General features: G+C 74.6%; 88 protein-coding genes, 1 pseudogene and 1 riboswitch (1 of these 90 cut by a window edge). Of the genes and pseudogenes, 63 read left to right on the forward strand and 26 right to left on the reverse strand.

Going from position 1 to position 99,499, the window contains the following annotated elements; genetic code table 11:
- On the forward strand, positions 1–1,068 hold the 3' portion of the coding sequence (locus ACIBR0_RS11995; RefSeq protein ID WP_396714734.1) for an ABC transporter permease. The gene continues 558 nt to the left of window position 1, outside the view; 1,068 of the gene's 1,626 nt are visible here — the last part of the coding sequence; its start codon lies beyond the left edge, outside the window; the stop codon is at positions 1,066–1,068.
- A gap of 242 nt (positions 1,069–1,310) precedes the next feature.
- On the forward strand, positions 1,311–2,216 hold the full coding sequence (locus ACIBR0_RS12000) for an endonuclease domain-containing protein (RefSeq protein ID WP_396714736.1): 906 nt from the start codon (positions 1,311–1,313) through the stop codon (positions 2,214–2,216).
- Positions 2,217–2,238: 22 nt separating this feature from the next.
- Here the strand turns inward: ACIBR0_RS12000 and ACIBR0_RS12005 are convergent, their stop codons facing one another.
- Entirely contained in the window at positions 2,239–3,123 is an 885-nt protein-coding gene (locus tag ACIBR0_RS12005; protein ID WP_396714738.1) for a hypothetical protein, read from the reverse strand.
- Between the two features lie 132 nt (positions 3,124–3,255).
- Between ACIBR0_RS12005 and ACIBR0_RS12010 the strand changes: the two genes are divergently transcribed.
- The gene (locus tag ACIBR0_RS12010; RefSeq protein ID WP_396714740.1) at positions 3,256–3,624 is read left to right on the forward strand and encodes a hypothetical protein; all 369 of its coding nucleotides are present in this window, start codon (positions 3,256–3,258) and stop codon (positions 3,622–3,624) included.
- Between the two features lie 2 nt (positions 3,625–3,626).
- On the opposite strand, the gene ACIBR0_RS12015 is transcribed toward ACIBR0_RS12010, so the two are convergent.
- The gene (locus ACIBR0_RS12015) at positions 3,627–3,962 is read right to left on the reverse strand and encodes a hypothetical protein (protein WP_396714742.1); all 336 of its coding nucleotides are present in this window, start codon (positions 3,960–3,962) and stop codon (positions 3,627–3,629) included.
- A 2-nt stretch (positions 3,963–3,964) separates the two neighbouring features.
- Positions 3,965–4,258 (reverse strand): DivIVA domain-containing protein, encoded by a 294-nt coding sequence (locus ACIBR0_RS12020; protein ID WP_396714744.1) that lies wholly within the window; start codon positions 4,256–4,258, stop codon positions 3,965–3,967.
- Between the two features lie 316 nt (positions 4,259–4,574).
- Here ACIBR0_RS12020 and ACIBR0_RS12025 point away from each other — a divergent pair, with 316 nt between their 5' ends.
- A complete protein-coding gene (locus ACIBR0_RS12025; protein WP_354972484.1) occupies positions 4,575–4,814 on the forward strand; it encodes a winged helix-turn-helix domain-containing protein in 240 nt (79 codons plus the stop codon).
- A gap of 63 nt (positions 4,815–4,877) precedes the next feature.
- On the forward strand, positions 4,878–5,810 hold the full coding sequence (locus tag ACIBR0_RS12030) for an HNH endonuclease (protein WP_396714746.1): 933 nt from the start codon (positions 4,878–4,880) through the stop codon (positions 5,808–5,810).
- 6 nt (positions 5,811–5,816) lie between these two features.
- Here ACIBR0_RS12030 and ACIBR0_RS12035 read toward each other — a convergent pair whose 3' ends face one another.
- Together ACIBR0_RS12035 and ACIBR0_RS12040 are read right to left on the reverse strand one after the other, a co-directional pair.
- The gene (locus ACIBR0_RS12035) at positions 5,817–6,545 is read right to left on the reverse strand and encodes an HD domain-containing protein (protein ID WP_396714748.1); all 729 of its coding nucleotides are present in this window, start codon (positions 6,543–6,545) and stop codon (positions 5,817–5,819) included.
- An 82-nt stretch (positions 6,546–6,627) separates the two neighbouring features.
- A complete protein-coding gene (locus ACIBR0_RS12040; protein ID WP_396714750.1) occupies positions 6,628–9,195 on the reverse strand; it encodes a SpoIIE family protein phosphatase in 2,568 nt (855 codons plus the stop codon).
- Between the two features lie 196 nt (positions 9,196–9,391).
- Between ACIBR0_RS12040 and ACIBR0_RS12045 the strand changes: the two genes are divergently transcribed.
- Positions 9,392–9,823 carry an NUDIX domain-containing protein gene (locus tag ACIBR0_RS12045; RefSeq protein WP_396714752.1) on the forward strand — a complete coding sequence of 144 codons (432 nt, stop codon included), beginning with the start codon at positions 9,392–9,394 and terminating at the stop codon, positions 9,821–9,823.
- A 24-nt stretch (positions 9,824–9,847) separates the two neighbouring features.
- Here ACIBR0_RS12045 and ACIBR0_RS12050 read toward each other — a convergent pair whose 3' ends face one another.
- The gene (locus ACIBR0_RS12050) at positions 9,848–11,011 is read right to left on the reverse strand and encodes an FAD-dependent oxidoreductase (RefSeq protein ID WP_396714754.1); all 1,164 of its coding nucleotides are present in this window, start codon (positions 11,009–11,011) and stop codon (positions 9,848–9,850) included.
- Positions 11,012–11,076: 65 nt separating this feature from the next.
- Here ACIBR0_RS12050 and ACIBR0_RS12055 point away from each other — a divergent pair, with 65 nt between their 5' ends.
- Positions 11,077–11,706, forward strand: coding sequence for a TetR/AcrR family transcriptional regulator (locus tag ACIBR0_RS12055; protein ID WP_396714756.1), 630 nt, complete (start codon positions 11,077–11,079; stop codon positions 11,704–11,706).
- A gap of 124 nt (positions 11,707–11,830) precedes the next feature.
- Here the strand turns inward: ACIBR0_RS12055 and ACIBR0_RS12060 are convergent, their stop codons facing one another.
- Both ACIBR0_RS12060 and ACIBR0_RS12065 read right to left on the reverse strand, forming a co-directional pair.
- On the reverse strand, positions 11,831–12,529 hold the full coding sequence (locus ACIBR0_RS12060; RefSeq protein ID WP_396714758.1) for an alpha/beta hydrolase: 699 nt from the start codon (positions 12,527–12,529) through the stop codon (positions 11,831–11,833).
- Between the two features lie 128 nt (positions 12,530–12,657).
- Positions 12,658–13,644, reverse strand: a complete 987-nt coding sequence (locus ACIBR0_RS12065; protein ID WP_396714917.1) for a LacI family DNA-binding transcriptional regulator — start codon at positions 13,642–13,644, stop codon at positions 12,658–12,660.
- Positions 13,645–13,789: 145 nt separating this feature from the next.
- On the opposite strand from ACIBR0_RS12065, the gene ACIBR0_RS12070 reads away from it, so the two are divergent.
- The 21 genes and pseudogenes from ACIBR0_RS12070 to cobA all read left to right on the forward strand — a co-directional run bounded on the left by ACIBR0_RS12070 (position 13,790) and on the right by cobA (position 41,990).
- Positions 13,790–15,025: an MFS transporter gene (locus ACIBR0_RS12070; RefSeq protein WP_396714760.1), complete on the forward strand. Its 1,236-nt coding sequence runs from the start codon at positions 13,790–13,792 to the stop codon at positions 15,023–15,025.
- Between the two features lie 435 nt (positions 15,026–15,460).
- On the forward strand, positions 15,461–15,907 hold the full coding sequence (locus ACIBR0_RS12075; protein WP_396714762.1) for a peptidoglycan-binding protein: 447 nt from the start codon (positions 15,461–15,463) through the stop codon (positions 15,905–15,907).
- 154 nt (positions 15,908–16,061) lie between these two features.
- Positions 16,062–20,240 (forward strand): hypothetical protein, encoded by a 4,179-nt coding sequence (locus ACIBR0_RS12080; RefSeq protein ID WP_396714764.1) that lies wholly within the window; start codon positions 16,062–16,064, stop codon positions 20,238–20,240.
- A 4-nt stretch (positions 20,241–20,244) separates the two neighbouring features.
- Positions 20,245–21,507, forward strand: coding sequence for an ATP-binding protein (locus tag ACIBR0_RS12085; RefSeq protein ID WP_396714766.1), 1,263 nt, complete (start codon positions 20,245–20,247; stop codon positions 21,505–21,507).
- Positions 21,508–21,521: 14 nt separating this feature from the next.
- Entirely contained in the window at positions 21,522–22,256 is a 735-nt protein-coding gene (locus ACIBR0_RS12090) for a DNA-binding response regulator (protein WP_396714768.1), read from the forward strand.
- 209 nt (positions 22,257–22,465) lie between these two features.
- Entirely contained in the window at positions 22,466–23,362 is an 897-nt protein-coding gene (locus ACIBR0_RS12095; protein ID WP_396714770.1) for an aldo/keto reductase, read from the forward strand.
- An 85-nt stretch (positions 23,363–23,447) separates the two neighbouring features.
- The gene (locus tag ACIBR0_RS12100; RefSeq protein WP_396714772.1) at positions 23,448–23,789 is read left to right on the forward strand and encodes a hypothetical protein; all 342 of its coding nucleotides are present in this window, start codon (positions 23,448–23,450) and stop codon (positions 23,787–23,789) included.
- 499 nt (positions 23,790–24,288) lie between these two features.
- A riboswitch (cobalamin riboswitch) is annotated at positions 24,289–24,418 on the forward strand.
- A gap of 44 nt (positions 24,419–24,462) precedes the next feature.
- A complete protein-coding gene (locus ACIBR0_RS12105) occupies positions 24,463–24,660 on the forward strand; it encodes a hypothetical protein (RefSeq protein ID WP_396714774.1) in 198 nt (65 codons plus the stop codon).
- 149 nt (positions 24,661–24,809) lie between these two features.
- Positions 24,810–28,478, forward strand: a complete 3,669-nt coding sequence (cobN, locus tag ACIBR0_RS12110; RefSeq protein ID WP_396714919.1) for a cobaltochelatase subunit CobN — start codon at positions 24,810–24,812, stop codon at positions 28,476–28,478.
- Positions 28,475–30,628: pseudogene (locus ACIBR0_RS12115) on the forward strand (VWA domain-containing protein); the annotation flags it as partial. The gene cobN and the pseudogene ACIBR0_RS12115, both read left to right, overlap by 4 nt.
- A gap of 125 nt (positions 30,629–30,753) precedes the next feature.
- The gene (cobO, locus tag ACIBR0_RS12120; RefSeq protein ID WP_396714776.1) at positions 30,754–31,365 is read left to right on the forward strand and encodes a cob(I)yrinic acid a,c-diamide adenosyltransferase; all 612 of its coding nucleotides are present in this window, start codon (positions 30,754–30,756) and stop codon (positions 31,363–31,365) included.
- Positions 31,362–32,723: a cobyrinate a,c-diamide synthase gene (locus ACIBR0_RS12125; protein WP_396714778.1), complete on the forward strand. Its 1,362-nt coding sequence runs from the start codon at positions 31,362–31,364 to the stop codon at positions 32,721–32,723. The genes cobO and ACIBR0_RS12125 overlap by 4 nt, the downstream gene beginning before the upstream one ends.
- Positions 32,720–33,484, forward strand: coding sequence for a precorrin-2 C(20)-methyltransferase (cobI, locus tag ACIBR0_RS12130; RefSeq protein WP_396714780.1), 765 nt, complete (start codon positions 32,720–32,722; stop codon positions 33,482–33,484). The genes ACIBR0_RS12125 and cobI overlap by 4 nt, the downstream gene beginning before the upstream one ends.
- Positions 33,481–34,302, forward strand: coding sequence for a precorrin-4 C(11)-methyltransferase (gene cobM / locus ACIBR0_RS12135; RefSeq protein WP_396714782.1), 822 nt, complete (start codon positions 33,481–33,483; stop codon positions 34,300–34,302). The genes cobI and cobM overlap by 4 nt, the downstream gene beginning before the upstream one ends.
- Positions 34,299–35,444: a cobalt-precorrin-5B (C(1))-methyltransferase gene (locus tag ACIBR0_RS12140; protein WP_396714784.1), complete on the forward strand. Its 1,146-nt coding sequence runs from the start codon at positions 34,299–34,301 to the stop codon at positions 35,442–35,444. Before cobM ends, ACIBR0_RS12140 begins: the two co-directional genes overlap by 4 nt.
- Positions 35,432–36,664: a precorrin-6y C5,15-methyltransferase (decarboxylating) subunit CbiE gene (cbiE, locus tag ACIBR0_RS12145; protein ID WP_396714786.1), complete on the forward strand. Its 1,233-nt coding sequence runs from the start codon at positions 35,432–35,434 to the stop codon at positions 36,662–36,664. The genes ACIBR0_RS12140 and cbiE overlap by 13 nt, the downstream gene beginning before the upstream one ends.
- An 83-nt stretch (positions 36,665–36,747) precedes the next feature.
- The gene (gene cobJ, locus ACIBR0_RS12150) at positions 36,748–38,424 is read left to right on the forward strand and encodes a precorrin-3B C(17)-methyltransferase (protein WP_396714921.1); all 1,677 of its coding nucleotides are present in this window, start codon (positions 36,748–36,750) and stop codon (positions 38,422–38,424) included.
- Positions 38,412–38,624: a DUF362 domain-containing protein gene (locus ACIBR0_RS12155; protein WP_396714788.1), complete on the forward strand. Its 213-nt coding sequence runs from the start codon at positions 38,412–38,414 to the stop codon at positions 38,622–38,624. The genes cobJ and ACIBR0_RS12155 overlap by 13 nt, the downstream gene beginning before the upstream one ends.
- Positions 38,621–39,721 (forward strand): HoxN/HupN/NixA family nickel/cobalt transporter, encoded by a 1,101-nt coding sequence (locus ACIBR0_RS12160; protein ID WP_396714790.1) that lies wholly within the window; start codon positions 38,621–38,623, stop codon positions 39,719–39,721. The genes ACIBR0_RS12155 and ACIBR0_RS12160 overlap by 4 nt, the downstream gene beginning before the upstream one ends.
- Positions 39,718–40,308, forward strand: a complete 591-nt coding sequence (locus ACIBR0_RS12165; protein ID WP_396714792.1) for a precorrin-8X methylmutase — start codon at positions 39,718–39,720, stop codon at positions 40,306–40,308. The genes ACIBR0_RS12160 and ACIBR0_RS12165 overlap by 4 nt, the downstream gene beginning before the upstream one ends.
- Positions 40,305–41,990 carry a uroporphyrinogen-III C-methyltransferase gene (gene cobA, locus ACIBR0_RS12170; protein ID WP_396714794.1) on the forward strand — a complete coding sequence of 562 codons (1,686 nt, stop codon included), beginning with the start codon at positions 40,305–40,307 and terminating at the stop codon, positions 41,988–41,990. Before ACIBR0_RS12165 ends, cobA begins: the two co-directional genes overlap by 4 nt.
- Positions 41,991–42,595: 605 nt before the next feature.
- Here cobA and crcB read toward each other — a convergent pair.
- The 3 genes from crcB to ACIBR0_RS12185 form a co-directional block, all read right to left on the reverse strand.
- Complete coding sequence (gene crcB, locus ACIBR0_RS12175; protein ID WP_396714796.1) at positions 42,596–42,958, reverse strand: fluoride efflux transporter CrcB; 363 nt, start codon at positions 42,956–42,958, stop codon at positions 42,596–42,598.
- The gene (locus tag ACIBR0_RS12180) at positions 42,955–43,470 is read right to left on the reverse strand and encodes a fluoride efflux transporter FluC (protein ID WP_396714923.1); all 516 of its coding nucleotides are present in this window, start codon (positions 43,468–43,470) and stop codon (positions 42,955–42,957) included. The genes crcB and ACIBR0_RS12180 overlap by 4 nt, the downstream gene beginning before the upstream one ends.
- Positions 43,471–43,596: 126 nt before the next feature.
- The gene (locus ACIBR0_RS12185) at positions 43,597–44,355 is read right to left on the reverse strand and encodes a class I SAM-dependent methyltransferase (RefSeq protein ID WP_396714798.1); all 759 of its coding nucleotides are present in this window, start codon (positions 44,353–44,355) and stop codon (positions 43,597–43,599) included.
- A gap of 209 nt (positions 44,356–44,564) precedes the next feature.
- Here ACIBR0_RS12185 and ACIBR0_RS12190 point away from each other — a divergent pair, with 209 nt between their 5' ends.
- From ACIBR0_RS12190 to ACIBR0_RS12205, 4 genes are all read left to right on the forward strand, one after another.
- Positions 44,565–44,999: a DUF6766 family protein gene (locus tag ACIBR0_RS12190; RefSeq protein WP_396714800.1), complete on the forward strand. Its 435-nt coding sequence runs from the start codon at positions 44,565–44,567 to the stop codon at positions 44,997–44,999.
- Positions 45,000–45,185: 186 nt separating this feature from the next.
- The gene (gene paaK, locus ACIBR0_RS12195; RefSeq protein ID WP_396714802.1) at positions 45,186–46,493 is read left to right on the forward strand and encodes a phenylacetate--CoA ligase PaaK; all 1,308 of its coding nucleotides are present in this window, start codon (positions 45,186–45,188) and stop codon (positions 46,491–46,493) included.
- A gap of 29 nt (positions 46,494–46,522) precedes the next feature.
- Complete coding sequence (gene paaI / locus ACIBR0_RS12200; protein WP_396714925.1) at positions 46,523–46,897, forward strand: hydroxyphenylacetyl-CoA thioesterase PaaI; 375 nt, start codon at positions 46,523–46,525, stop codon at positions 46,895–46,897.
- An 81-nt stretch (positions 46,898–46,978) separates the two neighbouring features.
- Positions 46,979–47,545 (forward strand): dienelactone hydrolase family protein, encoded by a 567-nt coding sequence (locus ACIBR0_RS12205; protein ID WP_396714804.1) that lies wholly within the window; start codon positions 46,979–46,981, stop codon positions 47,543–47,545.
- Positions 47,546–47,710: 165 nt separating this feature from the next.
- On the opposite strand, the gene ACIBR0_RS12210 is transcribed toward ACIBR0_RS12205, so the two are convergent.
- Positions 47,711–50,233 (reverse strand): adenylate/guanylate cyclase domain-containing protein, encoded by a 2,523-nt coding sequence (locus ACIBR0_RS12210; protein WP_396714806.1) that lies wholly within the window; start codon positions 50,231–50,233, stop codon positions 47,711–47,713.
- Between the two features lie 295 nt (positions 50,234–50,528).
- Between ACIBR0_RS12210 and ACIBR0_RS12215 the strand changes: the two genes are divergently transcribed.
- The 5 genes from ACIBR0_RS12215 to ACIBR0_RS12235 all read left to right on the forward strand — a co-directional run bounded on the left by ACIBR0_RS12215 (position 50,529) and on the right by ACIBR0_RS12235 (position 59,021).
- Positions 50,529–53,432 (forward strand): helix-turn-helix transcriptional regulator, encoded by a 2,904-nt coding sequence (locus ACIBR0_RS12215; protein WP_396714808.1) that lies wholly within the window; start codon positions 50,529–50,531, stop codon positions 53,430–53,432.
- A gap of 132 nt (positions 53,433–53,564) precedes the next feature.
- Positions 53,565–54,335, forward strand: coding sequence for a DUF5995 family protein (locus tag ACIBR0_RS12220; RefSeq protein ID WP_396714810.1), 771 nt, complete (start codon positions 53,565–53,567; stop codon positions 54,333–54,335).
- Between the two features lie 463 nt (positions 54,336–54,798).
- On the forward strand, positions 54,799–55,200 hold the full coding sequence (locus ACIBR0_RS12225) for a hypothetical protein (RefSeq protein ID WP_396714812.1): 402 nt from the start codon (positions 54,799–54,801) through the stop codon (positions 55,198–55,200).
- 87 nt (positions 55,201–55,287) lie between these two features.
- Positions 55,288–57,381, forward strand: coding sequence for an amino acid transporter (locus tag ACIBR0_RS12230; RefSeq protein WP_396714814.1), 2,094 nt, complete (start codon positions 55,288–55,290; stop codon positions 57,379–57,381).
- Between the two features lie 167 nt (positions 57,382–57,548).
- Positions 57,549–59,021 (forward strand): right-handed parallel beta-helix repeat-containing protein, encoded by a 1,473-nt coding sequence (locus ACIBR0_RS12235; RefSeq protein ID WP_396714927.1) that lies wholly within the window; start codon positions 57,549–57,551, stop codon positions 59,019–59,021.
- Between the two features lie 101 nt (positions 59,022–59,122).
- Here ACIBR0_RS12235 and ACIBR0_RS12240 read toward each other — a convergent pair whose 3' ends face one another.
- Positions 59,123–60,082 carry a TIGR03557 family F420-dependent LLM class oxidoreductase gene (locus ACIBR0_RS12240; RefSeq protein ID WP_396714816.1) on the reverse strand — a complete coding sequence of 320 codons (960 nt, stop codon included), beginning with the start codon at positions 60,080–60,082 and terminating at the stop codon, positions 59,123–59,125.
- A 255-nt stretch (positions 60,083–60,337) separates the two neighbouring features.
- Entirely contained in the window at positions 60,338–60,544 is a 207-nt protein-coding gene (locus ACIBR0_RS12245) for a hypothetical protein (protein ID WP_357034767.1), read from the reverse strand.
- 186 nt (positions 60,545–60,730) lie between these two features.
- On the opposite strand from ACIBR0_RS12245, the gene ACIBR0_RS12250 reads away from it, so the two are divergent.
- Complete coding sequence (locus ACIBR0_RS12250) at positions 60,731–61,558, forward strand: hypothetical protein (RefSeq protein ID WP_396714818.1); 828 nt, start codon at positions 60,731–60,733, stop codon at positions 61,556–61,558.
- A 44-nt stretch (positions 61,559–61,602) separates the two neighbouring features.
- On the opposite strand, the gene ACIBR0_RS12255 is transcribed toward ACIBR0_RS12250, so the two are convergent.
- From ACIBR0_RS12255 to ACIBR0_RS12275, 5 genes are all read right to left on the reverse strand, one after another.
- Positions 61,603–62,733 carry a low temperature requirement protein A gene (locus ACIBR0_RS12255; protein ID WP_396714820.1) on the reverse strand — a complete coding sequence of 377 codons (1,131 nt, stop codon included), beginning with the start codon at positions 62,731–62,733 and terminating at the stop codon, positions 61,603–61,605.
- A 309-nt stretch (positions 62,734–63,042) separates the two neighbouring features.
- Positions 63,043–63,948: a hypothetical protein gene (locus tag ACIBR0_RS12260; RefSeq protein ID WP_396714822.1), complete on the reverse strand. Its 906-nt coding sequence runs from the start codon at positions 63,946–63,948 to the stop codon at positions 63,043–63,045.
- 252 nt (positions 63,949–64,200) lie between these two features.
- A complete protein-coding gene (locus ACIBR0_RS12265) occupies positions 64,201–65,550 on the reverse strand; it encodes an FAD-dependent oxidoreductase (protein ID WP_396714824.1) in 1,350 nt (449 codons plus the stop codon).
- Between the two features lie 15 nt (positions 65,551–65,565).
- The gene (locus ACIBR0_RS12270) at positions 65,566–65,913 is read right to left on the reverse strand and encodes a TcmI family type II polyketide cyclase (protein WP_396714826.1); all 348 of its coding nucleotides are present in this window, start codon (positions 65,911–65,913) and stop codon (positions 65,566–65,568) included.
- Positions 65,914–66,037: 124 nt separating this feature from the next.
- Positions 66,038–66,844, reverse strand: coding sequence for a BTAD domain-containing putative transcriptional regulator (locus tag ACIBR0_RS12275; RefSeq protein WP_396714828.1), 807 nt, complete (start codon positions 66,842–66,844; stop codon positions 66,038–66,040).
- Between the two features lie 412 nt (positions 66,845–67,256).
- On the opposite strand from ACIBR0_RS12275, the gene ACIBR0_RS12280 reads away from it, so the two are divergent.
- The 10 genes from ACIBR0_RS12280 to ACIBR0_RS12325 all read left to right on the forward strand — a co-directional run bounded on the left by ACIBR0_RS12280 (position 67,257) and on the right by ACIBR0_RS12325 (position 77,353).
- A complete protein-coding gene (locus ACIBR0_RS12280) occupies positions 67,257–67,595 on the forward strand; it encodes a TcmI family type II polyketide cyclase (RefSeq protein WP_357038432.1) in 339 nt (112 codons plus the stop codon).
- Positions 67,592–69,334, forward strand: coding sequence for an acetyl-CoA carboxylase carboxyltransferase subunit alpha (locus tag ACIBR0_RS12285; protein ID WP_396714830.1), 1,743 nt, complete (start codon positions 67,592–67,594; stop codon positions 69,332–69,334). Before ACIBR0_RS12280 ends, ACIBR0_RS12285 begins: the two co-directional genes overlap by 4 nt.
- Entirely contained in the window at positions 69,331–69,891 is a 561-nt protein-coding gene (accB, locus tag ACIBR0_RS12290; RefSeq protein WP_396714832.1) for an acetyl-CoA carboxylase biotin carboxyl carrier protein, read from the forward strand. Before ACIBR0_RS12285 ends, accB begins: the two co-directional genes overlap by 4 nt.
- A 12-nt stretch (positions 69,892–69,903) precedes the next feature.
- Positions 69,904–71,283: an acetyl/propionyl/methylcrotonyl-CoA carboxylase subunit alpha gene (locus ACIBR0_RS12295; protein WP_396714834.1), complete on the forward strand. Its 1,380-nt coding sequence runs from the start codon at positions 69,904–69,906 to the stop codon at positions 71,281–71,283.
- Positions 71,280–71,996 carry an SRPBCC family protein gene (locus ACIBR0_RS12300; RefSeq protein ID WP_396714836.1) on the forward strand — a complete coding sequence of 239 codons (717 nt, stop codon included), beginning with the start codon at positions 71,280–71,282 and terminating at the stop codon, positions 71,994–71,996. The genes ACIBR0_RS12295 and ACIBR0_RS12300 overlap by 4 nt, the downstream gene beginning before the upstream one ends.
- Positions 71,989–72,396 carry a cupin domain-containing protein gene (locus ACIBR0_RS12305; protein ID WP_396714838.1) on the forward strand — a complete coding sequence of 136 codons (408 nt, stop codon included), beginning with the start codon at positions 71,989–71,991 and terminating at the stop codon, positions 72,394–72,396. Before ACIBR0_RS12300 ends, ACIBR0_RS12305 begins: the two co-directional genes overlap by 8 nt.
- The gene (locus ACIBR0_RS12310; RefSeq protein ID WP_396714840.1) at positions 72,393–73,667 is read left to right on the forward strand and encodes a beta-ketoacyl-[acyl-carrier-protein] synthase family protein; all 1,275 of its coding nucleotides are present in this window, start codon (positions 72,393–72,395) and stop codon (positions 73,665–73,667) included. The genes ACIBR0_RS12305 and ACIBR0_RS12310 overlap by 4 nt, the downstream gene beginning before the upstream one ends.
- A complete protein-coding gene (locus ACIBR0_RS12315; RefSeq protein WP_396714842.1) occupies positions 73,664–74,911 on the forward strand; it encodes a beta-ketoacyl synthase N-terminal-like domain-containing protein in 1,248 nt (415 codons plus the stop codon). Before ACIBR0_RS12310 ends, ACIBR0_RS12315 begins: the two co-directional genes overlap by 4 nt.
- A complete protein-coding gene (locus tag ACIBR0_RS12320; protein ID WP_396714844.1) occupies positions 74,908–75,231 on the forward strand; it encodes an antibiotic biosynthesis monooxygenase family protein in 324 nt (107 codons plus the stop codon). Before ACIBR0_RS12315 ends, ACIBR0_RS12320 begins: the two co-directional genes overlap by 4 nt.
- Positions 75,232–75,952: 721 nt before the next feature.
- The gene (locus tag ACIBR0_RS12325) at positions 75,953–77,353 is read left to right on the forward strand and encodes a class I adenylate-forming enzyme family protein (protein ID WP_396714845.1); all 1,401 of its coding nucleotides are present in this window, start codon (positions 75,953–75,955) and stop codon (positions 77,351–77,353) included.
- On the opposite strand, the gene ACIBR0_RS12330 is transcribed toward ACIBR0_RS12325, so the two are convergent.
- On the reverse strand, positions 77,281–78,003 hold the full coding sequence (locus ACIBR0_RS12330) for a 4'-phosphopantetheinyl transferase family protein (RefSeq protein ID WP_396714847.1): 723 nt from the start codon (positions 78,001–78,003) through the stop codon (positions 77,281–77,283). The two genes, ACIBR0_RS12325 and ACIBR0_RS12330, sit on opposite strands and share 73 nt — an antisense overlap.
- A gap of 15 nt (positions 78,004–78,018) precedes the next feature.
- On the opposite strand from ACIBR0_RS12330, the gene ACIBR0_RS12335 reads away from it, so the two are divergent.
- From ACIBR0_RS12335 to ACIBR0_RS12390, 12 genes are read left to right on the forward strand one after another with little or no spacing between them, the layout of a single operon-like run.
- Positions 78,019–78,285 carry an acyl carrier protein gene (locus ACIBR0_RS12335; RefSeq protein WP_357042770.1) on the forward strand — a complete coding sequence of 89 codons (267 nt, stop codon included), beginning with the start codon at positions 78,019–78,021 and terminating at the stop codon, positions 78,283–78,285.
- A complete protein-coding gene (locus ACIBR0_RS12340; RefSeq protein WP_396714849.1) occupies positions 78,285–78,530 on the forward strand; it encodes an acyl carrier protein in 246 nt (81 codons plus the stop codon). The genes ACIBR0_RS12335 and ACIBR0_RS12340 overlap by 1 nt, the downstream gene beginning before the upstream one ends.
- A complete protein-coding gene (locus ACIBR0_RS12345; RefSeq protein WP_396714851.1) occupies positions 78,523–79,599 on the forward strand; it encodes a beta-ketoacyl synthase N-terminal-like domain-containing protein in 1,077 nt (358 codons plus the stop codon). The genes ACIBR0_RS12340 and ACIBR0_RS12345 overlap by 8 nt, the downstream gene beginning before the upstream one ends.
- Entirely contained in the window at positions 79,596–80,123 is a 528-nt protein-coding gene (locus ACIBR0_RS12350; protein WP_396714853.1) for a hypothetical protein, read from the forward strand. Before ACIBR0_RS12345 ends, ACIBR0_RS12350 begins: the two co-directional genes overlap by 4 nt.
- Positions 80,120–81,736: a class I adenylate-forming enzyme family protein gene (locus ACIBR0_RS12355; RefSeq protein ID WP_396714854.1), complete on the forward strand. Its 1,617-nt coding sequence runs from the start codon at positions 80,120–80,122 to the stop codon at positions 81,734–81,736. The genes ACIBR0_RS12350 and ACIBR0_RS12355 overlap by 4 nt, the downstream gene beginning before the upstream one ends.
- Complete coding sequence (locus ACIBR0_RS12360; RefSeq protein WP_396714856.1) at positions 81,733–82,971, forward strand: beta-ketoacyl-[acyl-carrier-protein] synthase family protein; 1,239 nt, start codon at positions 81,733–81,735, stop codon at positions 82,969–82,971. Before ACIBR0_RS12355 ends, ACIBR0_RS12360 begins: the two co-directional genes overlap by 4 nt.
- Positions 82,972–83,023: 52 nt before the next feature.
- Complete coding sequence (hppD, locus tag ACIBR0_RS12365) at positions 83,024–84,112, forward strand: 4-hydroxyphenylpyruvate dioxygenase (RefSeq protein WP_396714858.1); 1,089 nt, start codon at positions 83,024–83,026, stop codon at positions 84,110–84,112.
- The gene (locus ACIBR0_RS12370) at positions 84,109–85,038 is read left to right on the forward strand and encodes a phytanoyl-CoA dioxygenase family protein (protein WP_396714860.1); all 930 of its coding nucleotides are present in this window, start codon (positions 84,109–84,111) and stop codon (positions 85,036–85,038) included. Before hppD ends, ACIBR0_RS12370 begins: the two co-directional genes overlap by 4 nt.
- Position 85,039: 1 nt before the next feature.
- On the forward strand, positions 85,040–85,831 hold the full coding sequence (locus ACIBR0_RS12375) for a DUF3050 domain-containing protein (protein ID WP_396714862.1): 792 nt from the start codon (positions 85,040–85,042) through the stop codon (positions 85,829–85,831).
- The gene (locus tag ACIBR0_RS12380) at positions 85,828–86,796 is read left to right on the forward strand and encodes a thiamine pyrophosphate-dependent dehydrogenase E1 component subunit alpha (protein WP_396714864.1); all 969 of its coding nucleotides are present in this window, start codon (positions 85,828–85,830) and stop codon (positions 86,794–86,796) included. The genes ACIBR0_RS12375 and ACIBR0_RS12380 overlap by 4 nt, the downstream gene beginning before the upstream one ends.
- Positions 86,797–87,768, forward strand: a complete 972-nt coding sequence (locus tag ACIBR0_RS12385) for an alpha-ketoacid dehydrogenase subunit beta (RefSeq protein ID WP_396714866.1) — start codon at positions 86,797–86,799, stop codon at positions 87,766–87,768.
- Between the two features lie 3 nt (positions 87,769–87,771).
- On the forward strand, positions 87,772–89,130 hold the full coding sequence (locus ACIBR0_RS12390) for a hypothetical protein (RefSeq protein ID WP_396714868.1): 1,359 nt from the start codon (positions 87,772–87,774) through the stop codon (positions 89,128–89,130).
- Positions 89,131–89,223: 93 nt separating this feature from the next.
- On the opposite strand, the gene ACIBR0_RS12395 is transcribed toward ACIBR0_RS12390, so the two are convergent.
- A complete protein-coding gene (locus ACIBR0_RS12395; RefSeq protein WP_396714869.1) occupies positions 89,224–91,461 on the reverse strand; it encodes an ATP-binding protein in 2,238 nt (745 codons plus the stop codon).
- 12 nt (positions 91,462–91,473) lie between these two features.
- Positions 91,474–92,208, reverse strand: a complete 735-nt coding sequence (locus tag ACIBR0_RS12400) for an SGNH/GDSL hydrolase family protein (RefSeq protein ID WP_396714871.1) — start codon at positions 92,206–92,208, stop codon at positions 91,474–91,476.
- Positions 92,209–92,453: 245 nt separating this feature from the next.
- Here ACIBR0_RS12400 and ACIBR0_RS12405 point away from each other — a divergent pair, with 245 nt between their 5' ends.
- Both ACIBR0_RS12405 and ACIBR0_RS12410 read left to right on the forward strand, forming a co-directional pair.
- Complete coding sequence (locus tag ACIBR0_RS12405; protein ID WP_396714873.1) at positions 92,454–92,924, forward strand: dethiobiotin synthetase; 471 nt, start codon at positions 92,454–92,456, stop codon at positions 92,922–92,924.
- Positions 92,925–93,042: 118 nt separating this feature from the next.
- Positions 93,043–93,657 carry a hypothetical protein gene (locus tag ACIBR0_RS12410; RefSeq protein ID WP_396714875.1) on the forward strand — a complete coding sequence of 205 codons (615 nt, stop codon included), beginning with the start codon at positions 93,043–93,045 and terminating at the stop codon, positions 93,655–93,657.
- A gap of 8 nt (positions 93,658–93,665) precedes the next feature.
- Here the strand turns inward: ACIBR0_RS12410 and ACIBR0_RS12415 are convergent, their stop codons facing one another.
- From ACIBR0_RS12415 to ACIBR0_RS12430, 4 genes are all read right to left on the reverse strand, one after another.
- Positions 93,666–94,307 carry an HAD family hydrolase gene (locus ACIBR0_RS12415; protein WP_396714877.1) on the reverse strand — a complete coding sequence of 214 codons (642 nt, stop codon included), beginning with the start codon at positions 94,305–94,307 and terminating at the stop codon, positions 93,666–93,668.
- Positions 94,308–94,317: 10 nt separating this feature from the next.
- Positions 94,318–94,716: an MmcQ/YjbR family DNA-binding protein gene (locus ACIBR0_RS12420; RefSeq protein WP_396714879.1), complete on the reverse strand. Its 399-nt coding sequence runs from the start codon at positions 94,714–94,716 to the stop codon at positions 94,318–94,320.
- A 202-nt stretch (positions 94,717–94,918) separates the two neighbouring features.
- Positions 94,919–96,172: an MFS transporter gene (locus tag ACIBR0_RS12425; RefSeq protein WP_396714881.1), complete on the reverse strand. Its 1,254-nt coding sequence runs from the start codon at positions 96,170–96,172 to the stop codon at positions 94,919–94,921.
- Entirely contained in the window at positions 96,169–97,776 is a 1,608-nt protein-coding gene (locus tag ACIBR0_RS12430) for a class I adenylate-forming enzyme family protein (protein ID WP_396714883.1), read from the reverse strand. Before ACIBR0_RS12430 ends, ACIBR0_RS12425 begins: the two co-directional genes overlap by 4 nt.
- A 281-nt stretch (positions 97,777–98,057) precedes the next feature.
- Here ACIBR0_RS12430 and ACIBR0_RS12435 point away from each other — a divergent pair, with 281 nt between their 5' ends.
- Positions 98,058–99,362: an SGNH/GDSL hydrolase family protein gene (locus ACIBR0_RS12435; RefSeq protein WP_396714885.1), complete on the forward strand. Its 1,305-nt coding sequence runs from the start codon at positions 98,058–98,060 to the stop codon at positions 99,360–99,362.
- The last annotated feature ends 137 nt before the right edge of the window (positions 99,363–99,499 follow it).

The following is a 99,499-nucleotide window of genomic DNA, read 5'->3' on the forward strand; positions in this document are numbered from 1 at the left end:
CGGGGCGCCAACGCCCTGGCCGCCGCAGGAGTCGGCGTCGCCTTCGTGCTGCGCGCCGCCGGGGACGTGCTCGGGCGGCAGACCGACGGCGGACTGCGGGTGGAGAGCGCCTGGCCTTCCTGGCTCTCCCCGATCGGCTGGGGCAACCAGGTGCGGGCCTTCGGCGGGGAACGCTGGTGGGTCCTCGCGTTGCCGGTGGCGCTGCTGGCCGCCGGAGTCGCGCTCGCCGTCCTCCTCGCCGGGCGGCGCGACCTCGGCGCCGGCCTGTTCGCGGCCCGCCGTGGCCCGGCGCGGGCGGCACCCGGGCTGCTCGGCCCGGCCGGCCTGGTGTGGCGGCTGCACCGGGGGGCGCTGCTCGGCTGGGCGGTCGCGGTGGCGGTGCTCGGCTTCTCGATGGGCGTCGCCGCCGACGAGGTCAACGACATGGTCGGCGAGAACCCGGCGGCCGCCGAGGCGATCGCTCAACTCGGCGGCGGAGCGAACCTGGTCGACGCCTTCGTCGCCGCGATGCTCGGGCTGTTCGCGCTGACCATCGGCGCGTACGTCGTGCAGGCGCTGCTCCGGACGCGCGGTGACGAGACCGACGGGCTGCTGGAGGCGATCCTCGCCACCGCGGTCGACCGGGTGGGGTGGCTGATCACGCAGGTCCTCGGCGCGATCCTCGGCGCGGCCGCCCTGCTGCTGCTCGCCGGTGCCGCCACCGGCCTCGGCTACGGGGTGGTGGCCGGCGACCCGCTGGGCCGGACCGTCTCGCTGGGCGGTGCCGCCCTGCTGCGGCTGCCCGCGCTGCTGGTGGTCGCCGGGGTGGTGACCCTGCTGGTCGGGCTGGCGCCGCGCTGGTCGGTGGCGCTGTCCTGGTCGGCGCTGATCGGGTTCCTGCTCCTCGGGCAGCTCGGCGCGGTACTGGACCTGCCGCAGGTCGCGCTGGACCTCTCGCCGTACACGCACGTGCCGTCGGTGCCCGCGGTCGACGTGGCGGTGCTGCCCCTGGTCGCGCTGACCGGGGTGGCGGCGCTCCTGCTGGCCGCCGGCCTCGCCGGCTTCCGCCACCGCGACGTCCCCAGCTGACGCTGGGCATGGTGCTCCTTGATTGGTGACGCTGTGGCGACTCGACACGCCGAGAGTTTTACTGCTGAGCCGTCACCGATGGGTGTGCCCTAGCAGACCGACGCCGGTTATGGGAGGTGTCCACAGGGGCGCTTCCTGTCCACAGGCGTCGACGTGGTGGTGGCGGGACGACGGGAGCGGCCGGGACCCTGCGAGGCGTGAACCCGGTGCTGCGTGACCTCGTCGATCGGCAGGGGGGACTGGTGACGCGGAGGACGGCCTGCCAGGTCCTACCGGAGTGGACACTCGAACAGGCCTGCTCGAGCGGCAGTCTGCTCCGGGTGCTGCCCGAGGTGTTCGTGGATCCGCGTCTGCTGGAGGCCCCACCACCCAGCACCGATCGCGTACCACTGATCGGCCGTCTGGCTCCGGACGCGGCGCACCGCGCGGCGCTCGCCTGGGCGGACGGGCGTGCCGTCCTCAGCCATGTGAGCGCGCTCCAGGTGTGGGGGCTGCTCGGCCGCTCCGCCGGTGCTCCGCTGCACCTGAGCGCCCCCGCGGCGGCCGGCATCCGCAGCCAACCGGGCGTCCTGGTACACCGGTACCACAATCTCCTGCTCGAACCGCCGTGCGTGGTGGAGCGACGTGGTCTGCCCGTGACGCGGCTGGAGCGGACGCTTGTCGACTCGTGGCCGCAGCTGGCGTCCGCCGACCGACGCGCACCGGTGATCCGGGCCGTCAACGATCGGCTGACCACCCCCGAGCGCCTGGCCGGCGCACTGGCCGTCGCGCCGAGGCTGACCGGTCGCGCCGAGCTGCGGACGCTGCTGACGCGGCTCGCCGAGGGGTGCCGCAGCCCGTTGGAGATCTGGGGCCACGAGCGTGTCTTCACCGGCCCGGGGATGCCGGCGTTCCGCCGTCAGGCGCGGGTCCGGGTCGGTCGACGCACCATGTACCTGGACCTGTTCGCCGAGCGGGAACGGGTCGACATCGAACTCGACGGCGCGACGACCCACGGCGACCCGCGTCAGCGCGAGATCGACCTGCGCCGCGACGCCCTGCTCGCCACCGCCGGGATCCTCACGGTCCGCTTCGCCCACCGCCGCCTGGTGCACGAGCCGGACGAGGTACGTCGGGAGACCCGGGCCATCCTCGCCAGCCGACGGTGATCCGGGTAGGCGCCGCGTCGGCTCAGTCGGGCTGCGAGTCCTGCTCGGTCGGCGTCGCCGAGGTGTCCGACGGGCGGGGCGACGGCTGCCGCGGCAGCACGTCGGCGTCGGTGAGCGGCTCGAACAGGTCCTGGTGACTGCGACGTTGACGCAGAAGTTCAGCGGTCCACCCAGCAGCGGACCGCTCCTCGGCCCGCAGGTGCTCCCGTACGCGCTGGTGCTCCTCGTCGACGGTCGCCGACCCCGCGCCGCCGGGCGACTCGGCGACCTCGTCCAGGATCGACGCCCACCGTCGCGTGAGCTGCTCGGCGTACCGGGCCCGGCGCAGGTACTCCTCGTACTGGCACTCCAGCCGGACCCGCCGTTCCCAGTACGGCTGGAGAGTTCGGCGGACCCGCTCGTCGAGCCGTACCCAGGCGTCGGGCCGGCACGTCACGAGCACGTCGCCCCGCTCGTACCGCCACGGATCCTGGGTGCGCAGGAGGCGCTGCACCTCCACCTCCAACTCGCCGGCCCGGTGCGGCGGGGTTGCGCGGGACCGCTGCGCCACGAAGTGGGTCAGACGCTCCACCGCCTGGGGCGTGAAGTACCGGGCGTACCAGGCCAGGAGGTCCGGGCGCAGGCCCCGGGCGGACCAGGTGAAGGCGGCGTGCACGGTGAAGGTGAACACGTGGCCCTGCGCGGGCACGATGATCGGCTCGCTCACCTCGCGCCGTTCGGTCAACTCCTCGGGCGGGGGAGGGGACGGATGGGCGGCCTGCACCTTCCGGGCCGTGGCCTCCAGATGGCGCCGGAGGAACCGCAGCGCCGTCGCCGCGCCGGCGCGTGCCGTCCGCGCGGCTGCCCGATTACGGTCGATCCAGAGTTGGTGACGCTTCGGCGGTGGAGGCTTCGCGGCGTCGGTCATGTCCCCCTCCTCGTCGCGGACCACCACCGCCTCGCGGCGGGAAGGCGGGCGGCTTCGACTCGGCCCGGTCGTCAGGCGGTCGGCTCGTGAGGGGGAACGGCCGACTGTGCACGGCGGTGGTACGTCGTCGACGTGCCACCGGTGGTGCGCGCTCACGCTAACAAGGCGGGGGCGCCGACACCGGCAGCCGCGCGGGGCGCGTACCGCGACCGGTTATCGCCCAGCTCCGATGTGCGAGACCGTCAGCGGGGAACAGGGGGCGTCCGGGCCGCCAAGAGCCGCAGCCGTGTCGCGCCGGGGATCAGCGCCGCGTACCACGGCCTCCTGTACGGCACCACCGGCTCGGTCGGCGACCCCGCGGATGCGGTCATCCTCGACGCCCGCACCGGCCAGGACGCCGTGACGGAGCTGGCCATCGATGCAGACGCGGTGACCGCCGGCTTTGCGATCGGTGGTAATGGCTCCGGCAGCGGAGCGCAGATCCATCCGGCCACCGGTTGAACTCAGCCCCTCGCCACCGTCCGGCGGACGTGACTCCTGCCGGGCAGAAGAGCCGCATCACCGAGGACCGGTCGGCTGCCAACGCTTGATCCCAAGCCCTGATGAGTGGTCGCGCCGACCGCGGACGCGAAACCGAGTCCGGCTAACTGGACGTAGACCTCGCGCTTGGCGGTGGCCCGGCCGGCCCGGTTGATGACGTAGCCGGTCAGCCAGACCCAGCCGGCGTACGTCGGCCGGTCGCACACCGACACCACCCGGAACGTCAGCGCCCGGTCCCCGGCGAACTGCACCGAGGCCCGACCGTCGATGGTCAGCAGGTCGCCGGGGGAGGGGCGCACGGCTACCAGTGGCCCTCGTTGGTGTGGTACTCCTGCGACGGCCGGCACTCGCGGGCGTGCAGGGTCTGCCAGTCGCGCAGCGCCCGCTTGATCCGGTCGTTCTCCTGGCTGAGCGTCCGTACCTGCTGGTGGAGGTCGGTCAGCTCGTCGGCCACCCGGGCCTGGAACTCGCGTACCTGATCGGGGTCGACGCCGCGCCGACGCGGGTCGAACGCGCGGGTCCGCACCTCGTGCGGGGTCAGCCGGGCCGGGCGACCGGTCCCGTAGAGCTGGCCACCTCGATACACCTGGGCCACGTCGGTCCTTTCTGAGGGCAGGCGGGAGCGCGGGAGGTCCGTGCGGTGGGTCTGGAAGGGCGGGCCGTCCGCATGCCGGCCGCGGGCGACCCGCCCGCTCCGCCGCCGCAGCTCAGATCAGCGGTACGACAGCGGAGCAGTCCGATGGGTCGGGACGGGCACGCGCACCCGCCCCGACCAGGGGGATGAGCCGAACTCGTTGCCACGCGAGGAGCGGCTCGCGATCAAACATATATGCCTAAGTTGCGCGCCGCAACGCTTGGTTGTCCCGCCAGTGCGTGTCGTGATCAAATTGGCGTGCCACGCGAGGAGTGCCATGCCACAGACACCGGACTACATCCGGATCTCGGACGAGATCATCGGGGACCTGCGCAGCGGGAAGGTCAAGCCGGGGGACAAGTTGCCCTCGATCGCTGACATGTCTGACCGCTTCGAGGTCAGCTCATCGACCATTCAGATGGTCTACGTCCGACTGGAAGCGCTGCGCGTGATCCGACGGCATCAGGGCAAGGGCATCTTCGTCACCGACCCGAAGACCTGGATGCGGGAGCCCTGACCTGTCCCGCTAATGCCCGACCGGCCGGTGTCGGTGGGTCGACCCAAGGGCAAGATCGTTGGGATGAAGGCGTTCGTCGGCGTGACGGATCAGACGTGGTACCGCTTCCTGGCCGCACGCCCGGAGTTGAACGAGGTCAACTTCTGGAGACCCTCCGGTGGGGGATTTCGTGCACTCACGGTCGGCGAGCCGTTCTTCTTCAAGGCCCACCACCCCCTGAACCGTATCGTCGGCGGCGGCTTCTTCAGCGGCTTCACGCAGCTCCGGATCTCCGAGGCGTGGGAGCTGTTCGGAGAGGCCAACGGAGCCGCCAGCATCGAGGAGATGCGTCGTAGCGTCAGCCGTTACCGGAGGCAGCCGATCGGGCCCGAGGAGGATCCGGTCATCGGATGCATCTTCGTGCGGGACACCTGCTTCTTCCCGGCTGAGTCCACCGTCGGCCCGCCGCCTGCCTTCGCGCCCAACGTGGTGCAGGGCAAGACGTACGATCTCGCCGATCAGCAGACGCGTGAGTACTTTCAGCTGTTGATCCACCGTCTGATCGGCACGACGGCCGAGCTGGATCTGAGTGAGCCCTGGCACCGCCCGGGCCCTGTCTACGGAGATTCCCGGCTGGTACCGCAGCGTCTGGGGCAGCAGTCGTTCAAGGCCGTGGTGCTCGGAGCGTACGCCCGACGCTGCGCCATCACGGGGAACAAGGTGCAGCCGGTACTCCAGGCGGCGCACATTCGGCCGCTGCCGAAGGGCGGCGAGCACCGTCTGGACAACGGCCTCCTCCTGAAGTCGGATGTGCACATTCTCTTCGATCGAGGCTATCTGGGCGTCGATCCGAAGTACCGCCTGCTCGTCAGCCCTCGGCTTCGCAGCGAGTTCGGCAACGGCGACCAGTTCTACGCGAAGGCGGGTACGCAGATCGCGCTACCGGAGCGGCGGACGGATCGCCCGAACGCCGAGTTTCTCGAATGGCATCTCGACAGCGTGTTCAAGGCTGCCTGAGTCGACTCAGTTCGGGTGGGGCGGCTGGTCGAGGATGGCGCTGAAGCGCTCCTCGGCGAGGTCGAGCTGGTCGAGGATGTGCCGCTTCACCGGCGCCGACAGCGGTGTGTCCGGCCGGGTGACGAGGTCACGGAAGACCGGCACGAGGGGGCGATACTTGCGGGCCGACGACACCACCTTCGGCCCAACGGTGTGGATGACGCCCACCCCGTTGTCGGTGAAGTCGGAGACCTTGATGACCCGCGCCCAGGGCTCCCGGTCGAGGCTGGCCGCCACGTGCTCCCGGTACTGGGTGTGCTTGTCCCGACCCGGGTCGTACGCCGGGTTGGTGACCGCGCCGACCAGCCGGGCGACCCGCGGGCCGAACCGGTCGGCGAGGGCGGCCAGCGCGGCGGCCGTACGGTCCGCGCCGGGCCGGTCGGCGGCCAGCTCGTCGGGGTGGTCCTCGACGGCGTCGTGCAGCAGGCCGGCGACGATCACGTCGACCTCGCGTACCCGGTAGTGGTGCATCATCCGGATCGACACCCGCAGCAGGTGGTTGAGGTACGGCTCACGGACCCGCCGGTCGTCGCGGTGCAGGTCGGCGGCGAGGTCGAGGGCCTCGGTGAGGCGGGCCCGCGCCGGCTCGTCGAAGGCGCGGACCTCCAGCCGGAACCGGGCCAGGAGGCCCGGCTCACCGTGGATCTCGGTGATCGCGTGCATCGGCATGGTGGCGAGGTGCGCGGGGAACTCCATGGCCCACTTATAGCCGATCTTCACCATCCCACGGCCGCTGCGGTCCGCCTTCCGACGCACGCCGGGGGTCGCGAGGAGCGGCTCAGCCGGTGCCGGTGACGCGCTTGACCAGGCGTACGGTGGTGCCGTCGGCGGTGCCGTCCACGGTGGTCTCGTCCATCAGCCGCGCCATGATCAACCGGCCGCGTCCCCGGACGGTGTCGGCCGGGTCGACCGTCTCGCGCCAGCCGCCGGTGTCGCTCACCAGCACCTCCAGCCGGTCGGCCCGCAGGCGGCCCCGAACGGTGACGGTGGCGCCCGACGCGAACCGGCAGCCGTGCTCGATCGCGTTCGCGCACGCCTCACCGGCCGCGATCAGCACCGCGTCGATGTCGGAGTCGGCGATGCCGAGGCCGGCCAGCCACCGGCGCAGCGCCTCCCGCGTGGGCGCGAGCTGCGCCGGGTCGGCGGTCAGCGCGGCGGCGAAGACCGCCGGCTCGCGGTGCCGGTAGATCAGCACCGCCACGTCGTCGTCGCGGCCGTCGGGGAGCAGGTCCCGGACCATCCGGTCGGCCAGTACGCCTTCCGGCAGCTCGCGGCCCTCGGTGAGCACGCCGACCGCCCGGGCGATGCCGGCGTCGATCAGCTCCCGCCGCCGCTCCACCAGACCGTCGGTGTAGAGGAGCAGCGTCGAGCCCGGGTGCAGGTGGGCGCCGGCCTCGGGTCGCCCGCGTACCGCCACGCTGGCCAGCGGCACCGACCCGGCACCGTGGAGGAGGTCCGTCGAGCCGTCCGGATGGGCGAGGATGGCCGGCGGGTGCCCGGCCGACGAGTACCGCACCACGCCCAGCGCCCGGTCGATGATCGCGCAGAACACGGTGGTGCAGGAACCGCCGGGGACCAGCCGGGCGAAGTCGTCGAGCGCGGACAGCACCTCCGCCGGGCTCTTCGCCTGCAGCAGCAACGCTCGGCACGCGCTGCGCAGCTGACCCATGACGGTCGCCGCGGGCAGGCCCCGCCCGACCACGTCGCCCACCACCAGGCCGACCAGGTCGCCCGAGAGCGGCACCACGTCGTACCAGTCGCCGCCCACCTCCAGCGGGCGGACCGCCGGCTGGTAGCGCACGGCGAACCCGGCCGGCAGGTCCACCGGCCCCAGCATGGCCCGCTGCATGGCCAGCGCCACCGCGCGTTGGGTCTCGAAGGCGCGGGCCCGGACCAGCGCCTGCGCCAGCGCCCCGCAGAGCTGCCGCACCAGCGGGCGGTCGATGGCCGACGGCGGGCGTGGCGGCGACAGCTCCAGCCAGAAACCACCCGGGGAGTCACCCGGTTCGAGGCGCGCCCCGAGACCGGTCACGCCTCCCGCGTCGTCGTGGGTCAGCTCCGGCTCGCCGTCGGTGCCGAGCCGGTCCAGGCGTTGCCGCAGCGGCCCGGTGAGTGGCAGGCCGGCGTCGACCACCAGCGGGGTGCCGGCGGTGTCGGCGCAGACCGCCACGCCACGGGCCCCGCCGAGCAGGCGGCGCAACTCGTCGAGCCCCGCGTCCAGCACCTCGACCAGGTCGGTGGCGCCGGCCAGCCGGGCGGTGAGGGTCGCCAGCGCCGTCTGCCGACCCGCCGCGTCGGCGAGCGCCCGGGCCCGCCGGCGCTGCGCCTCGTAGGCGAGGACGTCGGTCAGCGCGGTCGACACCCGGCTGGCGACCAGGTCCAGGAAGTGCCGGTACGGATCGTCGAACGCCAGGTGGGGGCTGACCCCGGCGACGAGCACGCCGACCGGCCGGGAGTGACCGGTGGCCACCAGGGGCAGCGCGACCGCCTGCCCGACCGGGGCCGGCCCGCCCGGTGCCCCGATGTCGGGGGCCGTGCCGAGGGGACCGGCGACCCGTCCCGGCCTGCCGGTGCGCAGCACCTCGCGGACGACCGGGAGGTCCCCGGCGTACGGGGTGGCGGGAAGCGGGCCGAACGACGCGACCGGGCGCGGCTCGGTCTCGAATGCCGGCGCGCCGGAGTCGGTGTCGACCAGCCAGATCCGGCCGACCGGCAGGTCCGCGGGGCCGCCGCCCAGTACCCGGGCGACGGCGCGGGCGGCGTCCGTGGTGGTGTCGGCCTCGGCGATGGACAACTCACCCAGCTCCCGCAACAGCGCCAGCCGACGGTCGCCCACCACCCGGCCGGTGGTGTCGCTGGTGGCGACGAAGACGCCGAGCACCTGCCCGTCGGCGCCGTGGACGGGGCTGTAGGAGAAGGTCCAGAAGGTCTCCTCCTGGTAGCCCCGCCGGTCGGTGAACAGCCTGGTGTTCTCCCCGTGCGCGGCGCCCCGGCCGGCGAGCACGCCGTCGGCCAGCGGGCCCATCGCGTCCCACACGTCGGGCCAGCACTCCGCGGCGGGCTGTCCGATCCCGGCCGGGTACTTGTCGCCGAGGATCGGCGTGTACGCGTCGTTGAACAGCTGCACCAGCTCCGGCCCCCACCACAGCAGCATCGGGATGGTGGAGGGGAGCACGGTGCGCACCGCGGCGTACAGCTCGGCCGGCCAGGACTCCACCGGCCCGAGGCTGGTGGCGGCCCAGTCGCGGGCCCGGTGGGCGGCGCTGGTGGGGTCGTCGCCGCCGAACAGCTCCTCGACGGTCGGTGGGCGGCCCCTCGCCCCGTTGCCGGCCCGCCCGCCCCCCATGTCCCGTGCCCCTTGTCCCCGTCCGGCCCCGGTCCCGGGCCGTCTGTGCGGTCATTGTCTCCCGAGCGGAGGCGGTTCAATCCCGCTCGACGGGTTATCTGGGGCACGCTCCCCGGCAGGGGGGCGACGTGGCCCACGGCGGCGACCGGCCTGGCGTGGGACGGCCGAACGGGCAGTGCGCCACTATGCTCCGGCCATGGTCCCGGTCTCCTGTGTGCTGCTGGTTGACGCGGACGGGCGGCTGCTGATGCAGCTGCGGGACGGTAACGCGGCCTACCATCCGCACGTGTGGGGGCTGCCCGGCGGGCACGGCGAGCCGGGGGAGACCCCGGAGGAGACGGCCGTGCGGGAGCTGTGGGAGGAGACCGGGCTGCGGCCGGTCGGCGCGCTGGCCCCCTTCGCGGTGCAGGAGGTGCCCGAGGTGTGGCGGGTCAAGCACTACTTCTGCGGCCCGACCCGCGCCCGGCAGGAGGACGTGGTGCTCGGCGAGGGCGCCGCGATCGTCTTCCTCACGCCGGAGGAGGTCCTCGACGGCCGGCCGTACACGCCGGGCACCGCCGAGGTGCTGGCCCGCTTCCTCGACTCACCCGTGCACGCCGGGCTGGCCGTCCGGGCCGCCGCCGGCTGACGACCGGCCGTCGGCCGGCGGCGGTCAGGCCGACGCGGGGGGCTTCCAGTCGGCGTGCCGGGCCATCCCGCGCAGCGCCGCCCGGGCCGGCGTCATCCGCAGGGCCGCGTTCCGCAGGGCCACCGCCGCCGGGTGGCGCAGCTGCTGGCCGAAGCGCCCCGCCTGCCAGGACGCGCGGGCGACGGCCTGGCTGCGGGGTCGCCGCCTGAGGTCGTACGCGGCCAGGGCGGCCGGCACCTCCGCGGACCGTACGCCCGTACAGGCCGCGCCCAGCTCCACGGCGTCCTCGATGGCCTGGCAGGCTCCCTGGCCCAGGTTGGGCGTCATGGCGTGCGCGGCGTCGCCGAGCAGCGCCACCCGACCCCGCACGTACGAGGGCAGCGGCGTGGCCAGGTGGTACAGGTCGGTGCGCAGCACCGTCTCCGGCGGGGTGGCCGCGAGCAGCGCCGGGATCGGGTCGTGCCAGCCGCCGAAGCGCTCCCGCACCACGGCCAGCTCGTCCGGCGCGTGCCCGCCGGGCGGGGCGGTCACCGCCGCGAACCAGTAGAGCCGACCGTCGCCGATCGGCACCATCCCGAACTCCGTGCCCGGTCCCCAGCTCACCGCCACCGGAACGGGCCGGTCGACCGCGACCGCGGCCCGCCAGGCGGTGGTGCCCGAATACACCGGTGGGGGAACGTCCGGCCAGAGGCGGGTACGCAGAACGCTGCGCAGCCCGTCGGCCCCCACCACCAGGTCGGCGTGGACGCTGGTCGGCTCACCCCGCCAGTCGTAGCGGACCTCGCCGGTGTCCGGGTCGACGTCGGACACGGTCGCTCCGGTCCGCAGGACGTCGGGTGGCAGGGCGTCGCGGAGGAGGTGCTGCAGGGTCGCCCGGTGGATGCCGAGGGCGCTGGTGCCCAGCAGCCGGGTCATCTCCGCGCCGTCCACCCGCGACAGCCAGCGCCCGCGTGCCGTGCGCAGGCCGCCGGCGGCGTCCGCGGCGCCCCGTGCGCGTACCGCCGCGCCGAGGCCCAGCGCGTCGAGCCCGCGTACCGCATTGGCCATCAGGGTGAGCCCCGAGCCCACCTCGCGCAGCTCGGGGGCGCGCTCCAGGACCGTCACCTGCCACCCCCGCCGGTGCAGCGCCAGCGCGGCCGCCAGGCCACCGATCCCGCCACCCACGATGACCGCGTGCGGTTCGCCCATGTCGGCCCCCTTCTACACCTGTAGAATCCCATCGTACGCCTGGGAGGCGGACCGGAGGAGGGTGCGTGGCGGGTCGGGAGGAGCGGGTGGCGCTGCTGGCCGACGCGGCGGTCGACCTGCTGGCCGAGGGCGGGATGCGGGCGCTGACCCACCGCGCGGTCGACGCCCGGGCCGGCGTGCCGACCGGCACCACCTCGGCCTACCTGCGTACCCGGGCGGCGCTGATCGAGGCGGTGGTCCAGCGGCTGGCCGACCTCGACCGCGCCGACCTGGCGGTGCGGGACCTGCCCACCGGGGCGCCGCCACCGGAGCCCGGCCCGCCGCTGGACGCCGGGGACCTCGACCGCCTCGCCGCCGGCGTCGGTGACCTGCTGGACCGCTGGCTGACCACCGGGCGCACCCGCTCCCTGGCCCGGTACGCGTGCCTGCTCGAAGCGGTCCACCGCCCCGAGCTGCGGCCCGTCCTCGAACACGGCACGGGCCTGCGCGTCCAGGCGCGCGATCTGCTCGCCCGTGCGGGAGCTGCCGACCCCCGCCGGCAGGGCGACCAGTTCGTCGCCTTCGTCGACGGGCTGCTCTTCGACCGGCTCGTCGGCGCCGGCACCCTCTCCGCGCCCCCGTCGGGGACGCCGGAGAGCCGGGCCGACCTGACCGCCGCCGTCCGCGCCCTCCTGCGTGCCTTCACGGGCCGCTGACGCCCCGCCCCGGCGGGCGGGGCCGCGCTTAGCGTTACCGTCGCCGGGTAGCCCACCGGGCGGGGGCGGATCGAGGAGGCGGCGATGATCCGGTGGAGCGCGTTCCGGGCGGCCGCGGGGACGGTCAGCCGGTCAGCCAGGCCGCGGCGTGGTGCCGGACCTCGGCCGGCACCTCGTGGCCGCCCGGGAACTCCTGGTACGTCACGTCGTAGTCGAGCGCGCGCAGCCGGGGCACCAGCCGACGGCTGCACACGTCCACCGGCAGCACCGGGTCGTCCGTGCCGTGCGCGACGTACACCCGGGGCTTGCCGTGCGTGACCAGGGGCGCGGCGAAGCCGGGCGAGAAGGCCACGACCGCGTCGACCAGGTCGCCGTTGGTCAGGCCCAGCGAGAGGGCGTACGACGCGCCGTCGGAGAACCCGCCGAACACGACCCGGTCGATCCGATGGCCGGAGAACACACCGGCGAGCAGCCCGTCGATCCGGCGTACGTCCACCCCGAAGCCCTCGACGATCAGGTCCCAACTGCCCGCGGCGGCCTGCGGGGCGACCAGCAGCAGGCGGTGCGCGTCGGCCACCGGCAGCAGCAGGTCCAGACCCTGCCGGGCCGAGCCGCCGGCCCCGTGCAGCAGCAGCACGAGGCGGTACGGCGAGCCGTCGGCGGGCTCCGGCGCGTACGTCATCGCCAGTGGGCCGCCCTCGGCGGCGGTCAGCGACTGGATCCCGGTGCCGGCCCGCCCGGTCGGCGGTGCCGGCCGGGCGGTGAGCCGGCCGTGCCGGGGGTTCTCCTCCGGTGCGCGGTGGGGCGGGGCGGGTTCGGTCACGGGCGGTCCTCGGGTCGGCGCTGCGGACGGCCGGCGGTTACCCGCCCCGGGGACACCCAACCCCGTCCCGGCGGGCGGGCCTGGCGCTCACCCGACCGATCAGCCGCACCCAACCCCCGTCCCGTCGGTCAGCCGCTCACCCGGCGGACCAGTCGGGACGGGAAGACCGTCTCCGGGTCGACCTGGCCGCCGGCCAGCACGGCGGTCGCCGCGGCGGCGGCGATCTGCCCCACCGGGTGAGTGGCCGTGGTGAGCGCGGGCGTCGTCACCGCCGCGAGGGGGATGTCGTCGAAACCGGTCACCGCGACGTCCCCGGGGACCTGGACACCGTCGGTGCGCAGCCCGTCGATCACCCCGAGGGCTGTCGCGTCGCTGATGCCGACCACCGCGTCGGTGTCCGGCCACCGGGCCAGCACCTCCCGGACCGCCGCCCGGCCCCGCTGCGCCGTGAAGTCGCCGCGCACCATGCGCGCCGGCAGGCCCGCCTCCCGCACGACCCTGCGGTACGCCCGGACCGACCGGCCGGCGCAGGACAGCCAGCGGGGGCCGGTGACCATGGCGATGCGGCGACGGCCGGTCGCGTACAGGTGCCGGACCACCGCCTCGGTGCCGCCCGCGTTGTCCACGTCGAACGACGGCACGGCGGAGGAGCCGATGCCGATCGACACCACCCGGCCGCGCAGCGCCGGTGGGACCGCGTCGAGCACACGCTCGGTGGTGTTGAGCAGGATCAACCCGCCCACCCCGCGGTCCTCGGCCAGCCGGCGCAGGCCACCCGGGTCCCGGGTCGGCAGCCAGTGCAGCGCCACCCCGAGCCCGTGCGGCGCGCACACGCGGGCCGCCGCGCCGACCACCCGGTCGACGTACGGGTCGTCGAGGACGGCCGGGGTCGCGCCGGACACCACCACCACGAGGCGGACACCGCTGCCCCGGGCCAGTGCGCGGGCGGCCAGGTTGGGCACGTACCCGAGCCGGTCCGCCGCAGCGGTCACCCGGTCCCGGGCGGCGGGTGAGGCGTACCCGGTGCCGGCGAGCACCCGGGACGCGGTGGCTGCGGACACCCCGGCCGCGGCGGCGACGTCCGCCAGGGTCGGTGTCCGGTGCGGCAGGGTCATCTCGGTCCTCCCCGTGGTCGCCTTCGGACGCATCATCCCTCCTTGAGGCGCGTCCGGGTAAGGGGTGGACCCGGGTTGTGGTGGTAGCGCTTACAGGTGTGTGATCGTCCGGCAGGACTCTGTCACGACGAGAGGACCCGTACCCGTGACCGGCACCGCCGCACCGTCCACCGCACCGGCCCCCGCGGCCGGCGTACCCCGGGCTGTGCTGGCCGCCCGCAACGGCGTCGCGGCCGTCTTCGCCCTCAACGGGCTCGCCGTCGCCACCTGGTTCGCCCGGGTGCCGGCGGTCCGGGAGGCGCTGGACCTGAGCGCCGGCCGCCTCGGGCTGCTGCTGCTGGCCATGTCCGCCGGGGCGATCGTCGCGATGCCCACCTCGGGCCTGGTCGCCCAGCGGCTCGGCACCGCCCGCGCCGTGGTCGTCGCCACGGTGCTCGTGGCGCTCGGCCTGGCCGTGGTGGGAATCTCCGGCGGTGTCGTCGGCTCGCTGGCCGGCGTGGCGGTCGGCCTGTTCGCCCTCGGCTTCGGCTCCGGCATGTGTGACGTGGCCATGAACATCGAGGGGGCGGCGGTCGAGCGGCGGCTCGGCCGGACGATCATGCCCCGGTTCCACGCGGCGTGGAGCCTCGGCTCGGTGGCCGGCGCGGGCCTGGGGGCCGGGGCCGCCCGGCTCGGCGTCCCGGTCGCCGTGCACCTCACCGTCCTGGCGGCGATCGTGCTGGCCGGCACGGTGGCCGGCGCGCGGGCCTTCCTGCCGGCGACGGAGACCACCTCCGCCGGCACGGACACCACCGCCCCCGGCCGCCGCCGGGACCTGCTCAGCGCCTGGCGCGAGCCGCGCACCCTGCTCATCGGCCTCTTCGTGCTGGTCATGGCGTTCGCCGAGGGCAGCGCCAACGACTGGCTCGCGGTCGCGTTCATCGACGGGTACGGCCTCAGCGAGGCCGCCGGTGCCGCGGTCTTCGGCGTGTTCGTCGTGGGAATGACGGTGGGACGTACCGCCGGCACCGTGGCCCTGGACCGGTGGGGCCGGGCGCCGGTGCTGCTCGGCACGATCCTGCTGGCCGTCGTCGGCGCGGGGCTGGCGGTGCTGGCCGGCTCCGGACCGGTCGCGATCGTCGGGGTGGCGCTCTGGGGACTCGGCGCGTCGCTCGGCTTCCCGGTCGGCATGAGCGCCGCGGCCGACGACGAGGACCGGGCCCCGGCCCGGGTCAGCGTCGTCGCGGTGATCGGCTACACGGCGTTCCTGGCCGGCCCTCCGTTGCTCGGGTTCCTCGGCGACCAGGTCGGTACGCTCCGCGCCCTGCTCGTCGTTCCGCTGCTGCTGCTCCCGACGCTGGCGCTGGTCCCGGCCACCCGCCGTCCGGCAGGCGATCGGTGACGACGTCCTGCACGCCGGGAAGGTGACCGGTTCGACCCAGGATCGCCCACCGCAGATGTCCGCGGGTCAGAAGCCCAGCCGGATCGCGTCGTCGCCACCGCAGGCCCGCAGAGCCCGGAGGCGCCGCCGTCCACCTACTCGCGCCGCCGGACGCCGTTGCCGCCATCGACGTGGTGCCGCGATTTTCGCGGATTCGTGGGGTGCGGTCGACCGCACGCGATGACTAGCGTCACCTCCAGATCGATCGCAGTAATTACGGCATATCAAGATCGCACAGAGCAGGCGGATCAGAGGTCGCCGACACCATAGGTGGCCGCAGGACCCGGGAAAACGCGGGCAACGTGCCGCACCCGGTTCCGGACACGGAAATCCCTCATGCGCCATGTCGTCGATCGCAGCGTCTGTATCACGCGAACGTTCTCGGAGAGGAACACCATGAAACTGAAGCGCATCCCCGCGATGGCCGTTGTCCTGGGCACGACGCTCGCTGGGCTGGCGGTCGCCCAGCCGGCCCAGGCGGGCAACTCCTACATCACCGCGTTCTGCCATGCCAACTTCTACACCATGACGTACAGCGGGAGTTCCACCGACCGCCCGATGTGGTGCCGCATCCAGAACGGACCCGCGGCGAGCAACGGCTACACCGGACCGGCCGACGGGTACCCCGGGACGAACACGTGGAAGGGCGTCCAGCGGTACCTGACGTACGAGAAGGTCTACTTCGGCCCGATCGACGGCGTCCCGGGCCCGAACACCTACAAGGGCATCCAGTCCATCGCCCGTCGATCGGGCGGCTACGACGGCCCGATCGACGGTATCCCCGGCCCCAACACGTGGCGCGGCTTCGACAGCGCCATCCGGATGATGTATTTCGGACTCTGAGCACCGCTGCGTGGGAGCCGGGCCGGTGACCGTCGGTCCGGCACCCACGTCATTCGTCTCCTCGCTCCGGCCGTCACCGGCCGGCCCTCTGCCACCGGTACCTCGTCGGCGTGAACGCGCGCCCCTGTAGCCCTCCACACCTCCGGAGACGCACATGCAGACCCGTCCCACGGTTGTCCGCGCCCGCAAGCATGTCGCCCTGCTGCTGGTGGCCGCGCTTCTCAGCATTCCCACCGCGTCCGCCCAGGCGGCGCAGCCGGACAGCGGGCAGACCGGTGCGTCGCCCGACGGCCGGCAGCCCGCGTCGGCGGGCAACGGTCTCGCGCCACAGGCGGTTCCGGAGCGGGACCGTGACCGCGTCCTGGCCCGGGGCTGGAAGACCTCGAAGGACGTCGCCTGGACCACGGCGGCCGACGGGCGGGGGTTCCACATCCTCACGGCCGACGCGGCCGAGGGCTACCGGTGGCGGGTCGCCGCGACCCTGCGGGAGAGCCTGGTCGACGTCGACCAGTGGATCGGGCAGGCGTGCCTCACGTCCTCCGGTGACAAGGTGGTCGCCGTGTACGCGCCCCGGGCGTTCGCGAACAAGCCCGACCTCTACGACCGGGGCGGCTTCACGGCGGTGGTCGACCTGCGGACCGGCCGGGTGACCAAGCTGGGTGTCAGCGCCTCCCTCGCCTACTTCAACCCCGGGTGCGGCGCCGACGACCTCGCCGTCCTGACCCAGGCCAAGGCCCGCGACGACCAGGGACGGACCCGTCTGGCGGTCGTCGACACCCGCCGCGGCCGGGTCACCGCGAAGCCGGTCGAGATGGCCGGGCAGGTGACCTCGGCGATTCCCCTGAGCCGGACCGAGATCGTCGCGGCCAAGGGCGCACACGTCGTACGGGTCGACGACCGCGGCAGGGCGGCCATGGTCGCCAGGACCACCGGTGTGCCGTTCCAGCTGACCGCCGACGCCGACGGCGGCGTGGTGTTCCTGGACCGGGTTCCGGCGGCAGCACCGGGCCGCGACGCGACGCGCGCGGCCACCCCGTCGACGGCGGGAACGGCCGCACGGGACGAACTGGTCGCACTGCGCCTGAGCCGTACGCAGCTCGCGCAGGCCCGCTCGCCCCGGTCCGCCGCCACCGACGCCACGGTGACCAGGCCGGCGGAGATCGCCCGTGGCGCCTTCGGCGACTTCAGCCTGGCCCCGGCCGCGCGCGGCCGGATAGCGATCGTCGGCGCGGCGAAGGTACGCGGCTCGGCGGGCTATCTCACGCACGTCCCGGACGTCGCGGCGGGCGCGAGCGCCAGCACCACGGCCAAGGCCTTCGTCCACGACGTCGACTGGACCAGGAAGCGCGTCCCGCAGACCGAGGGCGAGAGCGCCCCGATCGCGCTGTCCCTCACCGTCCCGGCCACCGACGAGACGGTCCGGCTGGGCATCGACCTGGCCCAACCGGCGACCGCCGGCACGTCACCCGGTCAGGCCGCTCCGCCGGTCGCCGGCCCCGCGACCGCCGGCGCGAAGCGTGGCACCGGCAGCCCGGACACCCCTGCCCGCGCGCCGGTGACATCCGGAGACACTGTTTCACCGGCGCTGGACCTCGCGTCGACGGCGACCGTGTCCAGCAGCCTCGTCGGCGACGACCTTCCCGAATCCGCCGCTGAACGTACCTGCGGGGTCGCCCGCAACGACCACCGGCGGCAGGCCATGCAGCCCAAGCCGCGGCAGGTCGAGTGGGCGGTGAACCAGGCGATCACGGGGAACCTCAACGCGCGGTGGAATCCCACCGGCGTGGACGGTTGGCGTACCCGGGTCGAGCTGACGAGCACCAGGCCGATGGACCTCTTCCCGACACCGGCGATCGCCGGCTGGCCCGGCAGCCGCGTACCGGCTCAGGTCGCCCTCGGCATCGCCATGCAGGAATCCAACCTGTGGCAGGCCGCGCGGTACGCCATGCCCGGCGTCACCGGCAACCCGCTGATCGGCAACTACTACGGCATCGACATCTACAACGACAGCGCGGCCGACGACTGGGACATCAACATGGCCGACGCGGACTGCGGCTACGGGATCATGCAGGTGACCGACGGGATGCGCAAGGGCGAGCGCACGTACGAGCAGCAGCACGCGATCGCGCTGGACTACGCCTCCAACATCGCCGCCGGACTCCAGATCCTCGTGCAGAAGTGGAACCAGACGTACAGCGCCGGCCTGAGGATCAACAACGGGGATCCTCGGCACATCGAGAACTGGTTCTACGCCGCCTGGGCGTACAACTCGGGTTTCTACCCGCAGTCCGACGCCGCGAAGCACAACGGCGCCTGGGGAGTCGGCTGGCACAACAACCCCGCCAACCCCAAGTACGACCCCGCGCGCGCACCGTTCCTCCACAACAACCACTTCATCGACGCCGTGCACCCGAACTGGTGGCCCTACCCGGAAAGGGTCATGGGCTGGGCGGCTTGGCCCATGGGCATGTACGAGGCACCCGGTGTCGAGGTGCCCGCGTTCCGCGGCGCCTGGTGGAACACCGAGGCCTACCGGTACGCGGTGAAGCCCCCGATGGACCTCTTCTGCGACACGACCAACCGGTGCGCCAAGGAACTGGTCGGCACCTACCCGTGGAGCCCGGACGCACCGGAGATCCCCGGCCCCTGCCTGAGCACCGAACAGCTCACTCCCGACTACCGATGCTGGTTCAACCGACCCGCGACGTGGAAGCAGTGCAGCCTCGAGTGCGGGTACGAGTTCCTCCGGTTCCCCGCCACCTGGGCGGAGGAGGCGAACGGCACCGCGTACCCGCCGAACTGCAGCCGCAGCGCGACGGCGTCGGGGAACGCCGCGCCGCCGGGTTCGTACATCGTCGACAACGACGCGAACGGCGTGCCGTCGGTCCGCCCCTGCGCGGACATCGCGAGCAATGGCACCTTCACGATGAGCTTCGCCACTGACGCCAACGGCACGACGCCGTCCAAGGTCGATGTCCATCAGCTCGGGGCCGGCTTCGGGGGCCGCTTCATCTTCGGCCACACGAGGTCGGGCAGCCCCGGAGGAATCCAGGACCGACTCGAAGCCGTCGGCACCTGGACGCTGGACCGCTCCGTGAACGGCTGGATGCGGGTGGCGGTGCACCTGCCCGACCACGGTGCGCGGACCCAGCAGGCGAAGTACACGATCCACCTGGGCGACGGACGGTCGACCGTGCGCTACCTCAACCAGAAGCGCAAGGCCAACAACTGGGTCTCGTTGGGCGCGTTCACATTCAACGGGGTGCCGCGGGTGAGTCTCACCAACGTCTCCCTCGACGGCGACGGGACCGAGAACGTCGCGTGGGACGCCGTCGCGTTCCAGCCGTTGAGCCGCGAGCCGGTCAAGGTGGCCGTCCTCGGTGACTCGTACGCCTCGGGCGAGGGGACCGGCGACCCGGTGGCCTCGGGGGCGGCGGGCTACTACGCGGAGACCAACACCGACGGCGGTGATGAGAAGTGGCAGAACTCGTGCCGGCGCAGTCCCGAGGCGTGGGCGAGGAAGCTGGTCGTGCCGGGCATGAGCCAGTCGGTGGGCGCGCTGGAGGACCAGTGGAGTTCCGCTGTCGAACTCGGCTTCGTCGCGTGCTCCGGGGCGGTGACCGAGCAGCTGACGGTGCCCTGGTACTCCCGCGTCTCCGAGGGCGGATACGACGGAAAGGGGCAGTGGTTCGAGTATCCGCAGGTCTACTCGGGCGTCCTGAACGCGGACACGGACTACGTCGTCCTGACCATCGGCGGAAATGACGGCGACCTCTTCTCGAACGTGCTCAGCACCTGCGTGGGCTTCCCGCTGTGTCAGGAGCACGCGCTCTGGGACACCGTGTACGACCAGCTGGACGACCGGACGATCCCCGACACGGAGAAGCTCCTGCGCAAGATCAGCCTGCAGGCGCCGAACGCCAAGATCGTCCTCGCGACGTACCCGACGGTGTTCAAGATCGACGAAGCCGAGGCCTGCTGGGTCGAGCCGTGGGAGCTGAACGCGATCCTCCCGCTCCAGGCGTACTTCACGCGCAAGCAGGGGGACGCGGTCCTCAAGTTGTGGGCCGGCGAAGGGTTGAACGTGTCGTTCGCCCCCGTCGACGACTGGTTCCGCCGGCACGACGCCTGCGAGGTCCTGGGCGCCAACTGGATCAACGGACTGACGCTGGTGAAACAGGGTGACGGTGACGCCCTCTCGGGGGCGAGCATGGCCTCGTTCCACCCGAACGACCAGGGCACGACCGCGTACGCGGCGGCGATCAGCGCGGCCCTGGGCGCCCCGGTGCCCAACGTGCCGTGGAACCCGATCCCGCCGGGCCCCGGCCAGTAGAGCCATGAGGCTGTACGTCGCCCGGAACCGGTTCGGAACGCTGCCCACGACGACGGCCGGCGTGGAGCGGGCGTTCACCATCTTCATCGCCGGCGTCCGCCTGGGCACCGTCGCCCAGATGGTCCCGACCCTCTACCCGGGGATGCAGTCGTCCCCACGGCCAGGCCTGTACCTCACGACCTGGCTGGCCGCAGCGGTCGCCGCCGTGGCGGTGGGCGTGGCGTCACTGGTGAAGGGCCGGGCACCGGGTTCCGGTCCCGTTCTCGCGGACTTCGCTCTCGCGAGCGTCGTGATGCTCGTGGGGCCGCTGGTCGTCGGTTCCGAGGACCGCGTCGGCACCTGGGTGGGATTCCAACCGGGGTACGCGCTGTCCGTGATCATCACCGCCATCGGGCCGAGATCACCGGTCGTGCCGGCGGTCGGCCTGCTCTGCGTCATGGGCAGCTACGTGGTCCACGTCTCCGGCGCCACCGTTCAGGGACCGGGGTTCACCACGGTCGTCGGCAACGAACTGACGTTCGTGGTGTACGCGTTGGTGTGCCGCATGTTGAGCACGTACATGCGGCGCATCGCGCGGGACGCCGACGCGTCCCGCGCCGTCGCGGCCGAGTTGGCCCGCCGGGAGGAGGAACGCCGCGCCCAGGTCCTCATGCACAACGGCGTGGCCGTGATGCGGCTCCTCACCGAGCCCAACCTCCCGGACGCGACCCGGGTACGCCTGCTCGAGCATGCGGAAGTGGAGCTACAGCGAATGCGTGCCTACCTGAGCCGCCAGTCGTCACCGGACCCGACGGCGCGATCCGGCGATCGTCCCGACCCCCGGCGATCGCAGGCGGACGCGGCGTCGCTCGCGGACGCGGTCCGGCGCACCTGCAACCAGTTCAGAGACCTGCCGATCGAGCTCGCACTCGATCTCGGTACGGGGATCACGATGACGCCGAGGGAGATCGAGGTCGTGACGCGCGCATTGGACAGCCTGCTGCTGAACGTCCGCGAGCACGCGAAGGCGGAGATGGTCGTCGTCCACCTGGACGCCGAACCGGAGGGATCGTGGATCCTGACGGTCAACGACAACGGGTCCGGCTTCGACGTCCCGTCGACCAGCCAGGGGATCGGCCTTCGCGAGGTGGTGGTCGGCGAACTGGAGCGCGAGGGGTACGCCGTGGCGGTGACCTCCCAGGTGGGAGAAGGGACGGCGGTGACGATCACGTACGCGGCGCCGGCTGTCCCGCGGCCGGCCGCCCCCCGCGCGCGGGCGGCGTCGTGAGGCCGACCGTCGCCGTGGTCGACGACGCCTCGGTCATCCGGGAGTCGATCGCGATTCTGATGTCCGACATCCAGGTCGTCGCGGCCGTTCCCACGGTGGAGGAGCTCATGCGCAGACGTCCTCCGGTCGATCTGGTGATCCTCGATCTGCACCTCGCCAACGCCGCACAGCCGGACGTGCGGCAGGGCATCGCCGCGATCCGCGCGTTGACCGACGGCGGGTACCGGGTCTGCGTCTACAGCCAGGAGGAGCGTCGGTTCGTCCTGGCGGCCTGCATCGCGGCGGGCGCACACGGGATCGTGTCGAAGTCGCTGTCGGCCACCGCGGCACAGCAGCACTTCGTCGAGGTCGCCGGTGGAGGAACGGTGATTCCGCAGTCGGTCATCGGACTCCTCGAGGTGCTGGTGCGGCGCAAGGCGATCACGGTGCTCACCGATCGGCAGCGTCAGGTGCTGCACGGTCGCGCGCGGGGATTCAGCTACGGCCAACTCGCGAGACGCCTCTTCATCGGCGAGAGCACGCTGCGCGGCTACTGGAGGGACATCACCGAGTCGTTGTCGGACTACCTGGCCTCGGCGACGCCCGCCGAGATCGAGCATGCGCTCGGGCTCGCGCCGGGTGACCTGCTGGAGTTCTGGCCGGACGGGGACACACCGACCACCTGGTGGAGTACGGCGTCAGGGTGGCCACGACCCAGCGGCGCGCCGGAAGCACCATCCGGGGCGTCCGATGTGGATCGGCTTGCCTGAGGCCGTCATCATGCAACCGACGCCGGTGGGCACCGGCGGTGCGGATTGCGAGGAGGCATCGTCCGTGTGACGGTCGGAGCGCTCGGCGGGGGATCCGCCCGCCTACTCGTACACCTCCCGATGCCATCGAAACTAGCAGCGGGGTGAAGCACCCGGTATCGGGCACGCGGCCGACTGCGCCGTCCCCGGCGGTGGCCTACGGTCGGCGAATGCCTGTCGAGGACATCACCGCGGCCGCCGCGGGCAGCTGGACCCTGGGCGACCACCGGGTGCACCGCATGGGCTTCGGCTCCATGCGGACGACCCCGGACCCCGACACCCGTCGTGCCGTACGGGTCCTGCGCCGGGCGGTCGACCTGGGTGTGGACCACGTCGACACCGCCGCCTTCTACGTCTCGCCCGGCGGAACCCTGAACGTCGGGTCCGGACCGGCCCGGTACGCCACCGAGCTGATCCGTGCCGCGCTCGCCCCGTACCCGGAGCACCTCGTGATCGCGACCAAGGTCGGCTTCGCGTACACCCCGGCGACCGGCCTGCGCGAGGACGCCTCGCCCGCCGGGCTGCGGGCGCAGGTGGAGGAGAACCTGCGGCGGCTCGGCCGCGACCATCTCGACCTGGTCAACCTCCGCATCGTGCGGCGACCGGGACGGGACGCGATCGCGGAGTCCTTCGGCGCGCTCGCCGAGCTGCGGGACGCGGGCCTGATCCGCCACCTCGGCCTCTCCAACGTCCGCCGGGAGCACCTGGACGAGGCGCAGGCCATCGCCCCGGTGGTGGCGGTGCAGAACGCGTACGCCATCGACAACCGCGGTGACGAGGACGCCCTGCTGCGGGAGTGCGGGCGGCGAGGCATCGCGTACGTGCCGTTCTTCGCCATCGCCGGCAGCCGCCGGGAGTCCGGTGCCGCCGTCGTCCACGCGGCGGCCAGCGAGGCTGTGGCCCGCGCGCACGGGGTGACGCCGCACCAGGTACGCCTCGCGTGGACCCTGCACCAGGGGCCGCACGTGCTCGCCATCCCCGGCACCGGCGACACGGCGCACCTGGTGGAGAACATCGCCGCCGGTGCGGTGCGGCTGTCCGCCGCCGACCTGGCCGCGCTGGGCTGATCCGCTCAGGTGGTTGTCACCCTTCTCGCAGCCTCCTGCCAGGTCACGGTGGTGAACTGGGATACGGCGAGGAGAGGAGGCGGGCATGGGTTGGTTCAGCCGACGGTCGCGTACCGCCGCGGCCGAGGGAACCCCGACGAAGCTGGACCGGGAGGCCACCCGGGAGGACCTGGCCGCGCTGGAGGCGTTCGTGGCCAGCCGTACCGGGGTCGAGTTCTACCTGGAGCCCGAGACCACGGCGACCGACACGACGGTGGTGGCGATCGCCCACGACGGCGAGTGGATCCGCCGCCGCACCGGGTCTCCGCGGGTCGCGGGCGCGCTGGCGCGCAAGCACGCCCTGCCGTTGTACGAGGCCGCGAAGACCGGCTATCCGGAGCGCATGCGGGTGTGGAACCGGGCCCATCCGGAGCGCCGCGCCCGCTGACCCGTCGCGACGTCGTCGCACCGGGTGTCGGGAAAGCCGAGTCGATCATCACACCGCGCCCACCCTGTCCCAGGACGGGAATCTCTTCCACCGCCGGACCGCCGGGCCGCGCGCCGATTGAGGGGAACCGTTTCGGCGTGCCGGCGGATACATATTCCCCTGCCGTTCCTGCCTGATCGATGACGGACGCTGCGCCAGAAGCGGTGCGTCGTGACGGGACTGCCCCGCCCGGGTGTCCCGGCCAGGCGCGATCCGTCCACCCGGCACCCCCGCCGCCCTGGTTCTACGGCACCGGCACGACGACGTTGCCCCCGATCCGGTGCACCCATGGCAGCAGGGCAAGGGGACGCACTGCATGGACCGACGACAATGCCCGAAGCCCCGGTCATCGGCGTTGTGATCGCCATTCGTCGATGCCGCGCCGGGGGCGTGGTGGGGCCCGGGGCGGCGTTGACCGTCGGCCGCGACGTGTGGCAGCATTCGCGGCCTGACGGCAGTGAAGGAAGCCGGTGTGATTCCGGCGCGGTCCCGCCACTGTCACCGGGGAGCGATCCCCCCTCGTGAGTCACGGCCGTGCGTGCGCGGCTGGAAGGCCGGGGGTGAGCGTCGATCCGGGAGCCAGGATACTTCGGCCGTCGGTGCACCCCAGGGCGTGGACACCCGAGGAGGACCGATGACGCTCAGCGTCTCCACGATCGACGATCACCGTCGTAGGACTACCGGGCGCGGCAGCGTGCCCCGATCTGGCCCGGCCGCACCGGCCGCCCGCACCGGCCCCGCCGCGCCGACCGGCACGCTCGTCCCACGCGTCGCACTGACCGGCGCGGTCACCCCCTGCGCCGCCCTGGCCGGCGCTTCCGCGCGCCACTGACGCCTCCGCGCCCCGCCACCGGTCCCCGCCGGCTTCCCGCCGGGGCGATCCGGTCGGCGACCCGCCGCACCCGCTGACGCAGCGCCATCCCTCGCCCCCCGCCCGACCGGCCCCCACACCGGCACGGGCGTCACTCTCCGGAGCCGACCCTGCGCACCCTGCTGCTCTCCACCGCCGACACCGACCTGCTCGCCGCCCGGGCCAGCGGCGCGGACTACCGCCTCGCCAACCCGGCCCGGGTCACCCTCGACGCCGTACCGGCGCTGCTCGACGGCGTCGACCTCGCCGTCGTACGCCTGCTCGGTGGCCGGGCGGCGTGGCCCGACGGCCTCGCCGCGGTGCTCGCCTCCGGCGTGCCCACGGTCGTGCTCGGCGGCGAGAGCGTGCCGGACGCGGAGCTGACCGCGGCCTCCACCGTCCCCGCCGGGGTGGTCACCGAGGCGCTGCGCTACCTGGTCGAGGGCGGCCCGGACAACCTCGCCCAGCTGGCCCGGTTCCTCTCCGACACGGTCCTGCTCACCGGGGAGGGGTTCGACCCGCCCCGCCCGACCCCTGCGTACGGGATCCACGGCGACCACCCGCGCGAGGAGGACCGGCCCACCGTCGGGATCGTCTTCTACCGGGCGCACGCCCTCGCCGGGAACACCGGTTTCGTCGACACCCTCGCCGAGGCGGTACGCGCCGCCGGCGGCAACCCGCTGCCCGTCTTCTGCGGCTCGCTGCGCGGCCTCACCGCCGGATCCGGCCCGCTCGGGCTCTTCGCCGGCTGCGACGCGCTGCTGGTCACCGTGCTCGCCGCCGGCGGGACGGTGGCCGCTGACGCCTCCGGCGGCGGTGCCGAGGACTCCTGGGACGTCGGCGCGCTGGCCGCCCTCGACGTGCCGGTCATCCAGGCGCTCTGCCTGACCAGCACCCGCGAGCAGTGGGTGGGCAGCGACGCCGGACTGTCCCCGTTGGACGCGGCGATGCAGGTGGCCATCCCCGAGTTCGACGGGCGGATCGTCAGCGTGCCGTTCTCGTTCAAGCGGATCGAGGCCGACGGGCTGTCGGTCTACGCCGCCGACCCCGAACGGGCCGCCCGGGTCGCCGGGATCGCCGTCCGGCAGGCCCGGCTCCGGCACCTCCCGAACGCGGACAAGCGCGTCGCCGTCGTGCTCAGCTCGTACCCGACGAAGCACTCCCGGGTCGGCAACGCCGTCGGCCTGGACACCCCGGCCTCCGCGGTGCGGCTCCTCGCGGCGCTCGCCGAGGCCGGGTACGACCTCGGCGACGCGCCCGTGCCCGACGACGGGGACGCGCTGATCCACGCGCTGATCGCCGCCGGCGGGCACGACGTGGAGTGGCTGACCCCGGAGCAGCTCGCCGCGGCCGAGGCGCGGGTCCCCGGCGACCTGTACGCCCGCTGGTTCGCGGCGGCACCGGGCGACCTGCGCGAGCGGATGCGGGAGCACTGGGGCGAGCCGCCCGGCGAGCTGTACACCGACGGCGGGGACATCGTGCTGGCCGGGCTGCGTTTCGGCAACGTGACGCTGCTGATCCAGCCGCCCCGCGGCTTCGGCGAGAACCCGATCGCCATCTACCACGACCCGGACCTGCCGCCGAGCCACCACTACCTGGCCGCGTACCGGTGGCTGGCCGCGCCGGTCGCCGGCGGCGGCTTCGGCGCGGACGCCGTGGTGCACCTCGGCAAGCACGGCACGCTGGAGTGGCTGCCCGGCAAGGGCCTCGGGCTGGCCGCCGACTGCGCCCCCGACGCCGTCCTGGGCGACCTGCCGCTGGTGTACCCGTTCATCGTCAACGACCCCGGCGAGGGCACCCAGGCCAAGCGCCGCGCCCACGCCGTCGTCGTCGACCACCTGGTGCCGCCGATGGCACGCGCCGAGACGTACGGCGAGCTGGCGAAACTGGAACAGCTCCTCGACGAGTACGCGACCGTGCAGGCCCTCGACCCGGCCAAGGTGCCGGTGGTGCGGGCCCAGATCTGGGAGCTGGTCCGGGCCGCCGAGCTGCACCACGACCTGCACACCGCCGACATGCCGGCCGCCGAGGACTTCGACGACTTCGTGCTGCACCTCGACGGATACCTGTGCGAGGTCAAGGACGTGCAGATCCGCGACGGCCTGCACATCCTCGCCGAGGTGCCCACCGGCGAGGCCCGGGTCAACCTCGTCCTCGCCGTGCTGCGCGCGCCCCAGGTGTGGGGCGGCACCCGGGTGCTGCCCGGCCTGCGGCAGGCCCTCGCCGCCGCGTACGGGCTGGACGAGCAGCAACTGCTCGCCACGCCGGGGGAGCGGCTGGCGCTGCCCGGCGCGCTGACCGAGACGGTCGACGGGCCGGCCGCCACGGCCGCCGACGCCGTCGACCTGATCGAGGCCCTCGCGCGCCGGCTGGTCGTCGGCATGGAAACGCTCGGCTGGGACGGGGCGAAGGCCGGCGCGGTGGTGGCCGAGGTCGCCGGGCGCGAGATCCCCGACGTCGTGGCCGTGCTCCGCTTCGCCGCCCGGGAGGTGGTGCCCCGGCTGGACCGCACCACCGACGAGATCGACCGGCTGCTCGGCGCGCTCGACGGGCGGTTCGTGCCGCCCGGCCCGTCCGGCTCGCCTACCCGGGGCCTGGTCAACGTGCTCCCCACCGGCCGGAACTTCTACTCCGTCGACCCGAAGGCGATCCCGTCGCGCAACGCCTGGGACGTCGGGGTGGCCCTGGCCGACTCGCTGCTCGCCCGGCACCTCGCCGACACCGGCGCGTACCCGCGGTCGGTCGGGCTGACCGTCTGGGGCACCAGCGCCATGCGTACCCAGGGCGACGACGTCGCCGAGGTCCTCGCCCTGCTCGGGTGCCGCCCCACCTGGGACGACCGGTCCCGCCGGGTCACCGGCGTCGAGGTGGTGCCGTTGGCCGAGCTGGGCCGCCCCCGGATCGACGTCACCGTCCGCATCTCCGGGTTCTTCCGCGACGCCTTCCCGCACGTCGTGGCGCTGATCGACGACGCCGTCCGGCTGGTCGCCGCCCACGACGAGCCTCCTGAGCGGAACTTCGTCCGCGCCCACGTGGACGCCGACGTGGCGGAGCACGGCGACGAACGGCGGGCCACCGCCCGGATCTTCGGCTCCAAACCCGGGGCGTACGGGGCGGGCCTGCTGCCGCTGATCGACGCCCGCACCTGGCGCACCGACGCCGACCTCGCCGAGGTGTACGCCGTCTGGGGCGGCTACGCGTACGGCCGGGGCCTCGATGGGCGGGAGGCGCGCGCCGACATGGAACGCTCCTTCGCCCGCATCGCGGTGGCCGTGAAGAACCAGGACACCCGCGAGCACGACATCGTCGACTCCGACGACTACTTCCAGTACCACGGCGGGATGGTGGCGATGGTCCGCCACCTCACCGGCGCCGCGCCGGACGCGTACGTCGGGGACTCGGCGATGCCGCACGACGTGCGGACCCGCACCCTCGGCGAGGAGACCCGGCGGGTGTTCCGGGCCCGGGTGGTCAACCCCCGCTGGATCGCCGGGATGCGCCGGCACGGCTACAAGGGCGCGTTCGAGCTGGCGGCCACCGTGGACTACCTGTTCGGCTACGACGCCACGGCCGGCGTGGTCGACGACTGGATGTACGAGCAGCTCGCGAAGGCGTACGTCCTCGACGACATCACCCGCGACTTCCTGTCCCGGTCGAACCCGTGGGCGCTGCGCGGCATCACCGAGCGGCTGCTGGAGGCCGCCGACCGGGGCCTGTGGGCGGAACCGGAACCCGCCACCCTGGACCGGCTCCGGGAGGCGTACCTGGCCGGCGAGGGTGACCTGGAGGACCGGTCATGACGGCGTACCCGTTCAGCGCGGTGCTCGGCATGGACGACATGCGCCTCGCGCTGCTGCTCAACGCCGTCAGCCCGGCCATCGGCGGGGTGCTCGTACGCGGCGAGAAGGGCACCGCCAAGTCCACCGCCGTCCGGGCTCTCGCCGCCCTGCTGCCGCCGGTGGACCGGGTGGCCGGCTGCCGGTTCACCTGCGACCCGGCCGCCCCCGACCCGGGTTGCCCGGACGGGCCGCACCCCGGGGCGTTGGCCGAGCGGCGCCCGGCCCGCCTGGTCGAGCTGCCGGTCGGCGCCGCCGAGGACCGGGTGGTCGGCTCGCTGGACCTGGAGCAGGCACTCGGCGCGGGCGTCCGTGCCTACGAGCCCGGCCTGCTCGCCGCCGCCCACCGGGGGGTGCTCTACGTCGACGAGGTGAACCTGCTCCACGACCACCTGGTCGACCTGCTGCTGGACGCCGCCGCCATGGGCCGCTGCCACGTCGAGCGGGAGGGCGTGTCGGTCAGCCACGCGGCCCGGTTCCTGCTGGTCGGCACGATGAACCCGGAGGAGGGGGAGCTGCGTCCGCAGTTGCTCGACCGGTTCGGGCTCACCGTCGAGGTGGCCGCCAGCCGGGACCCCGCCGTACGGGTCGAGGTGGTCCGCCGCCGCCTCACCGCCGACGCCGACCCGGCCGGCTTCGCCGCCGCCTGGGCCGACGCGGACGCGGCCGTCGCCGCCCGGGTGGCCGCCGCCCGTGTACGGCTGGACCGGGTGCTGCTGCCGGACGCCGCGTTGCGGCAGATCGCCGAGGTGTGCGCGGCGTTCGACGTGGACGGGATGCGCGCCGACATCGTCACCGCCCGCGCCGCCGTGGCCCACGCCGCCTGGCAGGGGCGGGACCGGGTGACCGCCGAGGACGTCCGGGTGGCCGCCCGGCTGGCGCTGCCGCACCGCCGTCGCCGTGACCCGTTCGACAGCCCCGGCCTGGACGAGAAGCGACTCGACGAGGCGCTGCGGCGGGCCCGGGAGGACCACCCCGACGACCCGGACGACGACGGCCCCGGCGGTCCAGGCGGCTCCGATCCGGACGGTGGACCGGGCGGTCCCGACGGACCAGCCGGTCCCGACGAGCCCAGCGCTCCGGACGGGCCCGCTGAGCCAGGTGGTCCCGGCGGTCCTGGTGACCCCGGTAGTCCTGGTGGTCCCGCCGAGTCCGGCGATCCGGGCGATCCGGGTGATCCCGGTGCACCGGACGGCGATGTCCCCGCCGGCGACGCCGACCGAGCCGGTGGTGCCGATCGGCCCAGTGACGCCGACCGAGCCGGTGACGCCGATCGGGCCGCCGGGAGCGGGGAGGGTGCGGGCGGGGAGCGGGTGGTGGCCGTACCGGATCAGGGTCTGCGGGCCCGGCTGCTCACCGCGCCCGGGGTCGGCGAGGGCGTGCCCGGACGGCGCTCGCGGGCCCGGACCGGTCGCGGCCGGACGACCGGGGCGCGGGTTCCCGCCGGCCGCCCCGGCGCGCTGCACCTGCCGGCGACGGTCCGGGCCGCCGCCCCGCACCAGGCGGCGCGCGGGCGGAGCGGCGGCCCGCTGCGGCTGCGCCCGGCCGACGTCCGCGAGGCGGTCCGGGAGGGCCGCGAGGGCAACCTGGTGCTCTTCGTGGTCGACGCCAGCGGGTCGATGGGCGCCCACCAGCGGATGTCGGCGGTCAAGGGCGCGGTGCTGGCCCTGCTCACCGACGCCTACCAGCGCCGGGACAAGGTCGCGGTGGTCGCCTTCCGGGGTGCCGGCGCGCAGGTCCTGCTCCCGGCGACCTCGTCGGTGCTGGCCGCGTCGACCCGGCTGGCCGAGCTGCCCACCGGGGGACGGACACCGCTGGCCGAGGGACTGCTCGCCGCCGCCGACCTGCTGCGGGTGGAGCGGCTGCGCGACCCGAGACGGCGTCCCCTGGTCCTGGTCGTCACCGACGGCCGGGCCACCTCGGGAGACCGCCCGCTCGACCGGGCGGCCGGGGCGGCGGCGGTGCTGCGCGCGACCGGCGCGCCCTGCGTGGTCGTCGACTGCGAGTCCGGCCCGGTCCGCCTCCACCTGGCCGCCCGCCTGGCGGCGCATCTCAACGCCGACCACCACCGCCTCGACACGGTCACCACAGCGCCACTCACCGACCTCGCCACCACCCCGTCACGGCGATCATGCACTTTCCGCCCCGACGAAAGGGACGAAAGTGGAGTAAAAGGGGTCCGAAACTGCAAGATCGACGAGGTCGGGCACAGGCCGGACCGGAACAGGAGCGTTGCCTGATGCCGCAGGGAAAGCCTTCGCACGTGCCCGCCGACGGGTTGACCACCCGGCAGCGGCGCCGCCGGCCGCTCACCATCGTCCACACCGGAGCGATGAAGGGGAAGTCGACCGCCGCGTTCGGGCTGGCGCTGCGCGCCTGGACCGCCGGACTGCCGGTCGGGGTGTTCCAGTTCGTCAAGAGCGCCAAGTGGCGGGTGGGGGAGGAGAACGCCTTCCGCGCGCTCGGCGAGGTCCACGAGCGGACCGGCCAGGGCGCCCCGGTCGCCTGGCACAAGATGGGCGAGGGCTGGTCCTGGATCCAGCGCGGCGGTGAGGCCGACCACGCCGCCGACGCCCTGGAGGGGTGGCGCCAGATCCAGCGCGACCTGGCCGCGCAGCGGTACGGGCTGTACGTGCTCGACGAGTTCACCTACCCGATGACGTGGGGCTGGGTGGACGTCGACGAGGTGGTGGAGACCCTGCGGACCCGGCCCGGCTTCCAGCACGTCGTCGTCACCGGCCGCAACGCCGACCCCCGGCTCGTCGAGGCCGCCGACCTGGTCGCCGAACTGACCAAGGTCAAGCACCCGATGGACGCCGGCCAAAAGGGCCAGAAGGGCATCGAGTGGTGACCCCGGCCGAGGCCTGGGCGCTGCCCCGGCTCGTCGTCGCCGCGCCGGCCAGCGGGCACGGCAAGACCACCGTCGCCACCGGTCTGCTCGCCGCGCTGCGCCGCCGGGGCCTCACGGTCAGCCCGCACAAGGTCGGCCCGGACTACATCGACCCCGGCTACCACGCGCTGGCCGCCGGCCGTCCGGGCCGCAACCTCGACCCGTGGCTGGTCGGCGAGGGCCGCGTCGCGCCGCTGCTGCGGCACGGCGCGAGCACCCCCACGCCCGCCGACGTCGCCGTGGTCGAGGGGGTGATGGGGCTGCACGACGGCGCGGTCGGCCGGCGCGGGTACGCCAGCACCGCCCACGTCGCCCGGCTGATCGGGGCCCCGGTGCTGCTGGTGCTCGACACCACCGCGCAGGGCCGCTCGGCCGCCGCCCTGGTGCTCGGCCTGCGCGCCTTCGACCCGGAGGTGCGGATCGGCGGAGTCGTCCTCAACCGGGTCGGCTCGCCACGGCACGAGACGCTGCTGCGCGACGCGCTGCACGAGATCGGCGTACCGGTGCTGGGGGCGGTGACCCGGACCGCCGAGGTGGCCGCACCGTCACGCCACCTCGGGTTGGTGCCGGTCGCCGAACGGGCACCGGAGTCCCTCGCCGTGGTGGACGCCCTCGCCGACCTGGTGACGTCCACCGTGGACCTGGACGCGGTGCTCGACCTCGCGCGTACCGCCCCGCCGCTGACCGTCCCGGCCTGGGACCCGGCCACGGCGGTCGGCGGCCCGGCCGGGCAGAACCGTCCGGTCGTCGCGGTCGCCGGTGGACCGGCCTTCACCTTCTCGTACGCGGAGACGACCGAGCTGCTCACCGCCGCCGGCGCCGACGTGGTGACCGTCGACCCGCTGCGCGACCCGGCGCTGCCGTCCGGCACCCGCGCGGTGGTCCTCGGCGGCGGCTTCCCCGAGGTGCACGCCGAGGCGCTGTCGGCCAACGCGTCGCTGCGCGCCGACCTGGCCGCCTTCGACGGCCCCGTGGTGGCGGAGTGCGCCGGCCTGCTCTACCTCGGGAAGTCCCTGGAGGGCGCCCCGATGTGCGGCCGGCTCGACCACACCGCCCGGATGACCGGGCGGCTCACCCTCGGCTACCGGGACGCCGTGGCCGCCGTCGACTCCCCGGTGCACACCGCCGGCGAGCGGGTACGCGGACACGAGTTCCACCGCACCGTCACCGACCCCGGCCACGGCCAGCACCCGGCGTGGCGCTTCGACGACGCCGACTACGGCTTCGTGTCCGGCCGGGTGCACGCCTCCTACCTGCACACCCACTGGGCGGGCCACCCGTACGCGGCCCGCCGGTTGGTCGAGGCGGCGACCCGGTGAGCGCGCCGGCCGAGGGGCCCACGCTGACCGGGGTCGGCGTCGGGCCGGGGGACCCGGACCTGCTGACCCTGCGGGCGGTCCGGGTGCTGCGCGCGGCCGACGTGGTGTTCGTACCGGTGCTGGACCGGCTCGCGGCCGACGGTGCCGCGCCGCCCGGCCGGGCCGAGACCACGGTGGCCCCGCACGTCGCGCCGGACCGGCTGCGCCGGCTGCCGTTCGCCCTGGACGACCGGGGCGGCGTGACGCCACGCCGGGAGCGGGCCTGGGACGCCGCCGCCCGCACCGTGGCCGCCGCCCTCGACGGCGGCGACCGCGCGGTCGCGTTCGCCACGATCGGCGATCCGAACGTGTACTCGACCTTCTCCTACCTCGCCCAGACCGTCCGTAGCCTGCGGCCCGACGTGGTGGTCGGCACGGTTCCCGGCGTCACCGCCATGCAGGACCTCGCCGCCCGCAGCGGGTTGCCGCTCTGCGAGGGGCGGGAACCGCTGACCCTGCTGCCGGCCACCGCCGGGCTGGCGCCGGTCGCCGACGCGCTCGCCGGCCCCGGCACCGTCGTGGTCTACAAGGGCTGGCGCCGCCACGCCGACCTGGTGGGTGCGCTGCGGCGGGCGGGTCGCCTGGACGACGCCGTCCTGGGGCGCAGCCTCGGCCTGCCCGACGAGCGGATCGGCCCGTACGACGCGACCGCCGACGACCTGCCGTACCTGTCGACATTGCTCGTCCCGGCCCGCCGGGACCACCGGGGAGGACACCTGTGACCACCGGCAAGGTGTGGTTCGTCGGCGCCGGCCCCGGCGCGGCGGACCTGTTGACGCTGCGGGCGGCGCGGGTGATCGCCGCCGCCGACGTGGTGGTGTGGGCGGCCAGCCTCGTCCACGCCGACGTGCTCACCCACGCTTGCGCCGACGCCGAGGTCGTCGACTCGTCGCGGCTGCCCGTCGAGGGGCTGCTGCCGCTCTACCGGCGTGCCGCCGCCGAGGGGCTGACCGTGGCCCGGGTCCACTCCGGAGACCCGGCGCTGTGGGGCGCGGTGCAGGAACAGCTCGACCTGTGCCGCGCGCTCGGTCTCGACGTGGAGATCGTGCCCGGGGTCTCCTCGTTCACCGCCGCCGCCGCGCTCGTCGGCCGGGAGCTGACCATCCCCGAGGTCGCCCAGTCGGTGATCCTCACCCGCCTGGAGGGCGGGAAGACGCCGATGCCGCCCGGGGAGCGGGTCCGGGAGTTCGCCCGGCACGGCACCACCATGGCGCTGTTCCTCTCCGCCGCCCGGTCCGGCCAGGCCCAGGCCGAGCTGCTGGCCGGCGGCTACCCGCCGGACACCCCGGTCGTCGTCGCGTACCGGGCGACCTGGCCGGACGAGCTGGTGGTGCGCTGCACCCTCGGCGAGCTGGAGGCGACCGTCAAGGAGCACCGGCTGTGGAAGCACACCCTGTTCCTGGTCGGCCCCGCGCTCGCCGCCGCCGGCACCCGCTCGCACCTGTACCACCCGGGCCACTTCCACACCCACCGTCGGGCCGAGCCGGCGGCCCGCGCCGAGCTGCGCCGCGGCCGCGCCGGAGGCGGGCACCCGGCATGACGTACGCCGAGCCGCCGCTGCGGGAGCCGGACCTGCCGCGTACGGCGAAGGTCCGGCCCACGGCGCTGCGTACCGGCTGGACGACCGGCGCCTGCGCGACGGCGGCGGCGAAGGCGGCGGTGACCGCCCTGGTCACCGGCGAGCCGCAGACCGACGTGGAGATCGGCCTGCCCGCCGGGCGGCGGGTCGGCTTCGCCGTCGCCCGGTGCGACCTGGAGCCGGGCCGGCGGGCGGAGGCGGTGGTGGTCAAGGACGCCGGCGACGACCCGGACGTCACCCACGGCGCGCACCTCACCGCCACCGTCGGCTGGCGGGACGACCCCGGCCTCGACCTCGACGGTGGGCCGGGCGTCGGCACGGTCACCCGGCCCGGTCTCGGGCTGCCCGTCGGCGGTCCGGCGATCAACGACACGCCCCGACGCATGATCTCCGCGGCGGTCGCCGAGGTCGTCGACCTGGCCGAGGTGGGTGTCCGGGTGGTGATCAGCGTGCCGGACGGCGAGATCATGGCCCGCAAGACCACCAACCGCCGGCTCGGCATCCTCGGCGGCATCTCGATCCTCGGCACGACCGGGATCGTCCGGCCGTTCTCCACCGCGTCGTGGCGGGCCAGCGTCGTGCAGGCCGTGCACGTGATGGCCGCCCAGGGGGAGCGGACGACGGTGCTGTGCACCGGCGGTCGTACCGAGCGGGCCGCCCATGCGCTGCTGCCGGAGCTGCCCGAGGTGTGCTTCGTCGAGGTGGGCGACTTCACCGGCGCGGCGGTCACCGCCGCCGTCGCCGACGGCCAGACCGGGGTGGTCTTCGTCGGGATGGCCGGAAAGCTCGCCAAGCTCGCCGCCGGGATCCTGATGACCCACTACACCCGGTCGAGGGTGGACCTGTCGCTGCTCGGGGCGGTCACCGCCGAGGCCGGCGGCCCGCCCGAGCTGGTCGCCGAGGTGACGGAGGCGAACACCGGACGGCACGCGTACGAGCTGTGGGAGGCCGCCGGGCTGCTCGCCCCGGCCGGGGACCTGCTCTGCCGCCGCGTCCGCCAGGTGCTGCTGCGCTTCGCCGGTCACCGGCTGACGGTCGACGTGGCCATGGTGGATTTCGCCGGCTCCCGCGTCGTCGCCTCGTCGGGGCGGTGGGTCGCGTGACCGCCGTGCCGTCCGCCACGCTCACGGTGGTCGGGATCGACGCGGACGGACGGCCGCCACACCCCGTGGCGCTCGCCGCACTGGCCGGGGCCCGGCTCGTGGTCGGCGCGGCCCGGCACCTCGCCGCCGTACCCCTGCCGGCCGGCGCGACGACGCTCACGCTCGGTCCGCTCGCGCCCGCGCTGGACGCGCTCGCCGCCGCCGTCGCCGCCGGGCGGCCGGCCGCGGTGCTGGCCAGCGGCGATCCGGGGCTGTTCGGCATTGTGCGGCGGCTGCGGGAGGCCGGCCTGTCGCCCCGGGTGCTGCCCGCGGTGTCCAGCGTGGCCGCCGCCTTCGCCCGTGCCGGCCTGCCCTGGGACGGCGCCGCCGTGGTGACCGCGCACGGCCGGGACCTCCGTCCGGCGCTGAACGCCTGTCGCGCGCTGCCCGCCGTCGCGGTGCTCACCGCGCCCGGCGCCGGAGCCACCGAGCTGGGTGCCGGCCTGCTCGGCTGGGAGCGGTGCCTGGTGGTGGCCGAACATCTGGGCACCGAGGACGAGCGGATCACCACCGTCACGCCCGCCGAGGCCGCCGCCGGCTCCTGGGCCGACCCGCACGTGCTGCTCAGCCTCACCGGGTCGGGCGCTCGCGGCGGGATGCGCGCGGACAACCAGCCGGCCGCCGCGCCCGCCGGAGGGTGGGCGCTGCCCGAGACCGCGTACGCCCACCGGGACTCGATGATCACCAAGTCGGAGGTACGCGCGCTCGCGGTCGCCCGGCTGCGCCCTCGCCTCGGCCGGCTGGTGTGGGACGTCGGGGCGGGCAGCGGCTCCGTCGGTGTCGAGTGCGCGCTGCTCGGCGCGGCGGTGGTCGCCGTCGACCACGACCCAGGCGCGACCGACCTGGTCCGCGCCAACGCCGCCCGGCACGGCGTACACGTGCGGGTGGTACCCGGACGTGCGCCCGACGTGCTGGCCGACCTGCCCGATCCCGACGCGGTATTCGTCGGTGGCGGTGGCACCGACGTGCTCGCCGCCGTCGCGGCCCGCCGGCCGGGGCGGGTCGTCGCCACCCTCGCCGCACTGGACCGGGTCGCCCCGGCGGTCGGGCTGCTGCGCGGGGCCGGGTACGCCGTCGACGGCGTCCAGCTCTCCGCCGCCCGCCTCGCCGACCTGCCCGGCGGTTCGATCCGACTCGCGGCCACCAACCCGGTGGTCGTCCTCACCGGGGAGCTTCCGTGACCCACCCTCGTCCCACCACCGTCGACCCCGCCGCCCCACCGCCGGAGCCGTCGCCCGCTCCGGCCCGCGTCGGGCTCGTCGCCGTGACCGCCGCCGGACGGCGGCACGCCGCCGTCCTCGCCGCCGCCTGGCCGCACGCGCGCCTCGTCGAGGCCGGCAGTGCCGCCGAGGCGCTACGGACCGCCTGGGCCGAGTGCACGGCGGTCGTCGCCTTCCTCGCCACCGGGGCGACGGTACGCATCCTCGCGCCGCTGCTCGGCGACAAGCGCACCGACCCGGCCGTGGTGGTGGTCGACGAGGCGGCCCGGCACGCAGTCGCCCTGCTCGGCGGCCACGCGGGCGGCGCCAACGCCCTCGCCGCGGACGTCGCCGCGCTGCTCGACGCCGCGCCGGTCGTCACCACCGCCACCGACGCGGTCGGCGTGGCCGGGCTGGACAGTCTCGGCTGGCCGGTCGAGGGGGCGGTCGCGGCGGTGTCCCGGGCCGTCCTGGACGGCGAGCCAGTCCACCTGGTCGCCGACGCCACCTGGCCCCTGCCCGCCCTGCCCCCGAACGTCCACGTCCACGTCGACGCCGCCCCGGCCGCCGACGCGGGCTGGCGGCTGCTGGTCACCGACCGGATCGTGCCGCTGGACGACCGGACCGCCGTGCTGCGCCCACCGTCGCTGGTGGCCGGCGTCGGGTCGAGTCGGGGCGTACCGGCCGCCGAGGTGCGCGCACTGCTGGACCGGGCGCTCGCCGGGGCCGGCCTCAGCCCGGCGAGCCTGCGCTGCCTGGCCAGCGTCGACCTCAAGGCCGACGAGGTGGGCATCGTGGAGACCGCCCGCGCGCTCGGCGTACCCCTGCGGACCTGGACGGCCGCGCAGCTGGCGGCGGTCGACGTGCCGCACCCCAGCGAGGTGGTCCGCGCGGCGGTCGGCACCCCGAGCGTCGCGGAGGCCGCCGCGCTGCGCGGTGGTGAGGCGGAGCTGCTGGTGCCGAAGACCGCCTCGGCGATGGCCACCGTCGCGGTGGCCCGGCACGCGCCGCGCGGCCGGCTGGCCGTCGTCGGCCTCGGCCCGGGCGCGCCCGACCTGCGCACCCCGCGCGCGATCGCCGAGCTGCGGCGGGCCGGTGTGGTGGTCGGCCTGGACCAGTACGTCGACCAGGTCCGCGACCTGCTCCGCCCGGGCACCCGGGTGCTCGCCAGCGGCCTCGGCGCCGAGGAGGAACGGGCCCGGGCCGCCGTCGGCGAGGCTACCGCCGGGCACGCCGTGGCGCTGATCGGCTCGGGCGACGCCGGGGTGTACGCGATGGCGAGCCCCGCCCTGGACCACGCCGACGACCGCATCGACGTGGTGGGCGTGCCCGGGGTGACCGCCGCGCTCGCCGCCGCCGCCCTGCTCGGCGCCCCGCTCGGGCACGACCACGCCTACCTGAGCCTGTCCGACCTGCACACCCCCTGGGAGGTGATCGCCCGCCGGGTGACCGCCGCCGCGGAGGGCGACTTCGTGGCGCTGCTGTACAACCCGCGCAGCCGCGCACGGGACTGGCAGCTCGGCGCGGCCCTGGAGGTCTTCGCCGCGCACCGACCGCCGGACACCCCGGTCGGCGTGGTGCGCAACGCCAGCCGGGACGGCGAACGGGTGCACCTGGCCACCCTCGCCACCCTCGACCCGGCGCTGGTCGACATGTACAGCGTCGTGGTGGTGGGCAGCTCGCAGACCCGCGTCGTCGCCGGCCGGATGGTCACCCCGCGGGGCTACCGGTGGCGAAAGTGACGGCGGCCCCGGTCACGGTCGGCGCCTGCCAGGGGTGCGGCGCCTGCCTGCTGACCTGCCCGGAGCACGCGATCCGGCCGGTGCCCGGCGGCCTGACGGTCCGCGCCGAGGTGTGCACCGGCTGCCTGGAGTGCGTGGAGATCTGCCCGGTGGACGCGATCCGCCTCACCGGCACCGACCCCGATGGAGGACCACGATGACCTCGACCACCGCCACCGCCGCGCCCCCGGTGGGCCCCTGGAGCAGGGCCGAGCGGGTACGCCTCGGCGGTATCGTGCTCGCCGTCGCCGTGCTGCACGTCGCCGGCTGGAGCCTCTACCTGTACTGGAACGACCAGCCCGCCGCCGCGAGCGGACTGGCCGGCGCCGGCACGCTCGCGTACGCCCTGGGGGTGCGGCACGCCTTCGACGCCGACCACATCGCGGCGATCGACGACACCACCCGGCTGATGCTGCTGCGCGGCCGGCGGCCGGTCGGCGTCGGCTTCTTCTTCGCCCTCGGGCACAGCGCGGTGGTGCTGCTGCTCGCGTTGGTGGTCGGCCTCGCCTCGGCCAACCTCACCGGCCCGGGGCTGGAGCAGGCCCGCGAGGTGGGTGCGACCGTCGCGATCGTCACCGCCACCCTGTTCCTGGCCCTGGTCGCCGCCCTCAACGCCGTCGTGCTGGGCGGGCTGGCCCGGCTGTGGCGGCGCCTGCGCCACGGTGACCTCGACGAACGGGAACTGGACCTCCACCTGCTCAACCGGGGCCTGGTGCAGCGGATCCTCGGCACTCGGGCGCGGGCGCTGGTCCGCTCGTCCTGGCACATGGCGCCGGTCGGCTTCCTCTTCGGGCTCGGCCTGGAGACCGCCAGCGAGGTCACCCTGCTCGCGCTGTCCGCCAGCACCGCCGCCGCCGGCGGCCTGCCGGTGCTGGCCCTGCTCACGCTGCCGCTGCTCTTCGCCGCCGGGATGTCCGCCATGGACACCGCCGACAGCCTGCTGATGAGCCGCGCGTACTCGTGGGCGTACCGGCAGCCGGCCCGCCGGCTGTACTACAACCTCGCCACCACCGCGATGACCGTGCTGGTCGGTGCCCTGGTGGCCAGCGTGTACGCCGCCGGCCTGCTGGTCGAGCGGTTCGGCGTGGACGCACTCGCCGGGTACGCGGGCGTCGCCGACCGCTTCGAGCAGCTCGGCTACGCCGTGGTGGGCCTGTTCGCGCTGGCCTGGGGCGGGGCGGCGGCGGTGTGGAAGCTGCGCCGCTTCGACGAGCGGTACGCCGGGACCGCCGACGCGACGGCGGGGAAGCGCGGATGAGCCGGACGGTGCACCCGATCGAGGTGGAGTCGTACCGGATCCTCCGGTCCCGGGTCGGCCTCACGCACCTGACGCCGCTGACCCGCGCGGTCACCGAGCGGGTCGTGCACGCCAGCGCCGACCTGGACTACGTGACCGACCTGGTGTGCGACGAGGCCGCCCTGGCCGGTGGGCTGGCCGCGCTGCGGGCCGGGGCGCCGGTCGTCACCGACGTGGCGATGGTCGCCGCCGGGATCACCGGGCGGCGGACCGTCTGCCCGGTCGGCGAGCCGGCCGCCGCCGACCTGGCCCGCGCCACCGGGCTCACCCGTTCCGCCGCCGCCGTGCGGATCGCCCGGGACCGGGTCGGGCCCGGCGCGGTGTGGGTGGTCGGCTGCGCGCCGACCGCACTGGAGGAACTGATCACCTGCGACGCCCGGCCCGCGCTGGTGGTCGGCCTGCCGGTGGGCTTCGTCGGGGCCGCCGAGTCCAAGGCGGCGCTGCGGGCCAGCGGCCTGCCGGCGGTGTCCAACCGGGGCGAGAAGGGCGGGTCGGCGGTGGCAGCCGCCGCCCTCAACGCCCTGCTGTACGTGGAGGAGGAACAGTGACCGCACTGGTCATCGTCGGGCACGGCACGCGCAGCGCGGCCGGGGTGGAGCAGTTCGCGGCCCTCGTCGAGCGGGTGCGCCGCCGGGCAACCGAGGGCGTCGGCGCCGTCGAGGGCGGCTTCATCGAGTTGTCCCGCCCGCCGCTGGCAGACGCGGTCGGCGCGCTGGTTGAGCAGGGGCACCGGTCACTGGTCGCACTGCCGCTGGTGCTGACGGCCGCCGGGCACGGCAAGGGCGACATCCCCGCCGCGCTGGCCCGCGAGCGGGACCGCCACCCCGGCCTGACGTACGCGTACGGCCGGCCGCTCGGTCCGCACCCGCTGCTGCACACCGCGCTGGAGGAGCGGATCGACGCCGCCCTCGGCTCCGACGAGCGGGCCGGTACCTGGGTCGCCCTGATCGGGCGCGGCTCCACCGATCCAGACGCCAACGCCGAGGTGGCGAAGGTGGCCCGGCTGCTCTGGGAGGGGCGCGGGTACGCCGGCGTGGAGCCGGGCTTCGTCTCGCTGGCCGAGCCGTCCGTGCCGGCCGTCCTGGACCGGCTGCGCCGGCTCGGCGCGCGGCGGATCGTCGTGGCGCCGTACTTCCTCTTCGCCGGGGTGCTGCCGGACCGCATCGTCGCGCAGTCGGAGGCGTTCGCCGCGGCCCACCCCGACCTGGACGTCCGGGTGGCCGACCTGATCTCCGACTGCGACGCCCTCGCCGACCTGGTGCTGGAACGGCACGCCGAGGCGCGGCGTGGCGACATCCGGATGAACTGCGACACGTGCGCGTACCGGGTGCTGATGCCCGGCTTCGCCGACAAGGTGGGCCGTCCGCAGACCCCGCACGACCACCCGGACGACCCGGTCGGCGGCCATCACCATCACCACCACCCTCACGGCGGTCACGGGAACGGCGGTCCCGGCCACGGCGGTCCCGGCCTGCGTCCCGGCGAGGTCGCCGTCGTCGGCGGCGGGCCGGGGCCCGACGACCTGATCACCGTACGGGGGCGGGCGCTGCTGGACGCCGCCGACGTGGTGGTGGCCGACCGGCTCGCCCCGACCGGCCTGCTCGTCGGCCTGCGGCCGGACGTGCTCGTCGTGGACGCGGCCAAGGTGCCGCGCGGGCCGTCGATGACGCAGGAGACCATCAACGACACGCTGGTCACGCACGCTCGCGCGGGCAGGCGGGTGGTTCGGCTCAAGGGCGGCGACCCGTACGTCTTCGGGCGCGGCCACGAGGAGGTCCAGGCCTGCGCGGCGGCCGGGGTGCCGGTGACCGTGGTTCCCGGGGTGACCAGCGCGGTCGCCGCGGCGGCCCTGGCCGGCGTGCCGGTCACCCACCGGGGCGTCGCGCACGACGTCACCGTGGTCTCCGGACACCTGCCGCCCGGACACCCGGACTCGCTGGTCGACTGGGCGGCCCTGGGCCGCGCCCGGGGCACCCTGGTGCTGCTGATGGCCGTGGACACCGTCGGCGCGATCGCCGCCACGCTGATCGGGCACGGCCGGGCCGCGGACACCCCGGTCCTCGCGGTGCAGGACGCCGGCCACCCGGGGCAGCGCACGGTCACCGCTCGGCTGGACGAGATCGGGGCCGTAGCGGCGCGGGAGTACCTCCGCCCGCCGGCGGTGTTCGTGGTCGGCCCGGTGGTCGCCCTCGCCACGCCACCCACGCCCCTGGCGGCGATGCCGTCCTGACCGGCGATCGGTGTGGGCCCCGGAGGGCACTGATCGGTCGGACGTGGTGGAGCAGGGTGACGCCCGAACGGCGCGGGTGATGCGGCGCGGCGATGTCGTGCCGTGCGGCGGGTGGTGCGGTGGTGCGGTGCGGCGGTGCGGTGCGGCGGTGCTGACCGATGCGTTGGGACGGTGCGTGCGTCGGTGAGGTCAGGGAGTTCTGCGGGCGTCATGTCAATCAGACATATTTGTGTCGCACAGACATAACGCGCTCCTGGACAACCGGCCCCAACCGCCCATGGATCCACCTTGATCCACTCGACTTCATGGATGTCGGGGTGTCGGCGTGTCGGGGATACCCCGACTTCAGTGAAGGCGTGAATGATCGGGGCGCGGGGCGCGGGGCGGGAGCCGGAACGTTCCGCCTGACCCGGTAACCCGCCCCCCCGGCCCCCCGCCCTCGCCCCTCGCCCCTCGCCCCGCCCCCTCGCCCCCTCGCCCCCGCGATCTTGCACTTTGGGTCGCCCTGATGCGCCTTTCGGCACCCTTTGCCCCGGCACAAAGTGCAAGATCGCGGGGGGTGCGGGGGGTGCGGGGGGACGGGGTGCGGCGGGGCGCGGGCGGGGTCAGGGGGTGAGGGACTGGGCGGCGGTCAGGCCGGCGGTGGCGGCGGCGAGGCCGGCGGTCACGCTGAGCAGGACGTTGGCCAGGGCGCGTCTGCGGGTGCCGGTCCGGGCCAGCCGCAGCGTCTCGTAGCCGAACGTGGAGTACGTGGTCAGGGCTCCGCACAGGCCGGTGCCGAGCAGTGCGCCGAGCGCCGGGCCGACCGGCAGACCGGCGAGGAAGCCGAGCAGCAGCGACCCGGCGACGTTGACGGTGAGGGTGCCCCACGGGAACGCGGAGCCGAGTCGGGCCTGCACCGCCCGGTCGACGAGGTACCGCAGCGGTGCCCCGACGGCCGCGCCGAGCGCGATCAGCAGCACGGTCACCGCTCGCTCCCCGGCTCGGCCCGGCCGAGCAACCGGCCGGTGAGGGTGTCGCCGAGCCAGACCGCGAGCAGCGCCCCGAGCACGGTGGCCCCGAGGTACGCCACGGCGGTGACCGGCGCGCCGGCGGCGAACGCCGCGTGGACGTCCACGGCGTACGTGGAGAAGGTGGTGTAGCCGCCGAGCACCCCGACGCCCAGGAACGGGCGCAGCAGGGGTCGTCCGCGCCCGGCCCTCGGCAGCGCCGCCATCAGCGCCCCGATCAGGAGGCAGCCGCTCACGTTGACCGCGAACGTGCTCCAGGCGAACGTGGCCGGCTGGTGCGGGACGGCGTGGGCGACGGCGGCGCGGGCCAGGGCACCGAGCGCGCCACCGGCGGCGACCGCCCCGAGCACCGCCCGGGGCCGCGCCGGCAGTTCGCCCCGGTCGGCGGGGATACGGAGGTCGACGTCGGGGTCGATCCGTGCTTCCGGCCCGGACGCGCCCCCGCGCCGACCACCGTCGGCGGGGTCGATCACGGTCGTCAGCCTAGCGCCGGTCCGGGCTCCCGACGCCGGGTCGGCCGGGCCGCCGGCCGCAGTTCGCTTCGTGGGTCCGGGGGGCGGAGCGCGGGCCGGGAGCCACGGACGGCCCGACCGGGGTCAGCGGATCCCGGCGACCGCCGCGTCGGCGCCGCCGCGCCACACCGTGCCGACCTCGGTGAAGCCGGCGGCGGTCAGCGCCGACACGTGCCAGGAGACCGGCGGGTTCCACTCCGGACTGTGGCCCGTGGGGTAGATCTGGTGTCGCTGGGCGACCAGGGGAGCGAGGGTCGGGTCGGCGGCGGCCCGGTCCCACCACTGCGACCAGGAGAGGGCCGCGCCAGCGGCGTACCGGGCGGTTCGTCGGTCGTGGGCCCGGTCGAGCAGCCGTTTGGTCAGCCCGGGCAGCGCGTCGTCGGGCATGTGGTCGGCGTTCACCAGGATCCCGCCCGGCCGCAGCAGGTCCCGCAGTTCGGCGTAGAGGGCGGTGAGCCGGTCGGGCGCGAGCCAGTGCAGGGCGGTGGCGGTGAGGACGGCGTCGACCTCGCGGTGGGGGAGCGCGGCACGCCAGTCGGGCTCGTTGAGGTCGGCGGTGACGATGGTCGCGCGGTCGCCCAGGGACGCGCTGGCCAGGGCGAGCAGCGCCGGGTCGAGGTCGACCAGGGTCACCTCGGCGTCGGGGAAACGCCGCAGTGCGCGGGCCGCGATGCTGCCGGTGCCGCCGGCCAGGTCCAGTAGACGCAGCGGGCCGCCGTCGTGCACGGCGTCGACCGCGTCGAGCATCGCGGTGAACCGGTGCTCACGATCGGGCAGGTACGCCTCCTGCTGCCGGTCCCAGCTCTCCTGCCAGGCCACCGTTTCCAAGCTGTAAGGAGTCATGACCCAGAGGCTAGTTACCGGACCGAATTCCTGTCCAGACCTTGTTGCCAACAAGATGCAATTACTGCTGTGTGGCAACACGGCGCTCGGCCGGGGGGCGGAGGATCGACGCAACTCTCTGTTTCACGCCGGTCGCTCTCGGGCACCGTTTCGACGCAAGCGCTCCGGGGCACTAGCCCGACCTGGGGATTCGTCGAGAGGGGATCGTGATGGCCGACACCACGAAGACGGCGACGTCGCGCCCGTCCGGGTCCGGGTCCGGTGGCCGGGGGAGCCGGGGCAGGCGGGCGCAGGGCCCGCCGTTCCGCAAGCCGCGCTGGCCCAAGGCGTACGCGTTCGCGCTGGTCACCGGCGCGCTGTTCCTGTTCTCCTGGGTCGGCCAGTTCGTCTTCCAGATGGCGGTGGAGAGCAACGAGGCGAGCCAGCACGGCCAGTCCTTCGCCTGGGCGGAGTTCCTTCCGCAGTTCTTCGCCTCCACCTTCGAGAACTGGCAGAGCGAGTTCCTCCAGCTGATCTGGCAGGCCGCCGGTCTGGCGCTCTTCTACTACTGGGGTTCGTCCCAGTCCCGCGAGTCCGACGAGCGGATCGAGGCGAAGCTGGACGCGCTGCTGCGCGAGCGTAACCTTGACCCGCAGAACCCGTGACGGGGTGGCCCCTGTCACGCGACGACCGATTTTCCTCAACCCGCCGCGCGCTGGAGGAGCGCACCGCCCTCGGTAAGGCGCTGCTCACCGTCCGACCGGCGGCTCCGGCCTCCGCGCCGCACGAGGTTGCCGGGGCCGGCACGGCCGCCGGTGGTGCCACGACCGAGGCGGGCGTACGGTACCGCCATGGAGGACCGGACGCCGCTGCCCGAGCACCTCGAACCGATCGAGCGGGCCGGCGTCGACGAGTTGCGCGCCCTGCAACTCGACCGGCTGCGCTGGTCGCTGCGGCACGCGTACGACAACGTGCCGCACTACCGCCGGGCCTTCGAGGCCGCCGCGGTCCACCCCGACGACTGCCGCGACCTGGCCGACCTGGCCCGCTTCCCGTTCACCGGCAAGGCGGAGCTACGGGAGAACTACCCGTTCGGCATGTTCGCCGTGCCCCGGGAACGGATCGCCCGGCTGCACGCCTCCTCGGGCACCACGGGCCGGCCCACCGTGGTGGGCTACACCGCCGACGACCTGCGTACCTGGGCCCGGCTGATGGCCCGCTCGATCCGCGCCTCCGGGGGACGCCCCGGTGACCGGGTGCACGTCGCGTACGGCTACGGGCTGTTCACCGGCGGCCTCGGCGCCCACTACGGCGCCGAGGAACTGGGCTGCACCGTCATCCCCGTGTCCGGCGGCATGACCGAGCGCCAGGTGACGCTCATCCGGGACTTCGAACCCGAGGTCATCATGGTCACCCCCAGCTACATGCTGGCGATCGTGGACGAGATGGAACGCCAGGGGATCGACCCGGCGGCCACCTCCCTGCGCGTGGGCATCTTCGGGGCGGAGCCGTGGACCGAGGACATGCGCCGCGAGATGGAACGCCGCCTCGATCTGCACGCCGTGGACATCTACGGCCTGTCGGAGGTGATGGGGCCGGGCGTGGCCAACGAGTGCGTGGAGACCAAGGACGGCCTGCACCTGTGGGAGGACCACTTCTACCCGGAGATCATCGACCCGGTGACCGGGGCGGTCCTGCCCGACGGGGAGCGGGGGGAGCTGGTCCTCACCTCGCTCACCAGGGAGGCGATGCCGGTGGTCCGCTACCGTACCCGCGACCTCACCCGGCTGCTGCCGGGCACCGCGCGGCCGATGCGCCGGATCGAGAAGATCACCGGCCGGACCGACGACATGATGATCGTCCGGGGGGTGAACGTCTTCCCCACCCAGATCGAGGAGCTGATCCTGCGGATGCCGCAGCTCTCGCCACACTTCCAGTGCGTCCTGGGCCGGCAGGGACGCATGGACACGCTGACCGTGCGGGTGGAGCGACGGTCCGGGGTGGGCACCGACGCTGCCGGCGCCGCCGGGGCGCACCTGGCCGAGCTGGTCAAGAACACCGTCGGGGTGAGCGTGGCGGTCGAGGTGATCGCCCCGGACGGGGTGGAGCGGTCGATGGGCAAGATGCGCCGCATCGTGGACCGGCGGCGGGACGGGTGACGGTGGCCGAGCGCAACGCCGCGTACGACATGTTCGACGCCGACCCCGCCTCGCGCGGGCTCGGCATCGAGCTGGTGGAGGCCGCCGACGGCGCGGCGGTGGCCCGGATGCGGGTGACCGACGCGATGGTCAACGGCCACGCCATCGCCCACGGCGGTTTCGTGTTCCTGCTCGCCGACACCGCCTTCGCGCTGGCCTGCAACAGCCACGGGCCGGTCACCGTCGCCGCCGGGGGCGAGATCACCTTCGTGCGGCCGGCCCACGCCGGTGACCTGCTGGTCGCGCGGGCCACCGAGCGGACCCGGTACGGCCGCAGCGGCATCTACGACGTCACCGTCACCCGGGACGACGGCGAGGTGGTCGCCGAGTTCCGGGGCCGCAGCCGCACCCTGAACGGCGGCTGACCACCCGCGACGTGACAGCGGGTCGCCGCGCGGGCGGTGTCGCGCCGGGGCTTCGTCGGCGGGCTGCGGCAGGATGGCCCGATGGGACACGTCGTGCTCTTCCACACGGTCCACGGGCTGCGGCCCGCCGTCATCGCCGCCGCCGACCGGCTGCGCGCCGCCGGCCACCACGTCCAGACCCCGGACCTGTACGGGGTGCCGGCCACCGACACCGTTGACGAGGGCTTCGCGCTGTTCGACACGATCGGCCACGACGTCGTGCTGGACCGGGCCCGGGCGGCGGTCCGGGAGCTGCCGCCCGACGTCGTGCTCGCCGGTCTGTCGATGGGCGCGGGGGTGGCCGGCGCGATGCTGGCCGAACGCCCCGGCACCGCCGGGCTGCTCCTGCTGCACGGCTCCGGTGGCGCACCCGAGGAGGTCCGGCCGGGCCTGCGCGTGGAGCTGCACCTGGCCGACCCGGACGAGTACGAGCCGGCGGGCGAGCTGGACGAGTGGCGGCAGGCGATGACGGGGGCCGGCGCGGCGCTGGCGGTGCACCGCTACCCCGGTGCCGGGCACCTGTGGACCGACCCGGACTCGCCCGACCACGACCCGATCGCCGCCGAGGCCACCTGGACCCGCGTCCTGGCGTTCCTCGGCACCCCCTGACGCCCGGCCCGCACCCCGCCCCGCTCGGCCCCGCTTCGCCTCGCCTCGCCCCCCTCGCCTCGCCCGCCGGGACTCGTTCCCGATGATCGTTGACGCCTCAGCTGTCGGACGTCCGGCGTGTCGGACAGCTGGAGCGTCAACGATCATCGTGCCGACCTGGCCGCGTCACGCCGCGGTCGCCGCGAGACCCGGCACGTCGGCGACGCCCTCCGCCGCGACCGCGCGGTCCCGGCGCGGGGCGGCCGGCCGTAACGGCACCGGACCGGGGACGGTGTACCGGCTCCGGCCCCGCCCGTCATTGGTCCACGGTCGACCGGCCGGCACGACCGTGACCGCGCGCCCGTTCGGAGTGGACCGCTCCGCCGGTTCCGCCACCGGTGCGCGACCGACCACCGCCACCGTGAGCGGGGCGACGGTGGCCGGGGCCCCGGTCGGACCGGCGACGGCCGGCACGGTGGCCGGGCCGACAGCGGGCGCGGCGGGAGCCACGAGTACGGACACCGGGGACGGAGCACGGACGGCCGCCACGACGGTGGCCGGGGCCGCCACGACGGTGGCCGGGGCCGCCACGACGGTGGCCGGGGCCGCCACGACGGTGGCCGGGGCCGCCACGACGGTGGCCGGGGCCGGGGCCGGGGCAGGGGCAGGGGCAGGGGCCGGAGCCGGGGCCGGGGCCGGGACCGGGGCGACGGTGGCCGGGATCGGGACTGCGGCCAAGGCCGGGACCGCAGCCGGGGCAGGGGCCGGGACCGCGGCCAAGGCCGCGGCTGGGGCTGGGGCCGGGGCAGGGGCCGGGACCGCGGCCAAGGCCGCGGCTGGGGCCGGGGCCGGAAGTGTGGCTGGGGAGCGGTCGTCGGTGGTCGGGGCGGGACGGCGGGTGGCGAGGCGGGACGGCAGCCGGTGCGGGCTGCGCTGCTCCCGCGCCGGGGCGGTCACCGGCGGCACCGGCGCGTCGGCGAGCCGGGCCGCGAACACGGCGCGTGCCGCCCGGGTGAGCCGCTGGTACGTGATCTGACGTACCACCGGGTCGACGAGAGTGTGCCCACCGGCCGGCTCGACCCGCAGCAGGCCACCGGTGACCAGCGCGCGCAGCGCCGGCACGGCCCGTCCGGGCGTCCAGCCGAGCAGGTGGTCCACCGTTGGAGCGGCGACCGGCCTGCCGAGGGTGGCGGTGACCATCAGCACCGCGCGCTGAACGCCGTCGAGCCGGTCCAGTCGTGCGTCGACCGTCCGGCGGACCGCCTCGGGCACCGGCAGCCGCACCGGACCGGCGACACCCCCGGGCAGGCTCCCGCCGCCGGGCGACGTCACCGCCGCCAGCGGTGACGCGCCGTCGGCCAGCGCGTCGACGTACGCGGCGACCCGGCCGGGGTTGCCCGCCACCAGCGGCAGCAGCGCGTCGACCAACGTCAGCGGCTGGTTGGCGTACGCGAGTCGGTGCCGCAGCAGCCGGCCCGTCTCCACCGCGCGTAGTGGGCGCAGGGGCAGGCGGCAGTGTCGGTTCCCCGGACCGGGCACCGTGTCCGCCCACTGTGGAGCGTGCACCGCCACCACGGCCAGGGGTACCGCCCGGGCGGTGGCCGCCTCGAAGAGCCCGCGCAGGAAGCGGCCCACCTCGGCGGCGGCCCGGTCGAGGTCGTCCACCGCCACCACCACGGGCTGCCGGGCGGCGACCGCCAGCAGCACCTCCTGCCAGACCGCCGCCCCCCGCAGCGCGGCGGTCGAGGTGTCCGGCGTGTCCAGGAGCCCTTCCAACGCGTACACCGCCTCGGTGCGGCGCGCCGCGGGCACCGCGTCGGCGAGGGCCGCGGTGAGTCGCCGCCGTACCACCGGGGGTGCGTCGGCGGCGCGGAGCCCGGCGAACGCGCGGACCTGCTCCGCGACGGGCGCCAGGGCCGGCTCCGGTTCGGGCGGGCAGAGCGTGACGTACCACCGCACCGGTGCCCCGTCCACCGTCGCGACGGCCCGGCGCAGCTCGTGCAGCAGCCGGCTGCGTCCGCTGCCGGCCGGGCCGACCAGCGACAGCCAGTGCGGCCGGCGGTCCCGGACGGCGCGCAGCAGCACCTCGCGGGCACCGACGAGGTCCCGTCGGCGCCCGATGAACGGGCCCGGGTGGCGGGCCGGGGCCGGTTCGCACACGCCGTCGGCGTGCCACACGTCCAGCGGGAGCGCCTTGCCCGCGACGGTCACCGGCGGCACCCGACGCTGGTCGATGAGGCCCCGGGTGGCCTGGTGCGTGGCGGTGCACAGCGCCACGCCCCCGGGCGGCGCGTACTCCTGCAGCCGCGCGGCCAGGGTGATCACGGCGCCGCTGGCCGCGCCGTGGCCGCCGTCACGGGCCGCGGCGAGGTCCACCACCGCCTCACCGGTGGCCACCCCCACCCGCACCCGCAGCGCCGGAGCGCCGGCCAGCGGACGGAGGTCGAGCGCCCGCTGGATCTCCAGGCCGGCCCGCACCGCACGGTACGCGTCGAACCCGTCGGACTGCCGGGCGCCGAAGAGGGCCATGACCGCGTCGCCGATGTACTTCTCGACCACGCCCCGCCAGCGGACCAGCACCCCGCTCACGGTGTCGAAGTAGGCGCGTTGCAGCCGCCGGACGTCCTCCGGGTCGAGCCGGTCGACCAGCGCGGTCGATCCGACGATGTCGGCGAACAGGACGGTGACCGTCCGTCTCTCCTCGGGCACCGGCCATCGTGGGACCTCCCACGCGAGGTCGGGGACGGGTACCGCGACGGTCCCGGTGCCCCGACCGGTTCCCTGCGCCGGACCAGCAACGATGATCTGCATGGAGATCGCACCCGCCTTTCCCCCCGTGGTGGCTGACGACCTCCGGAGACTGTCACCCGTGGGCCGACCGGGGATCGGCAGAACGACGTATGTCGGCTGGGCGCAACCTTTGGTCGCAAAGTCGACGCGAGGAGTACCACAGGGCCGAACGGCCTGTAGAGCGGTCCGGGGACCTGTGACTAGGCTGCGAACCATGGCCAGCGATGTGGACGGTGCACCGCTCGTCGGCCGGGCCGACCTGGTGGCGGCCGTACGCTCGGCGCTGCTCGACGACGTCACCCAGGGGAACACCGCGGCGGTCTTCCTCACCGGTGAGAGCGGTGTGGGCAAGACCCGGCTGCTGCGTGAGGTGGGTGCCCGGCTGCGCGACGGAGGCGCCCTGGTGCTCACCGGCACCTGCCTCGACATCGGCGACGCGTCGCCGCTGCATCCGCTGCTGCAGGCGTTACGCCGCTTCGACGCGGAGCTGACCACCTCACACGCCCGGACCTCGTCGGCCGTCCGTGGGCTGTTGCAGATGTTCGCCGACGAGACGGCCGGGCCGGACGGCGCCGGCGCGCTGTTGGAGCGGGTGTCCCGGGGGTTGCACCTGATCGCCGAGGGCCGCCCGCTGGTGCTCGTCCTGGACGACCTCCAGTGGGTCGACCGGAGCACCCGGCAGCTGCTGCTCTACCTACTCGCCGGCCTGGGTGACCTGCAGCTGTCGGTGCTCGCGGCGGTCCGTGCCGAGTCGTTGCAGGGCGCGCACCCGCTGCGCCGCGTGCTGACCGAGCTGCGCCGGCTGCGGACCGTCCGGGTGCTCGACCTGGCCCCGCTGGACCGCGCCGGCACCGAGCAGCTCGCCGCGGCGGTCGTCGGCCGCCCGTTGCCGCCTGAGGCCGCCGACCAGGTCTGGCAGCGCAGCGGCGGCAACCCGTTCGTGGTGGAGGAGTTGGCCCGCGACGTCCGCGACGGCCGGGACGGGCTCTCCGACACGCTGCGCGAGATCTTCCTGTCCCGGGTGGACGCGCTGCCGCAGCACGCGCACACGGTTGTGCACGCCGTCGCCGCCGGCGTGGAGCCGGTGGAGCACTGGCTGCCCGCGAAGGTGGTGCGGCTGCCCGAGGACCAGCTGATCGAGGCGGTCCGCGCGGCGGTGGCGCACCGGCTGCTGGTCGGCGCGGACGACGGTTACCGCCTGCGGCACCGGCTCGTGGCCGAGGTGCTGGAGCACGAGCTGCTGCCCGCCGAGCGGGCGGCCCTGCACCGCCGGTACGCCGAGGCGCTGACCACGGCGCCGGCCGACCTGCACCAGGCCCGGCTGGCGCACCACTGGCGGCTGGCCGGTGAACCCACCCGGGCGTTGCCGGCGGCGGTGGCCGCGGCCGAGGAGGCGGAGCGGCTGCACGGCTACGCCGAGGCGCACCGGCACTGGTCGACCGCGCTGCAGTTGGCCGGCGCGACGACCGGCGGACCGCCCGGGACGTACCGGGTGACGCTGCTGGAACGCGCCGCCGAGTCCGCCCACCACTGCGGTGAGCACGCGCGGGCGCTGAGCCTGCTGGAGGAGCTGGCCGCCTCCGACGCCGGTCGGCCGGTCTGCGCCCTGCACATCCGCCGGGCCCGTTACCTCGCGGCGGCCGGCCGCTCGGCCCTCGCCGAGGCCGAGTACCAGCGCGCCCTGGACGTCGCCGACTGCACGCCCCGGGAGCGGGCCACCGCCGCCGCCCACCTGGCGGAGCTGCTGCTGCACCTCGGCCGGTACGCCGACGCCGGCCACCGGGCCCGGGAGGCGCTGGAGCTGGCCGCGGCGGTGGAGGGCTCCACGAGCGAGGTGGTGCTGGCCAGCGCCGCGCTGGGTTTCTCCGAGGCGTACCTGGAGGACCCGGACGCCGGGCTGGCGGTGATGCGCCAGGCGCTGGAGACCGCCGAGCGGGCCGGCCGCCCGGAGGACGTGGCCTGCGCGTACCTGCACCTGGCGGAGTTGCTGACCGGTCCGCTGAACATCCTCGAGGAGGGTGTGGTGGTCGCCCGCCGGGGCGCCGAGCGGGTCGCCGAGCTGGGCCTGGGACGCACCTGGGAGACGCGGCTGCTCGCCATCGCCACGAACGGGCTGTTCCGGGTCGGCCAGTGGGCGGAGGCGGAGAAGGTCGTCGCGGCGGCGCTGCGGCACCGCCCGTCCGGCGCGGACGCGGTCGAGCTGCTGCTGGCCCGCTGCCGGCTGTCGGTGGGCTACGGCGACATCGAGGCGGCCGACCGGGACCTGGACGCGGTCGCCACGGTGCTCGCCGGTGGCGGCGCGCGGCACGTGATCCCGCTGCTCACCCTGCGGGCGGGCCTGGCGATGTGGCAGGGCCGCCACGACCTGGCCCGGCAGGCGGTGCAGCGGGGTCTGACCGAGAGCCGCTCCGACGACGTGACGATCCTCGCGGCGCTGGTCTGGCACGGACTGCGGGCGGAGGCCGAGGCGCACGCCAGCCGGACCGTGCCGGTCGACCAGACGGCGGTGCGGCGACTGCGCGAGGTCGCCGAGCGGGCGGCCCGCAAGAGCGCGCACGCGGCCCGCCCGGTGCGCAGCGTCGTCGACGGTTTCCTGGCGCTCTGCGCGGCCGAGGTGAGCCGGCTCGACGGCAGCGACCCGGACCTGTGGGCCCGTTCGGTGACCGAGTGGGACCGGCGCAACCATCCCTATCCGGCGGCCTACTCGCGGCTGCGGCAGGCCGAGGCGTTGCTGGCGAAGCGGAGCCGCAGCGCCACCGCGGCGAAGCTGTTGCGGCAGGCGTACCAGGTGGCGCAGGGTCTCGGCGCGGTGCCGCTGACCTCGGAGATCCGCACCCTCGCCGGTCGGGCCCGGGTGTCGCTGGAGGAGCGGGGTGCGTCCACCGCCGCGGTCACCGGGTCGGGCGGGGCGGGCGCGGACGAGCTGGCGGTCCTCACGGCGCGGGAGCGGGAGGTGCTCGCGGCGGTGGCCGAGGGGCTGACCAACAAGGAGATCGGGCAGCGGCTGTTCATCAGCGAACGCACCATCGGCGTGCACGTCTCGCACATCTTCGACAAGCTCCAGGTCCGCACCCGCGTCCAGGCCAGCGCCATCTTCCTGCGCAACCGCCCGGCCTGACGCCCGATCCGGGTCCCGACTCGTCGCTACGTATACGTCGTTCTACTGATCCGGCGCTCGGTCGTCGGCTGGAAGGCTGTGCAGCGTCGCCGACGGCACGGGGGTGCCGCGGAGCATCGTGGAGGAGTGACTATGTCCGAACCGGTCTGGGGTCCCGTGCACCGGGACATCGTCGACCTGCTGGCCGACCGGCCGGCGGACGTGCCGGCGGTGGTCGACCACCTCACCAAGCTCCAGGACCTGCTGGTCCGGCTGCCTCCGCTGGAGGAGAGCTGCCCGCTGGCCGACTTCAACAAGCTCTACCTGACGATCACCGAGAGCGTGCTGAACGGCCTGTACGACGACCGGTTCGCCGACCCGGTCTTCCTGTCCCGGCTGGACGTCGAGTTCGCCGCCCGCTACTTCGACGCGATGCGACTGTGGACGGACGCCAGCCCCGGTACGCCCCAGGCGTGGTCGTGCCTGTTCGAGCGGATGCGCGGCCCGGACGCCCGTCCGCTGCCGTCGGCGGCGGCGGGGGTGAACGCGCACATCAACTACGACCTGCCGTTCGCCCTGGTGACGACCTTCGACAGCCTGGAGTCCGAGCCGGTCGACGGCACCGACCAGCACCGCGACTACCTGGAGATCAACAACATCTTCGCGAACAAGATCCCGGGTCTGCGGCGGGGCTACCTGGACCGGTGGCAGTTGCTGATCGACATGCTGAACGGCGACATCGACGACTGGTACCAGGGGGAACTGGTCGAGTACACGCGCGACGTCGCCTGGCGTAACGCGCAGCGGATCTGGCGGTGCCGGCACGACCCGGACGCCCACGAGTGCGAGCGCACGCGGCTGGACGACAACGCCGCGCGGCTCGGCCGGCTGCTGCTCTCGCCCCTCGGGGCGTTCCTGCAGTAGCCGGGACGGGGGGTCCCCGCGCTCCGGACGGGGCGGAGCGCGGGGACGCGCCCGCCAGGAACGACCGTGCGCCGCCCCGGGACGGTGCACAGGGAAACGGCCGGCGCCGCTGGGGGGTGGCGCCGGGTGTGGGGGGAAGGACCGGCGCGCTGGGGGGCGCCGGGGGCAGGGGGAAGGGCCGGCGCCGTACGGGGGTGGTGCCGGCCCGCTGCGCCCACGGCCACGGGCCGGACGACGGGGAGGCGTCCGGCCCGTCGTCGTGGGCATCCGATCCGGCCCGGCGCGTGCGCGGCGGCGGGGGAGCGGGTCGACCCGGGGGGTGTCGACCGCCTCGGACCGGGTACGCGCGCGCCATGACGTACCCGTCGCGCCGGCCGGTCACCCGTCCACGCCCCCGCCCCGCCGCCCGTCCCCGTCCCGCCCGTCCGGGCGACCTCCGCCGTGGCGGCCCCGGCGGCGGCCGGTGACCGGCGCCGCCCGGCGGTTCGCGTTCCGGTTCGACCCGCCGTTCCGTCCGCTGCTGGCCCTGCTCGGCGTCCGGCCGGAGACCGCCTGGGTACGGGTGGACGCCGACGAGTTGCTGGTGCGGTTCGGGCCGTGGCGGCTGCGGACCCCGCGGGCCAACGTCACCGGCGTCGAGCAGAGCGGCCCGTACCGGTGGTGGCGCGCGATCGGTCCGCACCTGTCGCTGGCCGACGCGGGGGTCACGTTCGGCAGCAGCACCGCCGCCGGTCTGTGCGTCCGCTTCGCCGAGCCGGTGCCGGCCCTGCTGCCCGGGCGGTGGCCCCGGCACCCGGGCGCGACGCTGACCGTGGTCGACCCCGACGATCTGGGTCGCGCCCTGAACGGTCCGACGACCGGCTGAGCAGCGGCATCGTTCGCCGTTCCGGCGGGACGCGGTCGGCCGACACCCTACGGTCGGGGCAGGACCGCGCACGGGTGGGGACGGGACATGGGTGACACGAACGCGGAACGACCGCGCCGGGTGCGGGGACGCCGCCGGCCACCGGCCGGACCGGGACCGGACCTGCGGGCGGCGCGGGACCCGACCCGGTCGGTTGACCGCGACGGGCGTCCGGTCGTCATCCCGCCGTCGGTGGAGAGCCCGACCCGGTCCGGTCCGCCGCCCGGCCGGCTGAGCCGGTGGCTGTTCCTGCACCGGGTGCAGCCGGTGGGACCGGAGGCCGAGGAGGGGCGGACCCGTACGCACCCGTGGTGGCAGGTCATGTGCCTGACCGGGGTGGACTACTTCTCCACGCTGTCGTACCTGCCGGGCATCGCCGCGGTGGCCGCCGGGGCGTTGTCCCCGCTGGCCACGTTGCTGATCGTCGCGCTCACCCTGTTCGGCATGCTGCCGATGTACCGGCGGGTGGCCCGGGAGAGCCCGCACGGGCAGGGCTCGGTGGCGATGCTGGAGCGGCTGCTGCCGTTCTGGCGGGGCAAGATCTTCGTCCTGATCCTGCTCGGCTTCGTGGCGACCTCCTGGATCATCACGATCACGCTTTCCTCCGCCGACGCGACCGTGCACCTGTTGGAGAACCCGCTGCTGCCCGAGGGGGTGGACGGTACGGCCCTCGCCGTCGGCGTGACGGTGGTCCTCCTGCTGATCCTCGGCGGGGTGTTCCTGCTCGGCTTCCGGGAGGCGGTGGTGGTGGCGATCCCGCTGGTCGCCGTCTTCCTCACGCTGAACGCCGTGATCGTGGCGGTGTCCCTGGCGGCGATCGCCGCCGATCCGGGCACCCTCGGCGACTGGACCGACGCGCTGACCGCCGACGGGAGCCCCGGACAGGTGGCGCTGACCGCCGTGCTGGCCTTCCCGCTGCTGGCGCTGGGGCTGTCGGGCTTCGAGACCGGCGTCAGCATGATGCCGCTGGTCGCCGGGGCCGGCCCGGACCGGGAGGCCCGGCTGGCCGCCCGGATCCGCAACACCCGGCGGCTGCTCGCCACCGCGGCGCTGATCATGAGCGTGTACCTGGTCTCCACGACGTTCGTGACCACCGTGCTGATCCCCGCCGAGGAGTTCGCCCCCGGCGGGGCGGCGAACGGGCGGGCGCTGGCGTACCTCGCCCACGAGCGGGTCGGCGAGGGGTTCGGCACCGTCTACGACATCAGCAGCGTGCTGATCCTCTGGTTCGCCGGCGCGTCGGCGATGGCCGGCCTGATCAACATCGTGCCCCGCTACCTGCCCACCTACGGCATGGCGCCGGAGTGGGGGCGGGCGGTGCGGCCGGTGGTGATCGTCTACACGCTGGTCAGTATCGCGATCACGGTGGTGTTCCGGGCCGACGTCGACGCGCAGGCCGGGGCGTACGCCACCGGGATCCTGGCGATGATGGTGTCCGCCGCGGTGGCGGTGGCGATCTCCGCGGCGCGCGGCCGGCGCCGGGGCGTCGCCGCCGGCTTCACGGTGCTCACCCTCGTGCTGGTGTACGCGCTGGTCGAGAACGTCGTCCGCGAGCCGGACGGGATCACCATCTCCGCCCTGTTCATCCTGGGGATCGTCGCCGTCTCGCTGATCTCCCGCGTCACCCGGACCACCGAGCTGCGCGCCGAGCGAATCGAGTTCGACGAGCCGGCGCGACGGTTCCTCGGCGAGTCGCTGGCCCACGACGGGCGGCTGCACCTGATCGCGCACAAGCCGGCCGGGAACGCGTGGAAGGTGTACACGGTCAAGGAGCGCACCCAGCGCGGGATGAACCCGGTACCCGGCGCGGCCGACGTGCTCTTCCTGGAGATCGCGGTGGTCGACCCGTCCGAGTTCAGCCAGGTGCTCCGCGTCCGTGGCGTCGAGGTGGGCGGCTTCCGGGTGCTGCGGGCCGACAGCCCCGCCGTGCCGAACGCCATCGCGGCGATCCTGCTGGCGCTGCGGGACGTGACCGGTGTCCGGCCGCACGCCCACTTCGAGTGGTCCGAGGGCAGTCCGGTCGCCCACCTGCTGCGGTACCTGATCCTCGGCCGTGGCGACACGCCGCCGGTGGTCCGCGAGATCATCCGGCGCAGCGAGCCGGACCCGGCGCGGCGACCGGGGATCCACGTCGGCGGCTGACCGCCACGTCGGACCGGTCGGCCTCTCTCAAGCCGAAAGTGTAGTTAATTCCCTTACGCGAAACCTGCTCACCTTGCGTCCGTATCGTGACGTTCGGTGGCGATTGTCCGCTGCCCCGCGCCCGGCGCTGGCGCGGTGTTGACAGGCAGGAGGAGGCAGGAATGGCGATGTTCATATCTGACGACCGATCGGCGACGCGTCCCCGGCGACGCTCCCGGTGGTTCGTGGCAGGGGGCCTGGCCGCCGGCAGCCTGGTGGTCGGCGCGGCCGGCCTGGCCGGGGTGGCCGCGGCGGACCGGCCCGCGGCGGACCGGCCGTCCCTGGCGTTGCGGGGCGCCGACGGTGGCGGCGAGCACCGCGACGACGAGGGCGGCAAGGGCCGGGATCACGGCAACGGCGGTCGCACGATCGACGTGCCGTGTGACGAGGAGGAGCTGATCGACGCGCTGGCCTACGCCAACGCGGAGGGTGGCGCGCACCTGCGGCTGGCGCCGAAGTGCACGTACGTCCTCACCGAAGCCCTCGACGAGAAGGACGAGTACGACGGCGGGATCCGGGACGCCCGCGAGACGGCGGACAGCGCGGAGAACCCGGGGGACGTCGAGGCCCCGCCGCGCGACCCGAACGCGGACCGGTCCGGCCTGCCGTTCGTCTACCACCCCATCACGATCGACGGCCGGGGCGCCACCATCGCCCGGGCCGAGCACGCCGAGCTGTTCCGGTTGTTGACCGTCCGTGACGGCGGCGAGCTGACCCTGCGCGACGTGACCCTCGCCAACGGGCGGTCCATCGCCGAGGGCGGCAGCCTGTACGTCGTGCACGGCGCGTCGGCGACCATCGAGCACGTCACGGTCGTCGGCAACACCTCCCTCTCCGCCGACGGCGGTGGGGGCGGCATGTACAACGACGGCAACATGGTGGTGCGGGACAGCACGTTCGTCGACAACCACGCCGAGGGCACCGCGGGCAAGGGCGGGGGCCTGCTCAACGGTGGGGTGATGACCGTGCGGTCCTCGACGTTCAAGGACAACAGCGCGGTCGCGTACGGCGGCGGGTTCGGCAACTACCGGGGTGCGGCGCAGGTCAACGACAGCACCTTCGCGCACAACACCGCGGGGCAGGGCGGCGGCGTGGCCAGCTACTCGGCCCGCACCCGGGTCGCCGACAGCAAGGTACTCGGCAACACCGCCGAGGTCGGCGGCGGCATCGCCGACTCCGACGCGCTGATCTTCCTCAGCGGCATGGAGATCCGGGGCAACACGGCCACCGGCAACGGCGGCGGCATCTACGTCTTCCAGGGCCTGGTGCCGCTGGACGACAGCACCGTAAAGGACAACACCGCCCTGGGCGACGGCGGCGGCATCTACGCCGAGAAGTCGAACGTGGTGGTGCGACGCAGCGCCGTCACGCACAACGACGCGGTCGAGCCGGAGTCGCAGGGTGGCGGCATCTTCGCGACGCTGGGGCGGCTTTCGCTGTTCAAGAGCGCGGTGGTCGGCAACAGCTCCACGCTGGAGCCGGGGGGCGTCTTCGCCGACAAGGCCCAGGTGAAGGTCGACGACGACACCCGCATTGTGAAGAACCGGCCGACGAACTGCGTCGGCAGCACGGTCCCGGTCCCGAACTGCGCCGACTACTAGGCCGGCGCGGGGCACGGCACGTCCCGTGGGAAGGGGCACGTCCGGCCCGTCCGCGACGACCGCAGGGTCGTCCCGGGCGGGCCGGACCGGTGCCCGCACGCTCAGCCGAGGGAGCGCAGCCGGCCGGCGAGGTCACTCGCGAAGTAGTCGAGGAAGCCGTCCGGGTCGGGGCCGGCGTTCTGGAGCACGATGTGGTCGTAGCCGGCCTCGACGTAGCGCCGTACCGCCGCCACGTGCACCTCCGGGTCGGGGCCGATCGAGAACAACTCGCGCACGTGCCGCTCCTCGACGTACCCGCTGGCCGCGTCGAAGTTGACCGGGTTGGGCAGCTCGCTCATCACCTTCCACCCGGTGACCATCCACCGGCTGGTCTGCAGCACCGCCTCCACCGCCTGCCGGTCGTCGGTGGCCCAGGCCATCGGCACCTCGGCGTACCGGGGACCCCGGCCGCCGGCCTCCCGGTAGTGCTCGACGATGGAGTCTTTCGGCTCGGTGACGAACAGGCCGTCGCCGAGCTCGGCGGCCAGCGTGGCCGACGACCGTCCGCTGGCCGCCACCGCGATCACCGGCGGTGTCTCCGGCAGGTCGAAGACCCGGGCGTCCTCCAGGTGGAGGTGCCGGCCGTCGTACGACTGGTAGCCGCCCTGCCACAACAGCCGGATGATCTCCAACGCCTCGCGGAGGCGCTCGTGCCGGCCGCGCACGCTGGGGAAGCCCTGCCCGACCACGTGCTCGTTGAGCCGCTCACCGGCGCCGACGCCGAGGGTGAAGCGCCCGTCGGAGACGAGGGCGAGGGTGGCGGCGGCCTGCGCGATGATCGCCGGGTGGTACCGGACGGTCGGGCAGGTGACGCCGGTGGCCAGACCGAGCGTGCCGGTCTTCGCCGCGATGGCGCCGAGCACCGACCAGGCGAACGAGGAGTGGCCCTGCGCCTCCAGCCAGGGATGGTAGTGGTCGCTCATCTCGACGAAGTCGAAGCCGACCTCCTCGGCCCGGACCGCCTGCCGGATCATCTCCTGCGGCCCGTACCCCTCGGCGGCCAGCTTGTAGCCGATCTGCATCCTTGCTCCCCGTGTCCGACGGCCGGTGGCGTCACGCCCCTTCCCGTACCGGGTCCCCACAAACGTTCACCATGGAAGCCCAGCCTCCTAGGACGCCGTAGGGGGTGTGCGGGGCGTCGTGATGGGCAGGCGATCGGTCCAGCGGCTTGCCGCGCAGTTCGTCGCCCACCTCGGCCGCGTACCGCTCCGCCACCCGACCCCTGGACGGCGAACGGCCCGCGCCGGGGGTGGGCGCGGGCCGGGCGAGCAGAGGTCCTATTCGGACGGCTGGGGGAGTTCGCAGTCCACCTTCGGGTTCGCGCCGATGTAGTTCAGCGGTCCGGCCACGATGGTCACCAGGATCGTGCCGGCCTCCGCGCAGTTCGTGTCGTCGTTGCTGTAGTAACCGCGCTGACCTGCGGCGACAGCGCCGATCAGCAGCCAGATCACGACCAGGACTCCGAATATCGAGGTGCCGCGCATCGTACGCCTCCAGGGGTTGTGGTGGATCGAGGTGCAGGCGTTGTACCCAATCGGCGCTCGCCGCTAACGGTCACGGCGTCGTCCCCGGTCCGCCGGCGGGAAGACGTCGCTATCGGATCCGCGACGGAGAACGGGGTCCCGCGGCCGTACGGGCGTACAACTGTGGAGGCACGCGCAGGAGGACTGATGGACGCCCCGACACCGCACCTGCACCTCGACCGTCGCGCGGACGTCGCGGCGGCGGCCCGCGCGCTGGCCGGGGGAGCGGTGGTCGTCACCGCCTTCGCCAACATGTACGCGCTGGTGAGCCGGCCGGACGCCGACACCGTCGCCCGGGTGAACCTGGCCAAGGGGCGTCCCGCCGAGCAGACCGGCAGCATCACCGCGCTGGCCGGCCGGATTCCCGGGCTGTTCGACTGGACGCGGGTGCCGCACCGGCTGCCGGTGGGCCGGGTGCGGCAGCTGATGGACGGCCTGTTCGGGCTCGGCCCGTTCGGCTTCCGGGGCCCGGCAGCCGACCGGCTGCCGGGCCACCTCACGTCGTGCGACCGGGGCGTGCGCACCACGCAGGTGATCGCGCCGGGGCCGGCCTGCCCGTCGAACGCGTTCCTCGCCCGGGCGCTCGCCGAGATTGGGCTGGACCACCTGCACATCACCTCGGCGAACCGCTCCCGGCACCGCACCGGCGCGCCGGACGAGCCGGCGCACTGGAAGGCCGACGGGGCCCTGGCCGACCTCGGTCACCTCGACGGCCTGGTGCTGCTCGCGCATCCGGACGAGGCGGCGGCGCGCGCCGCGTACCCCCGGCACCTGCCCACGTCGGTCACCCTGCTGTCGTTCCACGCCCCGGAGGGCGACCCGGAGGACCCACCCGTGCTCACGGTGGACCGGCACGGGTCGTTGCACGTCGACGACGTACGCCGCGCGGCCGCGCCACTCGGCCTGCAGGTGCGGCTCGGCGCCACCGCCGGTCAGCGCCTCCGGGCGCGCGGGTACGCGGGCGCGCTGGTCTGACCCGTCCGGTGCGTTGGTCTGAACGGCGCGGTGGCCGCCGGAGGTCAGTGCGGCGGAACGGGTTCCTCCGGCGGGCGGCCCCAGCTGCGGCGCGCGTCGGCGATCGCCACGCCGGCGAGGACCAGCATGGCGGCCAGCGCGGCGGTCCACGGCGGCAGGAACAGCACCGCCGGCGCGGCGGTGAGCAGGGCGAGCAGCCCGCCGGGGCGGGACAGCGAGACGCGGCTGAAAACCTCGTACTCGAAGAGGGCGCGACCGACCAGGAACAGGGCCGGCCCGCCGAGGATGACCGCCGCCCACGCCGGCGGGGTCCGGCCCCCGGGGTGGTGCAGCAGCAGCTCGAAGCCGGCGGCGGTGGTCACCACGCCGGCGACCATGAGCAGGTGGGTGTACGGAGCGGTGTGCAGGAACCGGCTCGGCTGTCGTGAGGTGGCGATGGCCAGGGGGAGCAGCTCGCCGGACTTGTGGACGTAGATCCGCCAGAGCAGCAGCGTGGTGTAGAAGGCCGCGGTGAAGGCCGCGACGTTCTCCGTCTCGGAGTGGTCCAGGCTGAACATCGTGCCGATGGTCAGGATGGCGTCGCCGAGGGCGATGATGAAGAACTGTTGGTAACGCTCGGACAGGTGCTCGGCGGTGACGCTGCGCGCCTCGTCGGGCACCGCGCCGAGGCCGGGGACCGGGTACGCCACCCGGAAGCCCAGGTAGTCGATGGACAGGGCGAGCACCCACAGGGCCAGCCGCCCGTCGCCGGAGACGAAGGCGCCGCCGATCCACGGCACCGCGGACACGGCGAACCAGATGAAGATGCGGGCCGCCCGTCGCCGGGTCTGCGGGTCGTGCCGGACCGTCGGCATGAGGAACAGGCCGCGCCCCAGGTGGATGGCGACGTACGTGCCGGCGAAGATGAGGCCGCGTGCGCCGAACGCCTCCGGGATGGCGGTGGTCATCAGCAGCGCCCCGAACATGACCGCGGTGATCAGCAGTTTGATCTCCGGGCGTTCGGGGTCGTACATGTCGGTGACCAGGGTGGTGATCGCCCAGGTCCACCAGATCGCGGCGAGCAGGACCAGCGCCTCGGCGGCGCTGTGCCAGTCCAGGTCGACGACCATGCCGCGCGAGATCAGCGCGAGCGCCACCACGTAGACGAGGTCGAAGAAGAGTTCGAGCAGGGTCACCCGACGGGGCGACTCCTCGTCCCGGAGGGGAGGCCGGCCCCGGCGCGGGCCGGACCCCTGCGGGGACAAGGACAAGGGCTGCTCCTGCGGGACCGGGATGGTGATCGACGCGGCGGGCCGTCGTCGGGCCCTGCCTCGACGGTAACCGTCCCGTGTCCGCTATGTACTGCTTTCCGCCCGGCCCCTCGGTAAGGAAGGGCCCCCCGTTAACGCCTGCGGTAGAGGAAGGGCCCCTTCTTAACGCGCTTCACGCGCTTGACGCGCACGGGGAGGGGTCCGGGCCACCCGGCCCGGACCCCTGCGCCCGGATCAGGCGTCCGTGCCGCCGGGCAGCACGGCGGCGGTGTCCGGCGCGCCCGCGAGCACCTTCGCCTGCTGCGGCCAGGTCGCCAGGCCCGGCGCGGACCGCAGCCCGGCCGACCGGACCACCTCGCGGAGCGCGGCCTCGTCCAGGTCGGCCAACTGGCGGTAGGTGTGGATGCCCGCCGCCTGCAGCGCCGCGGCGATCTTCGGGCCGACGCCCTGGATGCGGCGGAAGTCGTCCGCGCCGCCGGCGTCAGCCGTCGGCCGCGCCGGCGGGGTGGCCACGTCGGCCCGGGGCGCCGGCACGGGCGCGGCCGGAACCGACGGCTCGTCGTCCGTCGCGACCGGCGTCGGCAGCGCGTCGGACGAGGTGTCGGTGGTGGGGCCGGCCGCGACCGGCGTGGTCACCTCGTCGGTGTCGTCGGCGGCGGCCGGCGTCGTGTCGACGGGACCGGTCAGGTGGGCGGCCACCGGAAGCACCACCTCGGTGTCCCGGCCGGCGTCGTCGATCGGCGGGGCGGGCGGAACCTCGTCCCGGGGGGCCGGCACCGGGTCGCCGGTCAGCACCATGTCGGCGGGGTCGACGTCGCCGGCGGCTGCGTCGGCGGGGGCCGGGCGGTCCACGGCGGGAGTGGGGCGGTCCTCGGTTAGGGCGTCGCCGGGCACCGGGTGGTCGGCGACGGCGGTGGGTGCCGGGTCGACGGTCGCGTCGGGACGCGCCTCGTCGACGGTGGCGGTCGGTGCCGGGGTGGTCACCACGGCGGCCACCGGGTCGCGCTCACCCTCCACGATGGGCTCGGTGTGCCCGGCGGCGGCGGCCGCACCCCGGCGGTCGCGCAGCGCCCAGCCGGCCACCGCGCCCACGGCGAGCGCCACGATCAGTATCAGCCAGTGCCCGAAAGACCACGCCACGGCGGACCTCCCTATCGGTCGGATCGGAGAAGATGTCGAAAAAACTCGGGCGCAGCTTCGCACACGCCCGAGCCGGGCGACAGCCAGCCTCCACCCGGACCTTCGCAGCTGGGACGTGCTCTACCCGGGGTGTTCGTCGGGCGACGCTCGGTCGTGCCCGGGCCCCGATCGCCGCCCGTACGGCCGTCGACCCCGGCGCCGGGGCGTCGGGGTCGACGGTGGATGGTGCGGCCGGCGTTCGGTGCGACCGCGTCAGTCCTCCTCACCGCGGTAGGTGTAGAAGTCGTCGACGAACTTGCGGGCCAGCCGTGGTACCCGACTGGTGACACCGAAGTAGCCCCGCGCGCCGAGCAGCGCGAGCCGCCCGACCACCGGCTTGTACATCCGGTCGTCACCGTTGGTGCCGCTGCGGTTGAGCGAGTCGGCGACCCGCGCGAACCCGTACGGCAGCATGGCGGCCTCGTAGTCGGCCACCGCCTCGACGAGCGTCTTGTCGCCCGCGACCGCGAGACGGAGCTGGCGGCAGAGGAGTGCCGCGTCGCGCAGGGCGGTGTTCGCGCCGACGCCGCGGCCGGGCGTCATGGTGTGGATGGCGTCGCCGAGCAGTGTGACGCTGCTGCTCTTCCAGGGCGGGACGGGCTCGCTGGTGGTCACCCGGATCGGCAGGGCGCTGCCGGGCTCGGCGCGGGCGAGCAGCTCACGGAGGTTCGGGTGCCACGTGCGGGTCAGGCGCAGGGCGAGCTGGATCAGCTCGTCGCCGCGCAGCTGCATGACGTCGGCCGGGAAGCGGCGGGCGGTGCTCCAGACGATGAGGTTGATGTTGTCCCGGGTCGGATCGTGCGCGCGGCCGGGCCACCGCTGGAGCAGCTCGGCGTCGGCCGGGTGCACGCCGGGCTTGAGCGCGCCGTCGCGGTCCCAGGGAAACTCCATGACGTGCAGGACGCCCATCATCCCGCCGGTGCCGAAGATCAGCGAGATGCCCTTCTCCACCCGCTCCGGCAGCAGCTTGCGGGTGTGTGCGGTCAGCGGGATGCGGGTGGCGATGTTGATGGTGCCGGCGTCCCGGGTGACCGCGTGCGGCAGGTACTGCCGGCGTACCGCCGAGTGCGTGCCGTCGGCCGCCACCAGCAGGTCGCCGGTGGCGGTGGTGCTGTCGGCGAAGTGCGCCGTGACGGTGCCGTCGTCGCGTTGCTCGTACCGGGTGAACTCCTGGTCGAAGCGAACCACGTCCTCCATGCCGGTGAGCAGAACCTGGCGCAGTGTCATGCGGGCCACCGAGCGTTCCGTGTTCACCGGGTCGGTGTCCGGCCGCAGGGTGAACGACGCCGTGCGGCGCATCCGCTGGGTGAGCACGTTGAAGTAGCGGGGCGACCGGGCGCAGGTGGCGAGGAAGACGTCGAACAGCTCCGGCGGCAGGCACTCCCGCAGCGCCCGGCTGCCGGTCGGGCCGATGCCCACCCGGTAGCCGAGCAGGCCCTCGCCCCGGGTGCGGTAGCGCTCGTGGACCGAGACGCGTATGCCGGCCCGGCGCAGGCCGTGCGCCAGGCACAGGCCACCGGTGCCGGCGCCGATGATGATCACGTGCGGGGGTCGATCGGTCATGGCGATCTCCCGTGGTCAGCCGGCGACGTGCGGCGTCGGCGCGTCGGCGGCGTCCCAGCGGTAGAAGCAGCCGGCGATCGCGTCCCGGGGCGAGCGCCAGGTCGGCAGGTACGGCGTGGTGTGCGCGGAGAGCCGCTCGTTGACCCGCAGGTACAGCGGGTGGTTCCGGGCGCCGGCCAGCGCGTCGGGGTCCACGTCCCCGGTCTCCATCAGGTGGACGCACAGGTCGTGCAGGCAGTACAGGGAGCGGTGCCGGACGCCGGTCAGGGCGGGCAGTTCGGTGGCGTCGGACTCGGCGAAGATCTGCGCAACGCGACCCTCCGACCCCGGGATGATCCTGCTGACGATCAGTAGACGGCTCATGGGACTCCTCTCGCCGGTTGCCCTTCCTCGACCAGGTCGGACACCACGCGGTGCTGTGCCGTCCACGCTGACCGACGGCCTGTCACATGACCGTCACGCGCACGGTCCGGGTCGTGACGGGTGGTCAGCGGGCGCGCGGCGGCGCGCGGTGCGCGAGCGTGCGGCGCTGGTCGTCGGCGTCCCGGCTGGCGTGCCGGATCGGCGCGAGGGTGTCGTCGAGCAGCGCGGTCATCGCGGCCGACGGTTCCAGCCGTAGTTCCCGCAGCAGCAGGTCCCGGTAGACGTAGAAGGCGTGCACCGCCTCGAAGGCGTTGCCCTCGGCCAGGTGGATGCGCACCACCAGACGGTGCGGCGTCTCCCGCAGCGGTTCCGCCGCCATCGCCTCCAGGGCCGCCTCCAGCGCCTCGCCGTGCCGGCCCGCCGTGAGGTGCTGGTCGGCCAGTTCCTCCAGCATGTGCAGCCGGAGCTGGCGCAGGCGTTCGCGCTCGGCGAGCACCCAGTCCTCGTACCAGCCGGGCAGCAGGTCGTGGCGGCCGGCTTCCAGGGCGGCGGCGGTGCACGGGTCGGCGCCGTCGCGCACCCGGGCGGCCGTGCCGACCAGCGCGTCGACGTCGACCCCGACCAGGGGCCCCAGCCGGACCGTGTCGCCGACGGTGCTGATCGGGCAGCAGGGGTCCTGGCGCAGCCGCCACAGGGCGGTACGCAGGGAGGACAGCGCACGTTCCTCCGACGCCTCCGGCCACAGCAGCCCGGCCAGGTGGCTGCGGGTGGCGCCGGGACGCAACCCGATCAGCGCGAGCACCCGTTGCAGGCCGCGCGGCACCACCACCGGGGCGTCGCCGTGCAGCAGGCGGAAACCGCCCAGCAGGTGCAGGGAGATCGGAGTGTGGGGGCAGGCCCCCGTGGTCGGCATGGGCGGTTCGGCGGCCACGCGGCACCCCCTGCGGAAGGCTCGGCGGAGACTCCTCGACTGTGTCCCCGGCGCGGCTGCCCATGACCGCACTGTCGGAAGGCTGAGCCGCGGCCCGGCGCCACGCGCCGCGGTCGCCGGGCTGACCTCGACGAAGATTATCAATCGTGATGACTCTCGGTCAACGGAGCGTGTCCCGGCTCCAGGCCCCGGTTGAGCCGCGAAAACCCTTCTGAACTGGTAAAGGACGCGCAGGTCCAAAGGCGGTCCACAGCGGATACACAGCCCGCGTCAACGCAGCGTCACCAAAGCTGGGTCGCGTGCCCCGGTCGTTGACGCCGCCGTGACGCGGCCGTCCGCATCGTGTCGGCAGTCGTCCGGCTCGGTCGGCGCCGGCGTGAGGAACGCCCGACGCCTGGGGGGAGGCCCATTCATGGACCGTTCGTTGATCGTCGCGAAGGTCGACCCGACCGCCGAGGCGCGGGTCGCGGAGATCTTCGCCGAGTCCGATGCGACCGAGCTGCCGCACCTCGCCGGTGTGCGCCACCGGTCGCTGTACCGGCTGCACGACCTCTACGTGCACCTGCTGGAGACGGAGCTGCCGGGGGAGGGCGCGGTGGCGGCGGCCCGGGAACACCCCGAGTTCGACCGGGTCAGCGCCGCGCTGCGCCGGTACGTCTCGCCGTACCTGCCGACCTGGCGGGAACCCCGCGACGCGATGGCCCGCTGCTTCTACCGCTTCGACGCCACGCCCACCGGACGACGGCCGTGACCGCCACCGCGCCCCACGGGCAGCTCTGGGCCCGCTGCGCGGGCTGCGCCAGCCTGCTCTACCGCAAGCGGCTGCGCCGCAATCTCGACGTCTGCCCGGAGTGCGGCACGCACGCGCGGCTCGACGCGCCCGCCCGCCTGGCCCAGATGGTCGACCCCGACTCGTTCACCGCCCTGCCCGACCGGCCGGCCGAGACCGACCCGATCGGGTTCGTCGACGTGCTGCCGTACCCGCACCGGCTCAGCGCCGCGCGCGCCGCGACCGGCCTGTCGGAGGCGGTGGTCTGCGGCACCGCCCGGATCGGCGGACACCCCTGCGCCCTGGCCGTGATGGACTTCCGGTTCCTCGGCGGCAGCCTCGGGTGCGCGGTCGGTGAGCTGGTCACGCGGACCGCCGAGCGGGCGCTGGACGACGGCGTCCCGCTGGTGCTGGTCACCGCCTCCGGCGGCGCCCGGATGCAGGAGGGCGCCCTGTCGCTGATGCAGATGGCGACGGTCAGCCAGGCGGTCGCCGGGCTGCGCGAGGCGGGACTGCTCAGCGTCAGCGTCCTCACCGACCCCACGTACGGCGGGGTGGCGGCCTCCTTCGCCACCAACACCGACGTGGTCCTCGCCGAGAGCGGTGCGCGGATGGGCTTCGCCGGTCCCCGGGTGATCCGCCAGGTCACCGGCCGGGACCTGCCGGAGGGCTTCCAGACCGCGGAGTTCCTGCTCCGGCACGGCCAGGTCGACATGGTGGTGCCCCGGCACGCCCTGCGTGCCCGCCTGGTGGCGCTGCTCGCCGCCGCCCGTGCCGGCCGTCGACCGGGGGCGCGTCCCGGCGTACCCCGGCAGGAGCCGCCGCCGGCCGGCGGCGTGGGACCGGCGCGCGTGCCGGCCGCACGGACGTCGCCGCTGGCCGAGCGGCCGGCGGCCGGGAGCGAGGGCGACGCCTGGGAGACGGTACGGCTGGCGCGCCACCCGGGCCGACCGACCACGCTGGACTATCTGGAGACCGCCTTCGACGGCTTCGTGGAGCTGCACGGCGACCGGCTCGGCGCGGACTGCCCGGCGGTGGTCGGCGGCCTCGCCCGGCTCGACGGCCGGCCGGTGATGGTGGTCGGGCACCAGAAGGGGCACACCACCGCCGAGCTGGTCGCGCGCAACTTCGGCATGGCCAGTCCCGCCGGGCACCGCAAGGCGCTGCGGCTGATGCGCCTCGCCGCGCGCATCGGCCTGCCGGTGGTGACCCTGGTGGACACGCCGGGCGCCGACCCCGGGGTGGCCGCCGAGGAGCAGGGCCAGGCGGCGGCGATCGCGGAGAACATCCTCGCCCTGACCGTGCTGCCCACCCCGATCGTCACGGTCGTCACCGGCGAGGGCGGCAGCGGCGGCGCGCTGGCCCTGGCGGTGGCCGACCGGGTGTTGATGCTCCGGCACGCCGTCTACTCGGTGATCAGCCCCGAGGGCTGCGCGGCGATCCTCTGGCCGGACCGGTCGGCGGCCCCGCAGGCGGCCCGCGCGCTGCGGCTGACCGCCCACGACCTGCACCGCCTGGGGATCGCCGACGAGGTCGTACCCGAGCCCGAGCCGGCCGCCCACGTCGACCCGGCGGCGGCCGCGCGGGCGCTGCGCGAGGCCGTCCTGGCCAACCTGCTGCCCCTGCTCGACGTGCCGCCTCCGACGCTGGTACGGCGACGGCGACAGCGTTTCCGCCGCTTCGGCGTCACCCGCGGCGCGGCGCGGGCGGGTGCCCGGTGAGCGCCCGTACGGACACCGCGCCGGCGGGCAACGGCGCGACGCCGTCCGGCGGCGGGCAGCCGGTGCCCCCGCGCCCCCCGCGCGTCCCCGCCGCCGGCGACGCCGGAGAACCGCCGGACGCCGTGCTGGCCGGGTTGCGCCGGCATGCGCGGCAGGTGGTCGCCGAGCTGCCCGGGCCGGTACGCCGGGTGCTCCTGCGCGCCGGTGACAGCGTGCTGGAGGTGGAGTGGCACGACGCCGCCACGCCCGGCTCGGCGTACCCCGCGCCGCCGCCCGTCGTGCCGCCCGCTCCCGCCGTCGCGCCGGAGCCGGTCCACCGCCTCGCGGTGCGCTCGCCCATCGTCGGCACCTTCTACCGGGCGCCCGAGCCGGGGGCCGCGCCCTTCGTCGCCGTCGGCGACGTGATCCGTCCCGGTCAGGTCGTCGGGATCGTCGAGGCGATGAAGCTCATGAACGAGGTCACCGCCGACCGGGCCGGCCGGGTGGTCGAGGTGCTGGCCGACGACGGCCAGCCGGTCGAGTACGACCAGCCGCTGCTCGCGCTGGACCCGGCCTGAGGCGGGAGTTCGATGTTCACCAAGGTACTGATCGCCAACCGGGGCGAGATCGCGCTGCGGGTGCTGCGAGCCTGCCGCGAACTGGGTGTGAAGACCGCGGTGGTCTACTCCACGGCGGACGCCGACTCGGCCGCGGTGCGGCTGGCCGACCAGGCGGTCCTCATCGGACCGGCGGCGAGCCGGCGCAGCTACCTCAACGCCGCCGCGATCGTCGAGGCGGCCCGCCTGGTCGGCGCGGAGGCGGTGCACCCCGGGTACGGGTTCCTCTCCGAGGACGCCGACTTCGCCGAGATCTGCGCCCACAACGGCCTGACGTTCGTCGGGCCGCCCCCGGAGGTGATGTCCGCGCTCGCCGACAAGTCCTCCGCGCGGGAGCTGATGCGCCGGGCCGGGCTGCCGCTGCCCCCGGGCAGCGTCGCGCCGGTGCCCACCGCCGAACGGGCCGCGCAGGTCGCCGCGGAGGTCGGTTACCCGGTGATCGTCAAGGCCGCCGCCGGGGGCGGGGGCCGCGGGATGACCGTCGTGCACACCCCGGCGGAACTGCCCCGGGCGTACGCGCGGACGCGGGCCGCCGCGCAGGTCGCCTTCGGCGACGACCGGGTGTACGTCGAGCGCTACCTGGTCGGCGCCCGGCATGTCGAGGTGCAGGTGCTGTGCGACGGGCACGGCAACGGCGTGCACCTGGGCACCCGGGACTGCTCGGTGCAGCGCCGGCACCAGAAGCTCGTCGAGGAGGCGCCGGCCCCCTTCCTGTCCGCCGGCACCCTGGAGGGCATCGCCGAGTGCGCGCTGCGCGGCGCGCTGGAGGTCGGCTTCACCGGCGCGGGCACGGTGGAGTTCCTGGTCGACCCGGACGAGCGGTTCCACTTCCTGGAGATCAACTGCCGGATCCAGGTCGAGCACCCGGTCACCGAGATGATCACCGGCATCGACCTGGTGCACGAGCAGCTCCACATCGCCGCCGGCGTACCGCTGCGCTGGCGGCAGGAGGAGATCCGCCCGCACGGGGTGGCGATCGAGTGCCGGGTCAACGTCGAGGACCCGGACCGCGACTTCGCGCCCACCCCCGGCCGGCTGGAGCGGTTCCTCCCGCCCGGGGGGCCGTTCACCCGTGTCGACACCCACGGCCGCCCCGGCTACCTCGTCGGGCCGCACTACGACTCGCTGCTGGCGAAGGTGGCCGTCTGGGCGCCGGACCGGGAGTTGGCGCTCAACCGCCTGGAACGCGCCCTGGAGGAGTTCGACATCGCCGGTCCCGGCATCCGCACCACCATCCCCTTCGTCCGCCGGGTGCTCGACGACGCCGGCTTCCGCACGGGGCGCTACTCGACCGGCCTGGTCGACCGGCTGCTCGCCGACCCGACCGACCCACCGCACAGGAGGACCCGATGACCGTCACCCACGGCCGCCCGCTGACCGCCGAGATCACCGACATCCTGGTGGCGAACTGCGGGCTCGACCCCGACGCCGCCGCCCGCGCGCCGGCCGCATCCCTGGACGAACTGGGCATGGACTCCCTGGCCCTGCTCGAACTGTCCGCCGTGGTCGCCGACCGGTGGCAGGTGCGCATCGGAGAGGAGAGCGGTCAGCTGAGCATCGCCGACGTCGCCGACCTGGTCGCCCGCCGCGCCGATCCGCCGGGGCACACCGAGAACACCGTCCTCATCGCCGCGCCGCTGCCGCTGGTCTGGGACGTCACCAACGACGTCGCCGGCTGGCCGGAGCTGTTCACCGAGTACGCCCGCGCGGAGATCCTGCACCGCGACGGCGACACCGTGCGGTTCCGGCTGACGATGCACCCCGACGAGAACGGTGTCGCCTGGAGCTGGGTCAGCGAGCGGACCGCCGACCCGGTGGCCCGGGAGGTCCACGCCCGGCGCGTGGAGACCGGCCCCTTCGAGTACATGCGGATCCACTGGCGCTACACCGAGGAACCCGGCGGCACCCGCATGACCTGGGTGCAGGACTTCGCGATGACACCGACGGCGCCGGTGGACAACGCCGGCATGACCGACCGGATCAACGCCAACAGCGCGATCCAGCTCGCCGTGATCAGGGAGAAGATCGAGCGGCTGGCCCGGGACGGGGGTGCCGGCGATGAGTGAGCAGACGGCGCGGCGGCTCGTCGCCGCCGTCGACGTGCCGCCGGACCGCCGGCGCGGCGGCGAACTGCGGGTGCTGCTCGGTCCCCGCACCGTCGGCAGCACCTCCGGGTTCATGGGCGTCGCCGCGCTGCGCCCCGGGGAGCGCATCGCCGAGCACTACCACCCGTACAGCGAGGAGTTCCTGTACGTGTCGCGCGGCGCGATCACCGTCGACCTCGACGACGTGCCGACGCCGCTGGTCGCCGGTGAGGCGCTGTTCGTGCCGGTCAACGTCCGGCACCGGCTGCGCAACACCGGCGACGTGCCGGCCGAGGTGGTCTTCCAGCTCGGCCCTCTGGCGCCCCGCCCCGAGCTGGGCCACGTCGACACCGAACTGGTCGAACAGCGGGGCGGGTCATGAGTGCGCGCCGCACGGTGGTGACCGGCGTCGGGGTGGTCGCCCCGGGCGGCGCCAGTCGGGACCGGTTCTGGAAGGCGATCACCGAGGGGCGTACCGCGACCCGCCGGATCACCTTCTTCGACCCGTCGCCGTTCCGCTCCCAGATCGCCGCCGAGTGCGACTTCGCGCCGGTCGCGGCCGGCCTCACCGACGCCGAGTGCCGCCGCGCCGACCGGTACGTCCAGTTCGCGCTGGCCTGCGCCGCCGAGGCGGTCGCCGACGCCGGCCTGGACCTCACCGACGCCGAGCGCGACCGCGCCGGGGTGGTCCTCGGCACCGCCGTCGGCGGCACGATGGCCCTGGAACAGGAGTACGTGACGGTCAGCGACAGCGGCCGGCACTGGCTGGTCGACGCGGCACGCGGCGGCCCGTACCTCTACCAGGCGCTCATCCCCAGCAGCCTCGCCGCCGACGTGGCCTGCCGGCACGGTCTGCACGGCCCGGCACAGGTCGTCTCCACCGGCTGCACCTCCGGCATCGACGCCATCGGGTACGCCCACCAGCTCATCGCCGACGGCGAGGCCGATGTCGTGCTCGCCGGCGCCGCCGACTCGCCGATCTCACCGGTGACCGTCGCCTCCTTCGACGCCATCAAGGCGACCAGCCCGGACAACGACGACCCGGCGCACGCCTCCCGGCCCTTCGACGCCGACCGGCGCGGCTTCGTGCTCGCCGAGGGGGCGGCGGTGCTGGTGCTGGAGGAGGCCGGGCACGCCCGGCGGCGGGGCGCCCACGTCTACTGCGAGGTCGCCGGGTACGCCAGCCGCAGCAACGGCTACCACATGACCGGGCTGCGGCCCGACGGCCTGGAGATGGGGCTGGCGGTCACCGCCGCGCTCAAGCAGGGCCGGATCGCCCCCGAGCAGGTCTCCTACATCAGCGCGCACGGCTCCGGCACCCGGCAGAACGACCGGCACGAAACCGCCGCGTTCAAGCGGGCCCTGGGTCAGGCGGCGTACCGGGTCCCGATCAGTTCGATCAAGTCGATGGTCGGGCACTCGCTCGGCGCCATCGGCTCGATCGAGATGGCCGCCTGCGCCCTGGCGATCGAGTTCGGCGTGGTTCCGCCGACCGCCAACTGGACCACCCGCGACCCCGAATGCGACCTGGACTACGTGCCGAACGAGGCCCGCGAGCTGCCGGTGGACGTGGCGCTGTCGGTCGGCAGCGGTTTCGGCGGGTTCCAGTCGGCCATGGTGTTCCGCCGGCTGTCTCCGGCGGTGGCGGCGTGACCGCCCGGGCCGTCGTCACGGGGATCGGGGTGGTCGCGCCGAGCGGCGTCGGCGCCGACGCCCACTGGCGCACCGTGCTCGCCGGCACCCGCCGCACCGGCCCGCTCACGCTCTTCGACCCGTCCGGCTACCCCACCCGGTACGGCGGGGAGGTGCCCGGCTTCGACGCCGCCGCGTACGCCGACAACCGCCGGCTCGTGCAGACCGACCGGTGGACGCATCTCGGGTTCGCCGCCACCCGGCTCGCCCTCGCCGACGCCGGCCTGCCCGAGCGTGCTCCCGACCCGTACGGCTACGCGGTCGCCCTGGCCAGTTCGTCCGGCGGCAACCTGTTCGGGCAGCGGGAACTGCAGCGGCTCTGGGGCGGGCCGTCGCGCACCGTCGGGGCGTACCAGTCGATCGCCTGGTTCTACGCCGCCAGCGTCGGCCAGCTCTCCATCCACCACCAGTTCAAGGGGCCGTGCGGGGTGCTGGTCGCCGAGGCGGCCGGCGGGTTGGACAGCCTCGCCCACGCCGCCCGGGCGGTCCGCCGGGGCACCGCCGTGGTGATCGCCGGGGCGACCGAGTGCCCGCTGAGCCCGTACGCCCTGGCCTGTCAGCTCCGCTCCGGGCTGCTCAGCGACGTCGCGGAGCCGGAGCGGGCGTACCGGCCGTTCGACGCGGCCGCCAGCGGCTACCTGCCGGCCGAGGGCGGCGCGGTCTTCGTGGTCGAGGAGCTGACCCACGCGCTGGGCCGGGGGGCCCGCGTCTACGGCGAGGTGACCGGGTGGGGCTCGACCCACGACGCCGTCCACAGCGGACCGGACACCGCCGGCGACCCCGGGCAGTACGCCCGCGCCATGCGGCTGGCCCTGGAGCGGGCCACCGTCGCGGCGGACACGGTCGACGTGGTGCTGCCCGACGCGCTCGGCGTGCCCCGGTACGACCGGAGCGAGGCCGAGGCGCTGCGCGCCGTGTTCGGCGACCGGCCGCCACCGGTGACCACCCAGAAGCCGTTGACCGGGCGGGCCCACCAGGGCGGGTCGGCGCTGGACGTGGCGACCGCGCTGCTGGCCTTCGCGCACGACACGCTGCCCGCCTCCGCCGGTCCGGACACGGTGGCCGACGGGTGCGAGCTGGACTTCCTGCGCGGGCACCGGCGTCCGCGCAGCAGGGTGGCGCTGGTCTGCGCCCGCGGGTTCGACGGTTTCAACAGCGCGCTGGTCCTGCGCGGGGCGGCGCCGACGAGGGGAGTGGGGGCATGAGCGAGCAGCGGGCACGGGTGGTCTTCCTGGTGCGGGTCCCCGAGGAGCGGACGGAGGCGTTCCTGGCCGCGTACGAGGCGGTGCGGCACCTGGTCGCCGACGGCGTGCCGGGACACCTGGTCGACCAGGTCTGCCGCTCGGCGACCGATCCCGAGCAGTGGCTGATCACCAGCGAGTGGGCGCGCCTGGCGGACTTCGAGGCGTGGGAACGGAGCCCGGAGCACCGGGACCTGGTCCGGCCGATGCGGGAGTGCTTCACCGACGCCCGGTCGCTGCGCTTCCACATCCACGCGCAGACCCCCGCGCTGGCCTCCGCCTGATCCGGCGCGAGCCTGCCCGCCCCGCTTGGTGGTGTCGGGCGCTGTCGAGCTGATGTCGAGGATGGATCAGGCGGTCCCCGACGAGGTGCCGACCGTCGGGCGACGCGATCGGCCCCGTCCGACCCTGCCCGGTCCCGCTGCCGTCTGCCCACGGACCGTCGGCCCATCCTCCTCGGGCCTGCCGGGCACCGATGATGTCGTTGGTGGATCAGGTCGACAGTGCCACGACGGACCCCGGGACACGACGGACTCCGGACCATGACGTACCGGGGGACCATGACGGGCCCCGGGACCATGACGAGCCCGGGACGTCGCCGTCGGCACCGTCCCCCCGCGCCGCATCGTGGACGGGCGCCGACGGGCGCGAGCCGGCACCCGAGTCGCCGCTCGCAGACGGATGCGGTTGGCCATCCTCCTAACGGCCCGTGCGGTCGTGCTGACCGATTGTGCGGCTCGCCCGAACGGTCCGGCCGGCGGCGACGGTCGGCATCCGGGCCGCGCCGGACGCACGAGGGGGCATCCGGCGGTGTCGCGAAGCCGGCGTACGCGCCTGATCCTGCCCGCCGGATCGAGCCGCGACAATCCGGCCGGCCGCCCTTTCTGATCTAGCCATTTGCATCTAGCAATGGATCTGACGGCTGTCGTAGGGTTCCCCGCAGCACCCCGAAAGAAGCTTCTTATGGGCGGATTCGCCCTCATTCATGCTGGGCGGTGAACGGTAGTGGTGACGCACTCGTCGACCGAAGATCCTAAGGCGACAGACCCGGGGTGGGTTGACGAAGTGTTGTTCATCGGACGTTCGACCGATGTTTGTCTCAGTTTGCCCGAGCCGGTGGACCGGGCGACCCTCCGCCGGCTGGTGAGTGCCGCGCAGGAGCGCCTGACCGCCGCCGGACTACGCTCCGGCGGGGCCGCGGCGCTGCGCATGCCGCCCTCGCTGGCGTACGTGGTGAACCTGCTCGCGACGTGGCGCACCGGGGCGCAGGCGATCCTGCTCGACCACCGGCTCACCGACCACGAGGTGGACCGCGCCCTGGAACGTCTCACCCCGCAGGTGGTCGTCGCCCCGGTCCGCACCGGGGGCGGCGCCCTGCGGGTCTTCGTCGACGTGACCGAGGGCGTCACCCCGTACGCCGACCGTCCCGCCGTCAGCGGACACGCGGTGATCCAGCTCAGCTCCGGCTCGACCGGCCCGTCCAAGGTGATCGGCCGGACGGCGGCCGATCTGGTCGCCGAGGTGCACCGCTACACCCGCATCGACGGGGTGGCCCTGCCCGGCGAGCGGATCGTCCTGCTGCCCTCGATGGTGCACGTGCTCGGCCTGGTCGGTGGCCTGCTCTACGGCCTGCACGCCGGGGTGGAACTGGTCCCGCCGGAGCGGCTCAGCGGCGACGCCGTGCTGGCGGCCATCGCCGCCGCCCACACGCCGGCGACCGTGCTCGGCGTGCCGTTCCACATCGGACTCGTCACCGCCACCCGCGCGGCCGGCCCGCTGCCGCAGTTCAAGCGCATGACCACCGGCGGGGAACTGGTCCCGGCCGCCGTGGCCCGCGCCTTCACCGACCGGTTCGGCGTACCGCTGGGCAACATGTACGGAATGACCGAGGTCGGCGTCATCGGCACCGACCTGCACGGGCGGCACCGCCCGTCGATCGCGCCCGCGCCCGGCATCGAGGTGCGCGAGGTCGCCGGTGAACTGCGGGTCAGCTGCCCGGCGTCGCCGTACGTGGGGCTCACCGACCCGACCCGGTGGTCCGACGGCTGGCTGCACACCCGCGACGCCGGCACCGTCGACGAGGCCAGCGGCCTGGTCACCGTGCGCGGCCGGCTCGACTCCCAGGTGTCGGTGGGCGGCATGAAGGTCGACCTGACCGAGGTGGAGACGACCGTCGCCGACCTGCCCGGGGTCGCCACCGCCGTCGTGGTCTGGGACGGCGGGATCACCGCGTACGTGCAGCCGGACGGGCCGCTGTCCGAGGAGATGCTGGACAAGCTGCTCGCCGAGCGGCTGGCCGGCTACAAGCGCCCCCGCACCCTGCACCTGCTCGATCAGCTGCCCCGCACCACCACCGGGAAGCTGGTCCGCTCGGTCGACGCGCTGCGGACGGCGGCCACCCGGTGACCGGTCCCCTGCACCGCCTCGACGACGACGTCGACCCCGTCCTCCGCACCGACCACCGCCACCGCGAGCACCAGCGCCCCCGGCACCCGGGGATGCCCGACCCGTACGTCCGGTCGGGCCGGCACCACCCGCAGCAGCGGCCCCGCGCCGCGGGGGACCGGTACGCGCCGGCGCAGCCCACCGTCGCGCAGCCCCACGCCGAGCGCCTTGCCGACGGCCTCCTTCGCGGTCCACAGCCGCAGGAAGTCCTCCACCCGGGCGTCCTCCGGCCGGCCGGCGAGCCAGGCCGCCTCGTCCGCGGCGTACCAGCGCGCGGCCAGGGCCGGCGCGGGCAGCGGGCGCAGGCGCTCCACGTCGACGCCGACCGGTCCGCCCGGTCGCGCGGCCGCCACCACGAACCCGTCCGTGCGGCTGACGCTGACCGGCAGGACGACCGGCCCGGTGGACGGGTCGCCGTCGGACGGTCCGCCGACCCGGACGACGGGGCTCCCACCGGGCCGGTGCTCCACCACCAACCGATCCGCCGGGGCGCCGAGCAGGGCGACACCCAACCGCCGCAGCAGCGGCCCGGACGGGGCCGGCCGACCGCCGGCGTACCGACCGACGCACACGTACACGGTGTCCCGACCGGGCACCGGTAGTTGGCTCACGGAAAGAGGTTAACCATGAGAGCCGAGGTCCGCGCCTTCGTCATCGAGCAGCTCGCCGACATGAACTACGACGTGGAGGACATCGACGACGACACCACCCTCGGTCCGTCCGGGGTGGACCTGGAATCCCTCGCACTGGCCGACCTCTCGGTCCGGGTCGAGGACCGGTACGGGCTCACCTTCGCCGAGGACGAGTCCGAGAAGCTGGCCCTGATGACGGTCGGCGAGTTCACCACGATGGTCGCCGACCGGGTCGCCGGGGCGACGAGCGACCGCTCCTGATGGCCGGTCAGCCCGACCTGGGGCGAGCTGACCTGGTGACCATGCTCGCCGAGCTGAGCGCGCAACCTGCCGCCACGGTGCCCGACCGGATCGGCTCGATGGAGCTGGCCTGGCTGGTGCACCTGGTCGAGCAGCGTTACGACCGGCGGCTCGACCTCACCGACGACCAGCTCGCCGGTGTCCGGACCGTCGACGACGCCCTGGCGGTCTTCCGGACCTCCCTGACCGATCCCGCAGATGGCTGAGCGGGGGCGCGTCCAGCTCACCGGTGTCCACGCGACGAGTGCCCTCGGCCGGGGTGCCGGGGCGCAGTTGGCGGGCGTGCTCGCCGGGACGCCGGCCTTCGGGCCGGTGGGCCGCTTCGACACCGGCCCCCGCCGGGTCGACGCCGCCGCCACCCTGCCCGACGTCGGCGACCTGGCCGCCGAACTCGCCGAGGCCGTCGACGCCGCCTGCGCCGACGCCGGTCTGGACGCCGCCCGGCGGGCCGGCACGGCCCTGCTGCTGGCGGTGCACGGCGGCGTGGGCGTGCCGGAGCTGGCCACCGGTCTGGCGCAGCGGTGCGGGCTGGGCGGCGGGACCCGCGCGTACACCACCGCCTGCGTCTCGGCGACCAGCGCGGTCGCCGACGCTGCGGCGCTGGTGGGCCGCGGCGACCTGGACCGGGCGGTAATCGCCGCCGGGTACCTCGTCGAGCCCGACCAGTACGCCCTCTTCGACACCGGCCGGGCCCTGGCCACCGACGGCGCGGTCCGCCCGTTCAGTGCCGGTCGCACCGGCCTGCTGCTCGGCGACGGGGTGGCGGCGGTGATCCTGGAACGGGCCGACCGGGCCCGCCGTCCGCTGGCCGACCTGCTCGGCTGGGGCCGGGCCGGCGACGCCTTCCACCCCTGCCAGCCCGAGCCGACCGGGCGCGGCCTGGCCCGCGCGGCCCGCGCCGCGCTGGACCGGGCCGGGCTGGCGCCGGAGGCGATCGGGTACGTCAACGCCAACGCCACCGGCACCGGCGGAAGCGACGTGTCCGAGGCGGCGGCGCTGCGCGCGGTGTTCGGCGCGGCGACCCCGCCGGTCAGCTCCACCAAGGCGCTGCACGGCCACGCCCTGGAGGCGTCCGGCCTGCTCGAACTGGTGGTGACCGTGCTGGCGCTGCGGGACGGGAAGCTTCCGGTGAACGCCGGCTGGGTCGGCCCGGACCCGGACTGCCCGGTGGACGTCATCCTCGACGCGCCCCGGCCCGCCGCGACCCGGCACGCGCTCACCCTCAACGCCGCCTTCGGCGGCGCCAACACCGCCCTGCTGGTGGGTGCGGCATGACCGCCACGTTGCGGGTGCTGGCCGAGGCGACGTGGCCCGAGCCCGGCGACGGCGCACCGCCGCCGGTGCCCGGGTTCGTGCACTCGGACTTCAGCCCGCTGGTCGCGGCGGTTGCCGAGCGGTGCCTGACGAGGGCGTACGGGCAGCGGCCCGCACCGGACGGCGCGCGTACCGCGGTCGTGCTGGTCAGCGCCGACGGTGACCGGGCCAGCGCGGCGCACGTGCGGGCCACGGTGGCCGACGGTGGGCGACCGGGGCCGCTGTTCTTCTTCCAGTCGGTGCCGAACAGCGTGCTCGGGCACGTGGCCGCGCGCTGGGGACTGGGCGGGCCGGTGGTCTGCCTCGCACCGACCGGTGACCCGCGACGCGACGGGTTCGCCGAGGCCGACCTGCTGCTGTACGACGGCGACGCCGACACGGCGTTGCTGGTCCTGATCGCACACGCACCCGACGACGGCGGTGCGGAGGACCCCGACCGGGTCCGGGCCGTCGCGGTGCTGCTGGGGGGAGGAGACACACCATGAGGACCAGGGGACTGCGCGGCGCACTCGCCGCCGACGAGCTGATCGGCGCGGGCAACGTCCTGACCCGGGTGCTGGCGCACGGCGCCGACCCGGACGGGCCGGGACTCACCTTCGACACCGTCGTCGACGGGCACCCCGCCGAGCACCCGCTCACGCTGGGACAGCTGGACGAGCGGGTGGCCGCCCGGGCCGCGTGGCTGCACGAACGCGGGGTGCAGCCACGCGACCCGGTCGCGGTGTGGGCGACGGCGGCGGCCGACATGGTGCTGAGCTACCTCGCGCTGACCCGGCTCGGCGCGATCCCAGCGCTGATGAACGGCAGGCTGCGGCCGGAAATCGCCGCCGAGTACGTCCGCCGCCTGCGCGGCGTCGGTGTGCTCGCCGACGACGCCCACGTCGCGCTGCTCGCCGGGCACGACCTCGGTGTGCCGGTGATCGGCACGCCCGCCGAGGCGGGCACCGGGGACCCGGCCGCCGCGCCCGCGCACTACCGGCACCACCCGGACGACCCGATCGTCATCACCCACACGTCCGGCACCACCGGTGTGCCGAAGGCGGTGCTGCACTCGCACGCCAGCCTGTTCGCCGCGACCCGGCACCTGCTGTCCATGCCGCAGGCGCAGGGCACCCGCCGGATCCTCAACGCGCTGCCCGCCCCGCACACCGCCACCGTGCTGATGGTCAACCAGGCCCTCGGCAACTCCGCGGAGATGTTCCTCCTCTCCGACCAGGGCGGCGAGCGGGTGCTGGACGCGATCCAGCGGTGGCGGCCCGACGGGGTGTTCGGCTTCTCGGTCACCTGGGCGGAGCTGGCCCGGTTCGACCTGTCGGCGTACGACCTGGACTCGGTGCGGCTGTGGTTCAACACCGGGGACAGCTCGCACGAGCCGCACATCCGGCGGCTGGTGGCGGTCGGCTCCCGGGACGTCATGACCCGCGACGGCGTCACCCGCGTGCCCGGGTCGGTCTTCATCGACGGGCTCGGCTCCAGCGAGATGGGGCACTCGATGTTCCACGTCACCCACACCCGCGACACCGACCGGTACGGCCGCTGCATCGGTCGTCCCTACCGGTTCACGAAGGTCGCCGTCCTCGACGCGCACGGCGACCCGGTGCGGGCCGGCGAGGTGGGCTGGCTCGGCATCGACTCGCCGTCGCTGTTCCGGGGCTACTGGAACGACTCGGTGACCACGTACCGGTTCCGCCAGCGTGGCTGGTACCTCACCGGCGACCTGGTGTACGCCGACGAGGAGGGCCGGTACTGCCACGTGGACCGGGCGGTCGACGCGGTCGACGCCGGCGGCGGGAAGCGGTTCTACACGGCGCTGTCGGAGGAGCGGATCCTCGCCTCCTGCCCGGACGTCACCGACTGCACGGTGGTCATCGTGCGCGAGGGCGACGCGGTGGTCACCGACGTGCTGCTGGAGCTGGCCGCCGGTGCGGACGGGACCGAGGACCGCACCGAGCGGGTGCGCGCCGCGCTCGGTGCGGACGTGGGGGCGACGCTGCGCCGGGTGGTGCCGGTCCGCTCCGACGACATCCCGGTCACCGTCACCGGCAAGGTCCGCAAGGTCGTGCTCCGGGAGCGCTACCTCAGCGAGGCGTCCTCATGACCGCCGTGATCACCGGAATGGGGTTGTTCACCCCGGCCGGGCGGGGTGTCGACGCCACGTTCGACGCGCTGTGCGCCGGCAAGTCCGGGCTGACCCGGCCGCCGGAGGACCATCCGGCCGCCGGGAGCCTGGAGGTCGCCGGGGTGCTGCCGGACGTCGACGCGCGCACCGTCGCCTCCGGCCCGGAGGCCAAGGTGCTCGACCGGATCGTCGTCCTCGCCCTGCTCACCGCCGCCGAGGCGCTCGCCGACGCCGGCATCGAGGTGGGCCGGGACGTCGCCCCGGACCGTGTCGCGGTCATCGTGGGCGGCGTCGGTGGCATGGCCACGCTGGAGAAGCAGGTGCTGGCCCGGGCCGAGCGGGGCCGGGCGGCGGTCAGCCCGTACCTGCTCACCGGGATCCTGCCGAACATGCCCTCGGCGCGGATCGCCATCCGGTACGGCATCCGCGGTTACAGCTCGTCGGTCGGCACGGCCTGCGCCTCCGGCGCCCAGGCGGTCGCCGACGGGGTGCGGCTGATCCGCGCCGGGGAGGCCGACGTGGTGCTCTGCGGGGCCAGCGAGGCGCCGCTGTTCCCGACCTTCGCCGACACCTTCGGCAACGCGCGGGCCCTCGCCCGGGGGTGGGACGACCCCACGGCGGCCAGCCGGCCGTTCGACCGCCGGCGCAACGGGTTCGTCCTCGCCGAGGGCGCGGCCCTGCTGGTCCTGGAGCGCGCCGAACACGCGGCGGCCCGGGGCGCCACCGGGTACGCCGAGGTCGCCGGCTACGGGGTGACCACCGACGCGTACCACCCGACGGCCCCGCGCCCGGACGGCGCCGGCGCGGCCGAGTGCATGCGGCGCGCGCTGGCCGGCGGCGGCGTGCCCGCCGCCCGGGTCGGCTACGTCAACGCGCACGGCACCGGCACGAAGCTCGGCGACATCGCCGAGACGACCGCCCTCGCGGAGGTCTTCGGCGTCGGCGGGGTCCCGGTCAGCTCGACCAAGGCGCTGACCGGCCACCTGCTCGGCGCGTCCGGTGTGCTGGAGACGGCGGCCACCGCGCTGGCGCTCGGCCGGGGGCTGCTGCCGCCGACGTACAACCTGGACGACCCGGACCCGGCGTGTCCGGCGGACCACATCCGCGCCGAGCCCCGGGCCACCGAGGCGGAGTACGCGCTGACCAACTCCTTCGGGTTCGGCGGCCAGAACGTGAGCCTGCTGCTCGCGCGGACCGCGGGGACCCGCGGGTGACGACACCACCGGCAACGACGACCACGGGCGGAACCGTGGAAAGGGCTGGGACATGGACATCCGTGGGATAGACCACATCGAACTCTACGTGGGGGACGCCCGGCAGGCCGCCTTCTACTTCTGCCGTGCGGTCGGCTTCGGCCTGCTCGGCCAGGGGGGCCCGGAGACCGGGCTGGCCGGGCAGCGGTCGCTGCTGCTGGGGCAGGCCGACATCCGGATGGTGCTGACCTCCGGGCTCACCGCCGACCATCCGGCGGCACGGTACGTGCAGCGGCACGGCGACGGCATCGCCGTGGTGGCCCTGGAGGTGGACGACGCCGCCGGGGCGTACGCCGAGCTGCTGGACCGGGGCGCGACCGCCGTGACGCCCCCGACCACCGTCACCGGTGCGGACACCGAGGTGGTCACCGCCGAGGTGGGGGGCTTCGGCGACGTGGTGCACCGGCTGGTGCAGCGGCGCGGTGACCGTCGCGACTTCCTGCCCGGCGTGATCGAGGCGGTCCCCGTCGACGGTGACGCCGACAAGCTGCTCGCCGAGATCGACCACCTGGCGGTCTGCGTGCCGCCGGGGCACCTGGAGACCACGGTCCGGCAGTACCGGGAGGTGTTCGGCTTCTCCGAGATCTTCACCGAACGCATCGAGGTCGACGGGCAGGCGATGAACTCGACGGTCGTGCAGAGCCCGTCGGAGCGGGTGACCCTGGTGCTGCTGGAGCCGGACACGACCGGCCGGGCGGGGCAGATCGACGCGTTCCTCGACCAGCACGCGGGTGCCGGGGTGCAGCACCTCGGGCTGCGCACCGACGACATCGTGACCGCCGTGGAGACGCTGGCCCGGCGTGGGGTGCGCTTCCCGGGCACCCCGGGCAGCTACTACGACGCCCTGGAGGCGCGGGTCGGTCGGGTCGACGCGCCGCTGGACCGGCTCCGGGACCTCGGCGTCCTCGTCGACCGGGACCACGGTGGGCAGCTGTTCCAGATCTTCACCGAGTCCATGCACGTGCGCCGGACGCTGTTCCTGGAGCTGATCGAGCGGCGCGGGGCGCGGACCTTCGGCAGCGGCAACATCAAGGCGCTCTACGAGGCCAAGGAACGGGAACTGGCCGCCGCGGCGGTCGTACCGCAGGGGGTGGGGGCATGACCACGACGGAGTTTTCGCCGACCTTGACCGCCGAGGAGGAGGCGCTGCTGCCCACCGACGAGGAGGTGGCGTTCTACGCCGAGCACGGCTGGTACCTGTCGAAGAAGCTGCTGACCGACGACGAGGTGGACGCCCTCGCCGCCGCCGCGGACCGCTACTACGCCGGGGAGCGGGACCACCGCCTGCCGGTACGCCCGCCGAAACTCGCCTACTGGGAGCCGTCGAAGGGGCCGGTGCAGCGGCACAACGACTACGTCCACCACGAGCACGACGGCCTCGCCGCGATCCTGCGCAAGCCGCTGATCGGGGCGGTCGCCGCACGGCTGGCACGGGCCAGCGAGATCCGGATCTTCCAGTCCACCCTGATCCTCAAGCCGCCGATCGACGGTGAACCGTCGAACATCGTGCCCTGGCACTTCGACAAGCACTACTGGGCGTCGTCGTCGTCGGAGGACATGCTCACCGCCTTCATCCCCTTCCACGACTGCGGCGAGGAGATGGGCACCATCACGATGGTCGACGGCTCGCACCGCTGGAAGGAGATCGGCGCGGACGACACCGTGGTGCGGCACTTCGCCGAGCGGGACCGCGACCAGCTTGAGGAGATGCTGGCCGAGAACGCCGCCCACAACGGCGCGACGATCCGCAAGGTGCCGATGGTGATCCCCAAGGGACACATGAGCTTCCACCACTGCCGCACCTACCACGGCAGTGGCGCGAACGTCAGCGGCCGACCCCGCCAGGCGATCTCGCTGCACCTGCAGGACGGCGCCAACGCCTGGCGGGAGTATCAACTCTCCGACGGCACCGTCGCCGCGTACAACCACGACGTGCTGGTCCGCCGCACCCACGACGGGCGGCCGGACTACGCGGACCCCGAATACTGCCCGGTCATCTGGCGCCACCGCGCCCAGCAGGGAGGCTGACATGTCACGGTACGACTGGGGTAGGACCCACCCGGGGATCGAGCGCCTGGAGAAGGCGGTGACCGACCGCCGCGACGTGGTGGTGCGGCACCCGCTCTACGCCAACCTCGACACCCACGAGGCGCTGGTCACCTTCATGGAGCACCACGTCTTCGCGGTGTGGGACTTCATGTCCCTGCTGAAGTCGTTGCAGCGGCAGCTCACCTGCGTCACCGTGCCGTGGATCCCCACCGGCCCGACCGGCAGCCGCCGCCTCATCAACGACATCGTCATGGTCGAGGAGAGCGACGAGCTGGGCGACGGCTACATCAGCCACTTCGAGCTGTACGTGCAGGGCATGCGGGAGGCCGGCGCGGGCACCGCCGCCGTGGACACGCTGGTCGACCTGCTGCGGGCCGGCCGTCCGGTCACCGCGTCGCTGGCCGAGGCCGGCGTACCCCGCCCGTCGGCGACGTTCGCCGCGACCACCTGGCAGATCATCGAGACCACTCCGGTGCACTGCCAGGCCGCCGCGTTCGCGTTCGGCCGGGAGGACCTCATCCCCGACATGTTCACCCAGGTGGTCGCGGTCAACGAGCGCAGCCAGCGGCTGCACACGTTCGTCGACTACCTGGAGCGGCACATCGAGGTCGACGGCGAGCAGCACACCCCGATGGCGATGCAGATGCTCGCCGACCTGTGCGGCGACGACGACGTCAAGTGGCAGGAGTGCGCCGACACCGTCAACACGGCGCTCGCCGCCCGGGCGAAGCTCTGGGACGACATCCTGGCCGCCATCAAGGGCCGAGGGTGACCGGGTCCGACCCGGTCCGGCTCTACCGGACGGTCCGGCTGATCCGCCGCTTCGAGGAGCGCGCGATCGGCCTGGTCCGCTCCGGGCACATCGTCGGCGGCATCCACCCGTACCTCGGTCAGGAGGGGATCGCCGCCGGCGTGTGCGCCGCGTTGCGCGCCGACGACGTGGTGGCCGGCACCCATCGCGGGCACGGTCACGTGCTCGCCAAGGGCGCCGACCCGGCCCGGATGCTCGCCGAGCTGTGCGGCCGGGAGACCGGGCTGAACCGGGGCCGGGGCGGGTCGATGCACGCCGCCGACTTCGCCGTCGGCGTGCTGGGCGCCAACGCGATCGTCGGCGCGTCCGGGGCGATCATGACGGGGGCGGTGTGGGCGGCCCGCCGTCGTGGCGGCGACGTCGTCGGGGTGAGCTTCTTCGGCGACGGCGCGGTCAACGAGGGGATGCTGCTGGAGGCGTTCAACCTGGCCGCGCTGTGGCGGGTGCCGGTGCTGTTCGTCTGCGAGAACAACGGCTACGCCACCACCATGCCGGTCGACGGCGCGGTGGCCGGCACCATCACCGGCCGCGCCGAGGCGTTCGGCATGCCGGCGTCCGTCGTGGACGGCCAGGACCCCGAGGAGGTACGCGCCGTCGCGGCCGCCGCCGTCGCGCGGATGCGCGCCGGCGGCGGCCCGGAGCTGGTCGAGGCCCGCACCTACCGCTTCGACGCGCACCACACCTTCGAACACGCCGTACGCCTGGACTACCGCCCCCCGGACGAGGTGGCCCGGGGCCGCTCCCGGGACCCGGTGGAGATCGCCGGGGCGCGGCTGGCCGACGCCGACCGGGCGGCGGTGGACGCCGAGGTCGAGGCCACCCTCGACGCGGCGGTCGAGTTCGCCCTGGCCAGCGCCGAGCCGGACCCGGCCGACGCGCTGGCGTACCTGTACGCCAGCGGGCTGACCGCCCGGGGAGGTGGCTAGATGCCGAAGCTGTCGTACCGCCGGGCGCTGACCCGGGCGCTCGCCGACGAGCTGGCCCGGGACCCGGATGTGTTCCTGCTCGGCGAGGACATCCGGGTCGCCGCGTCCAACGTCACCGCCGGGCTGCTCAAGCGGTTCGGGCCCGACCGGGTGCTCGACACCCCGCTCTCGGAGCAGGCGTTCACCAGCTTCGCCACCGGGGCGGCGCTGGCCGGGATGCGGCCGGTGATCGAGTTCCAGATACCGTCGCTGCTGTTCCTGGTGTTCGAGCAGATCGTCAACCACGCGCACAAGTTCCCGCTGATGACCGGCGGGCAGTGCGCGGTGCCGGTGACCTACCTGGTGCCCGGCTCCGGTTCCCGTACCGGGTGGGCGGGGCAGCACTCCGACCACCCGTACAGCCTCTTCGCCCACGTCGGGGTGACCACCGTCGTGCCGGCCACCCCGGCCGACGCGTACGGCCTGCTGGTGTCGGCGGTGCGCTGCGACGACCCGGTGGTGGTGTTCGCGCCGGCCGGGGCGATGGAGCTCCGCGCCGACGTCGACCTCGCCGGGCTGGCCCCGGTGCCGCTGGGCCGGGGTCGGGTGCACCGTTTCGGCGACGACGTGACCGTGGTGGCCGTCGGCCACCTCGTGCACGACGCCCTGGCCGTCGCCGACGACCTCGCCGACCAGGTGTCGGTGGAGGTGTTCGACCCGCGCACGCTGTACCCGTTCGACACCGACGGCCTGCTGGAGTCGGTGTCGCGCACCGGGCGGCTCGTGGTGGTCGACGACTCCAACCGGTCCTGCGGCATCGCCGGGGAGGTCATCGCCACCGTGGTGGAGCGGGTGCGCCTGGTCGCGCCGCCGCGCCGGGTGACCCGCCCGGACGGGGCGGTGCTGCCCTTCGCCCCGGCGCTGGACCGGGCCGTGCAGCCGGGCCGCGAGCAGCTGCGATCCGCGATCCAACACGTGATGAAGGACGGGTGAGACATGCTCGACGTCGACTACCGCTGGCCGTCGGCCGCACGGGCCTGGCTGGACCTGCCCGCCGACGTCCGCGCCGACATGGTGACCGCCGGGGCGCAGTCCTGGCAGGAGATCTTCGACGGGCGGGCCACGTACAACAAGCAGTGGCGGCTGGCCCGGCCGCCGGTGATGGACGAGACCTCGCTCGGCGTGCTCAACGCCGTCTGCGACCGGCTGGCGCAGCTGATCTTCGAGGCGTGCCGGCGGCGAGCCGGCACGGCGGGGGAGCTGCGGCGGCTGCTGGGTGTGCCGGACGGGGAGACCCGGCTGCTGGACGACGACGAGCCGCTGACCGAGGCCCTGCTGGAGGCGTTCCGCCCGGATGTCCTGCTCTCCGACGGGCTGCCCCGCGTCGTGGAGTACAACATCGACTCGAGCCTCGGTGGCGCGTTCGACGCGGACACCACCGTACGGCGGTTCGTCGAGGTCTACCGGCGGCGCGGCCTCACCGACCGGATCCGCCTGGAGGCGGCGCCGTCCGCGGTGGATCGCCGGTTCGCGGCGATCCGCTCCGGGCTGAGCCTGGCGGAGGGGGCGCGGGTCGCGATGCTGCTCGACTTCGACGCCGAGTACCCGGGACTGGACGACCCGGAGCGGTTCATCCGGGTGCTGGCGCCGGTGGTCGAGCGGGCCACCGCGTTCGGCCTGGACCTGGTCATCGCCCCGGTCTCCCAGTTGACGGTGGACGACCGGTCCCACCTGGTCGCGCGCGGCGCCCCGGTCGACGGGGTGTTCCGGCTGTTCGTGCCGAACCGGGTCACCCCGAGCGCGGGGGTGGACGCCCTGGAGACCGCCCTCGCCGCCGGCACCGTGCCGATGTGGGTCTCCGCCGCCGCGTGGCTGATCGCCAACAAGGCGGCCTTCGCGTGGCTCTGGGACGACGCCGACGACCTGCCCGCGGTCGACCGGGACCTCGTGCACCGGTACGTGCCGCGCACCTGGACGCTCACCCCGGACCTGCTCGACCGGGCCGTCGCCGACCAGCGTGACCTGGTGTCGAAGCCGGCGGACGGCTCGGCCGGGGTGGACGTGCTGATCGGCCGGGAGTGCGACGCCGACACGTGGCGCGACGGGGTGCGCCGGGCGGCCGAGCGGGGCGGTTTCATCCTCCAGCAGTACGTGCGGGCCGACGACGTCCCGCTGGACTTCGTGCACATCGAGACCGGCGAGACGGTGTCGGCGGACGTCCCGTACAGCATCGCGCCGTACCTGTTCGGCCGCGAACCGGCCGGGGCCTGCATCCGCACCGGCTTCCCCGGCTGCGACGCGGTCCTGAACCTGGCCCGCGGCGTCCTCCTCTCCGGCCTCCTGGTAGTCGACTAACCCACCCCACCCACCCCCACCCCCCCCGCCTTCTGCCGTTGATCAAGGGGTTTGCGTCACGACATACCGGGGTCGATGACGCGAACCTCTTGATCAACGGGGCGAAGGGCGGGGCGTGGCCTGGGGGTCGGGTCGGTGTCCCAACCGCTCGTCCTCGGCGGACGCCGCCGCGACGGCGTCGGCCGCCTCGTCCCGGCGGCGCTGGGCGGCCAGGACGACGCCGAGGGCGCGATACGCCGAGGCCACTCCGGTGCCGTGCCGGATCCGCTGGAAGACGTCGAGCATCTCCCGGAAGTCGCCCTCGGCGTCGCCGTGTCGTCCCTCGCCGGCCGCCAGCCAGCCCCGCTCCTGCCGTGCGTACCCGCGCAGGTAGTCGTCGTCCAGCTGCTCGGCGAGATCGAACGCCCGAGCCGTCAGCTCCGCGGCCTCCACGGGCCGGCCCGAGAGCTTGTGGGCCACGCCGAGACCGAGCAGCACCCAGGCGTGGTTCGCCTCCTCCGTCGCCGGCAGGAGGTCGGCGGCCCTGGTCAGAACGTCGAGGCTCGCCTCGGGCCGGCCGAGCGTGTTGTGCAGGATGCCGAGGGCGATCCGTACCTCGATCTCCTCCCTCGTCTCACCCAACCGCTCAAAGAGCGAGAGTGCGTACTCCAACCTGTCCTCGGCATCGGCAGGGCGACCACTGGCGCGCAGGGCCTCGCCCAGGCGGCGGGCCGTCTGGGCCAGTTCCCATTCCTCTCCGCACTCCTCGGCCAGGGCGAAGGCCTGCTCCGCCGTCCGCAACTCCAGCGCGACCTGTCCGGCCAACCCGTACGAGTGCGACACCCAACGCAGGGCGCGGGCCCGCCGCAGATCGTCGCCCAGGGCCACCGCGATGCGCTCGGCCGCGTGCCAGAGCGGCAACCGGTAGATGTGGTCGTCGGCAGCCGTCAGCAGCGGATGGACCGCCTCCACGAGCGCCCACGCGGGCTCGGCGAGACCGTCGGCCACGGCGGTCCGCAGCACGCCGAGGATGTTGTCGCGTTCCCCGGACAGGTCGGCCCTGGAACTCGCCCGCTCGCGTAGCCAGTCGAGGTGACGCGCCAGACAGGCGACCCGGTCGCCGGGCGTCTCATGGTGCTGCAGCATCTCCGCGGCGAACAGCCGGAGCAGGTCGTGTAGCCGGTAGCGCTGCGGCGTCGGGGCGTCGACCAGGAAGACGTCGACCAGCCTGTCCAGGGTTTCCCGGACCACCGGCGAATCGAGCCCGCACCGTCGCGCGGCCGATTCGAGGACGAACATGTCTCCCGGATGGGCGCCCGCGCGGCGGAACACCAGCCGGTCGAGGTCGGTCAGCTCGTCGTACGTCGCCTGGAACGTGGATCGCACGGCCCGGTCGCCCAACCGCAGTTCCTCCAGCCGCCGGCTCTCGTCCTCCAACCGGTCGGCGAAAGCGGTGAGTGTCCACTCGGGCCGGGTTCGGATCCGGGCCGCGACGATGCGCACGGCGAGGGGCAACCCCGCGCAGGCGTTGACGAGCCGTTGTGCGCCCGATGGGTCTGAGGCGATCCTGCTCTCCCCGGCGGATGCGGCCATCAGCCGGAGCGCCTCCGCCGCCGTCAGGGGCCCGAGGGTCAGCACGGCGGCGCCGGGCAGATCAGCGATGAGCCGACGACTGGTGACGAGGGCCAGGCAGGCCGTTCCGCCCGGTAGCAACGGGCGGACCTGCGCCGCGTCGGCGGCGTCGTCCAGCAGGACGAGGATCCGCCGGTCCGCGGTGGCCGAGCGGAAGCGGGCGGACAACTGCTCCACGGTGCCGCGTCGTTCCTCGCCGGAGTGTCCCAGGGCGTCGAGCATGCCGACCAGGGCCGCCTGTGCGGTCACCGATCGGGCGCCTCCGCCGCCGAGGGGCACGAACAGCTGGCCGTCGGGGAAGCGTGCCCGCACGCGGTGGGCGTAGGTCAGGGCGAGGGCGGACTTCCCGGTGCCGGGTGCCGCCGACACGACCACCACCGGCGCACGAGCGGTCACCAGCTCGTCGAGGGCGGACAGATCGTCCTCACGACCGACGAGCGGTGCTGCGGCGGGAAGCTCGCTCGGTGCCGGTGCCTCCCTGGCCGGAGGCGGTGGCGGAGAGGGCTGCGAGGCATCCTGGTTGAGGTGGTGCTGCCAGACCGCCAGGCCCGCGGTCGCCACCGTCATCAGCCCGAGCAGGGGCCAGGCCAGCCACTCGTACGGCGCGACGGACCCGGGCAGCCGCCCACCGGTCGCGATGTTCACCACCAGCGCGAGCATGACCGACAGCAGGCTCGACACGATCGCCAGCAGCACCGCGACGTGCCGGCGGTTGTTCATGCGGCCATGATGTCAGGTCACCTGTCGGCCAGGGCTCCCAGTCGCCGGTGCCGCCCGCCGACCCGTGACGGTGTGGGTGAGGTGGGTGGAGAGGCGGCGGAGGGTTTCCGCTGTCGCGATGGCGTCGCTGCGGGCGCTGCCGTGGCGGCCGTCGCTGCTGTAGATGGACGGGTCGGCCGTTTGCGGATGGTCGGTCAGGTGGACGTGGAGGGTGTTGAGCCGGTCGGCCAGGGCGCGGGTGTGCGCGGCCAGGCGGCGCATGCGTTCGCCGAGGCCGGCTCGGACCTTCTCCGGCACGGCGGGGCTGTGCGAGACGTCGAACATGCCGACCGTGATCACGTCGGCGCCGGCCGCCTGCAGCGCCTCGACCATGGCGGTCAGCTCGGCGTCGACCGCGGCCGGGTCGTACGCCGGGCGGAACGCGTCGTTGCCGCCGCACACCACCAGTGCGAGGTCCGGCCGGAACTCCAGTGCCGGGGCCAGCTGGGTGGCGCGGACCTCGTGCGCCCGCAACCCGCGCAGCCCGAGGTTCAGGTACGCCAGCTCGGGGCGTACGGCCCGGAGCTCGGCGGCGATCCGGTCGGCCCACTGCACGTCCGGGTAGCCCGGCACCGGCTCGCACAGCCCCTCGGCCACGCTGTCACCCAGCACCACGAATCGCCGCCACGGGTGGTCGCGCAGCAGCGCCGCGCTCTCCCCGGGGCGCAGGCACCACGGATCGGTCGCTTCGGTCGACGTCGACGGCATGCCGGCACGCTAGCGGACACCCGGCGGCGCGTCGATCGTCCGATCGGGACGGCATATTGAGCCCCACCTCTTTACCTCTGCCTTGGCCAGTGAAAATATGTGCCCATCGATCGACCGGCCGTCGATCCCGCCGCCCTCAGCCGGTACGGCGTCGCCGTCTCCTGAGCAGTAAGGAAGGGCCCCCTGTTAACGCCTGGCGTAGAGCAGGGGGCCCTTGTTAACACCGCTCCGGCATGATGGACCGCGTGACGCAGGTGGCGGTGTGCGGGCCGGCGACCGCGACGGACACCGAGATCGCCCACGCCCGCCGGGTCGGGGAGCTGCTCGCCGAGCGCGGCGCCACGGTCCTGTGCGGAGGCGGGGGCGGGGTGATGGCCGCGGTCGCCGCCGGCGCTCGCTCCCGCGCCGGCCTCGTCGTCGGCGTACGCCCCGACGACGGCACCGCCCCCGGCCCCGCCGCCGACGTGACGGTCACGGTCGCCACCAACCTCGGGCAGGCGCGCAACGCGGTCCTGGTGTGGAGCGCCGACGCGGTGATCGCCGTCGGCGGCTCCTGGGGGACGCTGAGCGAGGTGGCGCTGGCGATGCGGCGCGGCGGCGTACCGGTGGTGGTGCTCGGCGGCTGGCGGGTCGTGGGCGCCGACGGCGTGCCCCTGGCCGGCCCGGTGTCCGTGGCCACGCCCGAGGAAGCGGTCCGGGTGGCCCTGTCGGCTTGACGACGCCCGCCCGGGTCGCGCGGCGCGGCGGGCGACGGCGACCGGCCGCGGGGCCGACGATGCGCCGAGGAGCACGCGGCCGTCCCGGCCGGTGCGCGGAGAGGCGGGACGGGTCGTCGTGCTGAACGCGTTCCTCCAGGCGCTCGCCCCGAAGCTGCTCGAAGCCGTCCTCGTACCCCTGGTGACATGGCTCGCGCCCCGGTTGCTGCGGTCCGTGCCGCACCGCGCCTCCCCGAACTGCCCCCGCTGCGGCGAGTACGGGGTGCGGCGCTGGGCGCCTCCCGGGGTGTGGGTCGTCTTCCTGCTGAGCATCTTCGCCTTCGCGATGGGGTTCACCTTCACGCTGCTGGGCCTTCCGTTCGCGGTGCTCGGCCTGGCGGTGTCCGTCGCGACGGACGGGATCGCCGGCCTGCCCCGGGGACTGCTCGCGCTGACCGGCCCCGTGGTGCCCGCGGCGATGATGATCCTCGGGGCGCTCGGGCTGGGCTTCTACCAGAGCTATCCGCCGAAGTGGTGTGCCCGGTGCCAGGCGCGGTGGCCGCGCCGGTCGCGGGCGGAGCACCTGCGGGACGCCGGGGCGGTCGTGTTCGGCTGTGCCTGCGGCCAGCGGCTGCGCGTGCCGGCCACGGCGGCCGGGCGGGCGATCCGCTGTCCCCGGTGCGGGGCGGCGCGGCGCACGGCCCCCACCGTGGACGACACCCCGGGACGGGTGCGGCCCGGCCGGCGGGTGTGAACGCAGGGTCAGTCCAGGAGGGAGAGCAGGTCCCCGGGCTCGGCGACGGCCAGGTCGGCGGGTGCCGACGGGTCGTACATGTGCCCCCAGCCCGCCGCCACGGACAGGGCACCGGCACCGCGGGCCGCGCCCAGGTCCAGGGGCGAGTCGCCGACGTAGGCGATCTGCCCGGGCGCGACGTCGAGTCGCCGGCAGGCCAGCAGGACGCCCTCGGGATCCGGCTTCGGCCGGTCCACCTCGTCGCCGCCGACGATCACCGCGACGTGCTCCGCCAGGCCGGTCCGCCCGAGCAGGATCCGGGCGGCCTCCGCGCTGGCCCCGGTGAACAGGCCGACCGGCACCCGGCGGGCGGCCTCCGCGAGCAGGTCCGCCACCCCCGGGTAGACGGTCACGCGGTCGGCCGCGGCGGCCAGTTCCTGGTGGTAGCGGGCCATGTCCTCCTCGGTGGCCCGGCGGCCCAGCAGCGCGGAGAGCAGGTCCACGGGCGCGCCGAGCGAGTAGCCGGCGATGATCTCCTCGTCGGTGTGCTCGCGACCGCCCCCGGCGAGGACCGTCGCCCGGTACGCCGCCGGCACGGCGGCGTGCGACTCGATCAGTGTGCCGTCCATGTCGAAGACCAGCCCCGTCAACGGGGTTCGCGTGTGTGCCACGCAGTCGAGGCTAGCCAGCCGGGAGCCCGGCGCGGTGGGCGGCGGCAAGGCGCTTCGGCGCGCGGGCGTACCAGCCCTCGGTGATCAACTCGGTCAGCTCGTCCACGTCGATGCGTTCCAGCCGGACCAGGACGGCCGGGTAGCCGTCGAAGTGCGGCGTGGTGAAGTAGACGGTCGGATCGTCGGCGAGCAGCGCCTCCCGGGCGCCGAGGTCGGGCACCTGCGCCCCGAGGATCGGCCCGTCGGGCGCGGTGTCACCGAGGGCTTCGAGGTCGGCGCGGCGCAGCGGTCGTTCCCAGACGAAACCCTTGTCCCGGACCTTCCAGGCGGGCAGTCCGTCGTACGAGGGCTTCTCGGTCGTCTCCGGCAGGCTCAGCGCGATCCGCCGCACGTCGTCCCAGGTGGCCACGACCCGACCCTACGCCGACCCGGTGGGTCCCGGGGTCCCCTCGTCGAGCAGCGCGTCCAGTGCGCGCCGCGCCAGGGCTCGCGTGACCGGGGCCGGATCGTCGTACGTGATGAGGGCCTTCCACAGTGCCCAGCCCCGACCCGCCGGGTTGATCAAGGAGTTTGCGTCAGCCGAGAGACGATTTCTGACGCGAACCCCTTGATCAACCCGGTGGGCTGGGGGAGGGGGTCGGGGTGGGGGTGGGGGAGGGGGTCGGGGTGGGGGTGGGGTGGGGGCGGAGGGCGGTCAGGAGGGGGATCGCGGTCACCAGCAGGGCGAAGACGGCTGCTGCCAGGAGGGCGGGGACCAGGCCGAGGGCGGTGACGGTCCAGCCGCCGAGCAGCGCGCCGGCCGGGAGCCCGGCGAAGGCCAGGGAGCCGGACAGGCCGATGACCCGGGTCTGCAGATCCGCCGGCACCCGCTCGTACAGCGCCACGCCGAGCAGTGGGTTCACCACCGCGATGCCGATGCCGGACAGGAACGTCACGACGAGCACCAGCGGCAGGTCCTCGCTGAGCGCCAGCACCAGCAGTCGGGGCGCGCCGCTGACCGCCGCGCCGATCGCGAAGGTCAGGTCGCGGCGCAGCCGCGCCCCGTACACGGTGAAGAGCACGTTGCCCAGCAGCGCCCCGGCGGAGAACGCCCCGAGCACCAGGCCCAGCCCGGCGGGGGTGCCCAGCACGTCGGCCACCCAGAGGGGGATGTAGACGGCGATGCTGGCGTTCACCACCATGTTCAGCGCGGCGATGACCAGCAGCATCGTCAGCAGCGGCCGGTCCCGGCCGAGGTACCGGAAGCCGTCGCCGAGCGCCCGCAGGTACCCCTGCGGCTGGGCGGGAGCGCCGCCGGTCGCCGCCGGGGACCGGACCAGCAGCCCGATCAGCGCGGCGCACACCGCGAAGGTGGCCGCGTCGATGAGGATCGCCCAGGTCACGCCGAACCACCAGATGAGCAGGCCGCCCAGGCCGGCGCCGACGAGGGTGACCACCCGGCCCAGCCCGTCGTAGACCGAGGTGAGCCGGAGCAGCGGTACGTCCGCCGCCTGCGCCACCGGCCGGAACAGCACGTGCTTGACCCGGTCGCCGACGCCGCGCAGCGCCCCCACCACGGCGACCAGCGCCACCAGGGCCCCGAAGCCCAGCCACGGCGTGAGCGCCACCGCCACCATGAGCCCGGCGCTGCCCACGTCCGCCGCGATCGAGGTGCGACGCAGCCCGATCCGGTCGGCCAGGGGGGTGCCCAGGGCGCTGGACAGCAGGTAGGGCAGCGTCTCGGCGGCGGCCACCACGCCCATCTTCACCGGGCTGCCGGTGGTCTCCAGCACCAGCCACGGGATGGCCACCACCGAGATCCGGCTGCCCAGGTTGGACAGGAGGTCGGCGCCGACCAGGGCGACCAGTTGGCGGCGGGGCGTCACGCCCGGCTGCCGATCGAGGCCGCCGGATGCTCGACGGCCGACGGGTGGTCGGCCGCGTACCGCGCGCGCAGCGCCCGCTTGTCCACCTTGTTCGAGCGGTTCAGCGGCAGCCGGTCGACGAACTCCACGCCGCCGGGGGCCCAGGTGTCGCTCAGGGTGGTGGTCACCAGGTCGATCAGCTCCGCGCCGGTCACCGTCGCGCCGGGGGCCGGCACCACATAGGCGTACGGCAGTTCGCCGGCCACCTCGTCGGGTACGCCGATCACGGCGGCGGCGCGGACCTGCGGGTGCCCGGCCAGCACGTCCTCGACGGGGCGGGAGTAGATCGGCCAGCTCCGCTGCCGGGTGAGGATGCGGTCGGAGAGGCGGTCGACCAGGTAGAGGTAGCCGTCGGAGTCGGTGTGCCCGATGTCGCGGGTCCGCACCCAGCCGTCGACCAGCGTCTCGGCGGTCAGCTCCGGCTGGCCGTGGTAGCCGGCGAAGCGCAGGCCGGTGTGCACCCACACCTCGCCGTCCACGCCCGGTGGCAGCACCGTGCCGTCCTCGGCGCGGATCTCGACGCGCACGTCGCCGTACGGCTTCCCGCAGGAGCGCAGCCGCTCCGGGTGCTCCGGGTCCTCGGTCAGCCCCGGCAGGGCGGTGATCACGACGGCCTCGCTCAGCCCGTACACGATGCGCAGCACCGGGCCGAAGCGCGCGATCGCCTGGCGCAGCCGGGCCGGCGCGGCGGGCCCGGCGCCCACGTTGAACATGAACATCGCGGAGAAGTCCGCGCCGTCCAGCGCCGGGTGGTCGAGCACCTCGTAGAGCATCGGCGGGGTGACGAACGTGGAGGTGATCCCCTCGGCGTCGACGGCGCGGATGAACGTCTCCGGGTCCCAGCCGTCGCGGGGGAACAGCACGCCGCCGGTGAACAGGTTGAACAGGGTGGTGATCTGGCCGCTGGCCAGCCACATCGGCGAGTACGACAGGTGCCGCAGCAGCGGGTACCCGGCGGCGCGGAAGCCCGCGGCCAGCGCGAGGACCTGGGTGTAGAAGCTCTCCCGGTGGTGCACCAGCTTCGGGGTGCCGGTGGTGCCGGAGGTCTGCAGGAACGACTCCGGGGCCGGCGCCCCGACCGACGGGTCGATGTCGGCGGCCTCGGCGTCCTGCTCGGCGGCCCACCCGGTCAGGTCGGGGCCGGCCCCGCCCGCCCCGAGGCAGAACACCGGTACGCCGGGCAGGCCGGCGGCCAGGTCCGGACCCACGCTCGCGGGGTCCCGCGCGTCGTAGAGCAGGGCGTCGGGGCGGGCGAGCCGGACGAACTCGTCGACCTCCCGCCGGGAGGTGACCGGGGCGACCCACATCGTCCGGCAGCCCAGCATGTGCAGGGCGAGCTGCACGAGCGACGCCTCCACCGGGTTGCCGAGCACGACCAGCACCCCGTCGCCCGGCCGTACGCCGTGCCGGCTCAGCATGGCGGCCAGCCCGCGCACCTCGGCGCGGACGTCGGCGTAGCTGAACCGGCGTCCCCCACCGACCAGGGCGTCCCGGTCGCCGAACTCCGCGAACAGCTCCAACGCCCGGTGCACGTAGCTCGTCCGGCGTACGGGTCGGTCGGTCATCGGCGCGGCTCCCCCCATCGGCGACAGCGGCCTCCGGGCGGCTCCGGGGACCGGCACGGCAGGTCCCGGTGTCCCCGGCGACCGTGCCGCCGACTGCGAGCGTAGGCAGGAGGGGCCGACGCGGCACAGGGCCGAACGGTGCCCACGCCGACCCGGAGGACATTTGATCACGTCGATCAGGTCGATTGACGCCCGTCATCGGCGGCGATTAGTTTCCGGTCCATCGCCCAGGTGAGTGCCGTCAGCGGACGGGACCCTGGGCTGCCCACGATGGAGGTTCAATGTCGACCCCGAAGAGATGGCACGTCGTCGCCACCGCGGCGATCCTGCTGGTAACGGGCACCCCGGCCGTGGTGGCGAGCGCCGGCCCTTCCGACGCCGACCGGCGTGACCGGACAACCTGGGCGGCGACCTGGGCGACGGCGGTCACCCGGGGCAACGCGACCGGCCTGACCAACACCGGCCTGAACAACCAGAGCGTCCGGATGGTCGTCCACACCACGGTCGGCGGCCCGGTGCTGCGGGTGCGGCTCAGCAACATGTACGGCGAGCAGGCGGTCCGGGTGGGCCGCGCGACGATCGCCCGGCCGAACACCGCGACCGCCGACGACCTGTCCGACATCGATCCGGCGACGCTGCGCGAGCTGAGCTTCGGCGGCGCCGCCTCGGCCACCATGAACCGGGGCGCGGAACTGCTCAGCGACCCGCTGGACTTCCCCGTCGCCGACCAGTCCGACCTGGTGCTCACCGTGCACTTCCCGACGCCGACGGGCCCGGTGACCTTCCACGGCCAGTCCCGGCAGACCAACTTCATCGGCGCCACGGACCTGACCTCCGCCGCCGACGGCGCCGGATTCACCATCCGTCCCAACTGCTGCTGGTTCTTCCTGTCCGGGATCGACGTGCAGCGTCGGCACAGCCCCGGCTCGGTGGTGGTCTTCGGCGACTCCATCGCCGACGGCAACGGCAGCACCGTCAACGCCAACAAGCGCTGGCCGGACCTGCTCGCCGACCGGCTCATCGACGCCCGCCCGGACGTACGCACCCCGGGTGTGCTGAACGCCAGCCTGGCCGGCAACCGCCTGAACCACGAGGGCCCGGAGCCCGGCGCGGGCGACTTCCCCGGCTACCACGAACTCGGCCCGAACGCCCTGGCGCGGCTCGACGAGGACGTGTTCTCCCAGACCGACGCCCGTACCGTGGTCACCCACCTGGGGATCAACGACATCTGGATGTCGAACGACTCCGCCGACGCGATCATCGCCTCGCTGCGGCAGGTCAACCAGCAGGTCCAGGCGCGTGGCCTGCGCAGCCTGGTCGCCACGCTCACCCCGTACGAGGGGCACGGCAAGCCCGGCGTGTGGACGCCGGAGAAGGACGCCACCCGGCAGGCGGTGAACGCCTGGCTGCGCGGCGAGGGCGCCGCCGAGTTCGACGGGCTGCTCGACTTCGACGCGGTGCTGCGCGACCCGGCGCAGCCCAGCCGGCTGCTGCCCGCGTACGACTCGGGGGACCACATCCACCCGAACGACGCCGGCAACCAGGCCATGGCGGACGCCGTGCCGCTGCGCCTGCTCGGTCTGTGACACCCGGTGCGGGGGGGGGGGGGCCCCCCCCCCCCCCCCCCCCCCATACGGGGGGGGCCCCCCCTGGCCCCCCGTGGCCACGGGGGGGCCCCGCGCTCAAACCCCCCGGGGGGGGCGCAACCCGATACCAGCGCACC

The sequence above is a fragment of the Micromonospora sp. NPDC049497 genome (assembly GCF_044465805.1).
Lineage (GTDB): Bacteria > Actinomycetota > Actinomycetes > Mycobacteriales > Micromonosporaceae > Micromonospora.

Bases quoted from the DNA above. Each gene is read 5' to 3' on its own strand.
- ACIBR0_RS12140 (WP_396714784.1), top strand. From the start codon at position 34,299: ATGACGTACGCCGAGCCGCCGCTGCGGGAGCCGGACCTGCCGCGTACG.
- ACIBR0_RS12390 (WP_396714868.1), top strand. From the start codon at position 87,772: ATGCTCGACGTCGACTACCGCTGGCCGTCGGCCGCACGGGCCTGGCTG.
- ACIBR0_RS12075 (WP_396714762.1), top strand. From the start codon at position 15,461: ATGAAACTGAAGCGCATCCCCGCGATGGCCGTTGTCCTGGGCACGACG.
- ACIBR0_RS12345 (WP_396714851.1), top strand. From the start codon at position 78,523: ATGGCTGAGCGGGGGCGCGTCCAGCTCACCGGTGTCCACGCGACGAGT.
- ACIBR0_RS12400 (WP_396714871.1), bottom strand. From the start codon at position 92,208: ATGCCGTCGACGTCGACCGAAGCGACCGATCCGTGGTGCCTGCGCCCC.
- ACIBR0_RS12205 (WP_396714804.1), top strand. From the start codon at position 46,979: ATGGGACACGTCGTGCTCTTCCACACGGTCCACGGGCTGCGGCCCGCC.
- ACIBR0_RS12165 (WP_396714792.1), top strand. From the start codon at position 39,718: ATGAGCCGGACGGTGCACCCGATCGAGGTGGAGTCGTACCGGATCCTC.
- hppD (WP_396714858.1), top strand. From the start codon at position 83,024: ATGGACATCCGTGGGATAGACCACATCGAACTCTACGTGGGGGACGCC.
- ACIBR0_RS12265 (WP_396714824.1), bottom strand. From the start codon at position 65,550: ATGACCGATCGACCCCCGCACGTGATCATCATCGGCGCCGGCACCGGT.
- ACIBR0_RS12235 (WP_396714927.1), top strand. From the start codon at position 57,549: ATGTTCATATCTGACGACCGATCGGCGACGCGTCCCCGGCGACGCTCC.
- ACIBR0_RS12395 (WP_396714869.1), bottom strand. From the start codon at position 91,461: ATGAACAACCGCCGGCACGTCGCGGTGCTGCTGGCGATCGTGTCGAGC.
- ACIBR0_RS12105 (WP_396714774.1), top strand. From the start codon at position 24,463: ATGACGCTCAGCGTCTCCACGATCGACGATCACCGTCGTAGGACTACC.
- ACIBR0_RS12045 (WP_396714752.1), top strand. From the start codon at position 9,392: ATGGTCCCGGTCTCCTGTGTGCTGCTGGTTGACGCGGACGGGCGGCTG.
- ACIBR0_RS12085 (WP_396714766.1), top strand. From the start codon at position 20,245: ATGAGGCTGTACGTCGCCCGGAACCGGTTCGGAACGCTGCCCACGACG.
- ACIBR0_RS12220 (WP_396714810.1), top strand. From the start codon at position 53,565: ATGTCCGAACCGGTCTGGGGTCCCGTGCACCGGGACATCGTCGACCTG.
- ACIBR0_RS12280 (WP_357038432.1), top strand. From the start codon at position 67,257: ATGGACCGTTCGTTGATCGTCGCGAAGGTCGACCCGACCGCCGAGGCG.
- ACIBR0_RS12370 (WP_396714860.1), top strand. From the start codon at position 84,109: ATGACCACGACGGAGTTTTCGCCGACCTTGACCGCCGAGGAGGAGGCG.
- ACIBR0_RS12270 (WP_396714826.1), bottom strand. From the start codon at position 65,913: ATGAGCCGTCTACTGATCGTCAGCAGGATCATCCCGGGGTCGGAGGGT.
- paaK (WP_396714802.1), top strand. From the start codon at position 45,186: ATGGAGGACCGGACGCCGCTGCCCGAGCACCTCGAACCGATCGAGCGG.
- ACIBR0_RS12230 (WP_396714814.1), top strand. From the start codon at position 55,288: ATGGGTGACACGAACGCGGAACGACCGCGCCGGGTGCGGGGACGCCGC.
- ACIBR0_RS12040 (WP_396714750.1), bottom strand. From the start codon at position 9,195: ATGGGGGGCGGGCGGGCCGGCAACGGGGCGAGGGGCCGCCCACCGACC.
- ACIBR0_RS12385 (WP_396714866.1), top strand. From the start codon at position 86,797: ATGCCGAAGCTGTCGTACCGCCGGGCGCTGACCCGGGCGCTCGCCGAC.
- ACIBR0_RS12430 (WP_396714883.1), bottom strand. From the start codon at position 97,776: ATGACCGACCGACCCGTACGCCGGACGAGCTACGTGCACCGGGCGTTG.
- ACIBR0_RS12350 (WP_396714853.1), top strand. From the start codon at position 79,596: ATGACCGCCACGTTGCGGGTGCTGGCCGAGGCGACGTGGCCCGAGCCC.
- ACIBR0_RS12035 (WP_396714748.1), bottom strand. From the start codon at position 6,545: ATGGAGTTCCCCGCGCACCTCGCCACCATGCCGATGCACGCGATCACC.
- ACIBR0_RS12005 (WP_396714738.1), bottom strand. From the start codon at position 3,123: ATGACCGACGCCGCGAAGCCTCCACCGCCGAAGCGTCACCAACTCTGG.
- ACIBR0_RS12310 (WP_396714840.1), top strand. From the start codon at position 72,393: ATGAGTGCGCGCCGCACGGTGGTGACCGGCGTCGGGGTGGTCGCCCCG.
- ACIBR0_RS12030 (WP_396714746.1), top strand. From the start codon at position 4,878: ATGAAGGCGTTCGTCGGCGTGACGGATCAGACGTGGTACCGCTTCCTG.
- ACIBR0_RS12320 (WP_396714844.1), top strand. From the start codon at position 74,908: ATGAGCGAGCAGCGGGCACGGGTGGTCTTCCTGGTGCGGGTCCCCGAG.
- paaI (WP_396714925.1), top strand. From the start codon at position 46,523: ATGTTCGACGCCGACCCCGCCTCGCGCGGGCTCGGCATCGAGCTGGTG.
- ACIBR0_RS12215 (WP_396714808.1), top strand. From the start codon at position 50,529: ATGGCCAGCGATGTGGACGGTGCACCGCTCGTCGGCCGGGCCGACCTG.
- ACIBR0_RS12095 (WP_396714770.1), top strand. From the start codon at position 22,466: ATGCCTGTCGAGGACATCACCGCGGCCGCCGCGGGCAGCTGGACCCTG.
- ACIBR0_RS12355 (WP_396714854.1), top strand. From the start codon at position 80,120: ATGAGGACCAGGGGACTGCGCGGCGCACTCGCCGCCGACGAGCTGATC.
- ACIBR0_RS12080 (WP_396714764.1), top strand. From the start codon at position 16,062: ATGCAGACCCGTCCCACGGTTGTCCGCGCCCGCAAGCATGTCGCCCTG.
- ACIBR0_RS12240 (WP_396714816.1), bottom strand. From the start codon at position 60,082: ATGCAGATCGGCTACAAGCTGGCCGCCGAGGGGTACGGGCCGCAGGAG.
- ACIBR0_RS12245 (WP_357034767.1), bottom strand. From the start codon at position 60,544: ATGCGCGGCACCTCGATATTCGGAGTCCTGGTCGTGATCTGGCTGCTG.
- ACIBR0_RS12250 (WP_396714818.1), top strand. From the start codon at position 60,731: ATGGACGCCCCGACACCGCACCTGCACCTCGACCGTCGCGCGGACGTC.
- ACIBR0_RS12160 (WP_396714790.1), top strand. From the start codon at position 38,621: ATGACCTCGACCACCGCCACCGCCGCGCCCCCGGTGGGCCCCTGGAGC.
- ACIBR0_RS12295 (WP_396714834.1), top strand. From the start codon at position 69,904: ATGTTCACCAAGGTACTGATCGCCAACCGGGGCGAGATCGCGCTGCGG.
- ACIBR0_RS12025 (WP_354972484.1), top strand. From the start codon at position 4,575: ATGCCACAGACACCGGACTACATCCGGATCTCGGACGAGATCATCGGG.
- ACIBR0_RS12360 (WP_396714856.1), top strand. From the start codon at position 81,733: ATGACCGCCGTGATCACCGGAATGGGGTTGTTCACCCCGGCCGGGCGG.
- ACIBR0_RS12050 (WP_396714754.1), bottom strand. From the start codon at position 11,011: ATGGGCGAACCGCACGCGGTCATCGTGGGTGGCGGGATCGGTGGCCTG.
- ACIBR0_RS12190 (WP_396714800.1), top strand. From the start codon at position 44,565: ATGGCCGACACCACGAAGACGGCGACGTCGCGCCCGTCCGGGTCCGGG.
- ACIBR0_RS12065 (WP_396714917.1), bottom strand. From the start codon at position 13,644: ATGACCCTGCCGCACCGGACACCGACCCTGGCGGACGTCGCCGCCGCG.
- ACIBR0_RS12435 (WP_396714885.1), top strand. From the start codon at position 98,058: ATGTCGACCCCGAAGAGATGGCACGTCGTCGCCACCGCGGCGATCCTG.
- ACIBR0_RS12300 (WP_396714836.1), top strand. From the start codon at position 71,280: ATGACCGTCACCCACGGCCGCCCGCTGACCGCCGAGATCACCGACATC.
- ACIBR0_RS12375 (WP_396714862.1), top strand. From the start codon at position 85,040: ATGTCACGGTACGACTGGGGTAGGACCCACCCGGGGATCGAGCGCCTG.
- ACIBR0_RS12305 (WP_396714838.1), top strand. From the start codon at position 71,989: ATGAGTGAGCAGACGGCGCGGCGGCTCGTCGCCGCCGTCGACGTGCCG.
- ACIBR0_RS12335 (WP_357042770.1), top strand. From the start codon at position 78,019: ATGAGAGCCGAGGTCCGCGCCTTCGTCATCGAGCAGCTCGCCGACATG.
- ACIBR0_RS12185 (WP_396714798.1), bottom strand. From the start codon at position 44,355: ATGACTCCTTACAGCTTGGAAACGGTGGCCTGGCAGGAGAGCTGGGAC.
- ACIBR0_RS12100 (WP_396714772.1), top strand. From the start codon at position 23,448: ATGGGTTGGTTCAGCCGACGGTCGCGTACCGCCGCGGCCGAGGGAACC.
- ACIBR0_RS12340 (WP_396714849.1), top strand. From the start codon at position 78,285: ATGGCCGGTCAGCCCGACCTGGGGCGAGCTGACCTGGTGACCATGCTC.
- cobO (WP_396714776.1), top strand. From the start codon at position 30,754: ATGCCGCAGGGAAAGCCTTCGCACGTGCCCGCCGACGGGTTGACCACC.